General features: G+C 61.4%; 103 protein-coding genes, 1 tRNA gene and 1 pseudogene (1 of these 105 running past the window's edge). 62 read left to right on the top strand and 43 right to left on the bottom strand.

Annotated elements, in window-relative coordinates; genetic code table 11:
- The 3 genes from HMPREF3104_RS01110 to HMPREF3104_RS01100 all read left to right on the top strand — a co-directional run.
- A protein-coding gene (locus HMPREF3104_RS01110; RefSeq protein ID WP_210386473.1) for an exodeoxyribonuclease III crosses the window boundary here: on the top strand, positions 1 to 165 show its 3' portion. It extends 738 nt beyond the left edge of the window; 165 of the gene's 903 nt are visible here — the last part of the coding sequence; the start codon falls outside the window, past its left edge; the stop codon is at positions 163 to 165.
- A 451-nt stretch (positions 166 to 616) separates the two neighbouring features.
- Positions 617 to 1711, top strand: a complete 1095-nt coding sequence (gene bioB / locus HMPREF3104_RS01105; protein WP_070493395.1) for a biotin synthase BioB — start codon at positions 617 to 619, stop codon at positions 1709 to 1711.
- A gap of 12 nt (positions 1712 to 1723) precedes the next feature.
- Positions 1724 to 1927, top strand: a complete 204-nt coding sequence (locus HMPREF3104_RS01100) for a biotin synthase auxiliary protein BsaP (protein WP_052205284.1) — start codon at positions 1724 to 1726, stop codon at positions 1925 to 1927.
- On the opposite strand, the gene HMPREF3104_RS01095 is transcribed toward HMPREF3104_RS01100, so the two are convergent.
- From HMPREF3104_RS01095 to HMPREF3104_RS01070, 7 genes are all read right to left on the bottom strand, one after another.
- The gene (locus tag HMPREF3104_RS01095; RefSeq protein WP_070493392.1) at positions 1924 to 2607 is read right to left on the bottom strand and encodes a hypothetical protein; all 684 of its coding nucleotides are present in this window, start codon (positions 2605 to 2607) and stop codon (positions 1924 to 1926) included. The genes HMPREF3104_RS01100 and HMPREF3104_RS01095 overlap by 4 nt on opposite strands.
- Positions 2604 to 3278: an ATP-binding cassette domain-containing protein gene (locus HMPREF3104_RS01090; RefSeq protein ID WP_070493389.1), complete on the bottom strand. Its 675-nt coding sequence runs from the start codon at positions 3276 to 3278 to the stop codon at positions 2604 to 2606. The genes HMPREF3104_RS01095 and HMPREF3104_RS01090 overlap by 4 nt, the downstream gene beginning before the upstream one ends.
- Entirely contained in the window at positions 3275 to 3628 is a 354-nt protein-coding gene (locus HMPREF3104_RS01085; RefSeq protein WP_070493488.1) for a GntR family transcriptional regulator, read from the bottom strand. The genes HMPREF3104_RS01090 and HMPREF3104_RS01085 overlap by 4 nt, the downstream gene beginning before the upstream one ends.
- A gap of 85 nt (positions 3629 to 3713) precedes the next feature.
- On the bottom strand, positions 3714 to 5504 hold the full coding sequence (locus HMPREF3104_RS01080) for an acetyl/propionyl/methylcrotonyl-CoA carboxylase subunit alpha (RefSeq protein WP_070493386.1): 1791 nt from the start codon (positions 5502 to 5504) through the stop codon (positions 3714 to 3716).
- Positions 5505 to 5520: 16 nt separating this feature from the next.
- Positions 5521 to 5694, bottom strand: coding sequence for a hypothetical protein (locus tag HMPREF3104_RS12390; RefSeq protein ID WP_168156335.1), 174 nt, complete (start codon positions 5692 to 5694; stop codon positions 5521 to 5523).
- A gap of 23 nt (positions 5695 to 5717) precedes the next feature.
- Positions 5718 to 14765: a type I polyketide synthase gene (locus HMPREF3104_RS01075; RefSeq protein WP_070493384.1), complete on the bottom strand. Its 9048-nt coding sequence runs from the start codon at positions 14763 to 14765 to the stop codon at positions 5718 to 5720.
- A gap of 31 nt (positions 14766 to 14796) precedes the next feature.
- Positions 14797 to 16428, bottom strand: a complete 1632-nt coding sequence (locus tag HMPREF3104_RS01070) for an acyl-CoA carboxylase subunit beta (RefSeq protein ID WP_070493381.1) — start codon at positions 16426 to 16428, stop codon at positions 14797 to 14799.
- A gap of 109 nt (positions 16429 to 16537) precedes the next feature.
- Between HMPREF3104_RS01070 and HMPREF3104_RS01065 the strand changes: the two genes are divergently transcribed.
- The 3 genes from HMPREF3104_RS01065 to HMPREF3104_RS01055 all read left to right on the top strand — a co-directional run bounded on the left by HMPREF3104_RS01065 (position 16538) and on the right by HMPREF3104_RS01055 (position 19353).
- Positions 16538 to 16927: a holo-ACP synthase AcpS gene (locus HMPREF3104_RS01065; protein WP_070493485.1), complete on the top strand. Its 390-nt coding sequence runs from the start codon at positions 16538 to 16540 to the stop codon at positions 16925 to 16927.
- A gap of 194 nt (positions 16928 to 17121) precedes the next feature.
- Positions 17122 to 18129 carry a tryptophan--tRNA ligase gene (trpS, locus tag HMPREF3104_RS01060; RefSeq protein WP_083278834.1) on the top strand — a complete coding sequence of 336 codons (1008 nt, stop codon included), beginning with the start codon at positions 17122 to 17124 and terminating at the stop codon, positions 18127 to 18129.
- A 138-nt stretch (positions 18130 to 18267) separates the two neighbouring features.
- Entirely contained in the window at positions 18268 to 19353 is a 1086-nt protein-coding gene (locus tag HMPREF3104_RS01055; protein WP_070493482.1) for a YhjD/YihY/BrkB family envelope integrity protein, read from the top strand.
- Here HMPREF3104_RS01055 and HMPREF3104_RS01050 read toward each other — a convergent pair whose 3' ends face one another.
- Genes HMPREF3104_RS01050 through HMPREF3104_RS01030 form a run of 5 tightly spaced genes read right to left on the bottom strand, consistent with a single transcriptional unit; the run spans position 19354 to position 24333 of the window.
- On the bottom strand, positions 19354 to 20595 hold the full coding sequence (locus HMPREF3104_RS01050) for a D-alanyl-D-alanine carboxypeptidase family protein (RefSeq protein WP_070493375.1): 1242 nt from the start codon (positions 20593 to 20595) through the stop codon (positions 19354 to 19356).
- Complete coding sequence (locus HMPREF3104_RS01045) at positions 20596 to 21711, bottom strand: trimeric intracellular cation channel family protein (protein WP_246816286.1); 1116 nt, start codon at positions 21709 to 21711, stop codon at positions 20596 to 20598.
- Between the two features lie 4 nt (positions 21712 to 21715).
- Positions 21716 to 22954 carry a hypothetical protein gene (locus tag HMPREF3104_RS01040; protein WP_070493372.1) on the bottom strand — a complete coding sequence of 413 codons (1239 nt, stop codon included), beginning with the start codon at positions 22952 to 22954 and terminating at the stop codon, positions 21716 to 21718.
- Positions 22955 to 22996: 42 nt separating this feature from the next.
- The gene (locus tag HMPREF3104_RS01035; RefSeq protein ID WP_236587420.1) at positions 22997 to 24055 is read right to left on the bottom strand and encodes an NlpC/P60 family protein; all 1059 of its coding nucleotides are present in this window, start codon (positions 24053 to 24055) and stop codon (positions 22997 to 22999) included.
- Entirely contained in the window at positions 24052 to 24333 is a 282-nt protein-coding gene (locus HMPREF3104_RS01030) for a hypothetical protein (protein WP_052205273.1), read from the bottom strand. Before HMPREF3104_RS01030 ends, HMPREF3104_RS01035 begins: the two co-directional genes overlap by 4 nt.
- A gap of 145 nt (positions 24334 to 24478) precedes the next feature.
- Here HMPREF3104_RS01030 and upp point away from each other — a divergent pair, with 145 nt between their 5' ends.
- From upp to HMPREF3104_RS01010, 4 genes are all read left to right on the top strand, one after another.
- Positions 24479 to 25114, top strand: coding sequence for a uracil phosphoribosyltransferase (gene upp / locus HMPREF3104_RS01025; RefSeq protein WP_070493476.1), 636 nt, complete (start codon positions 24479 to 24481; stop codon positions 25112 to 25114).
- Positions 25115 to 25191: 77 nt separating this feature from the next.
- Positions 25192 to 25590, top strand: coding sequence for a helix-turn-helix domain-containing protein (locus tag HMPREF3104_RS01020; RefSeq protein WP_052205272.1), 399 nt, complete (start codon positions 25192 to 25194; stop codon positions 25588 to 25590).
- Between the two features lie 94 nt (positions 25591 to 25684).
- The gene (locus HMPREF3104_RS01015) at positions 25685 to 26869 is read left to right on the top strand and encodes an amidohydrolase (protein WP_070493473.1); all 1185 of its coding nucleotides are present in this window, start codon (positions 25685 to 25687) and stop codon (positions 26867 to 26869) included.
- A gap of 40 nt (positions 26870 to 26909) precedes the next feature.
- Entirely contained in the window at positions 26910 to 28316 is a 1407-nt protein-coding gene (locus HMPREF3104_RS01010; RefSeq protein WP_052205271.1) for an NAD(P)H-quinone dehydrogenase, read from the top strand.
- Here HMPREF3104_RS01010 and HMPREF3104_RS01005 read toward each other — a convergent pair.
- Complete coding sequence (locus tag HMPREF3104_RS01005) at positions 28291 to 29571, bottom strand: short-chain fatty acyl-CoA regulator family protein (RefSeq protein WP_052205270.1); 1281 nt, start codon at positions 29569 to 29571, stop codon at positions 28291 to 28293. The two genes, HMPREF3104_RS01010 and HMPREF3104_RS01005, sit on opposite strands and share 26 nt — an antisense overlap.
- Positions 29572 to 29786: 215 nt before the next feature.
- Between HMPREF3104_RS01005 and prpD the strand changes: the two genes are divergently transcribed.
- The 9 genes from prpD (at position 29787) to HMPREF3104_RS00960 (ending at position 42009) form a co-directional block, all read left to right on the top strand.
- Positions 29787 to 31298: a 2-methylcitrate dehydratase PrpD gene (gene prpD, locus HMPREF3104_RS01000; protein ID WP_070493366.1), complete on the top strand. Its 1512-nt coding sequence runs from the start codon at positions 29787 to 29789 to the stop codon at positions 31296 to 31298.
- Positions 31298 to 32218 carry a methylisocitrate lyase gene (gene prpB, locus HMPREF3104_RS00995; RefSeq protein ID WP_052205268.1) on the top strand — a complete coding sequence of 307 codons (921 nt, stop codon included), beginning with the start codon at positions 31298 to 31300 and terminating at the stop codon, positions 32216 to 32218. The genes prpD and prpB overlap by 1 nt, the downstream gene beginning before the upstream one ends.
- Before the next feature lie 14 nt (positions 32219 to 32232).
- Positions 32233 to 33378, top strand: a complete 1146-nt coding sequence (locus HMPREF3104_RS00990) for a bifunctional 2-methylcitrate synthase/citrate synthase (RefSeq protein ID WP_052205267.1) — start codon at positions 32233 to 32235, stop codon at positions 33376 to 33378.
- 176 nt (positions 33379 to 33554) lie between these two features.
- Entirely contained in the window at positions 33555 to 36983 is a 3429-nt protein-coding gene (locus tag HMPREF3104_RS00985; RefSeq protein WP_070493363.1) for a pyruvate carboxylase, read from the top strand.
- Positions 36984 to 37098: 115 nt separating this feature from the next.
- Entirely contained in the window at positions 37099 to 37971 is an 873-nt protein-coding gene (locus HMPREF3104_RS11885; protein WP_083278833.1) for a siderophore-interacting protein, read from the top strand.
- A gap of 208 nt (positions 37972 to 38179) precedes the next feature.
- A complete protein-coding gene (locus tag HMPREF3104_RS00975; protein ID WP_246816284.1) occupies positions 38180 to 39058 on the top strand; it encodes an ABC transporter substrate-binding protein in 879 nt (292 codons plus the stop codon).
- A gap of 25 nt (positions 39059 to 39083) precedes the next feature.
- Positions 39084 to 40145 (top strand): FecCD family ABC transporter permease, encoded by a 1062-nt coding sequence (locus tag HMPREF3104_RS00970; RefSeq protein ID WP_083278832.1) that lies wholly within the window; start codon positions 39084 to 39086, stop codon positions 40143 to 40145.
- Entirely contained in the window at positions 40142 to 41200 is a 1059-nt protein-coding gene (locus HMPREF3104_RS00965) for a FecCD family ABC transporter permease (RefSeq protein WP_070493354.1), read from the top strand. The genes HMPREF3104_RS00970 and HMPREF3104_RS00965 overlap by 4 nt, the downstream gene beginning before the upstream one ends.
- A complete protein-coding gene (locus HMPREF3104_RS00960; protein WP_070493351.1) occupies positions 41200 to 42009 on the top strand; it encodes an ABC transporter ATP-binding protein in 810 nt (269 codons plus the stop codon). The genes HMPREF3104_RS00965 and HMPREF3104_RS00960 overlap by 1 nt, the downstream gene beginning before the upstream one ends.
- Here HMPREF3104_RS00960 and HMPREF3104_RS00955 read toward each other — a convergent pair.
- Positions 42006 to 42485, bottom strand: a complete 480-nt coding sequence (locus tag HMPREF3104_RS00955; protein ID WP_070493467.1) for a GNAT family N-acetyltransferase — start codon at positions 42483 to 42485, stop codon at positions 42006 to 42008. The genes HMPREF3104_RS00960 and HMPREF3104_RS00955 overlap by 4 nt on opposite strands.
- A gap of 61 nt (positions 42486 to 42546) precedes the next feature.
- On the opposite strand from HMPREF3104_RS00955, the gene HMPREF3104_RS00950 reads away from it, so the two are divergent.
- Entirely contained in the window at positions 42547 to 43449 is a 903-nt protein-coding gene (locus HMPREF3104_RS00950) for a chymotrypsin family serine protease (protein ID WP_141738069.1), read from the top strand.
- 39 nt (positions 43450 to 43488) lie between these two features.
- Here HMPREF3104_RS00950 and HMPREF3104_RS00945 read toward each other — a convergent pair whose 3' ends face one another.
- Together HMPREF3104_RS00945 and HMPREF3104_RS00940 are read right to left on the bottom strand one after the other, a co-directional pair.
- The gene (locus HMPREF3104_RS00945; protein ID WP_070493345.1) at positions 43489 to 45252 is read right to left on the bottom strand and encodes an acetyl/propionyl/methylcrotonyl-CoA carboxylase subunit alpha; all 1764 of its coding nucleotides are present in this window, start codon (positions 45250 to 45252) and stop codon (positions 43489 to 43491) included.
- Positions 45253 to 45307: 55 nt separating this feature from the next.
- Complete coding sequence (locus HMPREF3104_RS00940) at positions 45308 to 46156, bottom strand: sulfurtransferase (protein ID WP_070493342.1); 849 nt, start codon at positions 46154 to 46156, stop codon at positions 45308 to 45310.
- A gap of 260 nt (positions 46157 to 46416) precedes the next feature.
- Between HMPREF3104_RS00940 and HMPREF3104_RS00935 the strand changes: the two genes are divergently transcribed.
- Positions 46417 to 47478, top strand: a complete 1062-nt coding sequence (locus HMPREF3104_RS00935) for a Cj0069 family protein (protein ID WP_052205258.1) — start codon at positions 46417 to 46419, stop codon at positions 47476 to 47478.
- A 92-nt stretch (positions 47479 to 47570) separates the two neighbouring features.
- Here HMPREF3104_RS00935 and HMPREF3104_RS00930 read toward each other — a convergent pair whose 3' ends face one another.
- Positions 47571 to 48284 (bottom strand): hypothetical protein, encoded by a 714-nt coding sequence (locus HMPREF3104_RS00930; protein WP_070493339.1) that lies wholly within the window; start codon positions 48282 to 48284, stop codon positions 47571 to 47573.
- Positions 48285 to 48286: 2 nt separating this feature from the next.
- A complete protein-coding gene (locus tag HMPREF3104_RS00925; protein WP_070493336.1) occupies positions 48287 to 48697 on the bottom strand; it encodes a DUF3151 domain-containing protein in 411 nt (136 codons plus the stop codon).
- A gap of 86 nt (positions 48698 to 48783) precedes the next feature.
- Between HMPREF3104_RS00925 and HMPREF3104_RS00920 the strand changes: the two genes are divergently transcribed.
- Together HMPREF3104_RS00920 and HMPREF3104_RS00915 are read left to right on the top strand one after the other, a co-directional pair.
- A complete protein-coding gene (locus HMPREF3104_RS00920) occupies positions 48784 to 49662 on the top strand; it encodes a DUF4282 domain-containing protein (RefSeq protein WP_070493333.1) in 879 nt (292 codons plus the stop codon).
- A 171-nt stretch (positions 49663 to 49833) separates the two neighbouring features.
- On the top strand, positions 49834 to 50358 hold the full coding sequence (locus HMPREF3104_RS00915) for a hypothetical protein (protein ID WP_070493329.1): 525 nt from the start codon (positions 49834 to 49836) through the stop codon (positions 50356 to 50358).
- A gap of 12 nt (positions 50359 to 50370) precedes the next feature.
- On the opposite strand, the gene HMPREF3104_RS00910 is transcribed toward HMPREF3104_RS00915, so the two are convergent.
- Genes HMPREF3104_RS00910 through HMPREF3104_RS00895 form a run of 4 tightly spaced genes read right to left on the bottom strand, consistent with a single transcriptional unit; the run spans position 50371 to position 53040 of the window.
- Positions 50371 to 50964 (bottom strand): Maf family protein, encoded by a 594-nt coding sequence (locus tag HMPREF3104_RS00910; RefSeq protein ID WP_070493327.1) that lies wholly within the window; start codon positions 50962 to 50964, stop codon positions 50371 to 50373.
- Entirely contained in the window at positions 50965 to 51159 is a 195-nt protein-coding gene (locus tag HMPREF3104_RS00905; protein ID WP_052205252.1) for an acyl-CoA carboxylase subunit epsilon, read from the bottom strand.
- A 12-nt stretch (positions 51160 to 51171) separates the two neighbouring features.
- Positions 51172 to 52593 (bottom strand): acyl-CoA carboxylase subunit beta, encoded by a 1422-nt coding sequence (locus HMPREF3104_RS00900; protein ID WP_070493324.1) that lies wholly within the window; start codon positions 52591 to 52593, stop codon positions 51172 to 51174.
- A 33-nt stretch (positions 52594 to 52626) separates the two neighbouring features.
- Positions 52627 to 53040, bottom strand: a complete 414-nt coding sequence (locus HMPREF3104_RS00895; protein ID WP_052206438.1) for a DoxX family protein — start codon at positions 53038 to 53040, stop codon at positions 52627 to 52629.
- A 121-nt stretch (positions 53041 to 53161) separates the two neighbouring features.
- Here HMPREF3104_RS00895 and HMPREF3104_RS00890 point away from each other — a divergent pair, with 121 nt between their 5' ends.
- From HMPREF3104_RS00890 to HMPREF3104_RS00880, 3 genes are read left to right on the top strand one after another with little or no spacing between them, the layout of a single operon-like run.
- Entirely contained in the window at positions 53162 to 54478 is a 1317-nt protein-coding gene (locus HMPREF3104_RS00890) for a hypothetical protein (RefSeq protein ID WP_070493321.1), read from the top strand.
- Between the two features lie 36 nt (positions 54479 to 54514).
- A complete protein-coding gene (locus HMPREF3104_RS00885) occupies positions 54515 to 55237 on the top strand; it encodes a biotin--[acetyl-CoA-carboxylase] ligase (RefSeq protein WP_070493318.1) in 723 nt (240 codons plus the stop codon).
- Between the two features lie 27 nt (positions 55238 to 55264).
- Positions 55265 to 55723 (top strand): hypothetical protein, encoded by a 459-nt coding sequence (locus HMPREF3104_RS00880; protein WP_246816281.1) that lies wholly within the window; start codon positions 55265 to 55267, stop codon positions 55721 to 55723.
- A gap of 43 nt (positions 55724 to 55766) precedes the next feature.
- Here HMPREF3104_RS00880 and budA read toward each other — a convergent pair whose 3' ends face one another.
- Positions 55767 to 56486, bottom strand: a complete 720-nt coding sequence (gene budA, locus HMPREF3104_RS00875) for an acetolactate decarboxylase (RefSeq protein ID WP_101734008.1) — start codon at positions 56484 to 56486, stop codon at positions 55767 to 55769.
- A 7-nt stretch (positions 56487 to 56493) separates the two neighbouring features.
- Here budA and HMPREF3104_RS00870 point away from each other — a divergent pair, with 7 nt between their 5' ends.
- Genes HMPREF3104_RS00870 through HMPREF3104_RS00860 form a run of 3 tightly spaced genes read left to right on the top strand, consistent with a single transcriptional unit; the run spans position 56494 to position 58700 of the window.
- Positions 56494 to 57711: a 5-(carboxyamino)imidazole ribonucleotide synthase gene (locus tag HMPREF3104_RS00870; RefSeq protein ID WP_070493312.1), complete on the top strand. Its 1218-nt coding sequence runs from the start codon at positions 56494 to 56496 to the stop codon at positions 57709 to 57711.
- 4 nt (positions 57712 to 57715) lie between these two features.
- Complete coding sequence (gene purE / locus HMPREF3104_RS00865) at positions 57716 to 58216, top strand: 5-(carboxyamino)imidazole ribonucleotide mutase (RefSeq protein ID WP_052205246.1); 501 nt, start codon at positions 57716 to 57718, stop codon at positions 58214 to 58216.
- Positions 58209 to 58700 (top strand): YdcF family protein, encoded by a 492-nt coding sequence (locus tag HMPREF3104_RS00860; protein WP_070493310.1) that lies wholly within the window; start codon positions 58209 to 58211, stop codon positions 58698 to 58700. The genes purE and HMPREF3104_RS00860 overlap by 8 nt, the downstream gene beginning before the upstream one ends.
- 17 nt (positions 58701 to 58717) lie before the next feature.
- Here the strand turns inward: HMPREF3104_RS00860 and HMPREF3104_RS00855 are convergent, their stop codons facing one another.
- From HMPREF3104_RS00855 to HMPREF3104_RS00830, 6 genes are all read right to left on the bottom strand, one after another.
- Entirely contained in the window at positions 58718 to 59506 is a 789-nt protein-coding gene (locus HMPREF3104_RS00855) for an acetoin reductase (protein WP_052206435.1), read from the bottom strand.
- Positions 59507 to 59864: 358 nt separating this feature from the next.
- Positions 59865 to 60686, bottom strand: a complete 822-nt coding sequence (locus tag HMPREF3104_RS00850; RefSeq protein WP_052205243.1) for a carbohydrate ABC transporter permease — start codon at positions 60684 to 60686, stop codon at positions 59865 to 59867.
- Positions 60683 to 61717 carry a carbohydrate ABC transporter permease gene (locus HMPREF3104_RS00845; protein WP_083278830.1) on the bottom strand — a complete coding sequence of 345 codons (1035 nt, stop codon included), beginning with the start codon at positions 61715 to 61717 and terminating at the stop codon, positions 60683 to 60685. The genes HMPREF3104_RS00850 and HMPREF3104_RS00845 overlap by 4 nt, the downstream gene beginning before the upstream one ends.
- 126 nt (positions 61718 to 61843) lie before the next feature.
- Positions 61844 to 63133, bottom strand: coding sequence for an ABC transporter substrate-binding protein (locus HMPREF3104_RS00840; protein WP_070493307.1), 1290 nt, complete (start codon positions 63131 to 63133; stop codon positions 61844 to 61846).
- A gap of 105 nt (positions 63134 to 63238) precedes the next feature.
- Positions 63239 to 63898, bottom strand: coding sequence for a TIGR03089 family protein (locus tag HMPREF3104_RS00835; protein ID WP_070493305.1), 660 nt, complete (start codon positions 63896 to 63898; stop codon positions 63239 to 63241).
- Positions 63899 to 63917: 19 nt separating this feature from the next.
- Positions 63918 to 65486 (bottom strand): LCP family protein, encoded by a 1569-nt coding sequence (locus tag HMPREF3104_RS00830; RefSeq protein WP_070493459.1) that lies wholly within the window; start codon positions 65484 to 65486, stop codon positions 63918 to 63920.
- 211 nt (positions 65487 to 65697) lie between these two features.
- On the opposite strand from HMPREF3104_RS00830, the gene HMPREF3104_RS00825 reads away from it, so the two are divergent.
- The 3 genes from HMPREF3104_RS00825 to HMPREF3104_RS00815 all read left to right on the top strand — a co-directional run bounded on the left by HMPREF3104_RS00825 (position 65698) and on the right by HMPREF3104_RS00815 (position 68225).
- Positions 65698 to 66624, top strand: a complete 927-nt coding sequence (locus tag HMPREF3104_RS00825; protein ID WP_246816278.1) for a glycosyltransferase family 2 protein — start codon at positions 65698 to 65700, stop codon at positions 66622 to 66624.
- Positions 66617 to 67696 carry a mannose-1-phosphate guanylyltransferase gene (locus HMPREF3104_RS00820; protein WP_052205240.1) on the top strand — a complete coding sequence of 360 codons (1080 nt, stop codon included), beginning with the start codon at positions 66617 to 66619 and terminating at the stop codon, positions 67694 to 67696. Before HMPREF3104_RS00825 ends, HMPREF3104_RS00820 begins: the two co-directional genes overlap by 8 nt.
- Before the next feature lie 262 nt (positions 67697 to 67958).
- On the top strand, positions 67959 to 68225 hold the full coding sequence (locus tag HMPREF3104_RS00815; RefSeq protein WP_101734012.1) for a WhiB family transcriptional regulator: 267 nt from the start codon (positions 67959 to 67961) through the stop codon (positions 68223 to 68225).
- A gap of 13 nt (positions 68226 to 68238) precedes the next feature.
- On the opposite strand, the gene HMPREF3104_RS00810 is transcribed toward HMPREF3104_RS00815, so the two are convergent.
- Positions 68239 to 68715 carry a metallopeptidase family protein gene (locus HMPREF3104_RS00810; protein ID WP_070493302.1) on the bottom strand — a complete coding sequence of 159 codons (477 nt, stop codon included), beginning with the start codon at positions 68713 to 68715 and terminating at the stop codon, positions 68239 to 68241.
- Between the two features lie 94 nt (positions 68716 to 68809).
- Here HMPREF3104_RS00810 and HMPREF3104_RS00805 point away from each other — a divergent pair, with 94 nt between their 5' ends.
- The 3 genes from HMPREF3104_RS00805 to manA are packed head-to-tail and all read left to right on the top strand — an operon-like array spanning position 68810 to position 71890.
- A complete protein-coding gene (locus HMPREF3104_RS00805; protein ID WP_236587426.1) occupies positions 68810 to 69268 on the top strand; it encodes a DUF3499 domain-containing protein in 459 nt (152 codons plus the stop codon).
- Between the two features lie 35 nt (positions 69269 to 69303).
- A complete protein-coding gene (locus tag HMPREF3104_RS00800) occupies positions 69304 to 70659 on the top strand; it encodes a phosphomannomutase/phosphoglucomutase (protein ID WP_210386472.1) in 1356 nt (451 codons plus the stop codon).
- Positions 70660 to 70705: 46 nt separating this feature from the next.
- Complete coding sequence (gene manA / locus HMPREF3104_RS00795; protein ID WP_070493297.1) at positions 70706 to 71890, top strand: mannose-6-phosphate isomerase, class I; 1185 nt, start codon at positions 70706 to 70708, stop codon at positions 71888 to 71890.
- A 9-nt stretch (positions 71891 to 71899) separates the two neighbouring features.
- Here manA and HMPREF3104_RS12545 read toward each other — a convergent pair whose 3' ends face one another.
- The gene (locus tag HMPREF3104_RS12545) at positions 71900 to 72775 is read right to left on the bottom strand and encodes a hypothetical protein (protein WP_141738067.1); all 876 of its coding nucleotides are present in this window, start codon (positions 72773 to 72775) and stop codon (positions 71900 to 71902) included.
- Positions 72776 to 72913: 138 nt separating this feature from the next.
- Here HMPREF3104_RS12545 and HMPREF3104_RS00785 point away from each other — a divergent pair, with 138 nt between their 5' ends.
- The 8 genes from HMPREF3104_RS00785 to secA all read left to right on the top strand — a co-directional run bounded on the left by HMPREF3104_RS00785 (position 72914) and on the right by secA (position 82530).
- Positions 72914 to 73276: a DUF4259 domain-containing protein gene (locus HMPREF3104_RS00785; RefSeq protein ID WP_070493291.1), complete on the top strand. Its 363-nt coding sequence runs from the start codon at positions 72914 to 72916 to the stop codon at positions 73274 to 73276.
- 25 nt (positions 73277 to 73301) lie between these two features.
- Positions 73302 to 73907, top strand: a complete 606-nt coding sequence (locus tag HMPREF3104_RS00780; protein ID WP_070493289.1) for a dTMP kinase — start codon at positions 73302 to 73304, stop codon at positions 73905 to 73907.
- A 9-nt stretch (positions 73908 to 73916) separates the two neighbouring features.
- Positions 73917 to 74603: an MtrAB system response regulator MtrA gene (gene mtrA, locus HMPREF3104_RS00775; RefSeq protein ID WP_070493286.1), complete on the top strand. Its 687-nt coding sequence runs from the start codon at positions 73917 to 73919 to the stop codon at positions 74601 to 74603.
- A gap of 22 nt (positions 74604 to 74625) precedes the next feature.
- Positions 74626 to 76197 carry an MtrAB system histidine kinase MtrB gene (gene mtrB, locus HMPREF3104_RS00770; RefSeq protein ID WP_246816288.1) on the top strand — a complete coding sequence of 524 codons (1572 nt, stop codon included), beginning with the start codon at positions 74626 to 74628 and terminating at the stop codon, positions 76195 to 76197.
- On the top strand, positions 76190 to 77920 hold the full coding sequence (gene lpqB, locus HMPREF3104_RS00765) for an MtrAB system accessory lipoprotein LpqB (RefSeq protein WP_246816277.1): 1731 nt from the start codon (positions 76190 to 76192) through the stop codon (positions 77918 to 77920). Before mtrB ends, lpqB begins: the two co-directional genes overlap by 8 nt.
- Positions 77921 to 78559 carry a ComF family protein gene (locus HMPREF3104_RS00760; protein ID WP_070493277.1) on the top strand — a complete coding sequence of 213 codons (639 nt, stop codon included), beginning with the start codon at positions 77921 to 77923 and terminating at the stop codon, positions 78557 to 78559. It abuts the gene before it with no gap.
- Between the two features lie 78 nt (positions 78560 to 78637).
- A complete protein-coding gene (hpf, locus tag HMPREF3104_RS00755; RefSeq protein WP_052205228.1) occupies positions 78638 to 79327 on the top strand; it encodes a ribosome hibernation-promoting factor, HPF/YfiA family in 690 nt (229 codons plus the stop codon).
- A 659-nt stretch (positions 79328 to 79986) separates the two neighbouring features.
- Complete coding sequence (gene secA, locus HMPREF3104_RS00750; protein ID WP_232305681.1) at positions 79987 to 82530, top strand: preprotein translocase subunit SecA; 2544 nt, start codon at positions 79987 to 79989, stop codon at positions 82528 to 82530.
- On the opposite strand, the gene HMPREF3104_RS00745 is transcribed toward secA, so the two are convergent.
- A complete protein-coding gene (locus tag HMPREF3104_RS00745; protein ID WP_246816276.1) occupies positions 82527 to 82889 on the bottom strand; it encodes a hypothetical protein in 363 nt (120 codons plus the stop codon). The two genes, secA and HMPREF3104_RS00745, sit on opposite strands and share 4 nt — an antisense overlap.
- A 215-nt stretch (positions 82890 to 83104) precedes the next feature.
- On the opposite strand from HMPREF3104_RS00745, the gene HMPREF3104_RS00740 reads away from it, so the two are divergent.
- Positions 83105 to 83518, top strand: coding sequence for an HAD family hydrolase (locus HMPREF3104_RS00740; protein WP_052205225.1), 414 nt, complete (start codon positions 83105 to 83107; stop codon positions 83516 to 83518).
- A gap of 1 nt (position 83519) precedes the next feature.
- Positions 83520 to 84014, top strand: coding sequence for a DUF6912 family protein (locus HMPREF3104_RS00735; protein ID WP_052205224.1), 495 nt, complete (start codon positions 83520 to 83522; stop codon positions 84012 to 84014).
- Here HMPREF3104_RS00735 and rsgA read toward each other — a convergent pair.
- Together rsgA and aroA are read right to left on the bottom strand one after the other, a co-directional pair.
- Positions 83988 to 85010, bottom strand: a complete 1023-nt coding sequence (gene rsgA / locus HMPREF3104_RS00730) for a ribosome small subunit-dependent GTPase A (protein ID WP_070493271.1) — start codon at positions 85008 to 85010, stop codon at positions 83988 to 83990. The two genes, HMPREF3104_RS00735 and rsgA, sit on opposite strands and share 27 nt — an antisense overlap.
- Positions 85010 to 86290 (bottom strand): 3-phosphoshikimate 1-carboxyvinyltransferase, encoded by a 1281-nt coding sequence (gene aroA / locus HMPREF3104_RS00725; protein WP_070493448.1) that lies wholly within the window; start codon positions 86288 to 86290, stop codon positions 85010 to 85012. Before aroA ends, rsgA begins: the two co-directional genes overlap by 1 nt.
- 12 nt (positions 86291 to 86302) lie before the next feature.
- Here aroA and HMPREF3104_RS00720 point away from each other — a divergent pair.
- A pseudogene (locus tag HMPREF3104_RS00720) lies at positions 86303 to 86961 on the top strand (SOS response-associated peptidase).
- Here HMPREF3104_RS00720 and HMPREF3104_RS00715 read toward each other — a convergent pair.
- Positions 86934 to 87398: an aminoacyl-tRNA deacylase gene (locus tag HMPREF3104_RS00715; protein WP_070493450.1), complete on the bottom strand. Its 465-nt coding sequence runs from the start codon at positions 87396 to 87398 to the stop codon at positions 86934 to 86936. The pseudogene HMPREF3104_RS00720 and the gene HMPREF3104_RS00715 sit on opposite strands and share 28 nt — an antisense overlap.
- A 70-nt stretch (positions 87399 to 87468) precedes the next feature.
- On the opposite strand from HMPREF3104_RS00715, the gene HMPREF3104_RS00710 reads away from it, so the two are divergent.
- Positions 87469 to 88053 (top strand): sigma-70 family RNA polymerase sigma factor, encoded by a 585-nt coding sequence (locus HMPREF3104_RS00710; protein ID WP_101734015.1) that lies wholly within the window; start codon positions 87469 to 87471, stop codon positions 88051 to 88053.
- The gene (locus tag HMPREF3104_RS11880; protein WP_083278829.1) at positions 88054 to 88344 is read left to right on the top strand and encodes a mycothiol system anti-sigma-R factor; all 291 of its coding nucleotides are present in this window, start codon (positions 88054 to 88056) and stop codon (positions 88342 to 88344) included.
- A 199-nt stretch (positions 88345 to 88543) separates the two neighbouring features.
- Here HMPREF3104_RS11880 and HMPREF3104_RS12885 read toward each other — a convergent pair whose 3' ends face one another.
- A complete protein-coding gene (locus tag HMPREF3104_RS12885) occupies positions 88544 to 88618 on the bottom strand; it encodes a 50S ribosomal protein bL37 (protein WP_370513275.1) in 75 nt (24 codons plus the stop codon).
- A gap of 102 nt (positions 88619 to 88720) precedes the next feature.
- Positions 88721 to 88984 carry a WhiB family transcriptional regulator gene (locus HMPREF3104_RS00705; protein WP_052205219.1) on the bottom strand — a complete coding sequence of 88 codons (264 nt, stop codon included), beginning with the start codon at positions 88982 to 88984 and terminating at the stop codon, positions 88721 to 88723.
- A 455-nt stretch (positions 88985 to 89439) separates the two neighbouring features.
- Here HMPREF3104_RS00705 and HMPREF3104_RS00700 point away from each other — a divergent pair, with 455 nt between their 5' ends.
- Positions 89440 to 89877 carry a hypothetical protein gene (locus tag HMPREF3104_RS00700; RefSeq protein ID WP_141738066.1) on the top strand — a complete coding sequence of 146 codons (438 nt, stop codon included), beginning with the start codon at positions 89440 to 89442 and terminating at the stop codon, positions 89875 to 89877.
- A gap of 8 nt (positions 89878 to 89885) precedes the next feature.
- Here HMPREF3104_RS00700 and HMPREF3104_RS00695 read toward each other — a convergent pair whose 3' ends face one another.
- Complete coding sequence (locus HMPREF3104_RS00695; protein ID WP_070493262.1) at positions 89886 to 91091, bottom strand: Rv3212 family protein; 1206 nt, start codon at positions 91089 to 91091, stop codon at positions 89886 to 89888.
- On the bottom strand, positions 91088 to 92458 hold the full coding sequence (locus HMPREF3104_RS00690) for a DEAD/DEAH box helicase (RefSeq protein WP_070493259.1): 1371 nt from the start codon (positions 92456 to 92458) through the stop codon (positions 91088 to 91090). The genes HMPREF3104_RS00695 and HMPREF3104_RS00690 overlap by 4 nt, the downstream gene beginning before the upstream one ends.
- Before the next feature lie 69 nt (positions 92459 to 92527).
- Between HMPREF3104_RS00690 and HMPREF3104_RS00685 the strand changes: the two genes are divergently transcribed.
- The 9 genes from HMPREF3104_RS00685 (at position 92528) to HMPREF3104_RS00645 (ending at position 105690) form a co-directional block, all read left to right on the top strand.
- Positions 92528 to 92752, top strand: a complete 225-nt coding sequence (locus HMPREF3104_RS00685) for a DUF3107 domain-containing protein (RefSeq protein ID WP_052205215.1) — start codon at positions 92528 to 92530, stop codon at positions 92750 to 92752.
- 11 nt (positions 92753 to 92763) lie between these two features.
- Positions 92764 to 93837: a DUF3152 domain-containing protein gene (locus tag HMPREF3104_RS00680; protein ID WP_232305679.1), complete on the top strand. Its 1074-nt coding sequence runs from the start codon at positions 92764 to 92766 to the stop codon at positions 93835 to 93837.
- A gap of 9 nt (positions 93838 to 93846) precedes the next feature.
- Complete coding sequence (locus tag HMPREF3104_RS00675; protein WP_070493256.1) at positions 93847 to 94557, top strand: hypothetical protein; 711 nt, start codon at positions 93847 to 93849, stop codon at positions 94555 to 94557.
- A gap of 18 nt (positions 94558 to 94575) precedes the next feature.
- Positions 94576 to 97578, top strand: coding sequence for an ATP-dependent DNA helicase (locus tag HMPREF3104_RS00670; RefSeq protein ID WP_070493445.1), 3003 nt, complete (start codon positions 94576 to 94578; stop codon positions 97576 to 97578).
- A complete protein-coding gene (locus tag HMPREF3104_RS00665) occupies positions 97571 to 100870 on the top strand; it encodes an ATP-dependent helicase (protein ID WP_371441027.1) in 3300 nt (1099 codons plus the stop codon). The genes HMPREF3104_RS00670 and HMPREF3104_RS00665 overlap by 8 nt, the downstream gene beginning before the upstream one ends.
- A 90-nt stretch (positions 100871 to 100960) precedes the next feature.
- Positions 100961 to 102034, top strand: a complete 1074-nt coding sequence (locus tag HMPREF3104_RS00660) for a potassium channel family protein (protein ID WP_052205212.1) — start codon at positions 100961 to 100963, stop codon at positions 102032 to 102034.
- Entirely contained in the window at positions 102027 to 102812 is a 786-nt protein-coding gene (locus tag HMPREF3104_RS00655) for an NAD(+) diphosphatase (RefSeq protein WP_070493253.1), read from the top strand. Before HMPREF3104_RS00660 ends, HMPREF3104_RS00655 begins: the two co-directional genes overlap by 8 nt.
- Positions 102812 to 104860: an ATP-dependent DNA helicase UvrD2 gene (locus HMPREF3104_RS00650; protein WP_070493250.1), complete on the top strand. Its 2049-nt coding sequence runs from the start codon at positions 102812 to 102814 to the stop codon at positions 104858 to 104860. The genes HMPREF3104_RS00655 and HMPREF3104_RS00650 overlap by 1 nt, the downstream gene beginning before the upstream one ends.
- Before the next feature lie 20 nt (positions 104861 to 104880).
- Positions 104881 to 105690, top strand: coding sequence for a hypothetical protein (locus tag HMPREF3104_RS00645; protein ID WP_070493439.1), 810 nt, complete (start codon positions 104881 to 104883; stop codon positions 105688 to 105690).
- On the opposite strand, the gene HMPREF3104_RS00640 is transcribed toward HMPREF3104_RS00645, so the two are convergent.
- Positions 105687 to 106478: a hypothetical protein gene (locus HMPREF3104_RS00640; protein ID WP_070493247.1), complete on the bottom strand. Its 792-nt coding sequence runs from the start codon at positions 106476 to 106478 to the stop codon at positions 105687 to 105689. The genes HMPREF3104_RS00645 and HMPREF3104_RS00640 overlap by 4 nt on opposite strands.
- Positions 106479 to 106589: 111 nt before the next feature.
- On the opposite strand from HMPREF3104_RS00640, the gene HMPREF3104_RS00635 reads away from it, so the two are divergent.
- The gene (locus tag HMPREF3104_RS00635; protein WP_052205208.1) at positions 106590 to 107084 is read left to right on the top strand and encodes a M48 metallopeptidase family protein; all 495 of its coding nucleotides are present in this window, start codon (positions 106590 to 106592) and stop codon (positions 107082 to 107084) included.
- Here the strand turns inward: HMPREF3104_RS00635 and HMPREF3104_RS00630 are convergent.
- Complete coding sequence (locus HMPREF3104_RS00630) at positions 107081 to 108517, bottom strand: zinc-dependent metalloprotease (protein WP_070493437.1); 1437 nt, start codon at positions 108515 to 108517, stop codon at positions 107081 to 107083. The genes HMPREF3104_RS00635 and HMPREF3104_RS00630 overlap by 4 nt on opposite strands.
- A 226-nt stretch (positions 108518 to 108743) precedes the next feature.
- Between HMPREF3104_RS00630 and HMPREF3104_RS00625 the strand changes: the two genes are divergently transcribed.
- The gene (locus HMPREF3104_RS00625) at positions 108744 to 109760 is read left to right on the top strand and encodes a YlbL family protein (protein ID WP_083278837.1); all 1017 of its coding nucleotides are present in this window, start codon (positions 108744 to 108746) and stop codon (positions 109758 to 109760) included.
- 3 nt (positions 109761 to 109763) lie between these two features.
- Here the strand turns inward: HMPREF3104_RS00625 and HMPREF3104_RS00620 are convergent, their stop codons facing one another.
- The gene (locus tag HMPREF3104_RS00620) at positions 109764 to 110510 is read right to left on the bottom strand and encodes a hypothetical protein (RefSeq protein ID WP_083278836.1); all 747 of its coding nucleotides are present in this window, start codon (positions 110508 to 110510) and stop codon (positions 109764 to 109766) included.
- A gap of 13 nt (positions 110511 to 110523) precedes the next feature.
- Complete coding sequence (locus tag HMPREF3104_RS00615; protein WP_070493238.1) at positions 110524 to 111042, bottom strand: PPA1309 family protein; 519 nt, start codon at positions 111040 to 111042, stop codon at positions 110524 to 110526.
- A gap of 90 nt (positions 111043 to 111132) precedes the next feature.
- Here HMPREF3104_RS00615 and HMPREF3104_RS00610 point away from each other — a divergent pair, with 90 nt between their 5' ends.
- Complete coding sequence (locus HMPREF3104_RS00610) at positions 111133 to 114090, top strand: UPF0182 family protein (RefSeq protein WP_070493235.1); 2958 nt, start codon at positions 111133 to 111135, stop codon at positions 114088 to 114090.
- Between the two features lie 121 nt (positions 114091 to 114211).
- Positions 114212 to 114288: transfer RNA gene (locus HMPREF3104_RS00605), tRNA-Met, on the top strand.
- Positions 114289 to 114449: the final 161 nt, after the last annotated feature.

Raw genomic sequence — 114449 nt, 5'->3', positions numbered from 1 at the left:
ACCTTCCGTGGCCAGGCGTTTAACAACAACGCCGGCTGGCGTATCGACGTCCAAGCCGCCACCGCCAACATGCTCGAACGCGCCCAGCGCGCCTGGGTGGACCGGGTTGCGACGGTAGAAGAGCGCTGGTCCGACCACTCGCCAGTTGTGGTGGAGTACCGCTAAGTCTCAGCGGGGCCTCGCTTTGCCTCGCTGCGCAGACCTCCGCCGAACTGGTTTGATTGCTGTGACCTGCATTTTTACATTTATCGTCTAGCGCTCCGTGTGTGCTGCTAGACGATAACGAAGAATCCGCCAAATATCTCAACAATCGACCTGGGTGTTTGGAGGGTGGTTTTTAATGTCGTCTAGCAGGAGACCTCTCCCTGCTAGACGACATTTGTCCCAGACTCGCCTGTCTCGCGGGGGCTACTCGCGGGGGCTACTCGCGGGGGCTACTCGCATGGCCTACGGGCAAGGGCCCTAGCAGACATTGCAAAAATCACGATGAGTCAAGACAACTGACCTGGAGAAACGTAGGGCCAAAATCATTATCTGCTAGGGGCACGCTCGCGCGACACTATGAATTTCGCGAATTACTGAACGCCGTTCAAGTGAAGCGCTACACTTCGTGTGCATGACTGCGACAATCACAGCCGAAACGGAAACGAAAGACATCCTCGACATCGCACGCGAGAAGTGCCTTGAGCGTGGCGAGGGCCTGAATCAGGACGAAATTCTGCAGGTTCTGCAGATTGAGGATGAGCGTCTGCAAGAACTCCTCGACCTCGCCCACCAGGTGCGTATTAAGCACTGCGGTGTGGACGTCTCGTTGGAGGGCATCATCTCCTTGAAGACGGGCGGCTGCCCCGAAGACTGCAGCTTCTGCTCCCAGTCCGGTCTCTTTGAGTCCCCGGTGCGTGCTGTCACGCTGAACATTGCTGAGTTGGTGGAGGCTGCGAAGCAGTCGGAGAAGATGGGCGCGAGCGAGTTTTGCATCGTTGCCGCCGTGAAGGGCCCGACGGACGCCCTGCTGGAGCAGGTGGCCGAAGCTGTCACCGCCATCCAGGAGGAAGTGGACATTTCGATTTCTGCGTCGCTGGGCATTCTGACTCGTGAGCAGGCGCAGAGACTGGCGCAGATGGGCGTGACCCGCTACAACCACAACTTTGAAACGGCGAGGTCCTTCTTCCCGAATGTGGTGACCACGCATACCTGGGAGGAGCGCAAGAACACGCTGGAGTACGTGCTGGCTGAGGGAATGGAGACCTGCTGCGGCGGCATCATCGGCCTGGGCGAGACGCTGGAGCAGCGAGCCGAGTTTGCCGCGCAGCTGGCGGAGATCCGCCCGCATGAGGTGCCGATGAACTTCTTAGACCCGCGCCCGGGTACTCCGTTTGCGGATCGTCCGCTGGTGCCGCAGGGTGAGGCGCTGCGTGCGGTGGCGGCGTTCCGCCTGGCCATGCCGTCGACGCAGTTGCGCTTCGCGGGTGGCACGGAGCTTGCGCTGGGTGACGACGGCACCGAGCAGGGCCTACTCGGCGGCGCCAACGCCATCATTGGCGGCAACTACTTGACTACGTTTGGGCGTCCGATGGAGAAGGACCGCGACGCTGTGGACCGCGTCATGGAAGGCGGGGCGAAACCGGGCCTGAGTCTGAACATCACCCCGGTGGGGCAGAAGCAGAACTCTGGCCACGGCGCGCTGTACGACACGTTGAAGTCCCTGTAAGGGAATCCGGTAATGAAAATCCCGGATTCAACGGAACTCGCCGACGCTGTACTGTCGGGCGAAATCGCTTGGCCACTGGACCCCGCGCGGCCTTATGATGCGCCGCGCATCTGCCCGTTGTGTGAGCGTCGCATGGTGGTAAAAATCAGTCCGATGGCGTGGGAGGCCGCGTGCTCCCGCCATGGCCTGCTGCGCTCCGAGTGGTTGGAGCGTTAGGGTACGAAGCGGCGGGTTCTAGCGAACACAATTGCGCTGGCTGCCAAAACTACTAGCGCCGCCGTCGCTACGAAGAAGACGGAGATGTTGGGGTCGAAGGGATTCATCTCCGATCTGCGGATACCCACTACGAACCCGGTGAAACCACCCACGAACATGCTGCCGAGCATGAACCACTGCATGCGTGTGCCTCGCGCAAGACCGATTGCTACACCGGTCAGCGCCATCGTAAGGAAGATGACGAAGTGGAGTAGCACAGTTGACGCGACGGATGTCAGGTCCTGCGCAGCATCTTCAACGAAATACGGTTCGCCGCTGAAGTTGGTCCAGGGCATCGGTTCTCCGTTGGTAACAATGAACGGGTCATACCACTTGTAGTACGGGCTATGTGCTTGGTGGTACACCGCCGACGCTGCGGTAAGTGGCGTGAGTATGACCGCCGCCACGAGAGCCGTTAGCGCTGCCGAATTCATCCATCGGTTGAAGCTTGCTCCCAGCTGGTTCATTGCTGGCCAGTTCGATCCTCCGATTGCGAAGAGTATCCACAGTGTGGCAGCGCCCGCCATGGTCCACAGGCCGCCGTCGCCAAACTCCAATCGTCCAAAGGGGACGGCAATGCAGAGGACGAGAAAGATGCCCAAATACATCGCTGGTTTGAAGGGGCTGAGGAAGAGTTTCATCGCGGCATCCTTTCGGTTGCAAGCAGATCAATAAGTTCGGTGTCGTCGGGGTAGGTGCAGGTCAGGTCGGTCTCCACGGGCTCTGCAAACACCGCTTTCGCCATCGGGCCCAGTGTGGACTGCTCGAGCGTTCGGTGGTGTGCCGCCAAATCAGCGATTGCGTTGGTGGGGCCGGTGATGGTGGGGAAGTGGTGACGTGTGGCGTCGATAAGCAAGGGCTCCGATACCTCCTGATCAAAGACCTGGATGACGTGGGTGGCGAGACCCGCGAAGTCCTCGGGTCGATGCGATGCCATCACTACGCTTCGCTGCGGGTTTTCCGCGATGTAGTTGATCAGCCGCTGGCGGACCTGTTTGCGGGTGGTGGTGTCGATGCCGTCAAAAGGCTCGTCGAGGAGGAGCAGGTCCTTGCCTATAGCCAGGGCCACCTCAATAGTGAGGAGGCGGCGCTGCCCAACGGAGAGATCCCTGATGCGGGCGTTGGGGAAGTCGAGCTCCACGTGCGGGTAAATCGCTGCGACTGCGCGCAGGTGGTCGTCCACGGTCGTGCCCGCAAACTTCGCGTCCGCGCCGGCCGGGACAAATGCGGCGTGCGGCCCCATGAGCGTGTGCAGGTAATGGGTTTTGCCGGCGGCGTTCGGGCCGACCAGCGCATAGAAACCGGGATTCATTGGGTGCGCTCCTTTTCAATCATTGCGGTCAGCTCCTCGGTGGTGATGCCGAGCTGGTTGGCCTCATGGACAAACGGTTGGACAAAATCACGGGCAAATGCTTCACGACGCGTACGTAACACCTGCTCACGCGAACTCTCCAGGACGAACATGCCGAGCCCGCGGCGTTTTTCCAGCAGGCCCTCGTTGAACAGTTCGGTGAGCGCCTTGGCAGACGTTGTTGGGTTGACGGAGTGATAGGCGGATAACTCGTTGGTGGACGGCACCCGGTCGCCGGGGGCGAGGGTGCCAGCGCCGATGAGGTCGCGTAACTCATCGGCAATCTGTTGGTATATGGGTTTACCACTCATGTGGGTAACCATAGAACGGGAAAGCCCGGCGCGTCAACCCCCAATTTTTATGACGCGCCGGGTGGGATCGGGGAGCGAGTGAAAACTACTCGTCAGCGACGATTTCTAGCAGTGCTGCACCCTTATCCACGTGGCTGCCGGCCTCCACGGCGAGGTTCTTCACAATGCCGTCCTTGTGGGCCTTGACCGGGTTTTCCATCTTCATGGCCTCCAGGATCACCACAACGTCGCCGGCCTCAACGCGGTCGCCTTCAGCAACCTCGACCTTGACCACGGTGCCCTGCATTGGCGCTGCCAGGGTATCCGCGTTCGCGCCACCCTTGGCGCCGCCGGAGCCACTACGCCCGCGGCGCTTGCGGTCACGGCGGCGCTGCGCCACCGCACCCAAAAGCAGCGATTCCGGCAGCGTGATCTCAATGGAGCGCCCATTGACCCCAACGGAGACTGTGCGGCGGCGGTGCTCGTCGCCGTCGCCAGAGTCAGCATCGTCCGCGTCGTACGGGGCGACGTCCGGATCCCACTCCTCTTCAATCCAGCGGGTGTAGATGGTGAATTGGTCGTTGGGTGCGGTAAACGCGGCGTCGTCAAGCATGCGCTCATGGAACGGGATGACCGTGGGCACGCCTTCGATCTTGAACTCCGTCAAGGCACGCTTGGCGCGCGCAATTGCCTCCTCACGGGTGGTGCCGCGGACAATCAGCTTGGCCAGCATGGAGTCGAACTGGCCGCCGATGACGGTGCCTTCCCGGATGCCGGAATCCACACGGACGCCCGGGCCCGAGGGCTCCACGTAGCGGGTGACCGTGCCGGGTGCTGGCATAAAGTTGGAGCCTGCGTCCTCGGCGTTGATGCGAAATTCGATGGCGTGGCCGGTTGGCTCCAGGTCCTGCTGGTAACGCAAAGGCTCGCCCGCGGCGATGCGGAACTGCTCAATGACCATGTCCACGCCGGTGGTCTCCTCGGTTACGGGGTGTTCCACCTGCAGGCGGGTGTTGACCTCCAGGAAGGAAATCAGCCCGTCCTCGCCCACGAGGTACTCCACCGTACCCACGCCCACGTAGCCGGCTTTCTTGGTAATCGCCTTGGCGGAGGAGTGGATGCGTTCGCGCTGCTCGTCGGTAAGAAATGGTGCCGGGGCCTCCTCGATGAGCTTCTGGAAACGGCGCTGCAGCGAGCAATCGCGGGTGCCGCCAACAATGACGTTGCCGTGCTGATCCGCCAACACTTGGGCCTCAACGTGGCGGGCGCGGTCCAGGTAGCGCTCCACGAAGCACTCGCCACGCCCAAACGCGGCCTGGGCCTCGCGGGTGGCGGATTCGTAGAGCTCACGGATCTCACCACGGGTGCGCGCCACCTTCATGCCGCGACCACCGCCGCCAAACGCCGCCTTGATAGCCACCGGCAGGCCGTGCTCATCCGCAAAAGCAACCACGTCATCGGCACTGGCCACCGGGTCCTTGGTACCCGGGGCAAGCGGCGCATCCACGGCTTCTGCCAGTGTGCGCGCGGTGACCTTGTCGCCCAAATTCTCAATCGCACGCGGCGGCGGGCCGATCCAGGTCAGCCCCTCTGCAATCACGCGCCGGGCAAACTCGGCGTTCTCACTCAAAAACCCGTAGCCCGGGTGGACCGCATCCGCACCGGTATCTCGGCACGCCTGCAGCACCTTCTCAATATCCAGGTAGCTCTGCGCCGACGTCTCGCCGCCGATAGCCACGGCCTCATCAGCCATCTGGGTAAACGGGGCGCCCTTATCCGGGTCCGCGTAGATAGCCACGGAGGAAAGCCCGACGTCACGCGCCGCGCGGATAATACGCACCGCGATCTCACCGCGGTTAGCAATCAGCACTTTGTTGAACGGGAAATCATGCTTCATACGTGCGCTCCTTTCTTTAGTAGTGCGTGACGTTTCCGAAACCCGAGCCGAAACCAGAGCCATAGCCCTCATCGGCGCTGCCACTAGCTTCGGCGAGGTAGCGGGTCTGCGCGTCTGCAATGACAGCGCTCAGCGCCGCCAGCTCATCGTGGGAAAGCGAAGCGTCATTGGTGTGAAACAACGGTGTCATGGTGTCTCTCCTTAAACAGGGCCTTAAACAGTGGGGTAGGTGCCGTCAGCGTTGAGACGGGCGTCGGGGTTGAGCAACAGGGCAATCTCATCGTCGTGGTCGTTCGCGCCAGCAAAGCGACGGTTCTCCACCGGGGTGAAAAGCTCAGCGCGGCCGAGCATGCCGGCCTCCAGGCGACCAGCGCCGTCCACACGTCGCTTGGTGGCTTGGGCGCGCCAGGCATCTGCGTCGATACCCTCACGCACAAGCGCCGCCTCGAACACGCCTGGGTGGCCGAGCACAACCAGCGCACCGACGTGGCCGAAACCAAGCGAGGTCAGCGCCGCCGCCTTCACCTGGCCTGCACCCAGCGCAAGCGGGGAGCGCAGCCACACCAGGTTCTTCGCCTTCGGTGCGATTAGCGGATCCACGCAGTCCAGCGACGCGTTCGGCGGCAGCGCACCGGTAGCCAGCACGTCAATCAGCCCGCCGATCTGGAACAAGGCTGCGCCAGCCTTGGCGTGGCCCGTCAGCGTCTTCTGGGAGATCACGTACATCGGCGCATGCTCGTTACGCCCAATGGCCGGCCACAGAAGCGAGTGCAGCTCGGACTCATTCGGGTCGTTGGCATTGGTGGAGGTGTCGTGCTTGGACAACACGTTGACGTCGTCAGGCGAAAGGCCCAGCGAAGCCAGATTCTTAGCCAAGCGGGAGGACTCACCGCCACACGCGGCAGCCAGCACACCCAGGCCAGGCGCCGGGATGGAGGTGTGCGCGCCGTCGCCAAAGCTGGAGGCGTACGCAACTACAGCATGCACCGGCAGACCCAGCTTGGCGGCAAGGGAGCCGCGGGCAAGCAGCAGGGTGCCGCCACCTTCGGCCTCAAGGAAGCCGCCGCGGCGACGGTCATTCGCACGCGAGATGAAGCGGTTATCAATGCCCTGGGCAGTCATCTTGGCGGTCTCGGCGGTGGCGTTCATGTCGCCGAAGCCCTGGAGGGACTCCACCTGCACGTCATCAATACCACCGGCGATGACAAAGTCCGCCTTGCCCAGCGCGATCTTGTCCACAGCCTCCTCAACACTCACCGCGGCAGTGGCACACGCGCCGACCGGGTGAATCATGGAGCCGTAGCCGCCAACCAGAGCCTGCATGGTGTGCGCGGCCACCACGTTCGGCAGTGCCTCCTGCAGGATGTCGCTCTGGCGCTCCTCACCAATGAAGCGGGAGACGAACACCTTGTGCAGTGACTCCATGCCACCGATACCGGTGCCCTGGGTGGTTGCCACAAACGATGGGTGCACCGCCTGCATCAGCTCGCCCGGGGTGAAGCCTGCGGTGATGAACGCGTCCACAGCAGTGACCAGGTTCCAGGCCGCCATGCGGTCCATACCGTCGGCCATCTGCGCCGGAATACCCCACTTGGTCGGGTCAAAATCATCCGGGATCTGGCCCGCAACGGTGCGAGACAACGTCGCCTTCTTCGGCACGTACGCGTTTGCACCAGCCAGGCGGGTCACGGTCCATTCGCCGCCAACCTGCTTGACCACAGTCTTGTCCGGATCGGCAGCCTCGTGGTCGCGGGCCTCGGCTTCCGTTGCCACGCTAAACGTGATGTCGCGGTCCAGGTAGACCTGCTCCAGGTCTACGGAGCCCTGGTCCGTCAGGAAGTACTTGTCCGTCAGGGTGCGAACACCGCAGCGTGCCACTACCTCGGCGCGGAAGCGCTCGTAGATTTCTTCCTCCGCAACCTCGGCACCGTCGGCGTCGTACCAGCCCGGGTTCGGGTCCTCGGACCAGGTGATCAGGCCCATCATCCAGGCCAGCTCCAGCACACCCGCCGCGGTCAGTTCCACGCCCCCGGTGCGCTCGATGCCGTACTCAGCTTCACGGCGGGTGCGGCCAGAGCCCCAGCTGGAGATCTCGCCCACGCCCACAATGACCACCATGTCATCCAGCGAGCAGGTCACATTCCCAACCTTGGCAGGTGCCGGTTGCAGCGGGTTCGACACATTCGGCAGGGCTCGGACGGTTGCGGGGCTTTCGCTTGCCGACGCCTCCGTGACCTCACCACCACGCACCGAACGCGCCAGTTCCGCAATCGAGACCCCAGCGTCCGCCAGTCCACCGGTGAGATCCAGGTCAAGCGGAGCCTGCTTTGCCTGCTCGCGGGACTCTGCTGATGCCAAGCCCATCAGTTGCGTGGAGATCTCCTCCGGGCTCCACACGTGGATACCTGCAGCCTTTGCGGCCGGCACGAGGGCGTCGTTGCCGCCCATCAGGTGGGTGCCGGCAACCCAGCCGATACGCGCCTGAGCCAGGGTGACGCCATCTGGCCAGCCGGTTTCTGCGGACCACTTGTTCACAATCGCATCGAGTGCGGCCTTGACTTCGCCGTAGGCGCCGTCGCCACCAAAGGTGCCGCGGTTCGGCGAACCCGGTAGCACCACGTGCGTACGCGTCGCCGGGTAGTGGTCACCGCGCTGCGCCAGCTCGGACAAGCCAGCGATGGTGCGCTCCACCGACCACAGCAGCAGACGCGCCTGCGTCTCCGCGTTGCCGCCGACCTCTGCCAGCGAGCCGGACACGGACGGTGCTGCGAACGGGAACGCGAGCGTAGGTGTCAGCGCAGGCTTGATCACCTTGACGTCCTTGCCCACCGTCTCTTTCTGCTCCGCACCAATCCACGCGATCAGTGCGTCAATGTCGCGGTAGGACGACAGGTTCGCCGGCACCAGCCACAAGCTCGCGCCCACCGAGCCGTGCTCGGCGTAGAGCTTGCGCGCAAACTCCTTACGCGCTTGCCCAACGTTGGAGGCGGTCATGATCACGGTTGCGCCACCTGCCAGCAGTCGCTCCACCAAAGCAGTTGCGATCGAGCCAGGTGCGGCGCCGGTCACCAGCGCAACGTCGTTCGCATACGGCTCATCGGCCTTGCCCTGGGCGGCTTCAGCGATTGCGCGCAGCACATCCGCGCGGTCCGCTCCGGTGTTTTGCGCGTACCATTCGGCCTGCTGGGCGATGGTTTCACCTGTGCCGGCAAAGCGCGCCGGGTCCAGCTCACACTGGCCAAGGGCCACGCGAACGAGGTCTTCGCGGGCTTGGGCCCAGCGGTCGTCGAAAAGCACAGCCTTGCGCTCATCAAACACTGGGGTGACCTGCTTGACCCAGCTTGTGCCGAGCTCTGCCTCGATGGTCTCCACAATCGTGTTGTCCGGCGCGATGATCTCTGCAGCCTCGCCCTCAACCCCCAACTTGGCAAGCAGCGTGCGCGCCGTTGCCACCAGGGTGTCGGTGACCTCATCCTTGTAGGCATCCAGGGCTGCGGAATCAACCACGCCGCCGCTGGAGCTGCCGCCTGCCTGCGCCTGGCTCACCGCCACACCATGCCGTGCCGCAACATTTTGCACAGCCTGATCAATCAGGGCGCTGATCTCGGCCTTAGAACCTGCCGATGCTGGCAGGGTTGCAAGCGTGCCGCCGCGGACGGAATCCTCGGTACGCGTGCCAAGCAGGATCTCCGCCTCAACGTGCGGCGTCCACGATGCCGGCAGACCCCACGCGGAAGCCAGGTGGTCTGCAACGAACGCGGGCTTTAAGCCAGCGCCGCCAAGCAGCTGGCGCAAACGCGTACCCACGGCCTCAGACAGGACGGTGCCAAACGGGGTGTAGCCCGGGGCAGCGGTGTTGACGCGCTGGTACAGCGTTGCCACATCCGCTTCCGCCGCGCCATCGATGGCGGGTACGCCGAGTTCTGCGGACATGTCCATGAGCAGCTGGTTGCGTCGGGAAGAAACACCACCAGTGAGCTCCTCAATCGTGTCAGAATCGTTGATCTGCTCTGGGCGGATCTTGTTCTGCACAGCAAAGAGCACGGTAATAGCGTCCGCAGCGGCAAAGGCCAGGTCCTCGGCCGGGCCGGAAGCGGCGGCCGCCGGTGCCGGGGCAGCGGCTGGGGCTTCAGCTGCCGGTGCGGAAGGAGCAGGTGCGGTCTGGCTCTCAGCAGCCTCGGCTGCAGCGTCTGTCGGGGCTGCCTCCTCGGCCTCAACTTCCGGCTCAGGTGCCGCAACCACGTCATTGAGCATGACCGTGTCCTGGCTGGACTCCACGTTGAACACCGGCACGTGGATACCCACCACGTCCATCTCACGCTTGGCCAGGTTGGTCAGCGTCGGGGAGGACGCCAGGCCAACCTCAATGATCTGCTCCACGCGCGGCAGCAGGAAGTCCTGCGTCTCAATCCAGCGCACCGGGGAGGCAAACTGCCACGCCAAAAGCTCAATGAGCAGCGTGCGCGCAAGCGTATTGCGGTTCGTGTTCTCCGGGGTCAGCCCCTTCAGACGCTCAGACGGCACCTCCGCCAACACTGCGTCGATGAAGCCCTGGGTCAGCTCGAAGGGGCGGGCAACCAGGTTCGGAATGTAGCGGTCAACCAGCGTGTCCACGTCGATCTCCGCAGGCAAAAGCTCATCGAGCTTCTCGGCGAAGTCCGCCACACCGCTGCGCAGTACGCGCGAGTGGAACGGCACGTCCACGCCCGGCACCGTCACGTACGCACGCGGGGTAATCGCGTTCGCCTTCTCCTTCAGCGCAGCCAGGCCACGCTTGGTGCCGGCGATGGAGTACTGCTGGCCCTTGATGTTGTAGTTCACAATCTCAAGGAACTCACCCGTGTCCTCCGAAAGCTGGGCAACGTAGGCCTCAACCTCCTCGGGGCCTACGCCAATCATGTTCGGGCGCAGCGCACCCATGCCGTAGTTGGAGTTGCCGTCAGCGTCCCTCGGCACCAGCGAGCCCATGGCAGAGCCACGCGAGTACACAATGTCAATCACGGCTTCCAGCTCAAAGATGTTGCCCAGGGAGGCAAGCGCCGTGTACTCACCAAGCGAGTGGCCCGCGTAGTACGCGCCAGAGCCCAATGCGTCCGCCTCACGCAGACGCTCCGTCTGCGCGTATGCCACCACAGCGAGTGCCACCTGGGTGAACTGCGTCAGGTGCAGCACGCCGTCCGGGTGCTTGAACTCCTCGCCGCGGACGATAAGGCGCGCCGGGTTTTCATCCACAATCCGCTGGATGGAAAAACCGTGGTTGGTGCGCGTGTGGCGGTCCGCACGGCGCCACACCTCGCGTGCGGCAGCGGACGCCTCGCGGTCGCCCTTGCCCATGCCCTCGGTCTGGATACCCTGGCCCGGGTAAACGTAGGCAGTCTTCGGCTGCGCCAGAAGCGCCTGGCCGCGGGAAACCACATCGCCGTTAATGCGGCAGGTCACCTCAAGTGCCTGGTGGATGCCCTTGCGGCCCACGCGCTCTGCGGTGATCTCCACCTCATCTTCCAGCTGCACCATGCCGTACATGGAGTAGGACCAGCCGACCACCTTGCCGTGGCGGCCAGCCAGGTGCTGGGCGGTGGCAGACAGCCACATGCCGTGTACCAGCGGCGCCTGCAGGTTCACCAACGCAGAGGCGTTGTAGGAGGTGTGGATCGGGTTGTAGTCGCCGGAGACCAGCGCAAACGGCGTCATGTCGGACGGTGCGTGGACCACTGCGCGGTCCACGAAGGAACGCGGGGTTGCCTCAATGCGGTCGCTGGACTTGCCGCCGCCGTACGCGGGGGCCGGTACCGGTGCTGCGGTGCCGGTAGCGCGGCCGCGGATGGCGAAGCGCTGCATCTGGGTCGCCACGATCTTTCCATCAGAGCTGAGTTCGAGCTCCACGGTGACAATGCGGCCAGAGACGGATTCTGCGATGGAGGTGCACTTAGACACCACGTCAATCGTGCGGCCATCTGCAAGCTCGGCCAACGGCACGCGCAGGTCAATCACGTGGTCCAGGTGCACGGCGTTGAGCAGGCCCTCGATCACGGGGTAGCCATCCGCCAGCTGGCCGGAGCCAAGCGCGGTGTAGATTGCCGGCCAGCAAGGGCCGACCAACACGTCCGGTGTGCCGGCAACGTTCTGGCCACTTCCGTTTGGTCCGGTGTTGCCGCTTGTCGGCAACACCGCGCCCGTGACCGCCGAGTGCGCCGTCAACAGCGACGGTGGCAGGGTGAAGGAGGAGCGTGCGACGCCAAACGGGGCGTCCTCAGTCGGCGCCTCAAGTTCCGGCATGGCAATGATCGCGTCGCCGGCCTCGGAGACTGAACCGACACCGGCCAGGCCCTCAAGCAGGTCGAATACGCTCTGCGGCAGGCGCTCGCGCGAAACCACAGGCGAAGCGCCCGTGGCCGCACCCGCCGGAATGTCCACCGGGATGGTCACTTCGCGCACGTAGAACGGGCGCTGATCCTCCGGCAGGTGATCCCACGCGGAATCGGCGTTGATGCGAATCGTCCACTCGCGCTCGCCGTAGGGGTTGACCTCGCTGGTCAGCTCAAATGCGTCCTCATCTAGGGCGTACGCCGGGTTTGCCATCAGGTGGCCGTGCCAGACAAGCGTCGGGCAGGAACGCAGGTACGCTGCCTCATCCTCGGCGTCGCGCAGGCGGGAGAAGCGGGATTCGGCGGACACGCCTTCGTCGATAAGCATCTGTGTCGTGGCGTCCTCAAACCTGCCCAACAGCTCCGCAACCGGCTCATTCTTCTTGGTAATGCCGGCAACCGCCACCGGGCCCGGGATGATGCGGACCTGGTCAGCCGTGTAGCGCTCATCTTGGGCCTGCCACAGCGTGTCCTTGCCAAACCACATTTTCAGGTCCCCATCCAGCGCCGGTACCCACGGCATCGGCTTCGGGTAGGCGTAGTGCAGGCCAATCCACCAGGCAGCGTCGCGTGGGGAAACCTTCACCGTGCGCGCCTGCGGGTATTGGGCCAGCAGCTTATCGACGCCACCCTGCGGCTCCACCTCTTCACCCTCCGGGAAGAGCGTGGCAATCTCGCCGTGATCGGCCTCGTTCAAACGTGCCTCGATGCGCTGCAGCAGCGCGACGAAACGCTTATCCCAGCTGCTATCCACAAACGGCGCGGCCAGCTCAACGAAGCGCTCCACCCACTGCGCGTACGTCATCTCCTCAACGTTGCCAAAGTACGGCTTCGAGGTCTTCGACAGCGCCTCGATGATCTCCTCGCGGTGCGCCTCATACTCCTCAATGTCCAGCGAAGCGATCAGGCGAGAAGCCTTGGCAAAAGAGTTATCCAGATCATGCAGGTCCGCCAGCAGGTGCGACTGGGAAGACGCCACACCCTTGACACCCTGGCCGCGGCCAACCCAGCCGCCGTTGTGTTCCGGCGGAAGACCCGGGGTATCCACCAGCAACTGCTTGACGGAATCGGTGGCCTTCGCCTCCTTCGTGGCCATGGCAACCGTGCCCACAAACACGCCGTCTACCGGCATCTTTGCCAGGCCGAACTTCTCCGACCAGCTACCGGTGAGGAACTCAGCGGCGCGCTCAGGCGAGTACACGCCACCACCAACGGTGAGTACCGCGTTGTCGTGCGCGCGGATCTCCGCGTAGGTTTCCAGCAGCATCTCTTCCAGGTCAACCCAGGAGTGGTGGCCGCCCGCGTGGCCGTCCTCCACCATCAAAATCACGGAATCATCCGGGTTGGCCTTGGCAATCTTCAGGGCGTCGCGAACCTGCTGCGTGGTGCCGGGCTTGAAAGCGATGTACGGGAAGCCGTCTGCATGCAGCTGTGCGAGCAGCTCCGTTGCCTCCTCAACCTCCGGGATGCCTGCGGAGATGCACACGCCGTTAAACGGTGCGCCCGCCGCACGCGCCTTGGGCACCATGCGGGTCTGGCCGAACTGTAGGTTCCACAGGAAGCGGTCAAAGAACATGGTGTTGAACTGCGCGGTACGGCCCGGCTGCAGGAAGCTGACAAGGTTGTCCTTGTGCTTGGAAAACTCCTCCTCCGAGTACATGCCGCCGCCGGCAAGCTCCGCCCAGTAACCAGCGTTGGCGGCCGCGGCGACAATCTCGCCATCCGCCGAGGTCGGCGTCATACCACCCAGGATGATCGGGGACAGGCCCGTCAGCGCAGAAAAACGCGTCTGCGTGTACGTCTTGCCGTCCGGCAGGGTGATCACGCGCGGTGCGTATTGCGAGTAGTCCACGGCGACAGGCAGTGCCTCGCCAGGGCGCGCCAGGGCATCGCGCTTGCTTGACTGCGTCGCGTCCACCACCGGCACGCCCACACCGCTGACCAGCGCCTTCATGATGTTGGCGGTGGCCTTATCCAGCGCGATCAGGTGGCTTGCACCATCGGCGACTAGGCCGCGCACGGTAGCGGTGAAGTCAAACGTGTCTGCCAAAATCGCCTGTGCAAGCTCGCGCGGGGTGGTGGTTGCAAACGCAATGCCGCACTCCTCGGACCACGTCGCCGCCTGCTCAATAGCCTGTGCGTTGCTTGCCACGTGGAAGGGGTAGGCAACGTCCAGGTAATCAAACGTCGGCTGGATCTCAGCGCCGCCGAACTCCACCTCAAGGCGCGCGTTGTAGTCACTCGCCTTAGCCTCAATCGCGGCCTGCGCCTTCGCCAAGGCCTCCGGCGAACCCGAAAGTGCTACGTGCCTGCGGCCGTTGATCACACTGAGCACTGCGCCGGTTTCTGCCGGCACGAACTCCTCGATCTGCTCAACCGTCAGCCCACGCACCGACAGCATCCGGCTGCGCGCATCCGTCGCGCCGTAATCATTCGTGGCAGCCGCGCCCAAGATAAACGCAAAGGCCAGCGCCTTCTCCGCAGCCTTGTCACCCTCCTTGGGATCCATAGCCACCGCGCCGATGATGCCTTGGGAGTGCCCGCCGAAGCTCACCTTGTCCAAATCCAGGCCAAGCTGCGCCAAGTGCTCCGCAGCCGCAACCTGTGCGAGCAGGATCGCCGGCACGCTCACAGCAGGAAACGCATCAATCGCCGCGGCGTGCGGCTCATTGTCCAACGCCTCACGGATACGCTGCGCCACACCCGGCACCACGGAAGCAAGGGGGCGGGAGACGGGGCCGGTGATCAACGCGGCGTCTCCAAGCAACTGCTCAATGCGCTTGCGTGCTAACGGTGCCGATGCCCCCACATCAAACAACGCCTGCTGCCAAGGGCTGCCTTGGCCAGGGAACACAATCGCAGGGGAGGTGAGGGACTGAATCGGGGTAAGAGTCATGGTGAAAAATCTTTCTGTTTTTAGGCGGGGGTTACAGCGGGATGTTTCCGTGCTTGCGAGCGGGACGGGCAACAACTTTGTCCTTGTACAGGCGCAAATTCGCGGCAATCGCAGCGCGGGTTTCACTCGGCAAAATCACCGCATCCACCAGCCCGCGCTCCGCCGCCTTATACGGGTTGAGCATCTCGTCTTCGTACTCGCGCTCAAAGCCCTTGATCAGCTGGGCAAGCTCCTCATCGCCCATGCCGGATTCCTTGGCCGCTGCGATGTCCTTGCGGTTGATGAAGCCCACGGCACCAGCCGCGCCCATCACCGCAATCTGCGCGGTAGGCCACGCCAAGTTCACATCGGCGCCCAGGCCCTTCGACCCCATCACGCAGTACGCGCCGCCGTAGGCCTTACGCATGGTCACCGTGATCTTGGGCACGCTGGCCTCGCCGTAGGCATAGAGCAGTTTTGCTCCACGACGCAAAATGCCATCGTGCTCTTGCGCCGAACCCGGCAAAAAGCCAGGGACATCCACCAACATGACAATCGGGATGTTGAAGCTGTCACAGGTGCGGACAAAACGTGCGGCCTTTTCCGCCGAGTCAATGTCTAGGCAGCCGGCCAACACCATCGGCTGGTTGGCAACAAAGCCAACCGCCTGGCCCTCGATGTGGCCAAACGCGGTGACCACGTTTTCGGCGCGCTGCTCCATGATCTCCAGGAACTCGCCGTCATCCGTCAGCGCCGCGATGACCTCGCGCACCTCATACGGCGAGTTCGCGGAATCCGGGATCAGGGAATCGAGTTCTGTGTGGTCCTCGGTCTCTTCTGCCGGGAGTGCGAACGGCTGCGCGGATGTTGCGCGCTGGCGGCTATTAGACGGCAGGTATTCCAACAGCTCCGCCACCCAATCGAGGGCATCCTGATCATTTTCCGCAACGTAGTGGCAGTTGCCCGCCTGCTGCATGTGAATCCATGCGCCGCCGAGCTCATCCTGCGTGATCTCCTCGCCCGTGACCGTCTTGATCACGTCCGGGCCGGTGACAAACATCTTGGAGGTCTCATTGACCATGACCACAAAATCCGTCAGGGCGGGGGAGTAGGCGTTGCCGCCAGCGCAGGCGCCCATGATCACGGAGATCTGCGGCACCACGCCGGAGGCCTCGACGTTGTGGCGGAAGGTCTTTGCAATCCAGTCCAGGGAGACGGCGCCATCCTGGATGCGTGCGCCGGCGCCTTCGTACAGGCCGATCAGCGGGCGGCCGGTGGTCACGGCAAGCTGCTGGATCTTGGTCATCTTCTCGCCGTAGACCTCACCGAGTGCGCCGCCGAAGACGGTGCCGTCCTGGGAGAAAATGCAGACTTCGCGGCCGTCGATGGTGCCGAATCCGGTGACAATGCCGTCCGTAAGCGGACGTTTGGCCTGCATACCGAACTCGTGCGTGCGGTGGCGGGCCAGCTGGTCGGTTTCTACGAATGAGCCTTCATCCAGCAGGTAGTCAAGGCGCTCACGTGCCGTCAGACGGCCAGCTGCGCGTACTTTATCCAGCGGTTTTGTACCTACCGGCTCTTGAGCTTCGGCACGGCGCTGTAACAATTCCTCGTTTCTTTGCGACGTGGTTGGCAAAGGGGGCGGTTCCGGCAAAGTAGTTTTGCCTACAAAAGTATCTGGCATACGGGCATACTAAACCTACGGAACCGTAAGTTCCGAATCCGTAGCCAAATTCACAGAAAAAGAGCAGCTTAATTTGAGCTTTGGAACCGAGTATTCAGGAATGTTTTCAGTGCATATCGGGACCGACCTGGTCCACATCCCAACCTTTGCTACCCAGCTTGAGCAGCCGGGATCAACGTTTTCGCGGGTGTTTACAGACCGCGAACTGCGAACCTGTGCGGCAAAGGCGGACCGTTCTGCGTCACTTGCCGCACGGTGGGCCGCGAAGGAGGCGTATATCAAGGCGTGGTCGCAGAGTTTGTATGGCCAGCCGCCGGTTATTGCCGTTGATGAGGTGGACTTTGCGGAGATCGAAGTGGTGGCGGATGCCTTTTCGCGCCCTTCGGTCGAGCTGCACGGTGAAGTTGCCAGGTTGGGGCCGATGGTTACCAGTGTTTCTTTGAGCCATGATGGTGACTACGCGACGGCCACCGTTTTAGTCGGCGGGGGCCACAGCTGACGCCACTGAAAACAAATGCGAAATCTTTCAGCGTCCTGCGGTTTTGTAGTCCCATCCGTAACAAATCGATTTGTTTGCAATGGGGCTGGTGGGGCTCATGGGGTTAACGCTGGTCACAAGCGCCCGCACAGTCACCTCGCGACACCTCCGGCCTTGCCGCACCCGCGCAAGTGCTGAGGGATAGACTGGCTTGCATGTCTCAACAGCGCGTTCTCTCTGGAATCCAACCCACCGCCGACTCCTACCACCTGGGTAATTACCTGGGTGCGCTGAAGCAGTGGATTGACCTGCAGGATAACTATGACGCGTTTTACTTCATCCCGGACCTGCACGCGATCACGGTGGAGCAGGATCCGGAGGAACTTCGCCAGCGCACCATTGCTGGTTGCGCGCAGTTGATTGCGCTGGGCATTGACCCGGAGAAGTCCACCTTGTTTGTGCAGTCGCACGTGCCGGCTCACGCGGAGTTGACGTGGGTGCTGCAGTGCCTGACCGGTTTTGGTGAGGCCAGCCGCATGACGCAGTTCAAGGATAAGAGCGTCAAGCAGGGCCAGGACCGTACCTCGGTGGGACTTTTTACGTACCCGATGCTGATGGCTGCAGACATCCTGCTGTACTCGCCGCAGTTGGTGCCGGTGGGTGAGGATCAGCGTCAGCACTTGGAGCTGACCCGCACTTTGGCGGAGCGCTTCAACGCCAAGTACGGCGAGACGTTCGTGGTGCCGGATGGGTTTATTCCGGAGGGTGCGGCGAAGATTTATGACTTGCAGGATCCAACGTCCAAGATGAGCAAGTCCGGCGCAAACCCGAAGGGTTTGATCAATCTGTTGGATGAGCCGAAGACGTCGGCAAAGCGCATTCGCTCCGCCGTAACGGACACTGACGGGGTCATTGCCTATGACAAGGAAAACAAGCCCGGCGTGTCCAACCTGTTGGTGATTCAGTCGGCGCTGACCGGCAAGTCCATCGATGACCTTGTCGCAGGCTATGAGGGCCAAGGCTACGGTGCGCTCAAGGTGGATACGGCGGATGCGCTCGAGGCGTTTACTACGCCGCTTCGTGCCCGCTATGAGGAGCTGATGAGCGACCGCGCTGAGCTGGAGGCAATCCTGGCTCGCGGCGCGGATCGTGCACGTGAGATTGCGGAGCCATTGTTGGCTAGCGTCTACGAGAAGGTTGGTTTCCTCGCACCCCGCAGCTAGCCCGCGGCTAGCGCCGAAGCCAGCGCACGGCTCACACGCTGACCGTCTGACCCGATCTACTTCGGCGTTTTCCTCTACGATCGTCCTTTGGCAAGAAACAAGCCAGAAGAAACACGTCAAAGGATGGAAGGGACGCCGATGGCAGCATCGACATCGCCGCGTAAGGAATACACCGACGAGTTCGGCATTGAGCGCACCAAAAAGCAGGAGCACAACTCCAAAGTTGAAGAGATTGAGGAGAAGGCTCCGGCTGTTGGCCATGTGATGCGCATGCAGGAGCGTTTCGGCGCTGCTGGCGGTAACCAGTTCGCCGCGGGCATTACGTATTTCTCTGTGCTTGCGCTGTTTCCGCTGTTGATGCTGCTGTTTGCCGGTATGGGCTTTTTCTTAAACGCTCGTCCTGATTTGATGCAGGAAGTGCAGCGCCAGGTCACCGAGTCGATGGACGGTGACCTCGGGGAGATGGTCAATAGCCTGATCAGCACTGCTATTGATCAGCGTGGGGCCGTTGCTGGTGTTGGTTTGCTCACCACGTTGTGGTCTGGTTTGGGGTGGATGAACAACCTGCGCGTTGGTATTTCCGCAATGTGGAATTTGGACGCGGACGAGGGCGGCAACTTTGTTGTGAAGAAGTTGTGGGACTTGGTTGGCTTGGTTGTGCTGATCGCTCTGTTCATCGTTGCTTTTGCTGTCACCGCCATTGGTACGTCTGGGTGGACGACGGATCTGATGGCACACTTCGGTCTTGGCAACTTCCCCGGCGCGCGTTCTGTGGTGTGGCTGGTGGGCATCACGGTTGGTATTTTGGCCAACTTCATTGTGATGATGTGGATGATGATGTTCATGCCTCGCACCAAGGTTCCGGTGAAGTCTGGCCTGAAGGGTGCGTTGCTTGGCGCGGTGCTGTTTGAGCTGATCAAGCAGTTCGCTACCGTCATCATTTCTTCGGCTACCGGCAACCCGGCTGGTGCGATCTTCGGCCCGATCATCGCGCTGATGGTTGTGCTGTACCTGATTTGGCGCGTGGTGCTTTACACCGCTGCGTGGACGGCTACCACGGAGGAGTCGCTGAAGGCCGCCCCAGCCCAGGTGCCGCCGCCGGCTGTGATCAACGTGCGTGCGGCTGCGGCAGATGCGCAGCGCAACAAGGCAAAGCCGAACCCTGTGGGTGCGGCACTCGGTGCTGTTGGTCAGCGCATTGTCGCGCCGTTCAACCGCAAGTAATTACCGGCGCTTGCGCTTGGCACCCAGGCGCAAGCTCAGCCACAGTGCGATCAGCGCAAGTAACAGCACCCCGCCCACGATCAGGATGGGCAGGCCGTACCCGTGAGGCTCAGCGGGAACGCTCGGCGCCTCCGAGGTCGGGCTCGGGCTAGGGGTAGGCACAGCCGTGGTGGTGGCCTGTGAAAGGGGCTCAAGCTTATCGACGCCACCGCGCACCCCATACGCCGCATGCAACAACATCTGCGCCTGCTCCCAGGCGCGGTGGTCCCAAGCCGTAGTATCCAAAACAACCGCGACGAGCCTGCGGCCCTCGTGGTTCACGGCGCCGACGAAGGTGTGGTTCGCATCATCCGTGTAGCCGGTTTTGCCGCCGATGCCGTCCGGGTCGTTGAGGTAGAGCTTGTTGTCATTCCACAGCTGGAAGCCGGGCAGGTCGTCGAAGCCGGGGAAGTCGTAGGACTCCGTATCAGCAATCTTGGTGAAGACAGGGTTGGAAAACGCCTCACGGTAGGCCAGGCCCATGTCCCACGCAGAGGTGGACATGCCGGCTGCGTCCAGGCCGGAGTAGGAGGCGGCGCGCGTGTCTGTCATCCCCAGCTTCGCCGCCAAGTCGTTGACCTTGCGTAGTGCTGCGGTGTCGCCGCCAAGCGCCTGGGCGAGCGCGTGTGCGCAGTCGTTGCCGGAGTTGAGGATCAGGCCGTAGAGCAGGTCGCGCACGGTGTAGTCACCGCCAGCGCCAATGCCAGCGGCTGAGCCTTCCTGGCCGGCAGACTCCGCGGACACGTCGACCTTGGCGTCCAAATCCAGCTCTTCAATCGCCACCAACGCAATCAGGACTTTGATAATGCTGGCGGGGCGGTAGCGGCCGTGCGGGTCCTTCATCGCAACGACCTCCCCGGAGTCGAGGTCCGCCACCAGCCACGCGGAGGCAACTACGTCTTCGGGAACCTTGTAACCGGCAGCGGCACTGACCCCGCACGGACCGTCGTACGTCACAGGCAGTGCCGCAGGTGTTGAGGTGGCACGCTCTGACGTTGACACCGGCTCACGAGGTGCCGTTTCGTACGGGCAGTTGTCGGTGTCCGGGGCGTGTTCGCGGCTGGGTGGGATGAAATTTCCCGCCTCGTCGAAGTAGCCGGTGGTGGTTGGAGTTGGGGTTTTGGGGGTTTGCGCTGGCGTCGGCAAGCAGCCAAGGCTCACACAGCACACCGCGACTGCCAAGCTCAACCCCATACGCTTCATCTAGTTGTCTTTCTCCTTGTAGCGGGCCACGAGGCGTTCGATGAGTTCGTCGGTCAACGCGTCGTCGGCAAGAATGATGTCCAGCATGTCAGCATGTGCAGCCGCAGCTTTCTCAGGGTCGGACTGGGCCGTCTCATCGTTGTAGGAGGTGCCGTCAAAGTCCATACCAACACCGTCCAAGAGTCGTTCGCGGTCCTTCGGCTTCTGCTCCGCGTCGATGTCTGCGTCGATGGCAGGGAACTGGCTGGTGAACTCGTCGAGAAATTCATCCGCAGCACTGCGCACTTCCGCCCGATTCTTGCCCTTGAATACCTCGGCTTCTACACGACGCTCCAACGCCTTCTCCATCTGCCGATGCCGCCATGCACGCAGCGCCTTTGGCTCCAGCTCACGAGCAACCGCACGCGAGCGGTTCTCCGCGCGGCGCGCAATCTGCGCAACCTGTGACACCGTCGCATTCACCGTGGCGTTGACGGGGGCGAAATCCGAGTCCTGGCTCAGCTTCCATGTGCCGTAGTAGCCAACAAGGAACAACGCGTAGCTGGCCAGCGGCCCCAATGCCATGCCGAGGGCGAGGAAGCCGGTTGCGTCGCCGACAATCAAAATCACTGCGCAGACCACGGCCGGAACCACCGTCGGCTGGTTGCCGCCGAACACGCTGGGCTCACGTCCCGTGACCACGTCGCGGATCATGCCGCCGCCGGTAGCGGTGAACACGCCCATCATGATCGTGGGCAGCACAGGCAAGTCGTAATAAATAGCCTTCGACGCGCCAGTTGCGGCCCACAGGGCGGAGATCATTGCGTCGCCGTGTGACTGCATGACTTCCCAGGCACGGCCCTTGAAATATGTAAAGCGGGCGATCAGCGCGCCGGTGAACGCCAGGATCAAGTACTCCGGCTGGCTCATGGCGGCGACGGTGCCTTGGTTAATCAGCACGTCGCGCAGCATGCCGCCGCCGAGCGCCGACAGCATGGCGATGAAGAAAAATCCCACGATGTCATAGCCACGATGACGCGCAAGCGTGCCGCCGATAACGCCCATCAACAGCACGCCGGAAACATCCATCCAGCGGTAGATGGAACTGATCAGCGGGTCTACCTGATCTACTGCCACGGTGTTAGAACTTGGAGAAGCGCTTGATCAGCTGGTCTTCCATCTCGGTCCAGGCCTGTGCCTTATCCGTAAACGGCGGGGATGGCACATAGCCTGCGGCCTCGGTGGAGCCGAGCATGTATGCCAGGTAATCCTGCATACGCGGGTTGGCCAGCAGCAGGGAGTTCAACGAATCATCGTCAGCCCAGTCCGCTGCGTCTGCCAAAAGCTCGTAGGCCTTGCCCATCTGCTTGGTGTCTACTGCGTCCACGTTCTTGGCAATGTCCTCGCTCAGCCCGCTGAAGGAGTACGTGTTGTCCGGGTGGACCTCCACCTTCAGCTCACCAGCGTTCACCGCGGCAATCACATCGCCCCAGGTAGATACGTTCGCCAAATCGTGGTCGTCGTGCTCCAGGATCCAACGGCCGAGGTGCTTCGGGGTGGGGAAGGAGAAAATCTCGCCGTACTTGCCCAAAAACACCGGCTTGCCAGCAAGGTAGGTGCGCAGCGTGTACACGGTCTTGCCTTGCACCGTGATCTTCACCGGGTCGATGCCTGCGCGGCCCCAGACGGAAGAGTCGTACGGATCAGCAGCTTGGAGCATCTCCTGCTTCTGCGCTTCGGCTTCCTTCGCGGCAGCTTCGCGAGCCTGGGTTGCGGCAGCAATCGCCGTTGCGGCTGCGGACACGGCAGCAGCATCAAGGCTTTGCGTATCGACGACACGCACCACCCCATCCAGCGACTCCACCACAGCTTCCCAGTTCTTCAGTACCACGCGACCCACGCCGGACCATTCCTCCATGCCGTTTTCGCCCGCGTAGTGATCAGAGCCACGGTTGACGTTGTTCAAGATGGAGTGCGACGCGAAGAAGATTTCCGCCTGCTCCGCGCTGCCCACCTGGGCCAGTGAGCGCGAAATCTGGAACACACGCGACAGCGCAGATACGTTGGCGTGGCTTGGGCGGCCAGCCAAGAAGTCTGGTGCGCCGACAATGTCGTAGTACTGCTTCTCTGTAGGCACGACCCGGGCGTCGCCCTGGGATTGGAACAGTGACCACTTTGGGTGGTCGCTCAAGTCATGCTTCGGCGTGGTCTGCAGGTACGTCAGCAGCTCCTCGGGGGAGTGGAAGGCGAGAACTGAGGTGTCGTCGCCCAAAAACGCCTGCCACTCGGTGCCCTTTTCTTTCCAGGTGGGTGCCCACAGCGTGTAGACATCCCCCTGAGGCAGGGACAATTTCACGGGAAGAATCGCGCGGGTGCTCATGCACGCAGATGTTACCGGTCCAACCACCTACGTTTTCGCTTACTACCCCGTGGGGCGCCAGAAGCCCATAAACGGCATACCGATATTGTCCGTGCGCACCGGGTTCATCTGTACCGGGCTGCCAGCTTCCACCATCATTCCGTCACCGGTGTACATGGCTACGTGGCCGGACCACACCACCAAATCACCCGGGGCGAGCTCCTCGTACGAGACCTGGCGGCCTACGCGTTGATCCACGGCAACTCGCGGAATCTCCACACCCGCCTGGCGGTAGGCCCAGGAGGTCAGCCCAGAGCAGTCGAACCCGCCGGGTGCAGACCCGCCCCAGCTGTATGGGGTGCCAACCTGTGACTTTGCAAGTTCTGCCGCTGCGGCACCTGCAGCAGACGGTGCTCTGGCGGCGGGCGGTGCGCTGTAGGCCGCCGCGTGGTTGACCGCAGGAACCTCGCTTATCGACGCCGGCGTGGTTGCCCCCATCACATTTCCCGCATGACGCTCAAGCTGCGCCATCGCCTGCTGCACCGCGGAGCCTGAGCCGGGAACCACAACCGCTAGGGCGGCCTGGGTGTCCCTGGCAAGCTCTCCAGCAAGCGAGCCCAAGGCTGCTTCCAAACGGTCGAGCTCCTGCTTCGCGCGCTGCAATGCCTCTTTGATCAAGGTGACTACGGCAAGGCCAACGCCAATTGGCCCAAGTACGGCGCTGGCGCCAAGGACCTTCACTCCTTTACTCACCACATCCATGGCAAGGCCGGTTAGCGTTGCCGCGGTTGCTGCGCACTGCAGGCTTGCGCGCGAAATCTTGTCACTAATCTGCCCGCGGAACGCCTCAAGCGCGCGCACCATCTCCACGTGCTTGCCGGGATCAGCGCCAACTAGCTGAGCGAGCGCGCCAAAGGCATCAAACCCGGGGATTTGAAAACCTGGCAGGGTAGGGATGAGCTCCGGCCTGCTCGCCAGAATCTGCAATCCAGCGGCGACAGGATCCATCGCTGCGGCAGCGAATATGTCGCTTCTTTGCCACGGCAAAGACTTCGGTCCGGGGAGAAAGCCCGTCATCTCATATGCCAAGGTGCCGAGTGTGTCTAGCGTGTTCAAGCTCATAGCAGTCCTCCTAATCCTTTGCTGGTGTTGCCATCGACGGTGTCAGCCGCGGTGACGGTCAGATCCATGAACGCGGCAACACGACGGGCCTCATCGCGCACCTGCTGTGCGCGCGTCTCCGCAGCAGACGCAGCCGCCGCATATGCCTCATGAAATGCGGTGAAGGGGTAAAAGGATGGAAACGAGGTGCCGGGAAGAGAGGTCAGCGCTGCGGCATCAGCGCGGAGGGAATCGGTGTGTGAGGTAACAGTGTGTGAATCAAGTACGAATGTGTCCATGTCTATTTAGACCGACAAACTGGGTCCCCGGTTCCCTCGGCGCTGAAAAAAAATTTTCAGCGCCGGAGAATCGCATCGGAAAATCACGCCGGAAAATCACGCCGGAAAATCACACGGAGAGGCAGCACGGCCTAGCATGGTGGCTATGCAGATCACGGTTATTAACCACCCACTGGCGGCGTCCCGCCTGACCATCATGCGTGATGAGCGCAGCGACAACGTTGCGTTCCGCACCGCGCTTGCAGACCTCGGCGCCATGCTGATCTATGAGGCAAGCCGCGACCTTCCGGTGGAAACCTTTGAAACCAAAACCCCGGTAGCTGTTGCGCAGGGCACGCGCCTGCAGAAACCGCCGATCATCGTGCCGATTATTCGTGCTGGCCTGGGCATGATCGACCCGGCGCTGTCCATGATCCCGGACGCGCAAGTGGGCTTCATCGGCATGGCACGTGATGAAGAAACGCATGAGCCGGTGCCGTACCTGGAGGCGCTGCCGCACGATCTGGCGGGCCAGCCGGTCTTTTTGGTGGACCCGATGCTGGCCACCGGTGGTTCCCTCATCCACGCCATTGACTTGTTGTTGGAGCGAGGGGCGGACGATATCACCTGTGTGTGCATGGTGAGTGCGCAACAGGGCGTCGATAAGCTAAAGGCTCACGGTGGGCCGGTGCGACTGGTTACGGCGACGATTGACCCGGACCTGAATGAGCAGGCCTACATCGTGCCTGGTCTTGGGGATGCGGGCGATCGCCTTTACGGGCCGCGCAACATCGACCTGTAGAAACGCTGGCGCTGATTCCGCTCCGCGGCTACGCTATTGAGCATTCACATGGAGGGGATGCCAAGGGGGATCAGTTGATGACGGAATCATTACCGCACTCTCAATGGAAGCCGTATGCGCTTGATCTGGGCCAGCGGGTGCGTCTGCTGCGCATGATGCGGGGGCTGACACAGAAGCGGCTGGCGGAAATCTCGGGGATTTCACGCACCCAGATCTCTAACCTGGAGCGCAACGAATACAACGGGTCTAAGGTTGCAGACCCCCAGGTAAGTACGGTGTATCGCCTGGCTGCGGCGCTTTACGTGCCGCCGGCGGCGCTGCTGCCAGGCGCGGGCGTTATTTATGACGGCAACTACCCAGAGGGCGAAAGCCAAGTAGAAATTGCCATGCGGTGGCCTCGTGGGCCGAAGGACACTGCACGCTTTGCGGAGGCTTACCTCAGGCTGGGAGCGCGGGCAAACACCGCACGGTTTTAAGTACGGTTTTCAGCGCTTCACACGCTGGCGTAGACTTCTGCCGCAGAACAATAGTTGCAAGCAGGAGGCAATCAGGGTGTCAGAGGCGGATACAGTGTCGATCTCCGCGAGCGTTAACGCGTGGTTTGCGCAGAACCAGGAGCGCGTGATCGGCTGGCGTCGACACTTGCACTCGCACCCGGAGCTGTCCAACGAAGAGGTGGAAACCACCGACTTCATCGTGGGCGTGCTTGCAGAATACGGGCTGAAAGCAGTGCGTTTCCCCGGCACCGGCTGCTACGTAGACATCGGCCCGGATACAGGCAAGCGCATCGCGTTTCGCGCCGATATCGACGCCCTTGGCGTGCCGGAGCAGACCGGTCTTGAGTTCGCCTCGCTCGTCCCCGGCGTTTCGCACGCGTGCGGGCATGATGTGCACACCACGGTGGTGCTCGGTTTGGCGTGTGCACTTTCTACTATCGACGTCCCGTTGTCCATCCGCTGCATCTTCCAACCAGCAGAGGAAGTCATGGGCGGCGGCGCACTCGACGTCATCGAGTACGGGGGATTAAAAGGCGTGTCCTCCATCTTTGCGCTGCACGTGGAGCCGAAACTGCGCGTAGGCCAAATCGGTGTGCGCGCCGGCGCAATTACCTCCGCTGCTGATGTGGTGCGCCTAGAAATCGAAGGCCCGGGCGGCCACACCGCGCGCCCGCACATGACTGCGGACGTGGTCTATTGCCTCGGCGCGATTGCCACCCAGCTGCCGGCGTTGTTGTCGCGCCGGGTTGATCCGCGCACCGGCACGGTGATGGTGTTTGGCCACATCGAGGCAGGCGATGCCCCCAATGCGATTCCGAAGCGCGGCAGGATCGACGGCACGATCCGTACCGCAGACATCAGCATTTGGCGCGGGTTGAAAGACCTGCTGACGGACTTGATCGACATGATTGTCGCGCCGACGGGCTGCACCTACCACTTGGACTACGTCCAGGGCGTTCCACCGGTGCTCAATGATGATGCGGCGACGTCGCTGGCGGTGACCGCCGCGCGTTCCATTGACCCGCATGCGGTGGTGACCTCGCCGCAGTCCTCGGGTGGAGAGGACTTTTCCTGGTACCTCGAACATGTGCCGGGAACGATGGTTCGCCTCGGCGCCTGGGACGGTACCGGTGTGAAGCCGGACCTGCACCAAGGCAACCTCATGATTGATGAGCGGGCCATCGGAGTAGGCGTGCGGCTGTTCGGCGCGATTGTTGAGCAGTACAGTGCGGCTGCCGCCGCTGGCGCAGGTATGTAGACTAGCCACCGTTTTGGCCGGTTATGTAGGGAGTAAACACGTGAGCAAAAAGATCGTCATCATGGGCGGAGGTCCTGGCGGCTACGAGGCGGCCCTTGTGGCCTCCAAGTACGGCGCGGACATCACGCTGGTAGAGGACGAGGGTGCTGGTGGTTCGGCGATTCGCAAGGACGTCGTGCCGTCGAAAAGCTTCATTGCAGGCGCCAACATTAAAACCGACCTGCGCCGCGCGGACGCGATGGGGCTGAACCACACCTTGGGTAATGCGCAGCTTGCGTTGACCGCATTGAATAACCGTGTAGTGGCGCTGGCTTCGGAGCAGTCCCGCGATATTCACAACCAGCTTGAGCGTGCCGGCGTGCGCATTGTGAAGGGGCGCGCCCGTTTCTCCTCCGAGCAGGATGGCCACACTACCCACCGTGTGGTGGCGGAGCTGGCTAATGGTGAAGAGGAGCGCTTGGACTGCGACATGGTCTTGGTGTGCACCGGTGCCAGCCCGCGCGTGCTCAAGGGTGCGGAGCCGGACGGTGAGCGCATTTTGAACTGGCGCCAGATGTACAACCTGATTGAGATGCCGACGCACCTGATCGTGGTTGGCTCTGGCGTGACCGGTGCAGAGTTCGTCTCCGCATACGCTGAGCTGGGCGTTGAGGTGACCATGGTGGCCTCGCGCGACCGTATTCTGCCGCACGATGACGCGGATGCCGCAGATGTTCTGGAGACCGTGCTTGAGGGCCTTGGCGTGCATTTGGAGAAGGATGCGCGCGTGGAGTCGGTGGAAAACACCGGCGATGGTGTGGTTGTGCGCACCACGGATGGACGTGAGATCCGTGGCTCGCACGTCATGATGTCCATTGGTTCTATCCCGAACACCCAGGACCTGAACCTTGAGGCGGCTGGTGTGGAGACCACCCCGTCTGGACACATTCACGTGGATCGCGTGTCACGCACCAACGTTGCGGGTATCTACGCGGCCGGTGACTGCACGGACCTGATGCCGTTGGCTTCCGTCGCTGCACAGCAGGGCCGCATCGCCGTTGACCATGCCCTGGGGGAGGGTGTTGCGCCGATCCGCTTGAAGACGGTGGGTAACGCCGTGTTCACCCGCCCCGAAATTGCGGCTGTGGGCGTAACGGAGCAGCAGATCCGCGACGGGGAAATTGAGGCGGACATTTACAAGCTGCCGCTGTCTACCAACCCGCGCGCCAAGATGCGTTCGCTGCAGCACGGTTTTGTGAAGATCTTTGCTCGCAAGGGCACCGGCGAGGTCATCGGTGGCGTGATTGTGGCGCCGACGGCATCTGAGCTGATCCACTCCATCACCATTGCGGTGACCAACAAGCTGACCGTGCGCCAGCTGTCGGATTCGATGGCGGTCTACCCCTCGCTGTCCGGTTCCATTACGGAGGCGGCACGCCGCCTTATCGCTCACTCCGACCTGGACTAACCGGAAACGCCCGCTGCGGGCATTCATTACGCGGACATGTCTCACACCCCGGCCCAATCGGGGTGGCTGAGTCAGGGGAGAGGTCCAATCCGTCCGCGTACACAAGGCGTTCGGCGTGGTCTGTGTCGCAGCCCAAGGCCACCGCGTTTTCCTGACGTGGCGTGCCAAAGCCGGCCGCGGGGCCTTGCACCATGCGCGCCACCCACAGGTAGGTGCGCCCATCTGGCATCACCGCCACCTGGCGGGTGACACGGTTCGGGGTTTCAAAGGCGCGGTGGACCACCCACAACGGGCAGGTCCCGCCGCGCTGGGAAAAGTGGAACGACGTGGTGGACTGACGCTTGGAAATGTTGCCGGCGCGGTCCGTACGCACAAACGCAAAGGGGACGGCGCGCGCGCCGGGGCGCTGCAAGGTGCCGAGGCGCTGGCAGGTGGATTCAAAACCGGTGCCAAAACGGGCGGCAATCATGTCAATGTCGTAGCGGGTGGCCTCCGCCGCGGCCAAAATTTCGCCATACGGCATGGTCACTGCGGCGGCAAAGTATTGCGCTAGGCCATGCCTGCCCAGGCTGTAGGCGTCGGGGTCGGTGATGGGGGCCAGGTGGGCGTCGATAAGCGAAATGTGCCCAATGAGCGCATAGTGGTACGACAGCTCGAAGCACTGCTGGGCCTCAGTCAGCCCGGTACGCAGGCGGATCTCGCGGGAAGCGGTATCCAACATTGAGCGCGGTCCTTGCGCGTACTGGTTGAAGCGGACCGTGTAGCCGTAATCGCGGTCAAACGCGGCGGCGAGGCGGGTCAGGCGCAGCTGGCGCGAGGGGGCGTGGAGCGCGAAGTTCTCAGCTGCCAGATCCAGGTCATCAAAATAGTTCTCATTGCGCTGGAAGAAATCACGCACCGTGGCGTGTGGGCTCAGTGCTGCTGAGGTGAGCAGTGTAGGGATCTCACGTACGGCGTCTGCGATGCGGGGATAACGGATGGCAAAGTCTGCAAGCTCATCGTCGGAAAGACCCGGCATGAGCTCGGCCAATTCACCAATGGTGCGCTGCTCGGAGTCTTGGGAGAAAAACGAGGCATCCAGCCCGAAGACGCGGGTGAGTTGTAAAAGTACCGAGACGGTCAGCGGGCGCTGATCATTTTCCAACTGGTTGAGATAGCTGGCGGAGATGCCAAGTTTTTGGGCCATTTCAACCTGAGTAAGTGAACGGGACGTGCGAAGCGTGTGAATCCGTGCCCCCGCGTAGTGCTTGCTCATAGCCTGTGCTCCTCTGGATAGTGCCCGCTACCTGCTGATTTACAAAGTTTACAATAAAGGCAAATCAACGCCACAATTCTTTGCAAATTAAGATCATGACGTAGCGCACACTTTTCTCCCTAGTATGAGCTGTAGCACCCGAGCGCAATGCCGGGTTCATTCACCGCAGAGGCGCAGCAAAGGCGCCACAGGGCGAAAAGGAGTTGAAGCGCACGATGATCCAACACGAAGTACGGACACGTAAGTCCGCAGAAGAGTTCCCGATTGAAGAGCACCTGGCGTACAAGATTGCTCAGGTTGCCGCTGACCCGGTTGAGGTTCCTGAGGACACCAAGGAAATGATCATCAACCGCATCATCGACAATGCGTCGGTAGCGGTTGCCTCCTACGGTCGTCGTCCGGTGGCTACTGCCCGTGTCATGGCTGAGGCTCACCCGGTGCAGGAGGGTGGTGCCCAGGTCTTCGGCGTGGACGGCGCCTACTCCGCAGAGTGGGCAGCCTTTGCAAACGGCACCGCTGTGCGTGAGCTGGACTACCACGACACCTTCCTGGCGGCTGAATACTCCCACCCGGGCGACAACATCCCGCCGATCCTGGCAGTGGCACAGCACAAGGGCCTGGACGGCAAGGCGCTGATCCGCGGTATCGCTACCGGCTACGAGATCCAGGTCAACCTGGTTAAGGGCATCTGCCTGCACGAGTGGAAGATTGACCACGTTGCGCACCTCGGCCCGTCGGCCGCAGCGGGTATTGGCACCATGCTGAACCTGGACGTGGACACCATCTACCAGGCAATCGGCCAGGCGCTGCACACCACCACCGCAACGCGTCAGTCCCGCAAGGGCCTGATCTCCTCTTGGAAGGCTTCCGCGCCGGCGTTCGCAGGCAAGATGGCCATTGAGGCTGTTGACCGTGCAATGCGCGGCGAGGGCGCGCCGGCCCCGATCTGGGAGGGCGAGGACGGCTTCATCGCATGGATGCTGCACTCCCCAGAGCGCACCTACATCGTTCCGCTGCCGGCACCGGGTGAAGAGAAGCGCGCCATCCTGGACACCTACACCAAGGAGCACTCCGCGGAGTACCAGGCACAGGCACCGATCGACCTAGCTCGCCGCATCAAGGCCACGATTGAAGAGCAGGGCAAGTCCACCAAGGACATCGAGTCCATCGTGCTGCACACCTCGCACCACACCCACTACGTGATCGGTACCGGCGCGAACGACCCGCAGAAGATGGATCCGTCCGCATCGCGTGAGACGCTGGATCACTCCATCATGTACATGTTCGCTGTCGCGCTTGAAGACGGCACGTGGCACCACGTCGACTCCTACACCCCGGAGCGCGCAAACCGTCCGGAGACCGTTGAGCTGTGGCACAAGGTCTCCACGGTGGAGGACCCGGAGTGGACCCGCCGCTACCACTCGACCGACCCGGCCGAGAAGGCATTCGGCGCTAAGGCTGTCATCACCTTCAACGATGGCTCCGTGATTGAGGACGAGATGGCAGTGGCAGACGCTCACCCGCTGGGTGCTCGCCCGTTCGTCCGTGAGAACTACATCAAGAAGTTCCGCACCCTGGCTGAGGGCATTGTGGCACCGGAGGAGCAGGAGCGCTTCCTGACCGCAGTGCAGGATCTGGAGAACCTGACCGACCTCAGCGAGCTCAACATTGTGGTTAACCAGGCTGCACGCGATGCAGCTCCTGAGATTCCGGAAGGCATCTTCTAATGTTCGCACCCGAGAAAACCCCTCACGAGCGCCGCGTGGCGCTGCGTGAGTCCCTGACCAGCGAGACGATTACCAAGCTGCCAGGCGCGTTCAACCCGCTGACGGCGCGCTTGATCGAAGACATCGGCGCTTTCGAAGGCGTCTACGTTTCCGGCGCAGTGGTGGCCAACGACCTGGGTCTGCCGGATATCGGCCTGACCACCTTGACTGAGGTGGCAAACCGCGGCGGCCAGATCGCACGTGCGACCAACCTGCCGGTGCTGATTGATGCTGACACGGGTTTTGGTGAGCCGATGAGCGCTGCGCGTACCGTTGCAGAGTTTGAGGCCGCAGGCCTGGCGGCGCTGCACCTGGAGGACCAGGTCAACCCGAAGCGCTGCGGCCACCTGGACGGCAAGGAGGTTGTGCCGCGTGACCTGATGGTGCGCCGCATTACCGCCGCGGTGCGCGAGCGTCACGACGATGCGTTTGTCATCTGTGCGCGTACCGACGCCGCCGGCATCGAGGGCATCGACGAAGCCATCGAGCGCGCGAAGGCCTACGCCGACGCCGGCGCGGACCTCATCTTCACCGAGGCGTTGTACTCGGAAGAGGACTTTGCAAAGTTCCGCGAAGCCGTTGATACGCCGCTGCTGGCCAACATGACCGAGTTTGGCAAGACCGACCTGATTCCGGCCCCTCGCTTGGAGGAGCTCGGCTACAACGCGGTGATCTGGCCGGTGACCACCTTCCGCATCGCCATGGGCCAGACCGAGGCAATGCTGCGAGACATCGCAGAAACCGGCACGCAGGAGCCGTGGCTGGACAAGATGCAGCACCGTTCCCGCCTGTATGAGCTGGTTCGCTACGACGAGTACAACCAGTTCGACCAGTCCGTCTTCACCTATTCCAAAGACACCTACACCCAGACCTTCAAATAAGGAGTGACCGAGAAATGACTGAGCAAGAAATCCGCAAGGGCCTTAACGGCGTTGTCGCTGACTACACGGCAGTATCCAAGGTCAACCCGGAGACCAACTCGCTGTTGTACCGCGGCTACCCGGTTCAGGAGCTGGCTGAGCACTGCACCTTTGAAGAGGTCGCCTACCTGCTGTGGAACGGTGAGCTGCCGACCCCGGAGCAGCTGGAAGAGTTCCGCGGCGGCTGCATGGAAAACCGTGACATTGATGAAGAACTGATCCAGGTGATCAACTTCATGCCGAAGGACTGCCACCCGATGGACGTGCTGCGTACCGCAGTGTCCTACCTGGGTGCTGAGGATCCGGAGAAGTTCACGAAGGACTCGGATCACCTGCAGTCCATCGGCCGTAAGCTGCTGGCGAAGCTGCCCACCATCGTGGCTACGGATATCCGCCGCCGCCAGGGCAAGGAGTACATCGCTCCGAGCAAGGAGAAGGGCTTCTCCGAGAACTTCCTCTGGATGGTGTTTGGTGATGATGAGAAGTCGCCGGCGAACATCCCGTCCGACATTGAGGCGTTTGAGAAGACGATGATTCTCTACGCTGAGCACTCCTTCAACGCTTCCACCTTCACCGCACGCACCATTGCCTCGACGATGTCTGACGGCTGGTCCGCCATCACCGGTGCAATCGGCGCGCTGAAGGGCCCGCTGCACGGTGGTGCGAACGAGTTCGTGATGCACCACATGGAGGAGATTGGGGACCCGGCGAAGGCTGAGGAGTGGTGCCTGAACAAGCTCAAGAACAAGGAGCTTGTCATGGGCTTCGGCCACCGCGTGTACAAGAAGGGCGACTCCCGCGTGCCGACGATGGAGGCCGCATTCAAGAAGCTCGCTGCTGAGCACCCGGAGAAGGACGCACAGAAGTGGGTTGAGATGTACGACATCATGGCCAAGACCATGCATGACAACACGTCCATCAAGATCCGCCCGAACCTGGACTTCCCGTCCGGCCCGGCGTACTACATCCTTGGCTTTGACATTGAGTTCTTCACCCCGCTGTTCGTGATGTCCCGCATCACCGGCTGGACTGCGCACATCATTGAGCAGTTTGAGAACAACTCGCTGATCCGCCCGCTGTCTGCGTACAACGGTCCGGAGGAGCGTCACATCGAAGCGTAAATAGAGCTTCAAGCTTGACGACGTTTGCGTGAACCACCCCCACCTCCCTACGAAGTGGGGGTGTTTGCGTGCGGAGAGCGAACTTTTTCTCCAGTTTCTAGGTGATACCAACCCGCACTCCGATACTATTTGAAACATACTTGCAGTCATTTGCAGCCATTGCGAAAGGAAAAGCGATGAATCCGGACACGCTTCCACTGAACGAACTTCCCACCTTTAAAAAGATTCTGGTGGCCAACCGTGGCGAGATTGCGGTGCGAGCGTTTCGTGCCGCCTTTGAGACCGGCGCGAAGACTGTTGCTGTCTACCCACGTGAGGACCGCAACTCTTTCCACCGCCCGTTCGCGGATGAAGCGGTACAAATCGGCGTTGAAGGCCAGCCTGTCAGGGCTTACCTAGACATTGAAGAGATCATCCGTGCGGCGAAGCAGACCGGCGCGGATGCGGTGTACCCGGGCTACGGGTTCCTCTCTGAGCGTGCGGATCTTGCTCGCCGCTGTAAAGAGGAGGGCATTAAGTTCATTGGCCCTACCGCCGAGACCCTTGAGCTGACGGGTGACAAGGCGGCAGCTGTGCAGGCCGCACAGCGCGCTGGTCTGCCAACGTTGAAGGATTCGGAGCCGTCCGCTGACCCGAAGCAGTTGGCTGAGTACGCCAAGGAATTTGAGTTCCCGGTGTTTGTGAAGGCAGTAGCCGGCGGTGGCGGCCGCGGTATGCGCTTCATTGAGAAGCAGGAAGACGTAGAGAAGCTGGCTGCTGAGGCGTCGCGTGAGGCAGAAGCTGCCTTCGGTGACCCGAACGTCTACATCGAGCGTGCCGTGATCAACCCGCAGCACATTGAGGTGCAGATCATGGCCGACAGCTACGGCAACGTGGTCCACCTCTTTGAGCGTGACTGCTCGGTGCAGCGCCGCCACCAGAAGGTGGTTGAGATTGCACCCGCGCAGCACATTACGGAGGAGCAGCGTCAAGCCATCTGTGCCGACGCGGTGGCGTTCTGTAAGGAGATTAACTACGAGGGTGCGGGCACCGTCGAGTTCCTTGTAGATGAGAAGGGCAATCACGTCTTCATCGAGATGAACCCGCGTGTGCAGGTGGAGCACACGGTGACTGAGGAAGTCACCGGCATCGACATTGTGAAGAACCAGATGTACATTGCCGCCGGCGCGAAGCTGGAGGATGTGCACCTGACCCAGGACCTCATTGAGGTCACTGGTGCTGCGCTGCAGTGCCGTATTACCACTGAGGATCCGCACAACGGTTTCCGTCCGGATTCCGGCACCATTACTGGTTACCGTTCCCCGGGCGGCGCGGGTGTGCGTTTGGATGGCTCGGTGGCCGTGGGCACCCCGATCACCCCGAACTTTGACTCCCTGCTGGTGAAGATGACCTGCCGTGGGCGTAACTTCCAGGTGGCTGTGGACCGCGCGCTGCGCGCACTCAACGAGTTCGCCATTGATGGCCTGTCCACCAACATTGGCTTCCTGCGTGCGCTGCTGAGTGAGCCGGAGTTCCGCTATGAGCGTGTGAACACCAGCTTCATTGCAAAGCACCCGCACCTTTTGGATGCTCCGAACGCTGCGGATGATGCAGGCAAGATCCTGAACTACCTGGCTGAAGTGACCGTGAACAAGCCGAACGGTCCGCGTCCGACGAACATTCAGCCGTCCAAGAAGCTGCCGAAGCTGGACTACACGGACACCCCGCGTGGTTCCCGCGATGATCTTCTGGAGTTGGGCCCGAAGAAGTGGGCAGAGAAACTGCGTAACCAGACGGCACTGGGTGTCACTGAGACCACGTTCCGTGACGCGCACCAGTCCCTGCTGGCAACGCGTATCCGCACCAACACTCTGGTTGCTGCAGCCAAGCACGTTGGTCACCTGACTCCGCAGCTGACTTCCGTGGAGGCATGGGGCGGCGCCACCTTCGACGTGGGCATGCGCTTCTTGCACGAGTCCCCGTGGATGCGTTTGGACGAGCTGCGTGAGGCCATGCCGAACGTGAACATCCAGATGCTGCTGCGTGGCCGCAACACGGTGGGCTACACGCCGTACCCGGATTCCGTGACCCGCGCGTTTGTGCAGGAGGCCGCAACCTCCGGTATTGACATCTTCCGTATCTTCGACGCCCTCAATGACGTCAGCCAGATGCGCCCGGCGATCGACGCGGTGCTGGAGACCAACACCACCGTCGCTGAGGTGGCCATGGCGTACTCCGGCAACCTGCTGGATCCGAATGAGGACCTGTATACGCTGGATTACTACCTGAAGCTGGCTGAAGAGATCGTTGAGGCTGGCGCCCACGTCCTGGCTATTAAGGACATGGCTGGCCTGATGCGTCCGGGCGCGGCAGCGAAGCTGGTCAAGGCACTGCGTGAGCGCTTCGACCTGCCGGTGCACGTGCACACCCACGACACCGCTGGTGGCCAGCTGGCTACCTACCTGGCTGCCGCAAACGCTGGTGCTGACGTGGTGGACGTGGCCTCGGCACCGCTGGCAGGTACCACCTCCCAGCCGTCCATGTCCGCACTGGTTGCCGCGTTCGCAGACACGGAGCGTGACACCGGCATCTCCCTGCAGGCGGTCTCTGACATGGAGCCGTACTGGGAGGCTGTGCGCCAGGTCTACGCACCGTTTGAGTCCGGCATCCCGGGCCCGACCGGTCGTGTGTACAAGCACGAGATCCCTGGCGGCCAGCTGTCCAACCTGCGTACGCAGGCGAAGGCCCTGGGCCTGGAGGATCGCTTCGAGCTCATCGAGGACTACTACGCAGGTGTGAACACCATTCTTGGCCGCCCGACGAAGGTGACCCCGTCGTCGAAGGTGGTAGGCGATCTTGCGCTGCAGCTGGTGGGCCAGGGCGTGAGCCCGGAGGAGTTCGCCGAGAACCCGCGCAAGTACGACATTCCGGAGTCCGTCATCGGCTTCCTGCAGGGTGAGCTGGGTACGCCTCCTGGCGGCTGGCCAGAGTTGCGTGAGAAGGCCCTGGAGAACCGCTCTGTGGTTGACCACACGGTGGATGTGCCGGAGGAGCTCGTGCCGGATCTGGAGGGCACTGACCACGTTAAGCGTCGCGTGGCGTTGGACAAGCTGCTCTTCCCGAAGCAGTACAACGAGTTCCTGGAGCACAAGCGCACCTACGGCATCACTGACCAGCTGGGTGACAAGACGTTCTTCTACGGCCTTGAAGAGGGCGAGGAGACGATGATCTACTACGGCGAGATCGATGCGAACATCCCGCCGCTGGTGGTCCGCCTGGATGCGGTTGGTGAGCCGGATGAGAAGGGCATGCGCCAGGTCATCCTCACCGTCAACGGCCAGGTTCGCCCGATGCTGGTGCGCGACCAGAACGTCGAGTCCACCGTGGCTGAGGTGGAAAAGGCTGACAGCTCCAACCCGGGCCACGTAGCAGCGCCGTTCGCCGGCGTGGTCAACGTGACGGTCAAGGTTGGCGACGAAGTCAAGGAAGGCGACCCAGTTGCCACCATCGAAGCCATGAAGATGGAGGCTGCGATCTCCGCACCGAAGTCTGGCACGGTCGAGCGCGTAGCCCTGTCGCAGGCCACCAAGGTGGAAGGCGGCGACCTGGTGGTGGTTATCGCCTAAGTGCCGTTTTCTTCATGACGATTGCGTCGGTCTCTCCTTGCCGGGGAGTCGGCGCATTCGCTGTATAGCCAACAACTCAGTGAAGATAATGGCAGGCTAACCTAATATTGGATCTATGCTCTTAGATCCCTCCACATTTTGCACAACCGAACTGACTGATAGGCCGCAGCGTGAGTTGGCCGAGATTATCACGGTACGTGTTGCGAAAGTTGAAAAAGTTGCTCTCGACCTGCTGGAGATTACTGTCTCTGCGCCTGCTCTGCGGGAACATCGCCTTATTGGGCCGGATGAATTCTTTGGTCTTCTGATCCCTTCCCCGGGCCGAGAATACGTACCCGTACCTCGTCCGACGAGTGGTAATCTGCGTAGCCATCTTGCCCAACTCTCTGATCCTGAGCGGCCAGAATTGCGCTGGTATACGGTGCGGCACCTTGATCGCCGTGTCGGAGCTCTCGCGTTCCAGGTGGTGACTCATGGCGTGACCGACCCTGCTGACCCTGCAATTGGTCCAGCTCTGCGCTGGGCGCTCGGCGCGAGTCCGGGTGATATTTGTGGGATTTCTCCGACGAATGGTCTCTGGTGTCGGCACTACGCGGCAGGCTCTGGTTCGCAGTTGCTGATCGCGGATCCCACGGCGGCACCCTCAGTTGTTGCGGTGCTCGAGTTTTTGCAGAGTTTTCATCCTGATGAACTGCGTAATACTGGAGTAATTCTTGCTGCGCCATCACTCAATAGTTTTGAACCCGGCATAGGGGAAAAATGGGCCACCCGGTTGGGGGTGTTTCATATGGTGACGGCACCGCAGGAGGAGCTTTTGGTAGCTGTTCTGGACAGGCTACGAACGCTTAATCCGGCTGGGTATGTGTGGTGCTGCGGCGAACGGGCGTTTGCGGCGGGGGTCCGCAGGTTTAGTGTGTCTGAATGGGGGATGGACCCACGGGATGTGACGTTTAGCGGGTTTTGGATTGAGGGTCAGGCGAGAGGCTAGACAGAACTATCGGTTAGGTTAGCTTTGCCTAATCTATTTACTGTGTTAGGCTTGCCTAATTCAAACTGTGGCTCAGGTGTGTCTGGGCTATCCCTCTATCGGAGAAAGGTCTCCCATGCGTATAAAACTCGCCGCGATCCTTACTGTCGTTGCTGGCTTGGCACTCACAGGGTGCAGCCCTTCATCTTCTTCTAGCAACGAACCCGCGGTGAGCAGTACTAGTTCCGCGCCTGATGCGGCAGTGTTCGCCCACCCGAATATCGAAGGTCTAGAGATCGAGTTTGCTAAGCAGCCCGAGAACATTGTCATGGACTGTTATGCGTACTCCACGCTCAACGAGTATGGCTTCAAGCCGAGTGCGATCTTCGGCTACCAATGTGATGACCCGACTGTGATGGACGGCGTAGACACAACCGGAATTGAGCAGATTGGCACCGATGGCGAAATCGACTTGGAGAAGCTTGCTCAATTGAAACCTGACGCGATCGTCGGGTTTGGGACTGCTGATGGGTGGCAATGGTTTAAGGAGGATGTTAACGCGCAACTCACCCGCGTAGCGCCGTTTGTACCCTTGCCGAGCGGCGACACTATCGACGAAGGGATTGCAAATGTGCGCGAACTCGCGGACTTCCTAGGTGCGGATCTCGGTGATACGAACATCACGCAGGCCGACAAGGATTACGAAGCTGCGAAGAAGAACTTTACCGAGGCTGTTTCGGAAAAGGATCTGACATTCCTGCTGGCCAACGCGAAGCAAGAGATGCTATACACGCGAGCTGGTGGGCCACAGGCGCTGCTGCTAGAGCAGCTGGGTGCAACCCTTGTAGGTCCGACTGAGGGGGACGGGGGAAGTCCGTGGGCGTGGATCGCCTGGGAAGAGGCTTCGCAGTACCCAGCTGACGTCATACTTGTTGAGCATTATGACGAAGCCAACCCTTTCACTGCTGAGCTGTGGGACGCTCTGCCTGCCGTGAAGGCCGGGCAGCTCTACAACTGGAACTCCAAGGGTACTCTTACTTCCCGATACTACGCAGATTGGCTTGATGGCCTTGCCGAGAAGGTGAAGACCTTCAACAAGGTTGTGTAGAACCACTCGATTTCAACAAAGCATAATGGCAATTACCGTGGCACCCGCATGCCCAGCTGGCAGTGCAGCATCAGCTATGCCGACTCGGCATCCTCTCGCGTACCGGTTTGTCGGTGCTGGCATACTGCTGCTTCTGCTCGCTGTGACGTTGGTGCTTAGCCTCATGGTGGGAGCACGCGCAGTGAGTGCGGGAGAAGTGTGGCAGTTTCTCCTGACGCCTGATTCAGCGGACCCCATCTCACAGGTGGTTTGGCAATCCCGCGTTCCTCGCACCGTGTTGATCTTGGTCGCGGGAGCAGCGTTTGGAGTTGCTGGGGGTTTGATGCAGGCAGTAACGCGAAATCCCTTGACAGATCCAGGAATCCTTGGTGTCAATGCTGGGGCTTCGTTGGCTGTTGTTGTCGGTATTGCCTACTTTGGCATCACAGAAATCAACCGCTATATGTGGTTAGCGTTTAGCGGCGCGGTTGTAACCTCCCTGGCTGTGTTCCTTATAGGGAACACCGGGCCTATGCGTGGCAACCCGATTCGCATGACGCTCTCAGGAGTAGCTATTGGCGCTGTCCTTGGTGGATTCACCTCGGCTGTCCTGCTCACTAACGCTGACGTGTTGAAGAAGATGCGCGGCTGGTCTGCTGGCACCACTGCTAATCAAGCGCTAGAAAATACGCTGTCAATCGCACCGTTCGTCGTGGTTGGATTAGTGCTCGCACTCGCACTCACGAAGTCGCTGGACGTGCTCGCACTTGGCGACGCTGCGGCTGTTGGCATGGGAGCAAATCCAAACCGTGTGAGGCTCATTGCGCTGCTGGCGATTGCTTTACTGGCTGGTGGCGCAACGGCGGCAGCAGGTCCGATCTCGTTTCTCGGTTTACTAGCGCCACACTTAAGTCGGATGATTGTTGGCCCGCATCAAGGGTGGATCATGGCCTATTCAATTCTTCTTGCCCCAACCATAATGGGGTGCGCCGATGTGCTGGGCCGAATCATCGTGCAGGGGGAGATACCGGTCGGTGTTGTTACGCCATTTATCGGTGCGCCCCTGCTTATCGTTCTGGCACGTCGCCTCCGGGTGGCTGAGCTATGACGCCATCTCAGCAGCTTGACTACGGACGGAAGATTGTCCGTCTTGGTCCTCGTGATCGCCCTGTCGTTGTCACTGATGTCCGCGCACTTGTAGTCACTACCGTCCTTCTTTTTTGTGCAGGTGCATGTGGTGTTTTTGCGCTCTTCACAGGGTCGGCGGCAGTTGGCGTTGTTGAGGTATTCGACGCGCTTCGCGGGCGAGGCGATGAGTTCACCACAATGGTGGTTGTGGACTGGCGTGCCCCACGAGTGCTGATGGCACTTGTTCTCGGGGCTGGCCTGGCCCTATCCGGTGCCCTCTTCCAAAACCTCACCAATAATCCGTTGGGATCGCCGGATGTCATCGGATTCCAAACGGGTTCCTATACCGGGGCGCTGATCGTACTTCTCGTCCTCCGGGGTGGTGCTCTGGAAACCTTGCTTGGCGCACTTGCCGGAGGGATAGTGACTGCTGTCGCCGTGTTTCTGCTTGCTTCGAAAAATGGCTACGCGCGAGGGGTGCGGCTAATCATCATCGGAATCGGCGTAAGCGCGATGTTGGCAGCAGTAAATACTTGGTTGTTGCTCACCGCGTCGGTCGAAGACGCGATCATGGCAAGCTTATGGGGCGCAGGCAACCTTTCTGGTACTTCCTGGAAGCAACTTATGCTTGTGGTTTCTGGCACTGCAGTATTCATTGTGGGAACGGCTTTTCTTGCGCGCCCGCTGCAGCTTACTCAGATGGGCATTCCTTTTGCCACGGCGCTTGGGCAGAACGTCCGAGTTGTGCAGATCAGCGCGATTATTGCAGGCATCGGTCTCACCGCACTTGCTACCTCCACTGTCGGTCCGATCTCATTCATTGCACTCGCCGCGCCTCAGATCGCTCGTCGCCTTGTGCGCTCGGACGGTCTTGCGTTAGCACCTACTGCCGCGACCGGCGCCCTCTTGCTCATCCTTGCAGACACCGTTGCGCAACGCATTTACCCGACGTCTCCGCTGCCTGTAGGCATTGTCACAGTGTCCATTGGCGGTATCTATTTCCTCCTACTGTTGCTTAGGGAAGGACGAAAATAATGGCCCGTCTTTGCACAGAAAATGCAACGTTGGCTTACTCCGACACCGCGGTGATCTGCCGTGACGTGACTATTCAGATTCCGGATGATGAATTCACCGTTATCGTCGGACCGAACGGATGCGGTAAATCGACGCTGCTGAAATCCCTGACGAGGCTTATTGCGCCGGTTTCCGGAGTGACCCTTTTGGACGGCAAGTCTCTCCACAGCCAACCCACAAAGCAGGTAGCACGGCAAGTCGGGCTTTTACCCCAAGGTCCAGTCGCGCCAGACAGTATCCGCGTGATCGATTTGGTTTCCCGAGGAAGATACCCACACCAGAGTCTGTTTCGGCCTTGGTCGCAGGAAGATGAACGCGCCGTCAGCGCTGCGATGGATGCGACGGGAGTGAGAGAACTCTCCGGCAGATTTGTTGATGAGTTGTCGGGTGGCCAGCGTCAACGTGTGTGGATGGCAGTGGCGTTAGCACAAAACACGCCTATTCTGCTGCTTGATGAGCCGACTACGTATCTGGACGTTCGACACCAACTAGAGTTACTCGAGCTTTGTCGCGAATTGAACATGCGCGACGGCTACACCCTAGTGGCGGTACTCCATGACCTCAACCAAGCAGCCCGCTACGCCGATAACATAATTGCCCTGAAAGAAGGAGAAGTTGTTGCGGTGGGGCCGCCTGCTGATGTCATCACAGAGTCACTGGTACGTGAAGTGTTTGGGGTGGAGGCACGGGTCATTACTGACCCCGAATCTGGCAGCCCACTGATGATCCCGCGTTGGGGGAGTGGCGTTACCGCAGGTGTGGGCACCTAGATGTCGAGGACCATCACGTTCTCGGCATCCGGGTAGTCGCGGAAGCCGAATGCTTCGTAGCGGTGGCGTGCACGCGGGTTGTTGGGGTCAACCCACAGCGCAAGCTGCGGCGCGCCCTGTTCACGTGCAAGTTCCGCTACCGCCTCAAGCAGGCGGGCCGCCAGGCGGTTGCCTGCAAAACGGTTCTCTACCGCAATCGCAAGCTCCGGCACGTTGGGAGCAACGTTGGCGTAGCCGTCAGTCGGCTTTTCCCAGTAGCGCAGCCATGTGCCGCCGGCGGGCGTGCGGAATTCATCAAAGGCGATGATGCCGCCGTCACGTTCCGGATCCCAGTTGTCGATGTAGGGGGCGACGCCGGAGAGCGAATCTTCAGCCATCGCAGCAGTTTCATCGCCGAAGACTTCAGTGAGGTAGTTCAGGCGCAGCAGATAGGTGCGATCCGACTCGGTTGCTCGTTTAAACGTGAATTCAGGCATGCGCACCATCGTATTGCGTCGTATTGGTTGTGGTGGCGGCGGGGTTGTAGGGTTTTGCATCATGCAGCAAAAAACGGTGGCTCTAGCAGTAGCGTCTGCAATGATGGCTGCAGCGGTGCCGACGGTGGCAACAGCGCCCGCCGCGCACGCTGACACAGGTATCGAAGCAGTCACCGTGCGCCAAGGCGACCGAATCAGGGTGGGGGAGTCCTCCCAGTGCACGCTTGGCTACATTGAGCAAAGCCCGTCGGGTCCGGCCGGCTACACCGCTGGTCACTGTGGCAAAAACCGCACTGAGAAGGTCTACGTCCAGTCCGGTGACCAGTGGGTGCTCGTTGGGGCAACAGTGCGTTCGGGGAAGTACAACCCGAAACACACTGGCAGTGACTGGGCATTGATCCTGTTCAATCGCGGCGTCCGGTTGGAGGGCAACCCGCTCTCCGGCGACGCAAGGACGGACATCGATGAGCTGAAATCCGGCGACAAGATTTGCTTCGCCGGCGCTACAACGCAGACCACCCGCTGCGGCGATTTCATAGGCACGATCGGTGGCAACATTTACTGGGAAAACACGGGCGCGCGTCCTGGTGATTCCGGTGCGCCCGTGTGGCGCGAAGGCGGCGGCTTCCTGGGCGTCCTTGCAGGCCAGAACATTGTGAGTGCCTCGGAGCAGGATCAGCTCGTAGCGCTTCGGGCGTCTATTACTGAGGACGCCGAGGCGCCTTCTTCGGATGAAGAAATGCGAAAGATCGCCGGTTTCTATGAGAAAGACGGCACCAACGCTATCTCGGTGAAAACCCCAGTTGTGGTGCCAAAGGGTGGAGCGTCCACACCAGCAGGCAACACCACTGGCGGATCAAGCAACCCGGAGACGATCGCGATGGTGCTCATTGCCATCACCGCCGTGCTTGGCTTGGCGCTGCCGGCGTTTGCCCAGGCAGCGAACATCCAGCTGCCGTTCTAGCTGTTTGATCCGGCCCGGCGATCCGGCCCGGAGAGAGCGCTACTTCAACTCCATGAGAGCTGCGCCCTTGTTCACCTGGGCACCAGCCTCAACAGCTAGGGCAGTCACGGTACCGGACTTGTGTGCCTTGACCGGGTTTTCCATCTTCATCGCCTCAAGCACCACAACTACGTCACCCTCAGCAACTTCGTCGCCCTCGGCTACGTTGAGCTTGATCACGGTGCCCTGCATCGGGGAGGCAACCGCATCGCCAGAGGCGGCAACCTTTGCACCAGCGGCGCGGCGACGCTTCTTGCGCCCGTTGCCCACTACTAGCGACGCCGGCAGCGCCACCTCAATACGACGCCCACCAACCTCAACGGCAAAGCGCTGCTTCTCGCCGGGCTCTTCAAGGTCATCGCCAAGATCCAGGTCATCGGTCGGGGCGAGCTCGCTCGACCATTCCTCTTCAATCCAACGGGTGTAGACGGTGAAGTTGTCGTTAGGTGCGGTAAACGCAGCGTTCTCAAGCATGGCCCGGTGGAACGGAATGACCGTAGGGATGCCACCTACGATGTATTCGTCCAAGGCGCGGCGGGCACGCTCAATGGCCTGGGTGCGGTCCTCGCCGTAAACAATCAGCTTGGCCATCATGGAGTCGAACTGGCCGCCAACCACGGAGCCTGCACGCACGCCTGAATCCACACGCACACCCGGGCCAGCCGGCTCCGCGTACGTAGTGATCGTGCCCGGTGCGGGCATGAAATTCTCCGCAGCGTCCTCACCGTTAATGCGGAACTCAATGGCATGACCGCGAGGCGTTGGATCTTCCGTAAAACGCAGCTTCTCGCCAGCGGCGATGCGGAACTGCTCACGCACCAAGTCAACGCCAGTGGTGGCCTCTGTAACCGGGTGCTCCACCTGCAGGCGGGTGTTGACCTCAAGGAAGGACACCAGGCCGTCAGCGGCAACGAGGTATTCCACCGTGCCCGCGCCGTAGTAGCCAGCCTCGCGGCAGATGGCCTTGGCGGACTCGTGGATGCGCTCGCGCTGCTCATCAGTCAAAAACGGCGCCGGCGCCTCCTCAATGAGCTTCTGGAAGCGGCGCTGTAGCGAACAATCTCGCGTGCCCATCACCACAACGTTGCCGTGTGTATCCGCCAACACCTGGGCCTCAACATGGCGGGCCTTGTCCAGGTAGCGCTCCACGAAGCACTCACCACGACCAAACGCCGCAGTGGCCTCACGCGTTGCGGACTCAAACAGCTCCGGAATTTCCTCGCGGGTGTAGGCCACCTTCATGCCGCGGCCGCCGCCGCCAAACGCGGCCTTAATAGCCACGGGCAGGCCGTGCTCATCCGCAAAGGCCACAACCTCATCGGCACTGGCAACCGGGTCCTTCGTGCCCGGCGCCATCGGCGCATTCGCACGCTGCGCAATCTGGCGCGCAGTCACCTTGTCGCCCAGTGCAGCGATGGACTCCGGCGAGGGGCCAATCCATGTCAGACCAGCGTCAATAACCTTCTGGGCAAACTCGGCGTTCTCAGACAAAAAGCCGTAGCCCGGGTGGATCGCATCCGCCCCGGAGTCCGCGGCGGCCTGCAAGATCTTGTCCATATCCAGGTAGGACTCCGCCGCAGTAGTGCCGCCGAGGGCAAACGCCTCATCGGCCAAGGCAACAAACGGGGCATCCGTATCGGGCTCCGCGTAGACGGCTACAGACGCAATACCTGCATCTTTTGCAGCACGAATAACACGCACGGCGATTTCGCCGCGGTTAGCAATCAGGACTTTCGTTAGCACCTTAGTTAGATCGGTAGACACGCATCTTCCGTTTCATTTCTTAGCGGTTAGAACTACCAATCATATCGCCCAAAGGCTACGCCTTGGCCACGGGCACGCGTACCATGTTGCCCCATTCCACCCAAGAGCCGTCATACAACGAGATGTCCTCAAAGCCCAGGATGTGCTTCAACACAAACCACGTGTGCGCAGAACTCTCACCGCTTTGGCAGTACACCACGGTCTTTTTCTTCGGGTCGAAGTCCTTATAAATCGCCTCGATGTCCTTACGCGCACGGAACAGTGAGTTGGGAAATACTGAACGGCCCCACGGCACATTCACGGCACCCGGGATGTGGCCGTGGCGGAAGGTGCGCTCGGTCATGTTGGAGCCGTCGTAGAGTTCCTTCACGCGAGCGTCGATAAGCTGGATGCCCTCAACCCCACCCAACAGGTCAGCCGCAAAGGTGCGAACTTGCGCATCGTTGCGCTGCGGAACAGGGTAGGTGGACGGGGTGCATTCCGGCACCACGAACGACGTGTCGCGCTCTTCGCCCATCCAGGCGTCACGGCCACCGTCAAGCAAGCGCACGTCTGGGTGGCCGTAAATCTCAAACACCCAAGCCGTGTATGCCGCCCACCAGTTCGCGCGATCACCGTAGATAACCACCGTGTCATCACGGGAGATGCCACGCTGCTCCATGAGCTTGGCAAACGCCTCAGCATCCAAGATGTCACGAATCACCGGATCATTCAGATCCCTGGTGAAGTCAATGCGCATGGCGCCAGGGATATGGCCAATGTCGTAGAGGTATGCGTCCGCATCACTTTCAACAACCTTCAACCCGTCCATACCTAGGCGTGCGGAAAGCCACGCCGGTGAAACAAACTTCTCGGGGTTGGAAAACTGCTGAAATTGGGGGCTTGTGTCTAGTTCAATTCCCACGTTGGGATCCTCCTCGGGCGAACTGGAGCGGCTTGGGCGAAGCTCGCGCGAACGAAAAAATGCTGTTACGCCAAACCCTACCTTTGTGCAAGAAGCAACGGGCCCAAGATGGGAAAAATTGGTAAGATCTAACCCTTATTAATGCGGGTAGCGGGGTGGTGTGAAGTTAAACACTAAATGCCGTACTAAGTCGGCTAATACACCTTGGGCGCAATAAGGTCATACATGAAACATGTTGATCTACTCCGAAGGGGAACGTAGTGAAGAAGGCAATTGTAGTTTTTGAGGTCGAGGGCGGCTCCGACAAGTACATTGACGGCCACCGCAAGGACACCATGCCGATTGTCAATGCGATCAAGGACAAGGGCTGGCACGCTGAGGTTGTCTTCTTCCGCCCTGAGTGGTCCGAGGACCTGTTCAAGTACGTTTCCGAGAACTTTGATGCGTACATCTCCCGTGTGAACCCGGGCAACATCCCGGGCGGCGAGAAGGGCTACTTTGACCTGCTGACCCGACTGTCTGAGGCTGGCCTGATTGGCATGTCCACCCCGGAGGAGATGATCTCCTACGGCGCGAAGGACGCCCTGGTGAAGCTGAACAAGACGGACCTGGTCCCGTCTGACACCGCCGCGTACTACGACGTGGAGACGTTCAAGAACACCTTCCCAACCTCCCTGTCCTACGGCGAGCGTGTGCTGAAGCAGAACCGTGGCTCCACCGGTTCCGGCATCTGGCGCGTGCGCCTGGCGGATCCGGAGCTTGCCGCTTCCGTGGAGCCGGGTACCGCTCTGCCGCTGGACACGAAGCTGCGCTGCACCGAGGCTGTGGACAACCACACCGAGGAGCGCGAGCTGGGCGAGTTCATGGAGTTCTGTGAGCAGTACATCGTGGGCGACAACGGCATGCTGGTTGACATGCGTTTCATGCCGCGCATCGTAGAGGGTGAGATCCGCATTCTGCTGGTTGGCCCGCACCCGGTGTTTGTTGTGCACAAGAAGCCTGCTGAGGGCGGCGACGCGTTCTCTGCAACCCTGTTCTCTGGTGCGAAGTACACCTACCAGAAGCCGGAGGAGTGGCAGGAGCTGGTTGACATGTTCGCCGACGCCCGCCCGGTCATCGCTGAGAACCTTGGTGGCGACAACATTCCGTTGATCTGGACCGCGGACTTCATGCTTGCGGATGATGACGAGACCGGCGAGGACACCTACGTCCTCGGCGAGATCAACTGCTCCTGCGTCGGCTTCACCTCTGAGCTGGACATGGGCATCCAGGAGATGGTTGCAGAAGAGGCAATCGGCCGCGTGGAGGCAAAGCACGCCTAAGGGCTTTCTGCTTGCCGACGTCTAATGCGTCCCCCACCACCCCCGCCACCAAGCACGGTGGCCGGGGTGGTTTTCTTTGGCGCTAGTCGGTGCTAGTCGTAGGTGCCGAGCATGTAGAACCCGCTTTGGTCGCTCCACCGTTGGTAGAACTCGGCCACGTCGCCTTCGGTGGCGGCGATGCCGCCGCTTTGGGTTTGAATACGCACGGTGTATTGGGCGGTGAACCCTTCGGCAGTGGAGCGAGTACGTTCGCTCCAGGTAAATTCCAGCACCTTGTCTTCGACGAGTTGGATGGAGTCCACTCGGCCGAAGATGTGCATGTCTATTTGTGGTTTGCCGTAGGAGTAGAACGCAACACCGTCGGTAATAGATCCGGCGGTACCGGCAGGCCCGTTGACATCACCAAGCTGGCCGTCGAAGACGATCCAGGACAGCGGCGCGCAGGGATCGTAGTGGTTATCAATGTTGTCGATCCAGAAGTTGTAATCACTGCCATCGGCTGCAGGCATCCGGCCCGGTGCAGTGCCGGTCTCATACTGCTTGCGTGGGTCCTTCGGCAGGTTCGCGCAAGTGTCGTCCGGCTGCGAGGTGGTTTCCGGCGGAGCCTGTGTTGAGGTTGTGGTGATGACCTCTGTAACCGTGGGTGTTTCGGGTGCCGCTTCCGGTGCTGCGTCCACCGAGGTGAAAATCGCCTCCGTGGCGCTGTGCTGCCTGGGCTGTTCAGCGCCGCCAGCGCCGCACGCGGCGAGTGCCAACGGCAGGAGTAGTGCGGCGCCGGCGATCCCCGCGCGGGTGCTGGCTGTCATTTTTACGCCTCCTGGCTGTCCAGAAGCGCCGCTACGCTTGCCGGGTCAGCGTCCGAAAGCATCTGGCGGCAGCGGTCGTACTCAGCGTCATCGCCAATAACCTTGGACGCCAACGCCAACATCGCAATCGCCTTTAATACCGGCTGGTTTGCCTCGTGCGATGCCGGGACCGGCCCCCAGCCCTTCCAACCGTTGGCACGCAGACGGTCAAGGGAGCGGTGGTAGCCGGTCCGTGCGTAGGCGTAGGCAACAATCTGGTTTCCCTGGGCCAGTTCGCGCTCGGCGCGAGCCGCCCACAAAGCAGGGGAGTCAGGGTGTGCGATTGCCGTTGCGTCATCCAGCAAATCTTTACCGTGGGCTGGGTCTTCAGGCAGGTGTACTGGCGGGGGAGCAAGCATATCGTTGAATTCCATGGCCCCACGTTACCGCGCAAAGGCAGACAGAGGCGTCTAGAGTGGGGGATCGAAAACTTTTCAACGATTAACGATTAAGGAGAGTCATGTCCAACCCGTACAACCCGAATGGTGCAGACGACCAAAACGACAAGCCAGATTTCACCGCTGAGCCGACTCCGGAGACCTCCAGCGAGCAGACGACTGAGTTTGGCAGCACCTCTGGCAGCACGTCCAGCAGCGCTGACTCCGCTGCGTCTGAGTGGGGCACCCCTTCTCAGCCGCAGTATGGCCAGGGTGGTTACACCCCGTACGGCGAAAACCAGTACGGCCAAGGCGGCTCCCAGGGCGGTTACGGTCAGGGTGGTTACGGCCAGTCCCAGTACGGTGACGCACAGTACGGTGACGCGCAGTACGGCCAGGGTGAGCACCAGCAGCACGATTACTCCCAGCAGCAGTACCAGGCGCAGGCTCAACCGCAGGGCCAGTATGGCCAGTACGGCTACCAGCAGCAGGGCCAGTACGGTCAGGGTGATTTCCAGCAGGCGCAGTACGGCGCTGGTTACCCGCAGGGCGGCTACCCGCAAGGCTACGGTCCGCAGGGTCAGTACGGTGTGCCGTCGAGCAACAACGGCCGCAAGAAGCCAGGCGACGGCTTCTTCCAAGCCCTGTTCGACTTCTCTTTCAGCCGCTTCATCACCATTGACTTTGCCAAGGTTATTTACGCTATCTTCCTGGGTCTCATCGCACTGGCCTGGGCGGCTGGACTGATCGCTTCCCTCATCGGCTTCAGTGAGGGTGTTGGCGAAGGCTTCCTGGGCCTGATCGTGTACTTGATCGTGGGCACCGCGTTGGCGCTGTTTGCTACGGTTGGCGCGCGCCTGAGCCTGGAGTTCTACGTGGCCACCGTGAAGACCGCGCAGAACACCTCCAAGCTTGTTGAGTTTGAGCAGGACAAGGCGGACAAGGCAGATTCTGACGCCTAGTAGCTCACTAACGCCCCAAGCGTGATGGGCCCGACCACACGGCCGGGCCCTTTTTGCTGGTTCTTTTTGACGGCAGATTGCCAGCTGACGGCAAGGGTGCTTTGGGGTGTGCAACTTTATAGTGGGGCCTACCTGCCCGGTTTCAACCTGAACTGTTGCAAAGGAGTCCCGATGGCAAGCGCAATGTATACCGCACGAACCGGCACGTATGAAGAGTTCATGGACGTTTTTGATCCCGAAACAGATGACGTGACTGCGATGCTTCGTGAGGGACTGATTAACCCCGACCCCGAAGCCCGCGCCAAGATTGCAAACGACATGTTGGACAGGGGAGCAGACGCCGCGTCGGTGGAGTATGGCAACAGCACGCTTGCGCTGCTGCTTGGCGGCAATGAGCGCCTAGGCAAGGGCGACGGCGCGTTGGCGAAGCGCTTGGTTGCTAGTGGCGCTGATGTGAACCGGCGTTCCCGCGGTGATCTGCCGCTGCGTCTGGCCATCACAATTGATACGGATGATGACGAAGAGCGTCGTGAAGTTTACGAAGCCCTCTTTGGATCTGAGGATTTGGATTTAAGCCTGCCGTCGAGCGAGCGCAACCCGATCAACACGATTGGCGGTTGGCTGCGGATGAACATAGACGGGCGCCCCGGCAAGCTCGATGTCCTGGACGAGTTCCTCAAAGAGAGCGGCTACTAGGACAAGCGGCTACTAGGACTCCCAGAAATCCGAGGCGTCCAGCCCGAAGCGGTACAAACACTTGCGCAGCAGCGGCATTGATAGGCCGATGACGCTGGTTGGGTCGCCGTCGATGGAGTCGATGAACCAGCTGCCGAGCGCCTCCAAGGTAAACGCGCCCGCGCAGCCCAGCGGTTGGCCGGAGTGGGCGTAGGCGGCGATGTCGGCGTCGGACACCTCGCCGAAACGAATCGCGGTGGAGACCGTGTCCACCGCCCACTCGCCGCGGAAACACACCGCGTGGCCCGTCAACAGGTGCGCTGTCTTTCCGCGCTGCGCTTTCCAACGCTCAATCGCTCGCTCGGGGGTGTGCGGTTTGCCCAGCAGCGTGCCGTCTAAAAGCAACATGGAGTCACACCCAATGACCACATCTTCCGGAAACTCCGGTGCAACCGTCTCCGCCTTTGCGCGGGCGAGGGCGCTGACGATGTGGTGCGGTTCAGCGTCTGCAAGCTGAGCGATCAGCGCGTCCTCATCAATGTTGGCCGGGCGAAGAACGGGGCGGACCCCACCTTGCTCGAGCAGCATGCGTCGCGACGGTGACTGCGACGCCAGCACCAACCGCATCTAGAAATACACCGCGCTATGAAACGCGTGCGGGTTAAACAGCGGGCCGCGGTAATTGCGCGGGGCAGGAGCGCCCCAACCGTTCGCGTCCGCAGGAGCGGCAGCTGAGTTCTTCGCCTTCAGCTCCTGCAGCACCTGCACCAAGGCAGCCAGCTCGTCTTCAGTGGGATTGCCCTTTAGAACCTCAATATCCATTGCAAAACCCTCCTACAGCGGCATGTTGCCGTGCTTCTTCACCGGCGGGTAGACAACCTTGCGCTCCAACAGGCGCAGGCCCTCAAGCACTTGGGTGCGGGTCTGGGAGGGCTCAATCACCGCATCTACAAGACCACGCTCGGTAGCAACGTAGGGGTTGAGGTTTTCGGCCTCGTACTCGGCGACGTCGGTACCAATAGCCTCGGCAGCTGTCGCGGCATCCGCCAGCGCGATCTGCGCAGTCGGCCACGCAAACACCAAATCAGCGCCCAAGCCCTTCGAACCAAGCAGCGCATACGCTGTGCCCAGCGCCTTGCGGGTAATCACAGTCACCGTGCCCACCTGGGCCTCAGCGAACGCGTAGGCCAGCGCTGCCGCGCCGCTGAGAGGGGCATCCTCGCCAGCGGGGATAACGGCATCCGCACAGTCCACGAACTGCACCAGCGGCAGGTTGAAGCCGTCGCAGGTGCGGATGAAACGCGCAGCCTTGCGTGCCGCGGAACCCGTGAGCGCGCCACCATTAACCTGCGGCTGGGTGGCCACAACGCCAACGGCACGGCCACCGATGTGCGCCAAGCCAGTGAGCACGCTGCCAGCCGTCTGCGCGCCGAGCTCGAAGAAATCACCGTCCGTGACTGCGTTGATGATCTCACGGACGTCATAGTCCTGGGAGTCATCGTCTGGCATGAACGTGTCCAGGTCCAGCTCGGAAGTCTTCTCCGCTTCCGTGCCCAGCGGGGAAGCGGCAACGTTGTTCAGTGGCAGGAAAGCCAGCAGGTCGCGCACCTGGGCAATTGCCGCACCGTCCGTGTCCACAGTCAGATGTGCCTCGCCGCCATCGAAGGAAGCGCCAGCCACCTGGACCACGAAATCTGCCAGCGGCACCGTGGTTGCCGGAAGGGATGCTGTATCACCTGCTACCACGGCGATCTGCGGCACCAGACCCGACGCCTGGGCGGCTGCACGCAAAATCTTCGCCTGCATGTGGGCAGTAACAATGCCCTCCTGGAAACGCGGGCCAACCGAGTCATAGATGCCAATAACCGGCACGCCGGTCTTCGTTGCCAACTCGTAGAGTTTCAGGATTTTTTCGGCGTAGACTTCGCCCATCGCACCGTCGAAAAGCGAACTGTCCTGGGAAAACACGAACACGCGGCGGCCGTGCACAAGACCGTAACCAGTGACCACGCCGTCGGTGGCGGGCTTGGTGCGGTACATCTTGTAGGCCTCGATCCGGTGGCGGGCCAGCGCGTCAGTCTCCACAAACGTGCCGCTATCCAGCAGCAACTCAACGCGCTCGCGGGCGGTGGCACTGCCGTTTTCGCGCACGGCATCGATCGCCTCCTGACCGGCAGGGACCTGCGCCTCGGCGAGGCGATCGCGCAAATCCTGGATGCGACCGGCGGTGGTGGTCAAATCGGGTTTGGAAGTCATGGGGACCTAGTTTAGTGCCACAACTGCCTGTGCCTAATCAGGGCGAGATGGCCGTGTCACACGACACGCAGCTTGGATGAGCGGGATCTGCAGCGGAAGGCGAGCAATACCGGCCGCTTGCTGGTACCAGGGCTTCTTGCGCCACTTCCAGCTCATGTAGAAATTTGCAGGCCACACCGCCGTCAGCAGCGCGGCGGACATGTATCCGCCGGCGCGACGCATTGCCGCTGACCTGCGTACGTGATCCGGGTTGCTGCGCGGGCCAAGTGCTGGGGAGGCGAGCAGCACCGCGGCAAGCAATTCGGCGGCTCCGGAGGCGTATGTGTAGTTGCGTGCGGGTCCTGGAAGCTGCGGCGGGACAATGCTGTCGAAGGGCTCGGGCTTGAGGAAATGGAGCACACCGGAGCTGACGAACAGCGGAATGAGGGTGTTGGAAGGGATCTGCATAGGCATGATCGTACCCGGTTTTGGGAACAAGTGTTCTGGAATTTGAGAGGGCGTGTGGGGTACGCCTTTTACACTGAAATCCCAACACCGGGGAACAACATTTTGGACAAAGGAGGTCCTTATGAACCAAGCAGAGCGACAGAGCGAAGTACTTTCCTTCGACACCACCATCCACGGCACGAAGCTGCACGCAGAAGTTGAAATCAGCCCGCGCGGCACCCAGTACCTGACGGAAGCACAGATGGATGCCACCCGTGCCTTGCTCACGCACCTGGCAAACGTTGCGGCTGAGTACCAGCCTGAGGAAGACACGCGCGATGAATCGCTGGATGCCTACGTGGTGCTGGCAGACACGTTCCAGGTACTGGACCTGGCACGTGCGGCGGTGGATTCACGTCCGAAGGAGGCGATGCGTTACTTCTGGCACGCAGCATCCAACCTTGAGGTGCTGCAGGCGTGGGACCCACGTTTTACCCAGGCATACCTAGTGGCGCGCTATGGCGAGGAGTTGGCGGGCAACTTCGTGCTTGAGCCTCTTGAGGAGCTGTGTGAGCAAATCGAGTCCTGGATGCCGCAGCGCTACGCGGGCCCTGGTTTTACGCAGCGCCGCGTAGTGGTGGATGACCGTCAAAGTGCGGAGGATTTCCAGCGCACCTTAACGCCTGACCATGAGGCAGTCAGCGTGCTCATGGTGGATGATGAGGACTTGCCAGCTGATGAATACCAGCTCACCGGGCGCACCGTGCTGCCTGTGCCGATGTTCCCAGACGGCACGCTTGATACACGCGCCATGGTGCGACGCATCATGGATGACCAGTTTGTCACCTGCAAGTTTCACACTGACCGTCCTGCCTTCCACCTCCTGCGTACGCTGACCAGTGCCGCCCAGATGCAGCTTGTAGAGCGTCGTGGCAGCACGCCTGTGGAGTTCTACTCCCATCTGGCGCACGCCAAGCAGCTTTGCCGACTGGCACGCCAGGACCGCTTCTTGGCAGACGGGGTATATCGCCGCACTGCGATTGATGCGCTCTACAGCAGCCTGATTACCGTGTCGTTGTTCAGCGACGAGTGGGTGATGCCGAAGTACCTGGCCAAGCTCGCCGCAACGCTGAATGAAGACCTTGGCAGTGATGATGTGATTTACACCGTCCACGCCATTGAAGCTTGGTTGCCGCGTGACATCCGTGAGCTGATGCCGCGCGTGTGGAACGAAGAGCTTGACGCACAACTGCAGGAGCCGCTGGTAGCCGGCTTGAACGTTCTGCCTGGGGCGCGCTTCGTGGCCGTTTTGGATGAGCAGACGCAGGCGGATTTCGAGGAAACCGGGCTGCCCGACGTGGACAAGTTCAGCCCCATCGATTTGGGTCCCGAGCTGGGCGAAGACGCACTTGAGGTGCTGTCCATCCCGAACATCTCGGTGTTCCGCACCTGGGTATAGGCATCAAGACGCCTGCGCGTCGTAGGCTTGGAGGCCATGAGCGTGAAAAACCTCCAGCGAATCCAGGAAGCGGTCGCACAGTATTGGTCTGATGTGCAGTGGGTTGAAACCACCGGCTCCACCAACGCGGACATGCTGGATCGCGGCACACCCGGCAGTGTGCTGATTGCAAACGAGCAGACGGACGGCAAGGGCCGGCTTGGCCGCCACTGGGTGTCCCCCAAGGGCGCCCAGCTAGCTATGAGCATGGTGCTTGAGGTCCCGGAGCCGGCACCGGCGTTCGGGTTGCTGTCCATTGCGCCGGGCGTGGCAGTGACAGACGTGCTGCCGCAGGCACAGCTGAAGTGGCCGAATGACGTGCAGATTAAAGGCAAGAAAATCGCAGGTATTTTGTCGGGCCTGGACTTTCCAAAGGTTGTTGTGGGCATTGGCATCAACCTGAACATGAAGGAAGACGAGCTGCCCACAGACATGGCAACCGCACTGAACCTTGAGGGCATCGACGTTGATTTTGATGACTTCACCATTGCAGTACTGAACGCCATGGGGCGTCGCTTCCAGCAGTGGACGCAGCGCGACCCGCAGCTATTGGAGGATTACCGTAAGGTGTGCTCCACCATCGGCCAGCCAGTGCGCATCGAGCTTCACAACGGTGAAGTGGTTGGCACCGTCGACGGTGTGAATGATGAAGGCGAAGTGATCATTGACGGCACCGCGTACGCCGTTGGAGACGTGCACCACCTGCGGCCAACCAGTTAACGCAGCCAGCTAGTAACATCTACCCGCGTGGCACGACAGGCGCACAAACAGGTGCAGTTCAAGGTAGGCGAGGACGAGGTGGTCCTTGCCGACGTCACTGCGCCCGTCAGCGACCTTATCTTCCCGCTCCTTGAGCTGATCCTGATTACGGGTATCTGCTGGATCGCCATCGGCTGGATGGATGTCACCGCCACAGTCCCCTTAGTGGCGCGCAACGCCATGGTCATCCTGTGGTTGGTCTTAGGCTGTTGGCGCTTCGGCCTGCCGGTGATTCGGGGGCGCCGTCGCCGCTTCGTGGTCACCGACCGCAGGGTGCTCGCCCGCGGGCGTACCGGCAAGGTCGATTCCATCCCGCACTCCCAAATCCACTCGGCGCGCCGGGCAGACGGAGGCTTGAACCTGGCGGTGTACGGGTTTCCACGCCCGATCCGTTTTGATCAGGTTGGCAAAGCCCGCCAGGTGGAGAAGCTGATCAACTCGCTGTAGCCAGCAGATAAAGGCACCTAAAGGCACCTAAAACCTAAAGGCACTAGTCCTTGATTTCTGTGGTGTGTAGCTGCTCATCCAGATCTTCCGGTGACAGGTTGCCGCCCTGGAACGCTGCAGTCACGGGCAGGTGGAGCTCCATGTCGGTGCCAGGGCACAGTTCAATAATGGCCTCGTCGATGGTGTAGTCGAGGACGTGGCCACCTTTCTCGTGGGCGCTATCAAGAAAATGCACATGGCACCCCGGAATGCCGATGCCTTTTGCATAGCTTGGGGTACGGAAACCACCGATGGTGCCGCTGATGTTGGTGAAGTGGTGCTCCGTGTCGTCTCCAACCGCCTCCGACATGGGGCGATAGGGCTTTTCCTGCTTTGCGACGGTACGCGTAACCACCTCAGCAAACCGACCAGTAATCCGCACGGCGTAGAAGTAGTTGCGGCTGGGCTCTAGCGAATCAACAAACTCCGAAAGTTCAGCGCGACGCATGCCACGTGGGGCGTCGACACGAATGCGCGGCACGAAGTTGGTGACCACGGTAAACGGCGTGCGCTGATCCAAATCCGCAATGCGCGCCTTGCCGTCGGAGGTCAGCTGGTGACACACACCGTCTAAAATCAGCATCTCCCCATCGAGCGCGTCGAAGGTGCCAAGGCCGAAGTTGCCTTTGCTCAAGATGTCGCCGATGGTCAGCTCGCCGTCATAGATACCGTCTAGCAGGGCAGTCATCAGCGAGTTCTGGAAAATTGTGTGCCGTTGGATCATCTCAGCCATGGGTTCGATCGTACGTTGCGGGGGGACTACAGTGGTTGGGGTGACTAACACGTACGGGATGCCGGTAGTGGCCATTGTGGGCGACGGGCAGCTGGCCCGCATGATGCAAACGGAAGCAATTGAGCTAGGTATTGGAACCCGCCTGCTGGCGGGCAGTAACGAAGCCTCGGCGGCGCAGGTGATCGCTGATGCTCGCCTGGGTGATTACACCTCGCTGAATGACCTGCAGGAGGCCACCGCAGGCACAGATGCGGTGACTTTTGACCATGAGCATGTGCCGAATGAGCATTTGCAGGTGCTTATCGACGCTGACGTGAACCCCGAACCACGCCCCGCCGCACTGATCTACGCCCAGGACAAGCTAGAGCAACGTACCCGCCTGCGTGATTTGGGTGCGCCGGTGCCGGAGTTCGCAGGCATCGCCTCGGCGGATGACGCCAAGGCGTTCTGGGATTTCGTTGATGGCGCGGTGTGCCTCAAGGCCACCCGCGGGGGTTACGACGGCAAGGGCGTGTGGTTCCCGGAGACTCTAGACGAGTGCCTGGAACTGGTCGAGGAGCTGCTAGGCCGCGGCGTTCCGCTGATGGGGGAGCGCAAAGTGCCCTTTGAGCGTGAGCTTTCCGCCATGGTGGCGCGCCGCCGCTCTGGCGAGGTGGCGGCCTGGCAGGTTGCGGAGTCCATTCAGGACGGCGGCGTGTGCCGCGTGACCATCGCACCCGCGCCGGGCATTTCCCCGGAGCTGGCCAAGCGCGCAGAGGACCTGGCGTGCCGCATTGCAACCGAGCTTGACGTGACCGGCGTACTGGCCGTGGAGCTGTTTGAGGCCGGCGGCGAGATCTTGGTCAACGAGCTTGCTATGCGCCCGCACAACACCGGCCACTGGACCCAGAACGGGTGCGTGACCTCCCAGTTTGAGCAGCACCTGCGCGCCGTGCTGGATTGGCCGCTGGGCAGCACGACACCCACCGCGCCGGTAACGGTCATGGTGAACACCCTTGGTGGGGATGTGGATCCGGAGATGCCCATGGGCCAGCGCGTGGCCGCCGTGATGGAGAAGTACCCGCAGGCCAAGATCCACCTCTACGGCAAGCAGTGGCGCCCGGGCCGCAAGATGGGCCACGTCAACGTTGTTGCCGATACGGTGGAGGTCGCACGCGCGGTGGCGGAAGACGCCGCGAATTACATCATCAACGCGACATGGCTGGATGAGGAGTAACACAATGCAACCGCTCGTAGGAATCATCATGGGGTCCGACTCTGACTGGGACACCGTTTCACCCGCCGCTGAGGTGCTGGCGGAGTTCGGCGTGCCGTTTGAGGTGGGAGTGGTTTCTGCCCACCGCACGCCGGAGAAGATGCTGGCGTATGCCAAGTCCGCACATTCGCGTGGGCTGAAGGCCATCATCGCGTGCGCGGGTGGCGCAGCCCACCTGCCGGGCATGGTGGCCGCCGCAACGCCGCTGCCGGTCATCGGCGTACCGCGTGCGCTGGCAGATCTGGACGGGCTGGATTCCCTGCTGTCCATCGTGCAGATGCCGGGTGGCGTACCAGTAGCAACCGTATCCATCGGCGGCGCGAAGAATGCTGGCCTGTTGGCTGTGCGCATTCTGGGTGCGGGCGATCCGGCGCTGACGGAGAAGATGGCGCAGTACCAGGAGAACATGGCCCAGGAAGTAGAGCGCAAGGACGAAGCGCTGCGGAAGCGTTTGCTGGGTGAGTAACGGTTCTACAAACCCGATTGTGGTGTTGGGCGCTCGTGTTGCTGACGGGCGCCCTTCGCCCATGTTGGAGTCCCGCCTGGCACGCGCGTTAGAGATTTACCACGCCAACCCGCGTCCCGTGGTGGTGACCGGCCACGGCGAGGCAGAGGTGATGGCAGGCTGGCTTGCCCACCACGGCGTTGCACACGAACACATCGTGATCGAGCCGGATGCGACCTCAACAAACGAGAACCTGGAACACTCGTGGGCGCTCTTTCCCGACGCCACGCTGCTTACCGTGGTGACCTCTGAATTCCACGTGGCGCGCACCCGCGTGTGGGCGTGGCACCTGGCAATCCCCGTTGAGGTCATCGGTGCGCCCATGCCTGCGGGTTCGCCGAAGCGGAAAGCAAAAAACTACTCGCGTGAAGTGATTGCTGTGCCGCATTCACTTGCGCGAGTAGTGTGGCGCCGCCTCATGCACAAGGCACAAGGCGGGCGCTGATCAAGCGTTAACCAGCTTTAGCGGTAGACCATGCCGCCGTCGGTAAGAATGGACTGGCCGGTGATGTAATCCGAATCCTCGGAAGCGAGGAAGGACACCAAGTTGGCCACATCCTCCGGGGTCTGTGCGCGACCCAGGGCGATGCTTTCAACGTTCTTCTCGTAGGTAGCGCCCAGCTCTGCGCCGGTCAGCTCGTGGAAGCGGCGGTCAATATCCACCCACATGTCGGTGCCAACGATGCCCGGGCAGTACGCGTTGACCGTGATGCCGTCGCTTGCGTACTCGCGTGCAGCAACCTGGGTCAGCGCGCGCACCGCGAACTTGGAGGCGGAGTAAGCACCCAGGATCGGGAAACCGTCGTGGCCTGCGATGGAGGAAGCGTTGATAATCTTGCCGCCGCCTCCGCGCTCCTTGAACTTGGCAGCGGCAGCCTGGATGCCCCAGACCACGCTCTTGATGTTGACGTTGAACATGGCGTCCAGCTCATCGTCCGTAATAGCGTCGATCGGCTGCACCTGTGCAATACCGGCGTTGTTCACGATGATGTCGAAGCTGCCGAGCTCCTTCTCAGTGCGGTCGATAGCGGCAAAGACCTCATCACGCTTGGACACGTCGGCGCCGATGGCGATGGCCTTGCGGCCCAGCTTCTCAATCTGGGAAACGGTGTCCGCGCAGTTTTCTTCCTTCAGATCAAGCACCGCGATGTCCGCGCCGTCCTGCGCAAGTCGCAGTGCGATTGCCTGGCCGATGCCTCGTGCTGCGCCGGTAACAAGGGCGACCTTGCCGTCAATGGACTTCGTTGGCATGTAGTTCTCCTTCTCGTAGCGTTTCAAGTTCTGCGCCGAAACATCCGGCACAACCCACGGTACGGAAAGATCAGACTTTTCGCTTGGGGCGATTAGTGCGGGGGTCGGGGCGTTGGGGAACCGCCTGGCTCCCGCCTGATCGATCCCCTGACAAATGTGACGAGGCGGTTTACGTTTGCCCAGGTCGCAGCCTGACTTATAGGGCCCGCCGCACGATTTGTCAGAGGGAAACCGTGGAACCTGACAAATGTGACGAGGCGGTTTACGTTTGCCCAGGTCGCGGTCAGATAACTAAGGGCCCGCTGCACGATTTGTCAGGATCTCAACAGCAGAGCGCCCGGAACGAGCCCCAACCCAGCTAGCCCTTCACACCGCCTGCGGTCAGGCCGGAGACAATGCGGCGCTGGAAGAGCAGCACCATGATGATCAGCGGGATGGTGACAAGGGAGCCGGCCGCCATAATCGCTGCGTAAGGGTACTCGAAGGCGCTCGGCCCGGAGAAGCGGGCGATGGCTACGGTCACCGGCTCGGTGGACGTGTTGGAAAGCTGGCGTGCCAGCATGAACTCGTTCCACGTGGTGATGAACGCAATGATCGCGGTGGTGAAAATCGCCGGCGCTGCCAGTGGCAAAAGGATGAGGCGGAACGCTTGGCCTCTGGTCGCGCCGTCGACACGCGCGGCCTCCTCAAGCTCCCAGGGAAGCTGCTGGAAGAACGACACCAAGGTGTACACCGTCAGCGGCAGGGCAAACGAGATGTTCGGGATGATCATCGCGCGGTAGGTGCCAATCCAGTTCAGGTCGCCGAAGAGCTGGAACAGCGGGGTCACCAGGGCAATGCCCGGGAACATGGAAGCTGCCAAGATGATGCCGGTGATTATGCCTTTGCCGGGAAACTGCATGCGTGCCAGCGCGTATGCGGTAAACACACCTACGATCACGGCCAGGGAAGTGGTGGCCAGGGAGATGATCAGGGAGTTTCCAATGGCGCCGAGGAAGTCGTTGCCTTTGGAGGTAGACATTGCGTCGCGGAAGTTGTCCAGCGTGACGTGCGTGGGCCACGGGGTGGTGTCAAAGGTGTGGCTCTTGTGGCGCAGGGCCGTGATCAGCATCCAGTAAAACGGCGCGAGCCCCCAGAACATGATGAAGATGACGCCGAGGTAGTGCCCGATTCGCTTCATTGCTTTGCCTTCCTTTGAGCCTTCCTTGCTTCACGACGCTTCGCCGCACCCCCAACATCCGCCCCCAAGAAGCGGATCATGATGAATGCCACCGCGAAGATGAGCAAGAAGATCAACGTGGACAGCGCGGAGGCTGAGTTGAAGTTGCCCTGGCGCATGTCCTCCACCACCAGCTGGGAGATCGTGGCTGTGGGCGAGTTGGAGGACGCCGAAATCATGATCACCGGCAGGTCATACATACGAAGCGCGTCGAGGGTGCGGAAGAGAATCGCCACCATCAGTGCTGGGCGCACCAGCGGCAGCGTGATGCGGGTGAAAGACTGCCAGGCGTTCGCGCCGTCCACGCGCGCTGCCTCGTAAAGATCCCGGTCAATCATCTGCAAGCCAGCGAGGATGAGCAGCGCCATAAACGGCGTGGTTTTCCACACGTCCGCGATAATCACGGCAAAGCGCGCCGCCCACGGGTCAGTAGTCCAGGCGATGTCTTTGCCCAGCAGGGAGTTCACAATGCCGTTGGGGGCGAACATGAACTGCCACAGCTTGGCGGTCACGGCGGTGGGGATCGCCCACGGGACAAGTACCGCCGCACGGATCAGGCCGCGCATCTTGGACGGGCGGTTCATGATCATCGCCATGCCCATGCCCAGGATAGCCTCAAGGGCCACGGTGACCACGGTGAAAAACAGCGTGATTTTTACAGCCGGCCAGAAGTCCGTTGCCAACACGCCCGGAGGGCACGCACCGACCACGCCGGAGGGGCTCATGCAGCGGTTGGTGATCCAGTACAGGTAGTTGTCTAGGCCGGCAAAGCCGCCGTCAACAAACACACCCGTTGCTGGGTCCAGGCGGCGATTGGACTGGAACGACAGCCAGATCGCACGGACGATGGGGTAACCGATAACTACGGCCAACACGCAAAGCGCCGGAGTGACAAGACCGAACGCCTTGCCGGTGTCACTGGGCTTCTTCGCGGCGGGCGCATCGGCGCGCTTGCCCGTTGCCGGGGAATCGGGCCTAAGAGAAGTGCTCATGGACGCCTCAGATCAAAAAAATGTGCTGAAGAATTTGTGTGATTTTGGGGTCTAAAAACGGGCAACGCCCGAACCGCAGTGTAAACGGTTACGGGCGTTAATTTGCCGCAAGGCGCAAGTATGAACTTACTGTGCCTGCTTGATAGCTGCAGCCATGTCAGCAGTTGCGTCATCCACGCTCTTGCCAGCGGTCAGGGCAGCGTAAGCGTTGTCCTGGATCGCCTTGGAGATAGCCGGGTAGAACGGGGAAACCGGACGCGGCTGAGCGTTCTCCAGGGACTCCTTCAGAGCCGGCAGGTACGGGTACTTCTCAATCAGGTCAGCATCGTCGTAGATGGATGCCAGAACCGGCGGGAAGGAAGCCTCAGCGAAGGACAGCTGGTTCTCCTCGTTGATCACGAACTCAATGAAGTCACGAGCCGTGGCCTTGTACTTGGAGTTGACGTTGATGCCGTTGTTGTAGCCACCCAGGGTGGACACGCCAACACCGTTCTCACCAACCAGCGGCTGGACCTCAAAGTTCAGGCCCTTCTCCTCTGCGTTGGTGTACATGTACGGCCAGTTGATAGCAAACGCCGTCTTGCCCTCGGTGAAGGCCAGGTTGGTCTCCTCCTCGGTTGCAGCGGTGGAGGACTTGGCAATGGTGCCATCAGCGTAAGCGTCAACCAGTGCCTGCAGGCCTGCCTTTGCCTCAGCGGACTCAACGGTCGGCTCGCCGCTGTCATCGATCACAGCGCCGCCCCAGCCGTTGATGAAGCCCAGGGTGTTCACCGTCAGGCCCTCGTACTGCTTCAGCTGCGTGGTCAGGCAGTCGCCCTCCACAGCCTCACAAGCAGACTTGATGTCTGCAAAGGTGTCCGGCTTGGACTCAATCAGGTCAACGTTGCGGAAGAGCAGCTGGCCGTTGGTGTTCTGCGGCAGGGCGTAGAGCTTGCCGTTGTAGGTTGCGGAATCCACCGTCGGCTGCAGCAGCTTGGAGGTGTCAACCGCGTAGTCACCCTCCAGCGGCTCCAGCCACTGGTTAGCGGCGAAGTCTGCGGTCCAGACAACGTCAAGTGCCATCACGTCATAATCAGCGTTGCCAGCCTGCAGGGACTGCACGAGGGTCTCGCGCTGAGCGTCAGCCTCACCAGCGAGCTCAGACAGGGTGACCTGCTCATCCGGGTGCTCGGCGTTCCACTTCTCAATGATCGGGATGATCTTGTCAGTGTCGTTCTTGCCCATGGCAAAAGTGATCGGGCCACGGTCCTCTGCAGAAGCAGCGGAGTCGGTGGTCGCTGCAGCGTCAGTTGCCGTAGCGGTATCGGTGGTGTCCGTGGTTGCCGCCTCATCGCTGGAGCAAGCAACCAGAGCGGTGGTGGACAGTGCGAGAGCGCAGATTGCTGCGCCCGACTTGCGGGTAGCGGAGAGCTTCATGCAAGGACCCTTTCATCTTGGAGGTGTAAACAATGTAAATAACTCCAAGGCGAAAAAGTCGCTGTTTTTTCGCATTCCCCCAAAAACGGGGGTAGTGAAGAAAAGTTAATCTGCTGTTAAGAAGTGCGTTACTTTCTCCACCTGCGTGATGTGCTCCAAGCGCTCCGCCGGGATCAGGCCCGTCGCCACCACCACCGAGCCGCCCGCGGCAAGCGGTGCGAGCACGTTGTAGTCAAACTCCTCACGCGTAGTCCACGGGTTAGCCAAATAGCGGTGCGGGCCGAACTCTGCTCGGGCGAAATCAGACAGGTCGGCGCTTTCGCCGTAGTACTGGTCGCCGTAAAAACGCACCGTCGGGCCAAAATCCACGGTGCCAAACGGCAACTCACCGCCGGATTCCACAACGCCGCGGCCAAAAGGATCGTTGGAGACAACTACAACGTCGGGCACCTCCGTCCATAAGGAGGCTCGCTCGGTAGTGGTGAAGGTGACGGTTGGGGGAGACAACGGAGCGTCGAAAAGCGGGAAGCTCTGCGCGTTATAGGTACCAAGCGCAATGGCTGCAGACTGCCAGCTGGCGGGAAGATCGATGTGCACCTGGGAGCCGGGCTCCACATCAAACTCTTCAATCAACATGTTGGCCACCTTGTTCGCCCAGTTTTCCAAGGTCTGGCCGGAAAATTCCATGCGGGTGCCCAGAGCCTCGTCATATACCGTCAGGCGGGGCGAGGCGGGATCTTGCATCAACGGGCTGAGCATGCTCATGCCCGCCCACAGTAGACAATTAATTCACACAACGCGGGCCGGTTCCGCCAGCGTTGATCTCAGGACCAACCTCCGCGGCTCCGAAATCCTCACCCGGAGTACCCACGGGCGCGTAATACTCCGTCTCATCCACCTCGCCGGGCTCCACCATGGCAGGGCCCGTGTAATCCTCAGCCACCACCACGATCAGGCTGCCCGGCTCAAGGCCCGCATTAGCCGTCACCGGCAGGCCGCCAAGCATGTTGGCAAGCTCCACAGCAGCAGGATCTTGAGGGTCTGCAGCCACGATCTGGGAGGAGGAGTAGACCCCGTCCATAGCGTTGGACACGTTGGCAACCGTGATGCCCTGCTTACGCAAGTGATCACCCATCGCAGCCGCCTGGCCCGGACGGGACCCGGCGTTGAGCACATACGCCTCGTACTGCGCGAACTGCTCAGCAGGCGCCGCCGGAGCCTCAGACGTTGATGAAGCCTCAGTCTCTTCCGCCGGAGGTGCAATAACTTCTTCCATGAACCGGCGGACCTGACCAACGTCCACGGTGACAATGGACTCGCCGTAATCACCAACACCGTTGACAGAGGTCACCGGGATGGTGGTGAAGCTGACGTCACCACCAGCCAGACCAGACATCTGCTGCGCAAACGCCATCACGTCCCAACCCTGGTCCAACGTCACGGAACGTTCCGCGGCCGTAGCCAGATCACGCAAACGCGCCGGGTTGGTCAGCGTGCCCGCAGAGAGGGTCTTTTGCACCAGGGACGCCATGTAGGCCTGCTGGCGCACAATACGGTCCAAGTCTCCGCGGGGCAGGTCGTGGCGCTGGCGCACAAACGACAAAGCCTCAGCACCGTTGAGCGTCTGGCGGCCCGCCGGGAAATTCGCACCAGACAGCGGCTCATTGACCGCCTGGTTCAGGCAGACCTCAACGCCGCCAACCGCATCCGTCATCAAAGCAAAGCCCAGCAGGCCCACCTGCGCGTAGTGGTCCACCTCCACGCCGGTTAAGTCCGCCACCGCCTGGATGAGACCCACCTGTCCCGCTTGGGCAACGCGCTGCTCCAACTGCGGGCCGGGGGAGTAGCCGGCCTCCGTAAGCTCCGCGCGGCGCTGCTGCGCGTGAGCGGCATAAACGCCGTTGATTTTCAGGTTGCCGTAGTCATCCGTATGTACATAGGTATCGCGCGGAATAGATATTGCGGTGGCGCGGGAACCATCCGCCGGGATGCGCAGCACCATGATGGTGTCCGTATTAATCTCGCCGTCTGAAATACCGGCGTGCAAACGCGCGAGCTCGGCTTCGCTCAAGGGATTGCCCTGCGCGTCCGTGCGTGAGTCAGAGCCCACAAGCAAAATATCCAGCGCGCCGTCCTGCAGCCCCTTCTTTTTCTTCGACGACTTCCCGTCCCCACCTTGTTGCGTAGGAATGTCCAGATCGGAGGCGCTGAGCTGACTGTCTAGACGGCCGACGGTGGCGTAGCCAACGCCGGAGACCAAGATGGTGCCCGCAGACAGTAGGGCCCAAAACCCCTTCAGCACAGGGTGGCCGGACTGGCGCACATCCCGCGCGCGGGATGGCGCTGGCGCGATGTTGCGCGCACGCCTTGACCTCTCGGCTGACCTCTCAGCTGGCCTTTGGCTCGACCTTTCAGTCGGCCACTGGCTTGGCCGCCGGCGTGGACCCTGAGTTGAGTCCTGTGGCGAGCCCTGTGGTGCATCGGGGTTGTCTGTCACAGCGGGCAAGTATAGTGCGCGCGCCTGCCCAATCGGGCACGAAGCGCTGGGTAAGCTGGCTGCCATTGTGAGCATTGAGAAGAAAACGGCAAACGGCGCATCCGCTGACGCCGGCGCGCGCCCCCTGGCTGTCATCGCGGTGACCTATTCGCCAGGACGACACCTGCAGGAGCTACTTGCCTCGCTGCCGCAGTCCACGGACCTGCCCACCTGGCTGGTGTGCGCAGATAACGGCTCACGTGACGGCGCACCCGAACAGGCTGCGCGGGAGCATGACAACGTGGAGTTTTTCCCAACGGGCGGCAACATCGGCTACGGCGCGGCAATCAACGCAGCGGTAGAACACCTGCGGCCGCGCAAAAATAAAGGCGAGATCAATCAGGAGTACTTCCTGGTGGTGAACCCAGACGTGCAGTTTGCCCCGGGCAGCGTGGACAAGCTCATGCAGTGTGCACAGTCCGCCCCGCGGGCCGGTGCGGTGGGGCCGCGCATTGAGGAGGCAGATGGGTCCGCGTACCCGTCTGCGCGTCAGGTGCCGGGGCTGATCAATGGCATGGGGCATGCGTTGCTTGGAGACGTTTGGCCGAACAACCCTTTCACCGCCTCCTATAAAAAAGGTGCGGATATGGACACGCGGCGTACCGCCGGCTGGCTTTCCGGCGCATGCCTGCTTGTGCGGTGGGAGGCGTTTGACGCCATCGGCGGTTTTGATGAGCGCTACTTCATGTATTTCGAAGACATTGACTTTGGTGATCGGCTCAGCCGCGCCGGGTGGGACAACCTGTACTGCCCGTCCTCGGTCATCTTCCATGACCAGGGGCATGTGGCGGGCAAGTACAACCGTGTCACGGTGCCGGCGCACCATGAGTCGGCCTACAGGTTCCAGCGTGATCGTCACGCAAAGTGGTGGCAGGCGCCGCTGCGTGGCCTGCTGTGGGCAGGGTTGAAGGCGCGTGGAGCTGTGAAACGTTTGGGAGGAAGTCGCAATGCGTAGTGCAGTTGATGCAGATGCCGTCATCTTGGTCGGTGGGCAGGGGACACGGCTGCGGCCGCTGACGGTGTCCACGCCGAAGCCGATGCTGCAGACTGCAGGTTATCCGTTCCTGCAGCATTTGCTGGCGCGCATTGCTGCCGCAGGTATGCGGCATGTGGTGTTGGGCACCTCGTATCGCGCTGAGGTGTTTGAGCAGTACTTCGGGGACGGCTCAGATTTCGGTTTGGAAATTGAGTACGTGGTTGAAGAAGAGGCGCTGGGTACCGGCGGGGCGATTCGCAATGTGTTGCCGAAGCTGCGTTCTGACACGGTGATGGTGTTTAACGGTGATGTGCTCTCTGGTGCGGATCTGGGGGCGATCCTGCGCACGCATGAAAAGGGCAATGCGGATGTGACGTTGCATCTGGTTCGCGTGCCGGATCCTCGCGCGTTTGGTTCTGTGCCAACGGATGAGCACGGCCGTGTTCTTGCCTTTTTGGAGAAGACGGAAGACCCGCCGACTGATCAGATCAACGCTGGGTGTTACGTGTTTAAGCGCGAGGTGATTGAGCAGATCCCGGCTGGTCGTGTGGTCAGCGTGGAGCGTGAGGTGTTCCCGAATCTGCTCTCGGCCGGTGCCAATGTGTTGGGGCATGTGGATTCTTCGTATTGGCGCGATATGGGTCGACCGAGCGATTTTGTGCAGGGTTCGTCGGATTTGGTGCGTGGCATTGCGCCGTCGCCGCTTCTGGAAGGCCGCACGGGGGAAGCGCTGGTGGACCCGTCGGCGGGTGTTGCAGGAGGGGTCATTCTGGTCGGTGGTTCTGCGGTTGGTCGCGGTTCGGTCATTGGGGCTGGTTCGCGTATCGACGGCTGCGTGATCTTCGACGGCGTCACCATCGAACCCGGCGCCACCGTGCAGGACTCCATCATTGCCTCCGGTGCGACCATTGGGGCAAATACGCGTATCGACGGCTGCGTGGTCGGCGAAGGCGCCCGCATCGGCGCACGTTGTGAGCTCAAAGGCGGCATGCGTGTCTGGCCGGGTGTGGAGATTCCGGACTCGGGAGTGCGTTTTTCTCCAGATGCGTAAGCGACACGCCGGATCGGCCAGCTTGTTATAGAAACGGGCCCCACCTACTACATGTAGTACCCCCTGACATTACCCCCGTCTCTGAACGTATGTAACTGGTGTGACTGGTGTGACTGGTTGACTGGGTGAACCCTTAGAAACCCTCGGAATCTGGTGAAATCTGCGGAGCGAGGTTGCGGCTATTTAGTGCAGCGGTGTTGAATCGCATTCGTGTAATCCACTTCCCCGCGATAGACGGAAAAGAAGGGAGGGCGTGGACGATATGGCAGATGTCGGAGGCATGACTCTGGATGAGTTGTTTGGCACCGTCGAGCAAGAATGGCAGGACCAAGCGCTCTGCGCACAGACCGATCCGGAAGCGTTCTTTCCTGAAAAAGGTGGATCGACCCGCGAGGCGAAGCGTATTTGTAAGGCCTGTGCAGTGCGTGATGAGTGCCTGGAGTACGCACTCGAGCATGATGAGCGCTTTGGTATTTGGGGCGGCCTGTCCGACCGTGAGCGCCGCCGCCTGAAGAAGCAGATCGGCTAATTTACTCGGCTTTTTACCAAGGGAAATCTGGGTCCACGTCGCGTGGATCCAAGTTGAGGTAGTACGCCACCAGTGCGGTGAGCACCCACGTAATTAACTCTGAACGTTCCTCGGCGCCGGTTGTGCGCTGCTCAATAGGACGGCGGAAAATGACAAAACGTGCCCGTGTTGGGTTCCCGTCGCGGTCCACGCCGGCTTCAAGGACGCGCCCTAAAGGAACAGGCCCATCGGCCACAATCTCATCCGGCAGTACCGTCATATCGGCGCGCAGCCGCATGCGCGGGATGGTGTCCACCGCAAGATCAACCCCGCTGAGCTGATCAAAGTAGGCATTGTGCAGCGGCGCGTACATTTCCAGCACCAGCTGATCAAATGCCTGCGATCGGCTACGGTAGCGCGGCACACCCACCGGCAGCACCGGCCCGCGCACGCCACGGCCATGCCGGTCGCGGCCTGGGCGCAGGTGGGAAGGGCTGTTACGGGTGGTCATGGACACTTATCGTATGGGCCTTCGCGGTGAAAGACGGGTGGCGCGCCGCGCGCATGCTACCGATTACTCAAGTAGGGGTTTAGACTTGGCCCCCGTGAGTACTTTCCGTCGTTGCTGCCGTCCGGGCTGCGGCCGCCCAGCCGTGGCCACTCTCGTCTACGCCTACGCGGAATCCACTGCAGTCATCGGGCCACTAGCGCCGGTGCCGGATCCGCACGCATGGGACCTGTGTGAGCGCCACTCCGCCCACATCACCGCCCCAGTGGGGTGGGAGATGGTGCGCGTTGAGCAGATTGACATTACGGATGAAGAGCTCGACAACATGGATGAGGCGGACCTCACCGCACTTGCCGAGGCGGTGCGTGAGGCCGGCCGCGTGACCACCGGTCTGGTGGACACCTCCCAGGACCCGATTGAGTACCCGGCCTCACGTGACTTCAATGACCCGGAGACGTCGAACCACCCGGTGCACCGCACAAAGCGGATCGAGGAACAGGCGGCAGCTGAGCGTGAGGCGCGCCGTTCCCACCTGCGTGTGGTGCCTGATCCCTAAAAATCTCTCAAAGACTGAGGGTTTAGACTTCTCGCATGGTGTATTCCAGCGAGCAACTCGCGCAAGTAATCAAGGCCTATGACATCCGCGGCGTGGTCGGCGAGACTATCGACGCAGATCTGGTGCGCAACATCGGCGCCGCCTTCGCACACATCCTGCGCGGCGAGGGGGAGACCCGTGTGGCGGTGGGCTATGACATGCGGCCTTCTTCACCTGAGCTTGCCGAGGCCTTTGCCCAAGGTGTCAACGCCCAGGGGTTGGACGTGACCCTGCTTGGGCTGACGTCTACGGATGAGCTGTACTTTGCCGCCGGCACGCTCGGCTGCGCAGGCGCGATGTTTACCGCCTCCCACAACCCGGCACGCTACAACGGCATCAAACTGTGCCGTACAGGCGCAACCCCGGTGTCCACGGACACGGGCCTTGGCCAGATCACCCAGATGCTGGTTGATGGGGTGGGGGCGTATGAGGGGGCACGCGGGGGCGTCGATAAGCAAGATGTCCTGGATGCTTATGCCGAGTTCCTGCGGGACTTGGTTCCGGTGAGTGGCAACCTGACTGTGGCTGTGGATGCGGCAAACGGCATGGCTGGGCTGACCGTGCCGGCGGTGCTGGGGGATATGGATATTCGCCCGCTCTACTTTGAGCTGGACGGGACCTTCCCCAACCATGAGGCCAACCCCTTGGACCCAAAGAACCTGGTGGATTTGCAGAAGTTCACCGTAGAGCAGGGGGCAGACATTGGTCTTGCCTTTGACGGGGATGCTGACCGCTGCTTCGTGGTAGATGAGCGCGGCGAGCCGGTCTCACCGTCTGCGATTACGGCGCTGATTGCCACTAGGACCCTGGCCAAGCACCCGGGGGCGACCATTATTCACAACCTGATCACCTCGCGCGCTGTGCCCGAGATGATCGAAGAGGCCGGCGGCACCGCAGTGCGCACCCGAGTGGGGCACTCCTACATCAAGGCGGAGATGGCTTCTCGCGGGGCGCTGTTTGGGGGCGAGCACTCCGCACACTACTACTTCCGTGAGTTCTTTAACGCGGATTCCGGCCTGGTTGCCGCACTGCACGTGCTGGCAGCACTTGCGGAAAGTGACAAGCCGCTCTCGCAGCTCATGGCCCAGTTTGAGCGCTACTGCGCCTCCGGTGAGATCAACTCTGAGGTGGCCGGCCAAGAGGCCACTACTCAGCGCGTTGTGGAGGCGTTTGCGGATCGCACGACGGAGGTGGACCACCTGGACGGGGTGAGCGTGAGCCTGGATTCCGGTGCGTGGTTTAACGTGCGCGCCTCTAACACGGAACCGCTGCTTCGCCTGAACGTGGAAGCACCCACGGAAGCTGAGGTTGAGGCGCTGGTTGCGGAGATCTTGGCTGTCATTCGTGGCTAACTGGTAGCGTTGTCGGTCGGTCTTTTATCTGAAGGAGCCGTATTCGATGCACAACCTTGAGGCTGCGCTACGCACCTACCCGTGGGGCTCTCGTACCCTGCTGGCACAGTTGCGGGGTACCACCTCACCCGCGCCGACCCCGGAGGCGGAGTTGTGGTTTGGTGCGCACCCGGCGGCGCCGTCTTCAATCAACGGTGAGCCGTTGGACAAGGTGATCAGTGCGGACCCTTCGGCGGCGCTGGGGCAGCGCGTGGAGAAAGCGTTTGACGGCCAGCTGCCGTTTTTGGTCAAACTGTTGGCCGCAGGCGAGCCGCTATCCATCCAGGCACACCCGTCACGGGACCAGGCGGCGGCGGGCTTTGCTCGCGAAAACGCGCTTGGGCTTGCGTTGGATGATCCGCGCCGAAACTACAAGGATGCCAACCCGAAGCCGGAGATCATCGTTGCGTTGACGCCGTTTCGCGCCCTGGCGGGCTTCCGCCCGGTCTCCCAGACCCGTGAGCTGTTTGAGGCCTTAAGCGGGCCAGGCGGCGGACTGGATCGCTACAGCGCCATGCTGGTGGATGCGGAACCCACAGAAAGTGTCCGCGCCGTGTTTACCACGTTGATTTCCCTGCCTGGTCCGCTGCGCAAGAGCCTACTGGCCGATGTCATTGCCGCAGCCGAGCATATCGGGGATGCGCCTGAGTGGATCAGGGACGCCGCCGAAACGTTCCTGGCGCTGGCGAAGCGTTACCCAAGCGACGTAGGCCCGCTGGTGGCACTGATGCTGAACTTGACCACGCTTGCTCCCGGTGAGGCGCTGTACCTAGCCGCTGGACAGCCGCACGCCTACCTCTCTGGCCTGGGTGTGGAGGTGATGGCCAACTCTGACAACGTGCTGCGCGGCGGGTTGACCTCTAAGCACGTTGATGTGCCTGAGCTAGTGCGCGTGTTGGATTTCACTCCCACGGGACACCTGCGCGTGCCTGTGCGTGAGACCGACGGGGTAGTTGAGTACGAACTGCCGGTCAACGAGTTCGAGGTGAGCAAACACACGCTGGCAAAGGGCGAGGAGCTCAGCTTGCTTATCGACGGCCCAGCGATCCTCCTCATCACCTCCGGCCACATCACCAACGGGGACTGCGTTGTGGGCCCGGGGCAGGGGGCGTGGATTCCTGCGTCAGAGGCGCCAGTGTCTGTTGTTGCGCAGGACGATGACGGCGCAGAGGTGTTCTTCGTCCGCGCCTAAGTTGCTCGCTTAGTTTTCGCTGGCCGCCGCCGCGCTGGTAGGCGTCTCTGTACCGGTGTGAGGCGTGATGATCTCCGGGGCTTTGCTCGCTTCCGGAGTTGTGGGTGTAGTCGACTCAGCAGGAGCTTCGGTGGAGTCCGGGGTGTCCGTCGGAACCGTTGGGTCGGTGGGTTGAGTCGGCCCTGTCGGCTCAGTTGGCTCAGTGGGCTCGCTTGGCTCCGTTGGCTCGCTCGGCTCTGTGGGCTCGGTGGGGTCCGTAGGGGTGGTGGGCTCGCCGGTAGCCGGTGGCACAGCGCCATTGGGTGCTGAAGGCTCAGTAGCGTCCGGCTTCGGCGGAGCCGCGGGCTCGCCAGGTTCGGGTTGCGGCGCCGGCTCGGCCGGCGGTGCAGGCTCAACTGGTGCTGGTGGCGCGGCCAGGTACGTCTCCGAAGGGAGATCGTTGTGCTCCGCTGGCGGGGCCACGTTCACGTTGGTGGGGCGGTAGTGCGCGGTGGGCACCCCGGATGCGCGAGTGCCAATCACGGCGTGCGGGGGCGCCAGCGGGTCATCTTCCATCCGGTACCCGCGAGGAGCTGGCGCTGCCTGGACGAAGTGGCCTTCGGTTCCGCCCCAGTTGGGGGATCCTGGCACCTGTCCCGCTTGAGCGTTCCCACGGTTCTTCGGGCGCTGGAACGGGGTGATACGCGGTGGTGTGGCCACCGAAGACGTCGTGCTGCCGCCCAAAAGCGTCCCGGCGGTCTGCGGCGAAGCAGTCTTGTCGCCGGTGTAGCCTGCCGTTACTGGGCGTCCCGGGGTAGAGGCGCTCCAAACCGCAAGACCAACTATGAGGGCTGCGGCTAGCCCAGCGGCCATGAACACACCCACGCTGCGTTGGTTCCGGTTCATGGGGACTCCCTGGGGTTACGAATTGATAACGGCGACTGTGTGACCTGTTTATAACATAATCAGTGGACAACATGCACTACCGTGGCGGGAAGAACGCAGGGCTGTGGCGTAGATACCGCATATAGAAAGGACAAGCAGATGAGCACGTGGGATCGCGAGATTTTTTCCGACGAGACGAACGCAGATTTTCTCGATGAACTGGTAGAACTTGAGCCGGAAGAGATTCTTGAGGCTGTCTCGGACGCCGTGTTGCTGGCAAATGGTGCCGGGGCTTCGGACGAAGAGATTGCCAATGGTCGCGCAGCTGCAACCATTGCTGCCATTTGGTCGGGCGCACCGTTTTCCGCGGGCGATATCGCGGAGTCGTACCCGTTTATCCGTTCCAACCCGGGTGAGATCAGTGAGCAGATCGCTGAAGCCGCCGCGGCACTGCTTGAGGCAGCAGCTGAAGATGGTGACACTGAGGCGGACGTGGACCAGTTCGTCGAAGCACTGTCATAAGAGGGAAACACGTAACTGATACTCAATGATCATCGCAGTTGAAGGTATTGACGGCGCGGGCAAGAACACCTTGGTCAGCGCCGTACTGAAGGAAGTTGACGCTGCAACGCTAGCGTTTCCGCGCTATGAAGATTCCGCTGCAGCCCAGCTGGCGCAGGCAGCCCTGCACGGCAAGATGGGGGACATGACGGACTCCGCCTACGCCATGGCCGCCATGTTTGCCTTAGACAGGCATGGTGCGATGGATATGCTGCAGGAGTATGCAGGCAACCCGGACAAGGTGCTGCTTTTAGATAGGTATGCGGCGTCCAACGCGGCGTACACCTGGGCGCGTACCGGTGATGAGACCGCGCTTGGCTGGGTTGAGGCGTTGGAGTTTGAGCGTCTTGGCTTGCCGCGCCCGGACTTGCAGGTGCTAGTGCCCACGGATCCGGAGCTTGCTGGTCAGCGCGCCCAGAAGCGGGAGGCGGAAGATGACTCCCGCACGCGTGATCGTTATGAGCGTGACCGGTTGCTGCAGGTGGCCACCTATACGGCGTATACCGAGATGGCGAAGCGTGAGTGGGCAAGCCCCTGGCTGGTTACCAGTGACGCGAACAGTATTATTGAGGCCTGTCGCCCAAGCAGTTAAGGAGCCACCATGCCGCCAAAGATCCTGGTTGTAGATGATGATCCCGCGATCAATGAGATGCTCACCATCGTGTTGGAAGCGGAAGGCTTTGCCACTGAATCGGTAACCGATGGTGCTGCAGCGGTTCCCACGTTCCGCTCCACTAACCCAGACCTGATTCTTTTGGATCTGATGTTGCCGGGGGTAAATGGCATTGATATTTGCCGTGAGATCCGCAAGGAATCCGCGGTGCCAATTGTGATGCTGACTGCAAAGACCGACACGGTTGATGTGGTATTGGGCTTGGAGTCCGGGGCGGATGATTACATTACGAAGCCGTTTAAGCCGAAAGAGCTGGTTGCTCGCATCCGGGCGCGTTTGCGCAGGACGGATGATGAGCCGAGTGAGACCTTGAACATTGGGGATCTGACTATTGATGTGCCGCAGCACATGGTCACCCGTGGGGGCGAGGAGATTAACCTCACGCCGCTGGAGTTTGACCTGCTGCTGGAGATGGCGCGTCGTCCGAACCAGGTGCATACGCGTGAAGAGCTGTTGGAAAACGTGTGGGGCTACCACAATGCGTCTGATACGCGTTTGGTGAATGTGCACGTGCAGCGTCTGCGTTCCAAGATTGAGCATGATCCGGAGAACCCGGAGATCATTTTGACGGTGCGTGGCGTGGGCTACAAGACGGGTAAGACTGAGGGTGCCTAAAGCGCCAAGGCCGTTGCGCCGGATAGGGGAGAACGTCGCCGATTCGTGGCGCACATCCCTTCAGGTGCGCTTTGTAGGCACGGTGCTTCTGGTGTCCACCGTGGTGATGCTGGTGTTGGGGTTCACCTTGGCCACGGTGATGACCCAGCGCATTGCGCAGTCAAAGATTGATGCTGCGGATGTGGAGATTGACCGCGCTCGCGTGCTGGTGGAGGAGCAACTGGAAACAACCGGTGCGAATGCGTCGTTGCAGTCGCGGTTGAATACGGCGCGTGCCAGTTTGACGCAGCGTACGCAGCAAAGCACGGATGTAGCCAACGTGTATGAGCCGGTGCTGCTTGTAGAGTCCTCGCTGGGGGTGGTGACGTCTTCGCCAGAGAACTACCGGGTGCCTGACCAGCTGGTGGAGTACGTCAAGCAGGGCAATGTGGCGTACCAGTTCGCGGTGGTGGAGCGGGCGGATTCTAGCCAGTACAACGCGCTGATCATTGGCACGCCAACGGATGCGGATGTGCCTAACTTGCAGCTGTATTTGGTTACCAACATTGATAATGAAACGTCCACGCTTGCCTTGATGCGTGGTTTGCTCGCCTCTGCCGCGCTGATTGTCATTGTGTTGTTGGTGGGTATTGCGTGGTTGGCTTCACAGCAGATTGTCGCGCCGGTGCGTTCGGCGTCAAGGACGGCGGAGCGGTTCGCAGCAGGCCATTTGCGTGAGCGTATGCCGATTGAGGGGGAGGACGAGATGGCGGTGTTGGCCTTGTCCTTCAACAACATGGCGGACAAGCTTTCCCGGCAGATTAATCAGCTGGAGGAGTACGGTGACCTGCAGCGTCAGTTCACATCCGACGTGTCGCATGAGCTGCGTACGCCGTTGACCACGGTGCGTATGGCTGCGGACATGATTGCTTCTGATCAGGATGCGTTGGAGCCGGCGCAGCGTCGTGCCAGTGAGTTGATGATCCGTGAGTTGGATCGTTTTGAGGCCTTGTTGACGGACTTGTTGGAGATTTCGCGCCATGACGCAGGCGTGGCCGACTTGGCTAGCGCGATGATGGATGTTCGTGCCCCGATTGAGTCGGCGTGGGCGCAAACGCAGCACTTGGCAGAAGAGCTGGATGTGGAGGTGAGCTTTGATCTGCCGGATGCGCCGGTGCAGATTGAGGGTGATCCGCGCCGGATTGAGCGTATTGTGCGCAACCTGATTGCTAATGCCATTGATCATTCTGAGGGCAATCCGGTGCACGTGGCGCTTGCGCAGAATGATGAGGCCGTGGCGGTGACGGTGACTGATAGGGGCGTGGGGTTGAAGCCTGGCCAGGAGGAGTTGGTGTTTAACCGCTTCTGGCGTGCGGATAAGTCCCGCAAGCGCCACTCTGGTGGTACGGGCTTAGGCCTTGCCATTGCGCGTGAGGACGCTCAGTTGCACCACGGCATCCTCGACGCCGCAGGCGTTTCCGGCGTTGGCTCCCAGTTCCGTCTGGTGCTGCCGCGGCATCCGGACGAAGGTTTTCGGCACGCGCCGGTGGAGCTGAACCCGCCGGGTGCGGTGGCTGAACTGCCCGCACCTGAGGAGGTGGAGGACCATGAGTAAACGCATGAGTAAACGCCTGCACAAGCCGCTGCCAGCCCTCCTTACAGCCGCAGCCTTGGTGGTGAGCCTGACAAGCTGCGCAAGTTTGCCTTCCACGTCAAGTCCGCACGTGCTTCGCTCCTTCAACCCGCAAGCGCCTGCAGCGCCCGTGATTGCCCCGGAGGAGGGCCGCGAGCCTGACTTGCTGTTGCGTGACTTCTACGCGGCGTCTGCTATTCCTACATCGGATTATGAGGCGGCGCGTGCGTTTATGACGTCGCAGGCGTCCGCAGCGTGGGACCCCACGGAGGAGACGCTGGTGGTGGATCGTATCGGCGTGACCACCATGCCTGGTAGCACGCCGAATCGTCGGAGTTTTTCGGTCCACGGCAACGTGGTCGGTGTGCTTGGTGCTGGCGGCAAGTATCGCCCGGAGCGCGGCTCCTATGAGGCGACGATTGAGCTGCAGCAGGTCAGTGGTGAGTGGCGTGTGGCCTCACTGCCTGCGGGTGTGGTGTTGGAGCGCACCGAGCTGCGTAACCAGTACCAGCCGTTTAACCTGTACTTTTTTGATGAGCGCAGTGGCGAACTTGTCACTGATCGCCGGTGGGTGTTCTCCCGGCGCGAGACCTTGGCCAGTGCGTTGATTTCGTTGTTGATGCAGGGCCCATCCACACGTCTTGAGCCTGCGGTGTCCACTATTTCGCCCACGGGCGCGTCCTACCTTGGCATGGAGGACGACGCGTACGGGTTCTCCGGTTTCGGTGGGGTGAATGATCAGGACCGGGCGCGGTTTGCGGCGGGTGTGGTGTGGACGTTGGCGTCGGCAGGCATCAATGGCCCCTTCCGCATCACCGCGGACGGTGCTCCGTTGATCAGCGGGGCCACGGACCTGACTACGGATGATTTCAGTGAACTCAGCCCGGTGGTGCAGGCTGCAGGGGAATCGCGGCTTTACTCGTTGACCGGTGGGAGCATTTCGCTTGTCGACGCCGCGTCGACCTCCCTCATCGATTCCCCCCTATCCAGCGAAGGCACTGTTCAAAGCGTAGACATCAACGCCGCTGGCAAGTGGGCGGCCGTGTTTGCTGCCTCCGGTCAGCCAGCGAAGCTGCGTGTTGGCTCCTTCGACGGCGCCGACACTGAGTTGATGGAGGCGGAGACGTTTACGCGTCCGTCGTTTGAATCCAAAGCGAATGCGGTGTGGACGGTGGCAGACGGCCAGCACATCCAACGCACGGTGCGCTCCGCGGCAACCAATGAGTTCACCACTGAGCAGATTGCCATCCAGATGCCAGAAGGCATTTCCGGCAACATCTCCGTGCTGCGGCTGTCGCGCTCCGGCGCGCGCGTCGTCTTAGTAGTAGACGGCAGGCTGTTTACCGGCATTGTGGACAGGCGATCACCAGGCGAGCGCGCCATTGTCAACGTCATGGAGTACGCCACTGAACTCGGCGGGTCAGTGGTTGCTGCGGACTGGCAGCCAGACGGCTCACTGATCGTGGGCACCTCAAGCTCCATCTCGCCGGTGCTGCGCGTGGAACAGGACGGGTCCTCCGCCACCACACTGAGCGTGGGCAACATCTCCGCGCCCGTGGTTGCCGTGGCGGCCTCGCCCAACATGCTCTACGTCACCGACGCAAACGCCATCCTGCAACTGCCCAACGCAGGCGAGGACAACCCGCTGTGGCGCGAAGTTCCGGGCCTGCAGGGTGTGCGCGCCATCCCGATCGTGGCACGTTAAATGACACTGTTCACTGAGCTTGCAGAGCTTGTCTTGCCGCGACACTGCGCAGGCTGTGGCGCGCCGGGCCATCTGCTGTGCCCCACGTGCAAGCGCGATCTGGCCGCGCCGCCTCAGCGTGTGTTTCCGCCAACCTCGCCGCACGTGCCGGTGTTTGCACTGGGGCCGTATGACGGGGCGCACCGCCGCGTCATCATTGCCATGAAGGAGCGCAACAACCTCGCAGTGCGCACGTACGTCGGAGCCGTTGTGGAATCCGCATTGGACTTCCTGGAGGCACGCGGCGAGATCCCGTACGGCTGTGCGCTTGTCCCCGCACCTACGCGTGCGTCCTCAGCGCGTGCCCGCGGTGGGGATCCGGTCAAGGCGTGCTGCGTGGCAACTTCGCGCAACGTTGCGCCCGTGTTGCACCTTGATTCGCATGCGGCCGACCAGTCTGAACTTGACGCCACAGCGCGCCGCGCGAACCTTGCCAAAGCGGTTCGGCTTGCTGCACTACCCCCGTTTCTTGGCCCCGCTACACCATGCATTGTGGTTGATGATGTGGTGACTACGGGGGCGACGTTGCAGGCGAGCGTCGAAAAGCTACTGGCCCATGGCGTCAATGTTGCTGCCTGCCTGACCATCTGTGAGGCATAGCAACGGCTGAGAGACGAATGCCACTTGTATGATGGGAAGTGACCCCGTTCCTACAACCTTTTGAGGAGGAAAGCAGACATGACTGCTGCTGAACACGACAACAATGCCGGCCTGAGCCCCGCCGCCCAGGTGACCATCACCGGCCGAAACGTCGAGGTTCCCGAGCACTTTCAGGAACGTGTGAACTCCAAGCTGGCAAAGATTGAGAAGCTTGACCCAACGCTGACCTTCTTTAACGTGGAGCTCAAGCACGAGCGCAACCCGCGCCGTGAGGCTCACGCAGAGAGCATCCAGATCACCGCAACCGGCAAGGGCCACCTCGCCCGCGCTGAGGCCAAGGAAGACAGCTTCTACGCTGCGTTGGAGGCTGCAGTGGACAAGCTGGAGCGTTCCCTGCGCAAGGTGAAGGTCCGCCGCGAGATTTCCCGCTCCGGCCACCGCGCACCGAAGTCCACCGGCCAGGTTGCAGCTGAGCTGGCAACTGAGGCAGCTGAGGCTCGTGAAGCAGCGCCGGGTAAGTACGACGTTGACCCGTACGAGGGCCAGTTCGACGACTTTGAGCCGGGCCAGGTTGTTCGCAGCAAGCTGCACCCGAACACCCCGATGAGCGTGGATGACGCGCTCAGCGAGATGGAGCTCGTTGGCCACGACTTCTACCTCTTCATCGATGAGGAGACCCAGCGCCCGTCTGTGGTCTACCGCCGCCACGCGTTCGACTACGGTCTGATCGCGCTTGCGCCGGAAGGCGAAGTTGAGGCCGCTGAGTAAGTAGCGCTTCGGCTCTTGTTGGCCCGCACCCTGTATTGCACGGGGGCGGGCCTTTTGCTGTTGTTTGTGACCTGCACTGTTGTGTGCATCTTGTTGCAGCGCGCGCCTGCAGCGCCTCTGCTGCTGTGCGCTGCTAGACGACATTGCGGTGCGCTGCTAGACGTGCGCTGCTAGACGACATTGCAAAATTCGCGAAATGTCTGCACACGTGACCTGGGGTTTTGGGGGAGGTTTTTCAAAGTCGTCTAGCAGTGGGGCGGTGCCACTCCCCGTTTCGCCCTGCGGACCCCTCCCGGTCGGGCCCGCTAACACGGGCCCACTAGCACACAACGTAGAAACCGCGATGTGTAAACACAACTGACCTGGGGAAACACATGTTCAAAATCTTTGTCTGCTAGTGGCACAGGCCCCGCGGACCGCGACCACACTGCAACCACGCCACAGTCGCACCTTGCCGCACTCCGGCGCACCCGAAACCTGGCAATCACCTAGCAATTGCGGCAACTATCCCCGGTTTGGCAACATGCTGCCGCAATTCCAAAAAGCTCTACCCGCACCCAATCCAGCCACCCTGCCAGCCACATAGTGATCTCAACGCCGGTGTGGGTACAATGTTCTGTTGGTATACCCCCAAAACCTACAAAAGGATTCGTCGTAACGTGTTTGGTGGACTTTCAAAACTGCTCCGCGCCGGTGAAGGGCGCACCGTTAAGCGTCTTTCAAAGATCGCTGACCAGGTTATGGAGCTGGATGAGCAGTATTCGGCCCTTACGGATGAGGAGCTGAAGGCCAAGACTGACGAGTTTAAGCAGCAACTGGCAGACGGGGCGTCGTTGGACGACATCCTGCTGGATGCATTTGCGACGGCGCGTGAGGCGTCGTGGCGCGTGCTGGGCCAGAAGCACTACAAGGTGCAGATCATGGGCGGCGCTGCGCTGCACTTCGGCTCGGTGGCCGAGATGAAGACCGGTGAGGGTAAGACGCTGACGTCCGTGCTGCCGGCGTACCTCAACGGTCTTGAGGGCAAGGGCGTGCACATTGTCACGGTGAATGACTACCTGGCTAAGCGTGACGCGGAGATGATGGGCCGCGTGCACCACTTCTTGGGCTTGAGCGTTGGCGTGATTTTGTCTGAGCTGCGCCCGCCGGAGCGTAAGGCTGCGTATGACGCGGATATTACGTACGGCACCAACAATGAGCTTGGCTTTGACTACCTGCGCGACAATATGACGCGCTCTGTGTCTGAGATGGTGCAGCGTGGCCACAATTACGCGATTGTGGATGAGGTTGACTCCATCCTGATCGATGAGGCGCGAACCCCGCTGATCATTTCCGGCCCGGCGGATGGTTCAAGCCAGTTCTACACCGTGTTTGCGCAGCTTGCCCCACGTATGCGCGAGGGCATCCACTATGAGGTGGATCAGCGTAAGCGCACGATTGGCGTGTCTGAAGAGGGCGTTGAGTTCGTTGAGGACCAGCTGGGCATTGATAACCTGTATGCCCCAGAGCATTCGCAGCTGGTGAGCTACCTGAATAACGCGCTGAAGGCGAAGGAGCTGTTTGAGCGCGATAAGGACTACATCATCCGTCAGGGTGAGGTCATGATCGTGGACTCCTTTACGGGCCGTGTCCTTGCGGGGCGTCGTTATAACGAGGGCATGCACCAGGCGATCGAGGCGAAGGAAAACGTCGAGATCAAAAATGAGAACCAGACGCTGGCTACGGTCACGCTGCAGAACTACTTCCGTCTGTACAACAAGCTTGCTGGCATGACGGGTACTGCAGAGACTGAGGCTGCGGAGCTGCACCAGATTTACAAGATTGATGTGGTGCCGATTCCGCCGAACAAGCCGAACCAGCGTGTGGACCGTGATGATCTGATTTATAAGACGCAGGAGGCGAAGTTCGCCGCTGTGGCTGAGGATATTGCGGAGCATGTGGAGAAGGGCCAGCCGGTGCTGGTTGGTACCACGTCGGTGGAGCGCTCTGAGTATCTCTCGCAGTTGCTGACGCGTAAGGGCATCAAGCACAACGTGCTCAACGCGAAGCACCATGAGGAAGAGGGTCGCATTATTGCGGAGGCTGGTCTTCCGGGCAAGGTGACTGTGTCTACCAACATGGCTGGTCGTGGTACGGATATCGTGCTTGGCGGCAACCCGGAAATTCTGCTGGATGCGAAGCTGCAGGCGCAGGGTCTTGATCCGTTTGAGGATGAGGAGCGCTACCAAGAGGCGTGGAACGCGCAGTTGCCGGCGGCGAAGGAGCGCTCGAAGCAGCTTGGTGATGAGGTGCGTGAGGCCGGCGGCCTGTACGTGATTGGCACGGAGCGCCATGAGTCGCGTCGTATTGATAACCAGCTGCGTGGCCGTTCTGGCCGTCAGGGGGATCCGGGTGAGACGCGTTTCTACTTGTCCATGCGTGATGAGCTGATGGTTCGCTTCATGGGCAACACCATGGAGAACATGATGAACCGTCTCAATGTGCCGGATGATGTGCCGATTGAGGCGAAGATGGTCTCCAACGCCATTAAGAGTGCGCAGTCTCGTGTGGAGAATCAGAACTTTGAGATGCGTAAGAACGTCTTGAAGTATGACGAGGTGCTCAATGAGCAGCGCAAGGTTGTTTACCGTGAGCGTCAGGAGATCTTGGATTCCAAGGACATCGCGGGTCAGGTTCGTCGCATGATTGAAGAGACCGTCAGCGCTTACGTTGATGGTGCTACCCATGAGGGGTATGTGGAGGACTGGGATCTGGATGAGCTGTGGCATGCTCTGGAGTCCCTGTACGGTCCGACGGTTTCGGCACAGCAGCTTATCGACGGCACCGAGTACGGCCGCGCCGGCGAAATCACTTCCCAGCAGCTGCGCCAGGCGCTTGTGGACGATGCGCTTGCGCAGTACGACAAGCTGGAGGAAAACGTCTCCGCTATTGGTGGTGAGTCCCAGATGCGCAACATTGAGCGCATGGTGATTCTGCCGATCATTGATACGAAGTGGCGTGAGCACCTCTACGAGATGGATTACCTCAAGGAGGGCATTGGCCTGCGTGCGATGGCGCAGCGTGACCCGCTGGTTGAGTACCAGAAGGAGGGTGGCGACATGTTCAACGCTATGAACGAGGCCGTCCAGGAGGAGACCGTCCGCCAGCTGTTTATGATGCGCAAGCAGTTTGAGCAGCCGGAAGAGGCCCCGGTAGAGGCTTAGAGCACTTTGAAGGACACCAGCCGCCCGTCTTGAATGCGGGCGGCATACGCATATCTGCGCTCGCCGACGGAGACGCTGCCGAAGAATTCGCCGTTGTCACGCGCGTGGCTGGAGATGATCTGGAACTTGTGCACGTTTGGTGCGGTGCGCCTGCGTGCGCGGATATGGCTGCGAACGCCGAGGTCAAATAGGGCGCCGGTAAGGGTTGCGGGGTCGCGATGACCAAAGGCTGCGTCAAGGGCTTGGCGTACCAGCGGTGAAATTGGGTCGGCGGGCACGGCTCGCATGCCGGAGCCGCGCAGGGCGCCGGGGGCGCGCGGGACGTCTGGAAGCGCGGCACGGGGGATGAGTACTTTCATGTGCTGGTACCCAGGCGCCGGGAAGTACATGTTGCAGGCTGCTCCTTTTGTGGTTCGTTTTTGCGGTGAAACGGTGTGAAACGTTGTGTGTACCGGATAGGTACTATTGTGCCCAGTCGCACGCGCTTTTATCTAGAGTGTCGTGTTCATTAAAGTGTGCACGCGGCGTGGAACCGCGGGGCGAGCAAAACGTGGATGTAAGAAAGTGAGTTGGAATGCAGGCGTTGATCTTGGACTACGCGGGGGTGCTTGACGGGGATGCGGAGGAGCAGCGTCGTTGGCGTGAGCTGATCGCCGCGGTGCGCGCAAAGGGCGTGCCTACTGCGATTTTGTCCAATGAGGAAGCTGGCAGCGAGATGGCTGAGAAGATCCGTGAGTGGGAGTTCCGCGGTGATGTTGATGCTGTGATTCTCTCCGGTGAGATCGGGGTGGAAAAGCCGGAGCGTGCCGCCTTCCAGGCTGCCGTGGACGCACTCGATGTGGTGATCAATGATGCGGTGATGGTGGACAATGACATTCTGATCGTCCGCGCCGCTGTTGAGTACGGCATGATCGGTCTGCTGCACACTGCGTTTGAGCGCACGGCTGTTGAGGTGCAGACTCTGTTTGGCGTTGAGGGCGAGTTCTAAGGTGCGCGTCTACATTCCGGCCACGTTTGGCATGTTGGCCTCCCTGAGCGAAAACGGTCTGATCCACGCGCGAAGTGGCTGGGCGTTTGCTGCCACGAAGGAGCTGCAGGAGTTCTTCACCTCCGGGGATATGGAGGAGATTGAGGCGGTGGCGTTTGATGACGCAGCGTTGGCGTCCATACGCCTGCTCGCCATTGGGGACGAAGAGCGCTTCCCACACCGCCGTGTGGTGATTTCCGCGGACGTGGAGGCGACCGGGCATCCTGACATGGGTGAGTCCGTGGTCAAGCTGTCCGCGCCGGTGGCGTTGGAGGATGTCGCTGCGATCCACGTGGACGTGCAGGACGCCGAGGAAGCCACGAAGAAGGCCATCGCGTGCATTGACGCCGCTGATCTTGGGGATGAGGACGCGGAGCTTGCCGTGGGCGACGCCCAGGACAATTACATGGCGTTTTATGACCCGAGTGAGCTACCGGTTCTCATCGAGCTGTTTTAGCTCCCACTCTTTGTTGGAGTAAAGCGCGGTGAGCAGGCGGCGAACTGCCTGCACGCGGCGGCCAAGCGGGGAGTTGGCCTCGACGGTGTCCCACGCGCACTCCGGGTCCGTTGGGGGACCTAGGTGGGTGCAGCCGCGGGGGCAGGCATCGGCGACGTCTGCAAGCTCGGGGAAGACGTCAATGATGGCCTCCGGCGCAATGTGGGCCAGTCCGAAGGAGCGGATGCCGGGGGTGTCAATGATCCATCCGCCTTCGGCCAACGCAAACGCCACGGATTGGGTGGAGGTGTGGCGGCCTTTGCCAACGCCGGAGACCTCGCCAGTTGCGCGGTCCGCATCCGGCACGATGCGGTTGACCAGGGTGGATTTACCCACACCGGAATGCCCAATGAGGGCAGAGACTTTGCCGGTGATGCGCGCCAAAAGTGCGTCGATGGGCTCTTCAATGCCCACCTCATACACGGCAACGTTTAAGTCCTCGATTTCCCGGATGAACTCGCTGGGATCAGCGATGTCGGACTTGGTCATGCACACAATCGGGGTCACGCCGCCGTCGAAGGCGGCAACGAGTGCGCGCTCCACAAACCCGGTGCGCGGCGGGGGATCGGCAGCCGCAACCACAATCAGCATCAGCTCCGCGTTGGCCACGATGATGCGCTCATACGGATCCGTATCGTCCGCCGTGCGGCGCAGCACCGAACTGCGCTCCTCGCGCTTGACCATGCGCGCAAGCGTGTCCTTTTGGCCGGAAGTATCGCCCACCACGCCCACGCGATCACCCACCTCAATAGAGGTGCGCTTCAGCTCACGAGCGCGCATGCAGGCCACCAGCGTGCCGCTATCTAGCTGCACACCCCAGCGGCCGCGGTCCTTTGTTACCACCATGCCAAACTCGGCGTCGTCATGCGTGGGGCGGTCCTTGGTGCGGGGGCGTGAGCCGCGGCCGCGGCGCACGCGAACGTCAGATTCGTCGTAATCGTGGAAGCGACGTGCCATTAGGAGCGCACCATTTCGTCCCACATCACCTCAAAGCCGGGCAGTGTTTTCGCAGTGGTGCCAATGTTTTCCACCTCAACGCCCTCAACAACCAGACCTAAGATGGCGCCGGCGGTGGCCATCCGGTGGTCGTCATAAGTCGCCCAGGTCCCGCCATGCAGGGTGGCAGGCCGGATGCGCAGGCCGTCTGGCAACTCCTCGCAGTCGCCGCCCAGGTTGTTGATCTCACGCGTCAGCGCCGCCAGGCGGTCCGTCTCATGGCCGCGCAGGTGCGCAATGCCGGTCAGCTCGGTCTCTGTGGTGGCAAGGGCAGCCAACGCGGCAACGGTGGGGGTGAGCTCACCAATATCGCTCATGTCCAACCGCAGGCCGCGCAAGCCGCCGGGCTCCGGGCCCTGGACCTCAAGGGTGTAGTCCTTGCCGTCCGCGTACAGCTCCACGTGGCAGCCCATGCGCTCCAAAATCATGCGGATGACATCGCCCGGCTGGGTGGTGTTCAGCGGCCAGTGTGGCACCCGCACCCGGCCACCGGTGACCGCTGCGGCAGCCAAGAACGGCGTGGCGTTCGACAAATCCGGCTCAATGGCAAAGTGCGTTGCCTTAATCGGCTGCGGATCCACACGCCAACGCTGGCCGGTGGCCTCCACGTGCACGCCGGCGTCTTTCAACATGGCAAGCGTCATCTCAATATGCGGCATGGACGGCAAGATGCCCGCAGTGTTGACCACGGTCACGCCGCGATCAAACCGCGCCGCCGCCAGCAGCAAGCCAGAGACGAACTGGGAGGAACCAGACGCGTCAATGGCTACCTCGCCACCTTCTGCATGCCCCCTGCCATGCACGGTAAACGGCAAGGTCTCGCCGGCAACGGCAACGCCCAGCTGGCGAAGGGCATCGAGAATCGTGGTCATGGGGCGTTTGCGGGCGTAGGCGTCGCCGTCGAAAAGCACAGGCCCCTGTGCAAACGCCGCAACCGGCGGCACGAACCGCATGACCGTGCCGGCTAGGCCGCAATCAACCTCCGCGCCGCTGAGCTCACCCGGGGTCACGCGGATGCTGTCACCCTCATGCGCGAACTTCACCCCCATGGCGGCCAGCGCTCCTTCCATCAAATCCGTATCACGCGAGCGCAACGCACCCCTGATGGTGGATTCACCCTCTGCAAGACTTGCAAGGATGTACGCCCGGTTGGTCATGGATTTAGACCCCGGGATGGCCACAGTGTGGATGATCGGAGACGCAGCAACAGGAGCAGGCCACAGGTTAGTCATGCGGATCATCATAATGGAGGCATGTGCGGACGCTTTGTGCTTTTCACCTCCGGCCAGGACCTCATTGATGAAGTGGCGGGCTTAGACGGCATCACTGCCGTCGAAGCACCCGATGGCACCCCGCCGCCGCGCTACAACATCGCCCCCACCCAACCAGTGCCGCTCGTGCGTATCGACGGCCCCACTGCCCACCTCAACCCCGCCCGCTGGGGGCTTCTGCCCACCTGGAAGAAAGACGAAACCGGCCCGCCGCTATTCAACGCGCGCGGCGAAACCATCGCCGAAAAGCCCTCCTTCCGCTCTGCGTTCAAGTCCCGCAGGGGCTGATGGTCCTTAACGGCTACTACGAATGGCTCCAACGCGACGGTGTGAAACAACCGTTTTATGTGCGCCCGGCCGAGGGCATGCTGTACGCGGCGGCGCTGTGGGAAACCGGCCTTGACAAACTGTCTGTGACCATGGTGACCACGGACGCCACCGAAAACATGGCGTGGCTGCACCACCGGCTGCCGCTGTTTCTGCGTGAAGACGAAATCCGTACCTGGGTTTCCGGCAGTCCCGAAGAAGCCTTGGCGCTGGTCCACCCTTCGCGGGTGGCGGATCGCCTTGAGTGGAGCGAGGCGGCGCAGGAAGTGGGCAACGTGCGAAACGACTACGCGGAGCTGATATCCGCGAACTGAGCTTTTGTCAGCTTGGCCAGATCCTGCGGGCTGAGCTGGGCCGACAGGCCACGCTGGCCTGCGGAGACGGTGATGGTGGGCAGGTTGGCCACGGAGGCATCTATAAGCGTGGGCAGCGTCTGCAGCGTGCCAAGTGGTGAGATACCCCCAACCACGTACCCGGTGGCGCGCTGCGCCTTAGCCGGATCTGCCATTTCCGCGCGCTTCCACCCCAGCGCCTTCGCCGCGGCCTTGAGCGACAGGTGACCCGCGACCGGTACGCAACAAATAGCCATGTCGCGATCGTGGTGGATCACCAGCGTTTTAAGCGTTGCCTTCGGGTCCAAGTTGAGCTCATGCACCGAATGCTCACCGAAGTGATCCTGGCTAGGGGAGTAGGTGAGCACCTCATGCGGGGTGTCTTTCAATGCGGTCAGCGCGCGGGTTTTCTCAGCCATGGCGTAAGCGTAACGCCGTGTGAGCACGTGTGTGGAAACGTGGTTTGCCAAGGGCCCTACAATGGCCACTATGCCCGAAACCGAGCTTGCGACTGATCTTAAGGCGCGCTTCACCGAAGAAGCGATGCCCCTGCTGGACCAGCTTTACGGCGGCGCGCTGCGCATGACGCGCAACCCCCAAGACGCCGAAGACCTAGTGCAGGAAACCTACCTGAAGGCCTACAACGCTTTCGACAGCTTCAAACCGGGCACCAACCTCAAGGCGTGGCTGTACCGCATCATGACAAACACGTACATCAACAACTACCGCAAAATGAAGCGCCGCCCGCTGGAAACCTCTGCCGAAGACGTCACGGATTCGCAGCTGTACACCTCTTCCTCCCACGACTCCACGGGCTTGGAATCCGCCGAGGTTGAGGCGCTAAAAATGATGCCGAACTCCCGGATCTCGGACGCCTTGAATTCGTTGAACGAGGACTACCGGATGGTGGTGTACTACGCCGACGTTGAAGGTTTGGCGTACAAGGAAATCGCCGAAGTGATGGAAATCCCACTGGGAACGGTGATGAGCCGCCTTCACCGTGGAAGAAAACAGCTGCGTGAGATGTTGAAGGATGTAGCACACGAGCAAGGCATCGGACTGGAGGAGAAGTAAATGGCTACCGACAGCAACTGCACCTGCGGTGATTGCAGCGACGCACGGCTGACATCGCTTCTGTGTGAGCTTTTCGATCCTTCGACGTCTCGTGCCCGCGCCGACGAAATCCGCGCCACCATCGAGTCCTGCCCTGAGTGCTTCAGCCGCCTCGAATCCGAGCAGGCAGTACGCGGGCGGCTTCGGGAATGCTGTGGGCACGCCCAAGCACCCGAACCGCTGCGCCAGCGCATTATTACGTCTATTACCTCTGTGACGACAGTGCGCGTGACCGAGGTGCGCTACCGGTAGGAGCGGGTGGCGGGCTCAGCCCGCGTGCTCCCAAACGCGTTTGCAGCTACCTACACCCGGCTACCAAGCGAAAAATCGCTAAGTAGCTGCATGTAGGTAGCTGCATTTAGTTCCCGGGGGAGATGAAACACCGCCCCGCATCCCTTGAAACCAGGGGAGCGGGGCGGTGTTGTTGTTGCGTTACTACGCAGGCGTCAACTTATGCGTTGGGGCGCTTGCCGTGGTTTGCGCCCTTCTTGCGACGGTCCTTGCGCTTACGACCACGCTTGCTCATGTGGGGCCTCCTTATGTGTCAATACGGGAAATTCAGGTGTAACTGTATCGCCTTGTATAGAGGGGAAAGAAATTGACCCCGTCGAGCTTGGTCGGTTGTGTCTTAGACAGCTACGGCTGCGCGCTTGCGGGCACGAGCCTTGTTGCGACGCTTGAGCGCACGGCGCTCCTCCTCGCTCAGGCCACCCCACACGCCAGCATCCTGGCCAGTCTCAAGTGCCCACTTCAGGCACTGAGAGGTAACCGGGCAGCGGTTGCAGACCATCTTTGCTTCGGCGATCTGGGCCAATGCCGGGCCAGAGTTGCCAACCGGGAAGAACAGTTCCGGATCCTCGTCGCGGCAGATTGCTTCGTGGCGCCAATCCATGATGAAAACTCCAATTCGTGTCGTCGTTGTACTTCATTTAGTGCGCACCACTTCAACCCCAATTGCTTGGGATGTTGCAAACGAAGTTTGATTCCAGGGTTCCGGGCGGTGTTACTCGGATGATCCGAGACCCGTCTACCGGCTTAACCTGGCGTTAACCCTGTGGTGGCTGAGGGTTAAGGGCTGTGTAACCAGCCCGTTGTTTTTGCTACTTGAGAATAATGACACGATTGCCAAATTCTCGCTAGAGGTAAATGCGAAAAAGTGACAGAAGTCATATTTACTGCGCTGTTTCCGTGTAGGTCCCACCCCCAATTTTGTGAGCTAGCTCATTATCGTTACCTCTGTGACATGGGGAAATGGCGCCGTTATGGGCTGCACATAACGATGTTGCGGGTCAAATCGGTCAGCGTGTGCAACAGTGTTGTGCCACAGGCGGGATACACTGCATGGCTGTGAATAGACCAGTTCCTCCCTTTTTGCGTTATGGCGCGGTAGCAGCACTTGTGCAATGTGTTGCCGTGTTTGCCTACATCATCACGCTGCTGATTGATCAGTTTGATGACCACCAGACCGTCCTGGAGTCAGAGACCGCAGCCGCCAACTACGTCAACCTTGGCACTGCACTGTTTCTTGCCATTGTGTTTGGCTACATCGCGTGGATTGCTATCTCTACGCTGCGCGGCACCCCGCGCGCCATGGGCGCGCTGATGCTGGTGGAATGCATCCTGGTGGGCGTGGCCATCTACATGTTCCGCGGGGGCGTACCGGGCATGGCCGTGGCCACCTTAGCTACCGCGGTGTTTGTCTTGGCAAGCCTGTGGCATCCAACGACTAGGCAGATGCTGGAGGAGCGGTATGCGGGGAAAACGGAGCGCAGGCAAGCAAACTAGTAAGCAAACTAGCTCGCGGCCAGCACCACGACCTCATCGCCGCGCTTTTCCACCACCGTTGCCCCGGCAGAGTTAATGAAGACGGGGCCGAAGTAATCACCGCGGTCAACGGGGATGATGTCTTCAACCGTGTTACTGTCCCAATCCACCACGGCAACCCCGCCTGAAGAGGCGTACAGCAGGCGATCACCCGCGGCGAAACCGGTGCCCAACGCGCCCTGGAACACACCAGTAGCGGTCAGCTTCGCCGGCTCCATCAACACCAGGTAATCGTCCTCAAAATAGGTCATGTGGTGGGGCAGGTCGGCGACGGGAAGCATGTGCGTGCTGCCGTCGATAGTCAAAGGGCTCTCCAACGCCGGCACCGTTGATGCGCTGAGCTGGTTGCCCTCCTTGTCATAGGCGCGGATCTCGTGCGTATCCGGGTCATACACAGCCGCCGCGTCCTGGGAAACAGCGACCAGATAGGCGTTTTCTGCTATCTCCTGGCTGGAGTAAATCTCCGGCTTACGGGAATCCTCCGGAGTAGCGTTCTGCAAACGCAAGTAGGCGCCATCGGCGCAAATCTCAGTCACCGCAAACAGCTCCGTGCGAGTCAACGCCGAGGTGATCTGGCACTGATTCGGCTGCATATCCGGCTCCTGCGGCGCCTCAACCGCGCCATACTCCACCGTGCGCACCATGTCTGAACGCCACAGCTCCGCACGCGTGGAACTGACGTAACCAACACGGTCATTCGACACAACGGACGTCACATCCGTCGGCGCGATCGCAGAACGCGTACCGGCGTACTTACCGGTCAGGGCCTCAATAGCCACCACGTCGCCGCAGCCAGCGTTGTCCTTGTAAGCGGCAACAACCTTGCCCCACGCCTGACCAAGCACGCACAGCTCATTCGGACGGTGGTACGTCCACGCCGTCTCACCCGAAGACGTTGTTGCCGTCACCGTGCCGTTGTAATACGTAATGATCAACCCGTTGACCACAACCGGCTGCAGCTCAGGGGAGTGATCAGGCAGCCGAAACAGCTCCTCAAGCTTGGTGGGAGCGGTGGCCAAACGGCCCTCGTTTTCCAGCTCCTCCGGCGCAGACTGCAAATCAGCCGCACGGATCGGGGCAGAGAAATACGCGATGGCAAGCAGCACCACAGCAATCGCGGCAATGACCGCAGTAGCGATTAAATCTCCGCGTGTGCGGCGCAGTGGCTTTGTCACCGGCGTCGGCCTCCTCGGGAACGGGAACTAGAACGGGAACTAGAACGTGATCGGCTGCCGGAACGGGATCGTGCATGAGCGCTGCGATCCAGGCGCGCCGGACGTGCCCCGTGCACTTTACGCGGAGGACCCACCGTGGCCGAAGCTGAGTCCGGGATATCCAGCGCCTGCGCAAGCTCCGGGGAGGTGGAAAACCACTCCGGCGGGGTGGGGTTATCCAAGTCCAGCTCGGTGTTGATCAGCTCCCACTTGTGCGCCTCATCAAAACCAACCAAGGTCACCGCGGTGCCGGAGTTGCCGGCGCGGCCCGTGCGGCCAATGCGGTGGACATACGTCATCGGGTCATCCGGGGTTTGGTAGTTGATCACATGCGTGACGTCATCAACGTCAATGCCGCGAGCCGCCACGTCAGTTGCCACCAGGATGTCCACGTCGCCTGCACGAAACGCGTCCAAGGAGCGTTGGCGGGCTGATTGCCCAAGGTCACCATGGACGGCGCCGGCGGAAAAGCCGCGCTTGGCCAGGTCTTCGGCCACTTCGGCGGCGCTGCGCTTGGTGCGGGCGAAGATGATGGTGCGGCCGCGGCCCTTGGCCTGCAGGATGCGGGCGACCACCTCGGGCTTGTCCATGCGGTGGGAGAAAAACACCACTTGGTTGGTGCTGGCGTGGGTGGCAGAGGCGTCTTCCGCTTCGGCGCGGATGTGCAGCGGGTTGTTCATTTTAGAGCGTGCTAGCGCCAAGATCGGGCCTGGCATGGTGGCGGAGAACAGCATGGTCTGCAGTTTGGCGGGCACCGCCGCCCAGAGCTTCTCAATGTCGGGAAGGAAGCCCATGTCCAGCATCTCGTCGGCCTCATCGAGCACCAGGATCGCCACTTCGTCCAGGCGGAGATCCCCGCGCTGGTGCAGGTCAATCAGGCGGCCCGGGGTACCTACGATCACGTCAACGCCGCGCTGCAGCGCCTCAATCTGTTCCTCGTAGGGGCGCCCGCCATAGATCGTGGCAATGCGCACCGGCGTGTATTTCGCGGCGCGCTCCAAGTCTTCGCCTACCTGCACGGCAAGCTCACGGGTGGGAACTACAACGAGCGCGCGTGGGGTGCCGTCGAGTTCGGCCACGTCAGCGTCGTCAAAGACCCTGTCCAACAGCGGGATGCCAAAGCCGTAGGTTTTGCCCATGCCGGTGCGAGCCTGGCCGATGATGTCACGGCCGTCCAGGGCAATGGGGATTGCCAGCTCCTGGATGGAGAAGGAAGAGGTGATGCCCAGCTCTGCCAGTGCGTCAATAATTTCGGCGGCCACCCCTAGTTCCGTAAAGGTGGGTGGTTGTTTGACAGGACTGTTTTGTAAAGACGCGTCTGTAGCCACGCGCCTTAGTCTAGCCCGCGCTGGTATCAGCAAGCAGGCGGTGTGTGGCGGGCCGTTACAATGGCCGCTATGGATATCAAGATTGGTCTTGCAGACATTTCCCGTGAACTGACCATCCGCCTGCCGGAAGGCGGCGAGGAAGTTGTTGCGAAGATTCAGAGCGCTATTGAGGCGGGCACGCCGACTATCACGGTGGAGGATGAGAAGGGGCGTAGCTACCTGATTCGTACTGATCGCATTGCGTACGTCGAGCGGGGCTCGGCGGCAACTCATACCGTGGGGTTCATGCGCTAAATTAACTGCATATGACCACACGGCACCAGCGAGGAACCCACGAGGGCGGCATGGATAATGATGACGCCTGGGACGATTTTGACGACTTCATTTTTGATGAACTCGACGAGTGGGAGCCCGAGCCAAAAGAGCGCGCCAAGCGTCGCGCACGCCATGAGCGTCCGGAGCGCGACCAGGCTGCTGAGGGCTGGTGGGTGCGTTTTGCCCGTGAGTACGGATGGCGTGCGTACGCCATCCCTGTGCTGTCTGTGATTACGGTGTTTGTGCTGATCAACATGGTGCAGAACCCGGATGCTGGTGTGGTCACTGCCGCGGGTACTGATGAGGTTGCGGCACAAGACGGTGATGCCACAAACGGGGAGCACGGCGCCCACGAACATGACGGCTGGGCGCAGCGAGAGCCGGCGGAGATGCCGGAGGCCGTACTAGACGTCAATCACTTGCCGCCGGGTGGGCCGTTTACGGAGTCTGGCACTGGCAACTTCTTTGTCATTGGTCAGCCGGGTGCCGCTGGCGGCGTTGGTGAGGAGCTGACGGTGCGCTATGTGGTTGAGGTTGAAGAGGGCATTGACACTGCGCTTTACGGCGGGCCGGATGCGGTGTCTGCGATGGTGGATTCCACGTTGCTTGACCCGCGTAGTTGGACGAATGACCCGCGTTTCAGGCTTGAGCACGTTGCGCCGGAGGATAACCCGACGCTGCGTATCCGCCTTGCTTCTGTGAACACCACGCGTGAGTTGTGTGGCGGTGAGCTTGGTTTGGAAACCAGCTGCCGCACCCGCATTACGGGGGAGGACACGGTGGTGATCAATGAGTCGCGTTGGGTGCGCGGCGCGGCTCCGTTTGAGGGCGATCTTGGTTCGTACCGCCAGTACGTGATCAACCATGAGGTTGGCCACGCGTTGGGCTTTGCGCGCCATGAGCAGTGCCCGGCTGATGGGGCGTTGGCGCCGATCATGATGCAGCAAACCCTGAGCCTGAACAATTCGCAGTTGCGCAGCTTTGACCCGGGTGAGGTCTACGAAGATAACAACGATACGTGCCGGTATAACCCGTGGCCGTACCCGCGCCCGGCGGTGCTCTAAGGGGGCGTGATGCGGATTCCTGAGCATGTGTTGCGCGCTTTCCAGCTTGACGACGAGGAAGGCGTAGCCACCTCTGACGTGTGGGATGGTGGCGTGCGTTTTGGCCGGGTTGTGGTTGCTCCTGCGCAGGATGCTGCCGTGTGGTCTGCCAAGGTCCGTGAGCGGGCCGAATCCAGTCTGGGCTTGCGGTTTTCGCGTGCTGTGCGGGCAACTGATGGCCGCTTTGTGGTTGGAGGTTTCGTAGCTTCGGAGTTTGTTGAGGGCCAGCCCGCCGCGCGCGTTGATGAGGTCGTGGGGGCTTCCCTGCTTATCGACGTTGCGTTGTCCACCACCCCCGCACCCACCACCGAACCTGTGGAAGGCTCTTGGCGTGAGATTGACCGCGCTGTGTGGGCGGGCGAAGAGCAGGATTTTGGCGGCGAGTACGTTGTGGCGGATCTGGACCTGCTGCGCCGCTGTTTGTTTGATGGTTACGCCCCGCCGGCGGTTGCGGCGTTGACGCCGTCGGCTGAGCTGCGTCCGCGTGGGTATACGGCGGCGATTGTGATGGTGGATGGTTTGATTGCGAATGCGGTTGATGCGCGCGTGATTGATCGTTGGGCGCACATTCCAAACCTGCGTCAGTTGCTTGCAAAGGCGTGGGAGTTTCGCCAGCTCACCACCCCACATTCGAACATAGGTCCTGATTTTCGAAGGGTTGGGCAAATCGTGTGTCCCTAGTGTGTAACGATGGTGGCTATGAGCTCACCGGTTACACCCCGCGCATACCTTGTATCGCGCCCAACTGACACCACGCCACGTACGTGGCCAGTTGATCTGCCCAAGGAAGGTCTGTGGAAGGTCACGGGAGACGCGGGTGCAGGCGTTTCTAGTTTTCTTGTAGATACCGCTGTGGAGGCCGTGGCCCGCGGGCGGGTGTTGGTGATTGCTTCTTCGAAGGAGTCCGGTGCTCGTCTACGTGCGGAGCTCTCGGAGCGCCTCGCGGCTACAGGTTTTGTGGTGGATGAGCCGCTGGTGCGCTCCGTGCACTCTTTGGCGTTTGCGCTGCTTCGCCAGCAGACGGAAAAAGAGATCCGGCTGATCTCTGGCGCTGAGCAGGATGCGATGATCCGCCAGCTGTTGGCTGGTAATGCGCAAGACGGTACGGGGTCTTGGCCGCAGGATCTGCGCCCTGCGCTGCCGATGGTGGGCTTTGCCCGGCAGCTGCGCGACTTTTTGTTACGTGCCGTTGAGCGCGGTTTGGGCCCGGATGATCTGCAGCGTTTGGGTAGGGATCACAACATTCCGATCTGGTCTGCTTCCGGGGAGTTCTTGCTTGAGTACCAGCAGGTGATGCGACTTACCGGTGCGCTGCGTTACTCGGCTTCAGAGCTGGTGGCTGAGGTATTGGCGGGCATGAGGGCAGGCGCGATCACGGAGACGTGGGATGCGGTGATTGTGGATGATGCGCAGCATCTCGCCCCGGCCTCCGCCGAGTTGATTTCGCACCTGTTGCAGCACGCCACACTTGGCGTGGTTGGTGGTGATGGGGAGCAGGCGGTCTTTCGGTTCCGCGGTGCATCCCCACGCTTCTTTGCCACCATGAGCGGGTTGGATCACCAGGTGATTGACTTAGGTGCGACGCGGCGCAACCCGCAGCGCCAGGTGGTGATTGCACCGGAGGAGCAAACGCACCACGCCACCTTGGTGGACACGATTCGGCGCGCGCACTTTGAACACGGTGAGCCGTTTTCCTCGATGGCGGTGGTGGTGCGCTCCACGCCAATGATTGAGCCGATTCGCCGCAGCATGCTGGCGGCGGGCGTGCCGGTGATGCTGGATCCCACGGATGTGGTGCTGTCGGAGCAGCGCATTGTCGTCTCACTCCTGCTTGGTCTGGAGGCGCTGGAGAGTGAGCTTCAAGCGACGCAGTGGCGCGACCTTCTGCTTGGCCCGGTTGGCGGTGCGGACCCGGTGACGCTGCGCAGGCTGCTGCGGGGTTTGCGCCGTTTTGCGCCGGAGGAACATGCGGAGGCGGTGCTGCACCGTTTGCTGGCCACGGATGAGGAACTGCCGGACTTTGACGGCGTGCTGACAGCGCGCGAGGTAGCGATTTTGACGCGTATGCGCTCCGTGCTGGAGGCCGGCCGTGCGGCACTTGCAGTCAACGGCAGCGTGGAGGAAGTGCTGTGGGCACTCTGGGCGACAACGGGTTTGTCGGATCGCCTGATGGCAGCAGCCTTACGCGGTGGTGCAACCGGTTCGCAGGCGGACCGTGACCTGGATGCGGCGATGGCGCTCTTTGACGCGGCCGGTGACTTCACGGAGCGGCGCCCAACCGCAGGGGTTGCGTCTTTCATTGAATACATCGCGCAGCAGGAACTCCCCACCGGCGTGCGTGATAGGCGGACCGCTAAACCTGACGCGGTCCATTTGGTTACCGCCCACGGTGCGGCGGGCAGAGAGTTTGGGCGCGTGATCGTGGCAGGCGTGCACGAGCACTCCTGGCCCTCGCTGGGTGAGACCGGCACGATGTTTCGCCAGGAAGACTTGATTGACCTGCTTGATGCGGGGGTGGACCCGGCGGTGCCGGTCTCCCACGCCTCGGAGCGGTTGGTGGAGGAGCGTCGGCTGTTTCACGTGGCCACCACGCGTGCCACGAAACATCTCTTGGTTACCGCGGTGGATGACCAGGACAGCGACGAGGTGGTCACCCCTTCGCGCTTTATTGAAGAGTTCTGCACCACCTTCAACGTGGACCCCATCGAGGCAGACCCAGATACGGTGCAGGTGCTGGCCAAAGACGAAGTCATTGCGCAGCTTCGGCGTGTGCTGACAGACCCGGAAGTTGATGCGGTTTCCCGCGAGCAGGCAGCCCGGCAGTTGGCGCGCCTTGATAACGCTGGCGTGAGTGGTGCTGGGGAGGGGCAGTGGTGGGGGCTACGTGGGGCGTCGACAAGCGAAGCCCTGCAGCAGCGAACGGCGCTGTCGCCGTCGAGGATTGAGAAACTCCTGGAATGCCCCATGCGTGAGGCGCTGGAGCGCATGGTGGGGTTGGACGAGACGATGAGCATGATTCACGGCTCCCTTGCCCACGCCTATTTTGAGGCGCTGGGCCGCGGGATGGAAGCGGCGAAAGCGCGCGCGGCGGTGATGGCGACAAGGGAAGAAATGCAGGACGGACCTGCGTGGAAAAACGAACGTGACCTGGCAGATTTTGCCCGCCTGCTGGACCGTATTGATACGTGGGTGGTGGCCGCGCAAGCCCGCCATGAGCTGCTGGCGGTGGAGGCCAATGTGGATGTGACCGTGGACGCGGAAACCGGGCTGCGGATTCGCGGGCGCGTAGACCGGCTTGAGGCTGATGAAGGCGGCTTGGTCCGCATCGTGGATCTGAAGAGCGGGGCCAACATGCCTAGCCAAAAAGAGACGGAAGACAACAAGCAGCTGCTGGCGTATCAGCTGGCGCTCACTCAAGGTGAGTTGCGCGGTGAAGAGATCCGGGACGCGCGCGGTGACGGCATGCAGATTGGCAGTGCTGTGCTGGTCTACCCGGGGTCTACAACAAAAGCCGTTGGTACTCGTGAACAGTCAGCGAAATCGCCTGAGGAACTGGCGGAGTTTGCGCAGTGTATTCGCCCGTTGCCGGAGGCGATGGCGGGCCCGGTACTGACTGCTACTACTGGATCGGGGTGTGAGTACTGCCAGGTGCGTTCGCTGTGCCCGGTGCAGCCGGAAGGAATGGTGATTGCAGATGTCTAATGTGACGTATCCAAAGATTGTGATGCCGCCAAAGACGCTGTCGGCAGCGCTGAAGCAGAAGTTCCCGCCCACGCCGCAGCAGGCGGACGTGATTGGCGCGGACCCGGGGCCGCTGCTCGTGGTGGCCGGTGCGGGTGCCGGCAAGACGGAGACCATGGCTGCGCGCGTGGTGTGGCTGGTAGCCAACGGGTTTGTGCGCCCTGATCAGGTGCTGGGCCTGACGTTTACGCGTAAGGCCGCACGCGAGCTGGACAAGCGTATCCGTGACCGGCTGGCCACCCTGGCTGAAGACAGCGCGCTGGTTGCGCGCCTGGACCCTACCGGGGAGCTGGGCAAGGCGCTTGAGGTGATCGCGCCGACGGTGTCCACGTATGACTCGTACGCAGGGGACCTGATCCGGGAGTACGGACTTTTGGTGCCGGTGGAGCCGGACGCGCGCCTGATTACAGATGCGGAGCTGCACGCCGTGGCCACAGACGTGGTGGCGAACTATTCCGGCAGGCTTTTGGCTGAAGACGGGTCAAACCGCAAAATCAACTCCGTTGTGGAAAACCTGCTGGGGCTGGTTACCTCCATGGGCAATGAGCTGGCGGATCCTAAAGACGTTGCGGAAAACGCGTCAATTTTCTTGAAGGAAACCGAAGAACTCACCGGCAGCAAGCGCACCAAGGGTGAGTACTCGGCGGATATGACCAAGTGGCGCGCCATCCAACAGGAGCGCGCAGCATACTTGCCGTTGGCTGCTGAGCTGCAGGCGGAACTACGCCGTCGCGGTCTGGTGACGTTTAATGAGCAAATGTCTGTGGCGGCCGCCATGGCGCGTGATCACGCGCAGGTGGGCGAGAGTCAGCGTAGGCGTTTCAGGGTGGTCATGCTGGATGAGTACCAGGACACCTCGCACGCCCAACGCGTGTTGCTGACCAGCCTGTTTGGTAAGAACCAGGATCCAGGGCTGACCGTGACCGCGGTGGGCGATCCCATGCAGGCGATCTACACCTGGCGCGGTGCAACCGCGGCGAACCTGGCGGCGTTTGTTGCAGACTTCCCGCAGGCTGACGGCTCGCCTGCACCGAAGAAGCAGCTGACCACCTCCTGGCGCAACCCACCTGAGGTCCTGGCGCTGGCCAACGGGGTCTCTGATGAGATTTTGGGTACTGGTAAAGACCGCGCCGTGGAACCGTTGCAGCCGCGCGAGGGCGCTGACGCGGGCCGGGTGCAGCTGGGCTACTTCAACACTGAGGATGAAGAGGTCACGTACGTTGCTGATGAGCTGCAGCAGCTGTGGCAAACATCGCAATCAACGGGTGAAGCGTTCAAGGTGGCCGTGCTGGTGCGTAAAAACCGCCACACCGCAGCCATGGCAGAGGCGCTGGAAGCGCGTGGCGTGCCCTACGAAATTGTCGGCGTTGCGGGTCTGCTGGCCGTACCCGAGGTAGCGGACACCGTGGCCATTGCCACCATGCTGGTGCGCCCCGGGGATTCGGCGGCCGCGCTGCGGGTACTCGGCGGGCGCGCCGTGGGTCTAGGCCTAGCGGATCTTCACGCGCTTGCCGCTCGTGCTGAGAATCTTCGCGCCCGCGAGCGGGGCCAAGACCCCGATACCGCCGAGCGTGCCGAAGAACTCGCTGGCGAGATGACTGCAGAGGAGCGCCTGCAGCGCGAACTGGAAGACCTTGTGGATCGTGCCGCCGAAGTCATGGCGCGCTCTGAGCGCTCTGCCGGGTTGGCGGACGCGGTGGCTGATCTGGGTGAGCCGGAACGCTACTCGGAAGAAGGCTTGGCGCGCCTGAAGGACCTCAGCGCGAAGCTGCGCTGGCTGCGCACGCACAGTTTGGGCAAGCGTTTGGCGGACCTGTTTGCAGACATCATGAGTGTCTTTAACATCCGCACCGAAGTTCTTGCCCGTGACAGCGTCACCCGTGCTGCCCACCTGGATCGCTTGCTGGATGAGGTGGCGAAGTACCCGGGTTCTAGTCTGGACGGACTGCTGGACTACTTTGAGCTGGCACGTTCGCTGGAAGACGGGCTGGAACCCGGCAACGTGAGTGTTAAGACCGACCGTGTGCAACTGCTCACTGCCCATAAGGCGAAGGGCCTGGAGTGGGACACCGTGGCGGTACTGCACGCGGATGCCGGCACCTACGGCGCAAAAGCCGGCACATTTTTGGGCCAGATCAAACTCCTGCAAGACGACACGTTTGCAGATACTGAGATCACTCCGGAGTTTGCGGAGGTGGAAACCCGCTCCCAGTTTGAGAAGGCCGCCAAGCAGTGGGTGAAGTTTGTCCGCGGACGCGAAGCCGAGGAAGCGGCGCGACTGTTTTATGTTGCCGTGACCCGTTCCGCCCGCAACCTGTATGTCACCGCGTCGCGCTCCGCGCCCTATGAGTATTTTGCGCAGATGCGCGAGCAGGTGGATGAGCAGTGCGTGGTCACCTGGTGGGACGGCGCTGAAGCCGAGGACACCGACGGCACAAGCAGCACAGGCAGCACGAACAGCGATGAACGTGTGGGCCAGTGGCCGGCTTTCGTGCCTTCGCCGGAGACGATCGCGGCAGGCCAAGCGGTGGCAGACGCACGCGCCGCAATGCCGGAAGCCAGCAACGCAGATCCCAGGTACACACAGTGGGAGCGCGACGTCACCGCGCTGATTGAAGAGCACGAGGCGCTGCAGCGCGCTGAGGTCCCGGTGGTGCTTCCTGGTGAGCTGACCGCGTCTGATGTGGTGGCGCTTCGCGCTGACCCCGCCCAGTTTGCTCGCCGTGCGCGCAGGCCGGTGCCGTTTAAGCCGAATACGTACGCCAAGCGCGGCACGGCGTTCCACGAGTGGCTGGAGGAGTTCTTCGGGGCGCGCCCACTGCTGGATGAAAATGAGCTGCCGGGCAGTGAGCAAGAGGAGGTCGACGCCGCCGTGCTTGAGCAGCTCAAGAGCTCCTTTGAGCAGAGCCATTGGGCCAGCCGCACCCCGGCGTTTGTGGAGCGCGCCTTTGAGCTTGCCCTGGGTGATGTGGTGGTGCGCGGGCGTATCGACGCCATCTTTGAAGACGATGAAGGCTGGACCGTCGTGGACTGGAAGACCGGCATGAAGCCCACACACGCGGACATGGAGGCGGCGAAGCTGCAGTTGGCGGTGTACACGGAAGCGTGGCGCAGGATCGCCGGTGATGACAAGCCGGTACGCGCAATGTTCTTCTACGTGCGCACCGGCGAGGACTTCGCTCCACGCGACCTTCCGGGCGCGGACGAACTGGCAGCGTTGATCGCGCCGGAGGAAGCCGAGGAGGAAGCCTAGGAATGGACTCTCGGAGTGGACTACAGTGTCTTGCGGTGAATTAACCAGAACCAGCACAGCGGAAGGGAGGCGCGAGTGAGACTGCCGTATATGAGCGCGTGGGGCGATCGTTTCCGCTCGGGCACTGATGTCAGTGACATGCCGGTGCATACGCTCACTGAGATCATCACTATTCCGCGCTCCACGCCGATCACGCCGTGGTCTTTGATCGCGCGGCGTTTCGCCTACGCGATGCTGCTCATGGTGTTGGTGGCAACGCTGGTTTACATTGACCGGGATGGGTACTCCGAGCCCTTAACGTACATTGACGCGTTGTATTACTCGGCGGTGTCGCTGTCTACCACGGGTTATGGTGACATCACGCCGGTGACGCAGGGGGCGCGTCTGGTCAATATTTTCCTGATCACCCCGGCGAGGGTGGCGTTTCTTATGCTTCTGGTCGGTACCACGTTGTCGGTGCTGACGGAGGATTCCCGCAAGACGCTTCAGATTCAACAGTGGAGGCAATCCGTGCGCAATCACACCATTGTCATTGGCTACGGCACGAAGGGCCGTTCCGCGATTGATGCGTTGCTGGCAGGTGGCGCGGCCCCGTCCAGCATTGTGGTGGTGGATACGGATGCGGTGAGTTTGTCGCAGGCGGAAAACCGCGGCCTGGTCACGGTGCATGGGGACGCGACGAAGTCGGGCGTGCTGCGGATTGCTGGTGTGAGCCGTGCGCGTTCCGTGGTGGTTGCGCCGAGTTCGGATGACACGGCGGTGTTGGTGACGTTGTCGGTGCGTGAGCTTGCGCCGAGCGCGATGATTGTGGCTAGTGCCCGTGAGAGTGAGAACCAGCATCTGCTGATGCAGTCGGGTGCGGATTCTGTGGTGGTTTCTGCGGAAACTACGGGGCGGTTGCTTGGGTTGGCTACGGTGACTCCGCCGGTGGTGGAGATGATGGAGGATCTGCTGAGCCCGGATGAGGGTTTTGCGGTGGCTGAGCGTCCGACGGCGGATGATGAGGTGGGTGCGAACCCGCGTCACTTGGCTGACATTGTGCTTGGCGTGGTGCGCTCGGGTGAGCTGTACCGTATTGACGCGCCTGAGGCGGAGGCGGTGGAGCCGGGCGATCGCATCCTGTATGTGCGCATGACCAAGCCTGTTGAGCAGGCTGATGACTAAGTACTTGTTGGTGGATGACAGCAGGGCTTTTCTGCTTGTCGACGCCCAAACGGCGCCCCTCCCCAGCGCCCCCACCACCGGTCCCACGATCCAGCTTTCCCAGGACATTGTTGCCACGCGTATTCATAGCACAAGCGTGAGCGAGCTGAAAGAGCTCGCCCAACACGCTGAACTCTCCGGTGATGCGCGCACGCACGCCGATGATCCGCTGATCGCTCGTGCGATTGCCCTGCTGAATGCCCAGGAGCGCATGCGTGTGCACCCCACGGACGGCACGCCGTTGACGTGGAACGCTCAAGGCACGCAGGCGCAAAGCGAAGCCGGCAACATAGTGTTTCCGCGTATTGACCCGAGCGTGATCGGCATTGTCACCAGCGCCGATGATCAGAAGATCCTGATGGTGGAAAACGCACGCCGCCCTGGCTACTTCACCAGTGTGGCGGGCTATGTGGATCCGGGTGAGACGATCGAGGCGGCCTGGGTGCGCGAGGTTCGTGAGGAGACCGGCTACACGGTAAACCAGGTGGCGTACGTTGGTTCCCAGCCGTGGCCGCTGTCAGGAGCGCTGATGTTGGGTTTTGTCAGCCGGGTTGATGAAACGGTAACACCAGGTGAAACGGACGGGGAGCTGCGCCGCATGGTGTGGGCGAGCCGGAACGAGGTGAGTGATTTGCCGATGCCTCCGCAGGGCAGCATTTCGCGCACGCTGATCACGCGCTGGGTGGATAAAGGTTTTGATGATGTTGTGTTTGGGGATGTTGGGGGAAGTGATTTCTAGTGGCTATTGATTTGAGCTTGTTGGATGAGGACCAGCGGGTGGCGGCAACCGCCCCACGCGGGCCGGTGTGCATCCTGGCGGGTGCGGGTACGGGTAAGACGCGCACGATTACGTATCGCATTGCCAATCTGATTGATCAGGGCATGGTCAGCCCGCAGCGGGTGCTGGCGGTGACGTTTACGCAGCGCGCGGCAGGTGAGATGCGTGACCGCCTTCGCCAGATGGGGATTGGCGGGGTGCAGGCGCGAACCTTTCACTCCGCGGCACTGCGGCAACTGGCGTATTTCTGGCCGCAGATTGCGGCCGATCTTCCGTGGAAAGTGCTGGATAACAAGTACCCGCTTGTGGCGCGCGCGGCGCGTGCCGTGGGCTTGGATACCGGCAAGGACATGGTGCGCGATCTGATGGGGGAGATCGAGTGGGCCAAGGCGAATGTGATTGGGCATGAGGATTATGTCCAGCGCATTGGCACGTTGGGCCGCACGGCGCCGACGGAGGCGCAGAAGGTGGCGGATGTGTATCGCCACTATGAGGAGCAGAAGACCAGCCCTGAGGGCATGCTGCTGGACTTTGATGACCTGCTGCTGCACGTCGCCGCAGCGCTAGAGAACGCGCCTGCGGTGGCAGAGCAGTTTCGCGCCCAGTACCAGTCTTTTGTGGTGGATGAGTATCAGGACGTGACTCCGTTGCAGCAGCGCGTGCTGGAGGGTTGGCTGGGCCAGCGCGATGATCTGACGGTGGTGGGCGATGCCAACCAGACCATCTACTCCTTTACGGGCGCGACCCCAGATTTTCTGTTGAATTTTTCGCGCACCTATGAGCACGCCACGGTGGTCAAACTCCAGCGTGATTACCGTTCCACCCCGCAGATCACGGATCTGGCGAACACGGTGATTGGCAAGGCCACAGGACGCGCAGCGGGTACTCGTCTTGAGCTGATTGGTATGCGCGAGCCTGGCCCTGAGCCGACGTATTCGGCGTTTGATGATGAGCCGACGGAGGCCCGCGAGGTAGCCGCCGCAATCCGCCGCCTGCTGGATGACGGTGTGCCGGCCCGCGAAATCGCGGTGCTGTATCGCATCAACTCCCAGTCCGCGGCCTTTGAAGCGGCACTGGCAGACGCGGGCATTTTGTACCAGGTCCGTGGTGGTGAAGGCTTCTTTAACCGCGGTGAGGTCCGCGAGGCCATCCACCAGTTGGCGCGCGCCGCAAACCGCAGCGACCTGCCTGATGACCCGGTGCAGGTGGCGCGTGCGGCGTTCGCCCCGCTTGGTCTGACCCCGAAGGAGCCGGAGGGTGCGCAGGCGCGTGAGCGTTGGCAAGCACTGCGTGCGCTGGTGGACCTGATCGAAGAGATTGTGAACTCTAAGGAGGCCGATGACCTGGCTGGTGTGCTGCGCTCTTTGCGCCAGCGCGCCGAGGCGAAGCAGCCACCGGCCGTGGATGGTGTGACCCTTGCCAGCCTGCACGCCGCGAAGGGCCTGGAGTGGGACGCGGTCTTCCTCGTCGGCCTGGTGGAAAACACCTTGCCTATCTCTCACGCGATTAAGGCGGGCGATGAGCAGATTGAAGAGGAACGCCGGCTGTTCTACGTGGGCATTACGCGTGCGCGTGAGCACCTGCACATGTCGTGGTCCCTCTCGCGTCAGGAGGGCGGAAGGAAGTCACGCACCCGCTCACGCTTCTTGGACGGTCTTGTGCCTGAGCTTGAGGTGGAGCGCTCCCCGCAGCGGCTGAAGCGCAACCGTCGTTGCCGGGTGTGCAACAACTTCTTGGACACCCCGGCGGATAAGGCGTTGGGGCGCCACGTGGACTGCGAACCTTCCTACAACGAAGACCTTTTCACCGCGCTGAAGAGCTGGCGTTTAGACGTCTCGCGTGAAGCCGGCCACCCGGCCTACATGGTGTTTTCAGACGCCACGTTGATTGCCATCGCAGAAGCCATGCCGCAGGACGTGTCCAGCCTGCTGGATGTGCCAGGTGTGGGCCCTGTCAAGGTGGAGGCGTACGGGCCTCAGGTGTTGGAGATCTTAAGCGACTACAGCTAAAAGCTTTTATGCTGGCGGCCATGACGCACGCACCGCCGCCAACGCCGCCGTCGCTGCCAGTGCCACTGCCGCGAACGCCGTTGAAGTTTTCGTCTGAAAGCGCAGAGGCCCTAGCGCCGAAGTCCATGAAGGAAAACGATCAGCAGCGCAATACGCATATGGATCGCAGCGGCATGCGCGAGGCCATCAACAGCTCCGGGCCACCCATTGGCCGATCGAGTTTCAGCATGATGATGGTAGGCGGCATCCTCACCGCCATGGGCGTGATGGCGTTGTTTTTCGCTGTGGTGCACACGCTGTTTATCACCATTTTGTTCCCCGGTGCGGAGGGCACCATCGACGGGATTCCCATTGCCAGCCTGATTAACGGCGCAGCTGCGGTGGTGTTCATCGTTGTCGGGATTTTGGTCCTGCGAGGAAACTTGGGGCGAACAACGCGGCTGCGTACCGCGTGGGAAAACGGGTGGGTTGAGTACCGGCCAGCGCTCATTGGGGAGCTGATGCACAAGCGCGTCGTGCGCTTCAGCGAGGGCTCGGATGATCACTACTACACAGCCCCGGTGCTCATCCTGCAGCCGGACGGCACGCTGACAGAGGCCGTGACTGAGGAGTTCCGTTTGCCGGATCCGAACTGGCTGCAGATCCGCGGTCGCAAGCTTGCGGGAGTTGGGTACCGGGCCATTGTTGATCTGAACCTCAACAACGGCTGGGGCGTGGTGGGCTACCGCGTGGACACCGGCATTCCAAAGCCAGAACTGGAAAACGGCCTGCGCAAAAAGAACATCGAGGCAGCGCTTGCCTTCGCGGAACAGAATTGGGTCAAACCCTAACCGCACACTTCACACCGCGGGTGCGGCAGCACCGTTTTGCGCTTCAAAAACGTTGTGGCAAAAGGGTCAACCACGTGCAGCTCACCAGCCACCGGCGCAGCCATGGAAACACCAGGGGGCTGCGCAACACCTGCCACGCGGCGGATATAGGCCGCAGCGGCCGCAGCGCCAGCGCTTAAGACAACATGGTCGGGGGAGTGTGGTCCGGTGGGGAAGTGCCGTAACGCAATGGCCCACCCGTCGTCCACATCCGAAAAGTGCCGGGCGGTACACACAAGACAGGCCGAGCCCTCGCCGTCAAACAAGGGGCCGACAAACACCTGCGAGTCCACCAGGTTCACCGGCACGGTGGCACCCACGCGGCGCTTGGTCATCCGCGCTACCGCCTCAGCTTCTGCCAGCTTGTCCACGGCAACCACCGGCACCCACGGATCCGCCCGCCCCACAAACCGCTGCTCGGTGGTGTTGCGCATCGGCGAGCGCACCTCAACACCACACCCGCGCAGCACCCGCGATAGCTGCTTCGCCAGCGGCGAGTTGCCCAGCAGGATCACCGGCACCGGATCTGCCGGTACCAAAATACGAAAGGACACCAGATCCGCCACCATGCTCTCCGCAGCATTCGCGCCCACATAGGCCGTAAACGCACGCGTCAGGTGGTGCAGTGGGGTGGGGGTGACCGCAGCGTCGATAAGCAAGGAAAGCTCCTTGGCAAAGGGTGTTTCAATCACACCCGTGCGCGTGGCGTCCAGCCCGAACTGGATGAGGTTTTGCGCACGTAGAAACACACTAACCCCCGGCGCAAGCCGCACATTTGAAAACCTGCCAACACGCTGGCTCGTTGACACCATGAAAGACACCCCCGATGTGTATTTCGCACCATCCTACAATGCGAAGTCATGGCAGACATCCCGTACACCGTGATTCGCTCCGCCAAACGCACCCGCACGGTGCAAGCCCGGATGGAAAACGGGGTGGCGGTCATCCGCATCCCGGCACGCATGAGCAAGGCGCAAGAGTCCGAGGTTGTTGCAGAGATGCTGGCAAAACTCCAGCGAAAATCCGCCCGCAACCCGCGCTCGGATGAGCAGCTGGCGCGCCGGGCGGAAGAGCTCAACCAGCAGGTCCTGGAGGGCCGCGCGCGGATCGGCTCCATTAGGTGGGTGGATAATCAGACCACGCGCTGGGGCTCCTGCACCGTGTCCACGGGGGATATCCGGTTGAGCAGTAGGCTAATCGACGCCCCAACGTACGTCATCGACGCCGTCATCATCCACGAACTCACGCACACTTTCATCAGCGGGCACACGAAAGAGTTCTGGGCGTGGGCGAATCGTGCGCCGCACGCCGAGCGTGCGAAAGGCTACTTGGAAGCGCTGCAGCGCTTCGTCTAGTCCTCTTCGCCCTTTTCCGGATCCTCCGGATCTTCGGAGCCCTGCTTGCGCAGTTCTTCTTCCATCTTGGCAAACTCGGCGTCGAAGTCGGTGTCCGGTTGATCGTCCAGAAGCATGTCAATGAACGCTGCTGGGTTGTCCAGATGCTCGGCGGTGGGCAGGAAGTCCGGGTGGTCCCACACAGCGTCACGGCGCTGAACACCAACCGCGTTTTCCGCACGACGCCACAGCTCAGCGGCCTCACGGACCTTCGGGGCAGCCAGCTCAATACCCACAACGTTGGCAAACGCCTGCTCCGCAGAACCGCCGGTTGCGCGGCGGCGCGCCCAGGCCTCTGCAAGCTGCGGGGCGGAAGGGATACGCCCCTCCAGCGCCTCGTTGACCACAACGTCTACCCAGCCCTCAACCAGTGCCAGCAGGGTCTCTAGGCGCGAGGTGGCCGCGGCGTTGCGTGAGCCCACACGAGGTGCCAGGTCTTCGCCCTCAAGGTTCTGCAGGGCTTCCTGGATAGACTGCGGGTCACCAGACTCCAGGTTCAACCCACGTGCGACCTCTTCAAGGTGGGAGGTGTCAATCTCCAGGCCTGCGGCGTACTCCTCAACGGCGGACACGATGCGCTCAACTAGCCACGGCACGTGCTTGAACAGGCGCTGGCGCGCTGCCTCACGTGCGGCGATGTAGACAATGACCTCCTGGCCAGGTACCTCAAGGCCCTTGGCAATCTCGCTCACGTTGCCCGGCAGGATCGCCGCGACGTTGCTTGGGGCCACCGGCAGGCCGAAGTCGGTGCCGGTGAGCGCCTGCTGCGCCAAGTCACCGAGAGCGTGGCCCAGCTTCATGCCCATCTGCATGGAGTTCATCTGGCGCATCATGGCAGACATCGGGCCCATCATCTCGCGGACTTCTTCCGGCATGGTTGCCAGCTGGGCGCGGTTCATGTGGTCGGCCACCGGGTTGACCAGGCGCTTCCACATCGGCATGGTCTCCGCAATCCAGGTTTGCGCGTTCCATGCCTGTGCCTGCGCGCCGGAGGCGGGAAGGGTGGTGGCCTCATCCAGCCAGAGATCTGCAAGCTTGACGGATTCCTCTACCGCCTTCGCATCACCCGCGGAAGCGTCCTTGGCACTGCCCAGGCGCTGGCGCGCCATGCGGCCTGCCAGCTCAAAGTTCACTGCGCCGGCATCGTTTTGGGCGTTCATGGAGCTGCCCATGCCGGAAAGCATCTGGCCGAACTGGTTCAAAATGTCGCCTAAACCGCCAGCGCCGCCGGCACCGCCGAAGCCTGCGCCGGGTTGGAAACTAAAGCCGAATGATGCGAACGGGTCGGAGTTGCCGCCGCCTGCGCCGCGGTCGTTGTCCCCGTTGCGGTTATCACCATTGTGGTCGTCACCGTTGTTGTCGTTGGGGAAGGAGAAACCAAATCCGTTACTCATACCCGCCCACACTACCGGCATGTGTCACACGTTGTTACGATGCAGGTCATAGGCAGAAAAATTTTCTCGCTTCGGCTTTGGTCTATGCTTATCGGCCGTGACAACTGTTGTACATCCCTCGCCGGAGCCTTCTCAGCAGCCGCCTGCGCGTAAGCCCGAATCGCCGGATCCGCGCAATACTCGCCGCGCCGCCATCGCATGGGGTGCGGTGCCGGTTGCGGTGCTGATGGGGTTATTAACGGTTGACCACATCCCGGGCACCGACATCTCTTTGACCGTGCCGTTTGCCGCCCAGGGCCCGGGCCCGATGTTTGACACGCTCGGGGAGGTTGCAGGAGAGCCTGTCGTGCGTATCGACGGTGCCGAGACCGACCCAACCTCCGGCATCTTAAACATGACCACGGTGTCTGTGCGTACGAACATGACGCTGCTGCAGACCCTGAACCGGTGGATTACTACGGATGACACGATTGTGCCCGTAGAGCAGGTCATGCCGCGTGATTTAAGCCCGGAGGAAGTCAAGGAGTACAACACTCGGGCGTTTGTGGCCTCTGAGGCCTCCGCCACGGTTGCGGCGATGAACTACTTGGGCAGGCCCACGCGCGTGGTTATCCATGAGGTGGTCGACGGTGCCGCAGCCCACGGCAAGTTGGAGGCCGAAGACACCATTACTGCCATCAACGGCCAGGCCGTAACCAAGCCGGGCGAGGTCCAGGAGCTGGTGCGTGCGCTCAAGCCTGGCGACGATGTTGCAGTCACCGTGATGCGCGGTGACGGAGCTGGCGCCGAAGAGCACACCGTAGATGTCACGCTGGGTGAAAACCCGCATGAAAAAGACGTGGCCATGCTGGGGATTTTGATGACCTCTGAGCCAGGCGACGGCGTGGAAGTGACCTACAATCTCAACGACGTTGGCGGCCCGAGCGCCGGCATGATCTTTGCGCTTGCCGTAATTGACAAGCTTTCCCCGGGTGAGCTCACACACGGCCGCACCGTGGCGGGCACTGGCACGATCAACGAGGAAGGCCAGGTCGGCCCGATCGGTGGCATTACGCACAAGCTCGCCGGTGCGCGCGATGGGGGAGTGGAGCTCTTCCTGGCTCCCGCGGGTAACTGCGCAGAAGCCAGCCGGGTCGATTCCGGCGAGATGGTGGTGGCCAAGGTGGCCACGCTTGATGATGCGGTGAAGGCGCTTGATGATTTCGCCGCTGGCCGCGACGTGCCTACCTGCGAGGCGAACTAGCCGCTAGTTCGAGGCCGTCTCCTCGGCCTCGGCTTCAGTCTCAGCCTCTGCTGACTTGGTTGCAGTGGTCGTGCCCGGCGTGGAGACTTCCCCGGTCTGCTGCGCAAGCCCAAGCTCGTAGATGAGGGTGCGGGGATCCACATCGTCGGTGGAGATCAGCTGCTGCATCACCTGGCCGGTGTTGTTGTCCACCACGGTGATAATCGCGGAGTTAGCCAGCACCGACCAGCCAACAATGCGGTCATTTTCGTCCTCCACCACACGTGAGGAGCGCAACTGCGTCAGCAGCTGGGTGGTGGAAGCAGCCTTCGACTCAGAGTCAAAGAACTGGAACTGGCCAATTTCACGGCCGCTGCAGTTATACGCACCGTCGAAGCCGCCTTCGGTGCACTCATCCAGCTGGGCGAAAAACGACGCCGGCGCCAGGGTTGCAAAATGCTTCGCAACCTCATCCAAGGTGGAGTTTTCTTCCTTCGCCGTCGAAGTAGTGCTGGTTGCAGTGCTCTTGCTTGTCGACGAAGACGCCGAAGCCGACGCTGTTGCCGAGGTTGTTGCGGACGACGTTGCAGATTCCGTTGCAGACGTTGTTGTCGGCGCCGTGGTCGTCGTAGATGCCGAAGATGAGGCGGCGCTCGTCGTCGAAGAAGCAGGCTCCGGGTCCTCGGCGTCGTTGCCACAGGCGCTCAGCGTCAATGCAACAGCAGCCGCGGTAGCGGGAATGGTCAGGTGTCGTTTCAGCACAGTTCTCATGTTACGGCTCATTTTATGCCAGCTCATCCGGGTCATGCGTCAGGCTATATTGCAGCGCGGCAATCACCGTCGGCGCCACATCCGGCCCCCCGCGCAGCTCAATCTTGTCTTGCGCGAACAATCCGCCCGCTTCCAACTCCTCCTCGGTGGGGCGAAGCTGGAGGAGCGTTTGCACGATATCGTTATCACGCAGAGCCCCCGAAAACAGCCGTGCCGGGCGCGGGGAGGGGTCCTCGGAGGAAGAATCGCGGAAGATGATCTCCTGGGCCAGGATCACACCTTCCACCTCATGCGGCCAGGCAACGCGCGCAACATAGTCGGCGAGTTCCTCAGAGCCTGGCTGGATGTGATCCGGCAGGGTCTGCACAACAAGCGTCAGCGGCGAGTTATCTGCCCGGTCGAGTTCCTCCAGCTGATCCACCAAAAGTTCACTAGGTACCAGGCCAAACAGGGTTGGCGGCGCGTCCCATCCTTCCGCGTGGACGAACTCGACGGCCTCCATCATCGCCTTATTCAGCGCCTGCTGTTGCATGCCTTGGGAACCCTTCTAACGTTTTTTGCGTTGGACTATTTAGGCTAGAAGCCTACTTAGAAGTTTGCAGCCGCGATAAAAGGAGAAGGATTGACTACCCGCGTCAACCCGCCAAGACCAAGCGCCAATAAGCCGAACCGGGGGTTATGGACCGCGGTAAGCGTCCTTGGCGTCATCCTCATTGTCCTACCAATGCTGGTAGGCCTGTACACCGACTTTTTATGGTTCGGTGAACTGGACTTCCGCTCCGTCTTTAACAAGATGGTCCTGGCCAGGGTGGTCCTCTTCGTAGTCTTCGCGGCCATCGGTGGGGCAATAGCCTTCTTCGCCGCGCGCATTGCGTGGAAGGGCCGGCCTGGTCTGGACAGTGACCCGTTTGCGCCGAACGCGAAGTACCGCGCACAGCTTGAGCAGGGTATCCGCTCCATCCTGGTGTGGGTGCCGCTGGTCGTCGCACTGTTTGCCGGTCTTGCTGGTCAGGGCCTGTGGCGCACGCTGCTTCTGGCCCTCAATGGTGAGAGCTTCGGGGTCAATGACGCACAGTTTGGGCGTGACCTTGGCTTCTACGCATTCCAGCTGCCGGCAATAACTGCGCTGGTGGACATCCTGTCCATGCTGCTTGTCGTGGCGTTTCTGATCGGTGCGGTAACCCACTACCTGTTGGGCGGTATCCGCATTGCCAGCAACCTGACCGGCGCTACCGGTGGTGTGTCCAAGGCGGCACGTGTGCAGCTGGCGGTTACCGCTGGCCTGTGGATGCTGCTGAAGGCGGCCAGCTACTGGCTGGAGCGCTACCAGCTGCTGTACGCACGCAACGACATTTTCACGGGTGCGTCCTACACCTCCGTCAACGCGATGCTGCCGGCAAAGATCATCCTGACGATCATTGCGGTGCTGGTTGCCGTGGCGTTCTTCGCCTCCGTTGTGTACAAGGACCTGCGCATCCCGGTGCTTGGCACGGTGCTGATGTTGGTCAGCTCCCTGGTTGTGGGCAACGTGTGGCCGGCACTGCTTGAGCAGTTCAGCGTAAAGCCGAACCGCCAGGCCAAGGAGTACGAGTACATCGGCCGCAATATTGAGGCCACCCGTTTCGCCTACGGGCTCACCGATGAGACGGTGACATACGAGGAGAACTGGGGCCAGTCCACCACCTCGAACGCTGAGGTGGCAAGTGATGCGGCGACAATTTCTAACATCCGCCTGCTTGACCCAGACATCATTTCGCCGACGTTTACCCAGAACCAGCAGCTGCGTAACTTCTACGGCTTCCCGGAGCAGCTGGCCATGGACCGCTATGAGATGGACGGCGAGATGCGCGACTTCGTGGTCGCTGCGCGCGAGCTCAACCCGAACTCGCTTTCTGAAAACCAGCGTGACTGGATTAACCGCCACACCGTGTACACCCACGGCAACGGCTTTATCGCCGCGCAGGCGAACACGGTTGATGAGGCAGCCCAAGATGCAGGTTCCACCCGTGGTGGTCTGCCCATCTTCACGGTGTCTGATCTGCAGACCAATGAGAAGGCTCGCGAAAACGACGAGGCTGAGGAGCTGGGTATTCGCGTAGATGAGCCGCGTATTTACTACGGTCCGGTGATCGCTTCTGCGCAGGACGGCCTGGATTACGCCATTGTGGGCGACAACGGCCAGGGCCCGGTGGAGTATGACACCGATACCACCACCTACACCTACACCGGTGAGGGTGGCGTGAATGTTGGTAACTGGATCAACCGTGTCGCGTATGCGGTGAAGTACCAGGAGCTGAACCTGCTGCTGTCTGACCGTGTTGGCGGCCAGTCCAAGATTCTGTACGACCGTGATCCGCGCCAGCGTGTGGAGAAGGTCGCACCGTGGCTGACCACGGATTCCAAGACGTACCCTGCGGTTATTGATGGCCGCGTGAAGTGGATCGTGGACGGCTACACCACGCTGAGCCGCCTGCCGTACTCCACGCGTCAATCGCTGACCGGTGCGACGGTGGATGCGCTGAACCCGGACGGCACCACGCAGCGTGTGATTAACAATGACTTGGGCTACATCCGCAACTCCGTCAAGGCGACGGTGGATGCCTACGACGGTACGGTTGAGCTCTACGCGTTCGACGAGTCTGATCCGGTGCTGCAGGCCTGGATGGGTGTCTTCCCGAACACGGTGAACCCGGCTAGCGAGATCACTGACACGCTGCGTGATCACCTGCGCTACCCAGAGGATCTGTTCAAGGTGCAGCGCCAGCTTTTGGCTCGCTACCACGTGGATGACCCGGGTGTGTTCTTTAACAACGACGCGTTCTGGTCCGTACCTAATGACCCGACCGCGCCGGAAGGCCGCGACCAGCTGGATCAGCCGCCGTACTACATCGTGGCATCTGACCCTGAGACAGGCGCGCCGTCCTTCCAGCTGATCACCCCGTACCGTGGCCTGAACCGTGAGTTCCTCTCGGCCCACATGTCGGTGTCTTCTGACCCGGAGAACTACGGCAAGATCACGGTCCGCGTCCTGCCAACGAATACGCAAACCCAGGGTCCGAAGCAGGCCCAGGATGCGCTGATGTCTTCTGACCAGGTGGCGCGTGACCGCACCCTGTGGGAGGGATCCAACGATCTGAAGAACGGCAACCTGCTCACCTTGCCGGTGGGTGGCGGCGAGATCCTCTACGTTGAGCCGATCTACTCCCAGCGCAAGGACCAAGAATCGGCCTTCCCGAAGCTGCTGCGCGTGCTGGTGTTCTACCGCGGCCAGGTTGGCTACGCGCCGACCATTTCCCAGGCGCTGAGCCAGGTTGGCATCAACCCGGCTGCCGCCCAGGAGATCGAGGTTGTGGATGAGAACGCTGAAGCCAACACGCCTTCCACCCCGGAGAATGAGAGCGAGGAGCGTCCGGCTGAGCAGGCAGCCGGCGGCGCTGAGAACGTCGATGAGGCCATGAACAACCTCAACAACGCACTGCGCCAGCTTGAGAGTGCCCGCGACGGTTCCTTCGAGGAGTACGGCCGCGCACTGGACCAGCTGGATCGCGCGGTGAAGGAGTACCAGGACCTGACTCGCTAAGGCGTCAAGGCTGACCCGCCTTATCGCGCCTTAGCCAGCGGATTTGGTGCCCCGCGGCGGTGGACGTATAGTAGTCCACGTTGCCGATTACGGCAGCAGGTGAAATGAATATCTCACCCGTCGCGGGGTGGAGCAGCTCGGTAGCTCGCTGGGCTCATAACCCAGAGGTCGTAGGTTCGAATCCTGCCCCCGCTACCAACTTCCAAGCCCCTACCAGGAGAAACACTGGTAGGGGCTTTAGTTATTTCTCTTAAGGCGCACGTCCTGGGACTCAAATCGGGACTTTAGCGATGGCATTTTGTCACTTAAGCCGGTTTGGAAGTGAGGGTTAAGCGACAAAATGTGTGCTTTTCTCGGCG

Source organism: Corynebacterium sp. HMSC30G07 (genome assembly GCF_001806945.1).
GTDB classification, from domain to species: domain Bacteria; phylum Actinomycetota; class Actinomycetes; order Mycobacteriales; family Mycobacteriaceae; genus Corynebacterium; species Corynebacterium riegelii.
This window is presented reverse-complemented; position numbering and strand designations above follow the sequence as displayed.

Coding starts and splice junctions, on each gene's coding strand:
- bioB (WP_070493395.1), top strand. CDS start 617: ATGACTGCGACAATCACAGCCGAAACGGAAACGAAAGACATCCTCGAC.
- HMPREF3104_RS01100 (WP_052205284.1), top strand. CDS start 1,724: ATGAAAATCCCGGATTCAACGGAACTCGCCGACGCTGTACTGTCGGGC.
- HMPREF3104_RS01095 (WP_070493392.1), bottom strand. CDS start 2,607: ATGAAACTCTTCCTCAGCCCCTTCAAACCAGCGATGTATTTGGGCATC.
- HMPREF3104_RS01090 (WP_070493389.1), bottom strand. CDS start 3,278: ATGAATCCCGGTTTCTATGCGCTGGTCGGCCCGAACGCCGCCGGCAAA.
- HMPREF3104_RS01085 (WP_070493488.1), bottom strand. CDS start 3,628: ATGAGTGGTAAACCCATATACCAACAGATTGCCGATGAGTTACGCGAC.
- HMPREF3104_RS01080 (WP_070493386.1), bottom strand. CDS start 5,504: ATGAAGCATGATTTCCCGTTCAACAAAGTGCTGATTGCTAACCGCGGT.
- HMPREF3104_RS12390 (WP_168156335.1), bottom strand. CDS start 5,694: ATGACACCGTTGTTTCACACCAATGACGCTTCGCTTTCCCACGATGAG.
- HMPREF3104_RS01075 (WP_070493384.1), bottom strand. CDS start 14,765: ATGACTCTTACCCCGATTCAGTCCCTCACCTCCCCTGCGATTGTGTTC.
- HMPREF3104_RS01070 (WP_070493381.1), bottom strand. CDS start 16,428: ATGCCAGATACTTTTGTAGGCAAAACTACTTTGCCGGAACCGCCCCCT.
- trpS (WP_083278834.1), top strand. CDS start 17,122: ATGTCTCAACAGCGCGTTCTCTCTGGAATCCAACCCACCGCCGACTCC.
- HMPREF3104_RS01055 (WP_070493482.1), top strand. CDS start 18,268: ATGGCAGCATCGACATCGCCGCGTAAGGAATACACCGACGAGTTCGGC.
- HMPREF3104_RS01050 (WP_070493375.1), bottom strand. CDS start 20,595: ATGAAGCGTATGGGGTTGAGCTTGGCAGTCGCGGTGTGCTGTGTGAGC.
- HMPREF3104_RS01040 (WP_070493372.1), bottom strand. CDS start 22,954: ATGAGCACCCGCGCGATTCTTCCCGTGAAATTGTCCCTGCCTCAGGGG.
- HMPREF3104_RS01035 (WP_236587420.1), bottom strand. CDS start 24,055: ATGAGCTTGAACACGCTAGACACACTCGGCACCTTGGCATATGAGATG.
- HMPREF3104_RS01030 (WP_052205273.1), bottom strand. CDS start 24,333: ATGGACACATTCGTACTTGATTCACACACTGTTACCTCACACACCGAT.
- upp (WP_070493476.1), top strand. CDS start 24,479: ATGCAGATCACGGTTATTAACCACCCACTGGCGGCGTCCCGCCTGACC.
- HMPREF3104_RS01020 (WP_052205272.1), top strand. CDS start 25,192: ATGACGGAATCATTACCGCACTCTCAATGGAAGCCGTATGCGCTTGAT.
- HMPREF3104_RS01005 (WP_052205270.1), bottom strand. CDS start 29,571: ATGAGCAAGCACTACGCGGGGGCACGGATTCACACGCTTCGCACGTCC.
- prpD (WP_070493366.1), top strand. CDS start 29,787: ATGATCCAACACGAAGTACGGACACGTAAGTCCGCAGAAGAGTTCCCG.
- prpB (WP_052205268.1), top strand. CDS start 31,298: ATGTTCGCACCCGAGAAAACCCCTCACGAGCGCCGCGTGGCGCTGCGT.
- HMPREF3104_RS00990 (WP_052205267.1), top strand. CDS start 32,233: ATGACTGAGCAAGAAATCCGCAAGGGCCTTAACGGCGTTGTCGCTGAC.
- HMPREF3104_RS00985 (WP_070493363.1), top strand. CDS start 33,555: ATGAATCCGGACACGCTTCCACTGAACGAACTTCCCACCTTTAAAAAG.
- HMPREF3104_RS11885 (WP_083278833.1), top strand. CDS start 37,099: ATGCTCTTAGATCCCTCCACATTTTGCACAACCGAACTGACTGATAGG.
- HMPREF3104_RS00970 (WP_083278832.1), top strand. CDS start 39,084: ATGGCAATTACCGTGGCACCCGCATGCCCAGCTGGCAGTGCAGCATCA.
- HMPREF3104_RS00965 (WP_070493354.1), top strand. CDS start 40,142: ATGACGCCATCTCAGCAGCTTGACTACGGACGGAAGATTGTCCGTCTT.
- HMPREF3104_RS00960 (WP_070493351.1), top strand. CDS start 41,200: ATGGCCCGTCTTTGCACAGAAAATGCAACGTTGGCTTACTCCGACACC.
- HMPREF3104_RS00955 (WP_070493467.1), bottom strand. CDS start 42,485: ATGCCTGAATTCACGTTTAAACGAGCAACCGAGTCGGATCGCACCTAT.
- HMPREF3104_RS00950 (WP_141738069.1), top strand. CDS start 42,547: ATGCAGCAAAAAACGGTGGCTCTAGCAGTAGCGTCTGCAATGATGGCT.
- HMPREF3104_RS00930 (WP_070493339.1), bottom strand. CDS start 48,284: ATGACAGCCAGCACCCGCGCGGGGATCGCCGGCGCCGCACTACTCCTG.
- HMPREF3104_RS00925 (WP_070493336.1), bottom strand. CDS start 48,697: ATGGAATTCAACGATATGCTTGCTCCCCCGCCAGTACACCTGCCTGAA.
- HMPREF3104_RS00920 (WP_070493333.1), top strand. CDS start 48,784: ATGTCCAACCCGTACAACCCGAATGGTGCAGACGACCAAAACGACAAG.
- HMPREF3104_RS00915 (WP_070493329.1), top strand. CDS start 49,834: ATGGCAAGCGCAATGTATACCGCACGAACCGGCACGTATGAAGAGTTC.
- HMPREF3104_RS00910 (WP_070493327.1), bottom strand. CDS start 50,964: ATGCGGTTGGTGCTGGCGTCGCAGTCACCGTCGCGACGCATGCTGCTC.
- HMPREF3104_RS00905 (WP_052205252.1), bottom strand. CDS start 51,159: ATGGATATTGAGGTTCTAAAGGGCAATCCCACTGAAGACGAGCTGGCT.
- HMPREF3104_RS00900 (WP_070493324.1), bottom strand. CDS start 52,593: ATGACTTCCAAACCCGATTTGACCACCACCGCCGGTCGCATCCAGGAT.
- HMPREF3104_RS00895 (WP_052206438.1), bottom strand. CDS start 53,040: ATGCAGATCCCTTCCAACACCCTCATTCCGCTGTTCGTCAGCTCCGGT.
- HMPREF3104_RS00890 (WP_070493321.1), top strand. CDS start 53,162: ATGAACCAAGCAGAGCGACAGAGCGAAGTACTTTCCTTCGACACCACC.
- HMPREF3104_RS00885 (WP_070493318.1), top strand. CDS start 54,515: ATGAGCGTGAAAAACCTCCAGCGAATCCAGGAAGCGGTCGCACAGTAT.
- budA (WP_101734008.1), bottom strand. CDS start 56,486: ATGATCCAACGGCACACAATTTTCCAGAACTCGCTGATGACTGCCCTG.
- HMPREF3104_RS00870 (WP_070493312.1), top strand. CDS start 56,494: ATGGGTTCGATCGTACGTTGCGGGGGGACTACAGTGGTTGGGGTGACT.
- purE (WP_052205246.1), top strand. CDS start 57,716: ATGCAACCGCTCGTAGGAATCATCATGGGGTCCGACTCTGACTGGGAC.
- HMPREF3104_RS00855 (WP_052206435.1), bottom strand. CDS start 59,506: ATGCCAACGAAGTCCATTGACGGCAAGGTCGCCCTTGTTACCGGCGCA.
- HMPREF3104_RS00850 (WP_052205243.1), bottom strand. CDS start 60,686: ATGAAGCGAATCGGGCACTACCTCGGCGTCATCTTCATCATGTTCTGG.
- HMPREF3104_RS00845 (WP_083278830.1), bottom strand. CDS start 61,717: ATGAGCACTTCTCTTAGGCCCGATTCCCCGGCAACGGGCAAGCGCGCC.
- HMPREF3104_RS00840 (WP_070493307.1), bottom strand. CDS start 63,133: ATGAAGCTCTCCGCTACCCGCAAGTCGGGCGCAGCAATCTGCGCTCTC.
- HMPREF3104_RS00835 (WP_070493305.1), bottom strand. CDS start 63,898: ATGAGCATGCTCAGCCCGTTGATGCAAGATCCCGCCTCGCCCCGCCTG.
- HMPREF3104_RS00820 (WP_052205240.1), top strand. CDS start 66,617: ATGCGTAGTGCAGTTGATGCAGATGCCGTCATCTTGGTCGGTGGGCAG.
- HMPREF3104_RS00815 (WP_101734012.1), top strand. CDS start 67,959: ATGGCAGATGTCGGAGGCATGACTCTGGATGAGTTGTTTGGCACCGTC.
- HMPREF3104_RS00810 (WP_070493302.1), bottom strand. CDS start 68,715: ATGACCACCCGTAACAGCCCTTCCCACCTGCGCCCAGGCCGCGACCGG.
- HMPREF3104_RS00800 (WP_210386472.1), top strand. CDS start 69,304: ATGGTGTATTCCAGCGAGCAACTCGCGCAAGTAATCAAGGCCTATGAC.
- manA (WP_070493297.1), top strand. CDS start 70,706: ATGCACAACCTTGAGGCTGCGCTACGCACCTACCCGTGGGGCTCTCGT.
- HMPREF3104_RS12545 (WP_141738067.1), bottom strand. CDS start 72,775: ATGAACCGGAACCAACGCAGCGTGGGTGTGTTCATGGCCGCTGGGCTA.
- HMPREF3104_RS00785 (WP_070493291.1), top strand. CDS start 72,914: ATGAGCACGTGGGATCGCGAGATTTTTTCCGACGAGACGAACGCAGAT.
- HMPREF3104_RS00780 (WP_070493289.1), top strand. CDS start 73,302: ATGATCATCGCAGTTGAAGGTATTGACGGCGCGGGCAAGAACACCTTG.
- mtrA (WP_070493286.1), top strand. CDS start 73,917: ATGCCGCCAAAGATCCTGGTTGTAGATGATGATCCCGCGATCAATGAG.
- lpqB (WP_246816277.1), top strand. CDS start 76,190: ATGAGTAAACGCATGAGTAAACGCCTGCACAAGCCGCTGCCAGCCCTC.
- HMPREF3104_RS00760 (WP_070493277.1), top strand. CDS start 77,921: ATGACACTGTTCACTGAGCTTGCAGAGCTTGTCTTGCCGCGACACTGC.
- hpf (WP_052205228.1), top strand. CDS start 78,638: ATGACTGCTGCTGAACACGACAACAATGCCGGCCTGAGCCCCGCCGCC.
- HMPREF3104_RS00745 (WP_246816276.1), bottom strand. CDS start 82,889: ATGAAAGTACTCATCCCCCGTGCCGCGCTTCCAGACGTCCCGCGCGCC.
- HMPREF3104_RS00740 (WP_052205225.1), top strand. CDS start 83,105: ATGCAGGCGTTGATCTTGGACTACGCGGGGGTGCTTGACGGGGATGCG.
- rsgA (WP_070493271.1), bottom strand. CDS start 85,010: ATGGCACGTCGCTTCCACGATTACGACGAATCTGACGTTCGCGTGCGC.
- aroA (WP_070493448.1), bottom strand. CDS start 86,290: ATGATCCGCATGACTAACCTGTGGCCTGCTCCTGTTGCTGCGTCTCCG.
- HMPREF3104_RS00715 (WP_070493450.1), bottom strand. CDS start 87,398: ATGGCTGAGAAAACCCGCGCGCTGACCGCATTGAAAGACACCCCGCAT.
- HMPREF3104_RS00710 (WP_101734015.1), top strand. CDS start 87,469: ATGCCCGAAACCGAGCTTGCGACTGATCTTAAGGCGCGCTTCACCGAA.
- HMPREF3104_RS11880 (WP_083278829.1), top strand. CDS start 88,054: ATGGCTACCGACAGCAACTGCACCTGCGGTGATTGCAGCGACGCACGG.
- HMPREF3104_RS00705 (WP_052205219.1), bottom strand. CDS start 88,984: ATGGATTGGCGCCACGAAGCAATCTGCCGCGACGAGGATCCGGAACTG.
- HMPREF3104_RS00685 (WP_052205215.1), top strand. CDS start 92,528: ATGGATATCAAGATTGGTCTTGCAGACATTTCCCGTGAACTGACCATC.
- HMPREF3104_RS00680 (WP_232305679.1), top strand. CDS start 92,764: ATGACCACACGGCACCAGCGAGGAACCCACGAGGGCGGCATGGATAAT.
- HMPREF3104_RS00675 (WP_070493256.1), top strand. CDS start 93,847: ATGCGGATTCCTGAGCATGTGTTGCGCGCTTTCCAGCTTGACGACGAG.
- HMPREF3104_RS00670 (WP_070493445.1), top strand. CDS start 94,576: ATGAGCTCACCGGTTACACCCCGCGCATACCTTGTATCGCGCCCAACT.
- HMPREF3104_RS00665 (WP_371441027.1), top strand. CDS start 97,571: ATGTCTAATGTGACGTATCCAAAGATTGTGATGCCGCCAAAGACGCTG.
- HMPREF3104_RS00660 (WP_052205212.1), top strand. CDS start 100,961: ATGAGCGCGTGGGGCGATCGTTTCCGCTCGGGCACTGATGTCAGTGAC.
- HMPREF3104_RS00655 (WP_070493253.1), top strand. CDS start 102,027: ATGACTAAGTACTTGTTGGTGGATGACAGCAGGGCTTTTCTGCTTGTC.
- HMPREF3104_RS00645 (WP_070493439.1), top strand. CDS start 104,881: ATGACGCACGCACCGCCGCCAACGCCGCCGTCGCTGCCAGTGCCACTG.
- HMPREF3104_RS00635 (WP_052205208.1), top strand. CDS start 106,590: ATGGCAGACATCCCGTACACCGTGATTCGCTCCGCCAAACGCACCCGC.
- HMPREF3104_RS00630 (WP_070493437.1), bottom strand. CDS start 108,517: ATGAGTAACGGATTTGGTTTCTCCTTCCCCAACGACAACAACGGTGAC.
- HMPREF3104_RS00625 (WP_083278837.1), top strand. CDS start 108,744: ATGGGGTTATTAACGGTTGACCACATCCCGGGCACCGACATCTCTTTG.
- HMPREF3104_RS00620 (WP_083278836.1), bottom strand. CDS start 110,510: ATGAGAACTGTGCTGAAACGACACCTGACCATTCCCGCTACCGCGGCT.
- HMPREF3104_RS00615 (WP_070493238.1), bottom strand. CDS start 111,042: ATGCAACAGCAGGCGCTGAATAAGGCGATGATGGAGGCCGTCGAGTTC.